This is a genomic window from Nocardia sp. NPDC056952, from assembly GCF_042674185.1.
Classification (GTDB): Bacteria; Actinomycetota; Actinomycetes; order Mycobacteriales; family Mycobacteriaceae; genus Nocardia.
In genome coordinates this window covers 111,602-226,944 of record NZ_JBHURA010000002.1, presented here as the reverse complement: position 1 = coordinate 226,944, position 115,343 = coordinate 111,602, and the positions used below count along the sequence as shown (strand labels likewise).

Annotated in this window: 108 protein-coding genes and 2 pseudogenes (1 of these 110 cut by a window edge); 57 read left to right on the top strand and 53 right to left on the bottom strand. The window is 66.4% G+C overall.

All coding sequences use genetic code 11. From position 1 onward, the window contains the following. Positions 1-191, bottom strand: partial view of a VOC family protein gene (locus ACFTS5_RS08255; protein ID WP_378628790.1) — the 5' portion only. It extends 178 nt beyond the left edge of the window; the window shows 191 of its 369 coding nt (coding positions 1-191); the start codon lies at positions 189-191; its stop codon lies off the left edge, out of view. A 68-nt stretch (positions 192-259) separates the two neighbouring features. On the opposite strand from ACFTS5_RS08255, the gene ACFTS5_RS08250 reads away from it, so the two are divergent. Continuing rightward, on the top strand, positions 260-1,483 hold the full coding sequence (locus ACFTS5_RS08250; RefSeq protein WP_378628789.1) for an AI-2E family transporter: 1,224 nt from the start codon (positions 260-262) through the stop codon (positions 1,481-1,483). Positions 1,484-1,500: 17 nt separating this feature from the next. On the opposite strand, the gene ACFTS5_RS08245 is transcribed toward ACFTS5_RS08250, so the two are convergent. Continuing rightward, positions 1,501-2,760 (bottom strand): MFS transporter, encoded by a 1,260-nt coding sequence (locus ACFTS5_RS08245; RefSeq protein WP_378628787.1) that lies wholly within the window; start codon positions 2,758-2,760, stop codon positions 1,501-1,503. Positions 2,761-2,820: 60 nt separating this feature from the next. Further along, entirely contained in the window at positions 2,821-3,813 is a 993-nt protein-coding gene (locus ACFTS5_RS08240; protein ID WP_378628785.1) for a helix-turn-helix transcriptional regulator, read from the bottom strand. 63 nt (positions 3,814-3,876) lie between these two features. Between ACFTS5_RS08240 and ACFTS5_RS08235 the strand changes: the two genes are divergently transcribed. Then, entirely contained in the window at positions 3,877-5,016 is a 1,140-nt protein-coding gene (locus tag ACFTS5_RS08235) for an epoxide hydrolase family protein (protein ID WP_378628783.1), read from the top strand. Positions 5,017-5,060: 44 nt separating this feature from the next. After that, positions 5,061-5,468, top strand: a complete 408-nt coding sequence (locus ACFTS5_RS08230) for an SRPBCC family protein (RefSeq protein WP_378628782.1) — start codon at positions 5,061-5,063, stop codon at positions 5,466-5,468. Between the two features lie 10 nt (positions 5,469-5,478). Here the strand turns inward: ACFTS5_RS08230 and ACFTS5_RS08225 are convergent, their stop codons facing one another. The 4 genes from ACFTS5_RS08225 to ACFTS5_RS08210 form a co-directional block, all read right to left on the bottom strand. After that, positions 5,479-5,868 carry a nuclear transport factor 2 family protein gene (locus ACFTS5_RS08225; protein WP_378628779.1) on the bottom strand — a complete coding sequence of 130 codons (390 nt, stop codon included), beginning with the start codon at positions 5,866-5,868 and terminating at the stop codon, positions 5,479-5,481. Positions 5,869-5,942: 74 nt separating this feature from the next. Then, positions 5,943-7,151 carry a cytochrome P450 gene (locus tag ACFTS5_RS08220; protein WP_378628777.1) on the bottom strand — a complete coding sequence of 403 codons (1,209 nt, stop codon included), beginning with the start codon at positions 7,149-7,151 and terminating at the stop codon, positions 5,943-5,945. A gap of 168 nt (positions 7,152-7,319) precedes the next feature. Next, the gene (locus ACFTS5_RS08215; protein ID WP_378628775.1) at positions 7,320-8,207 is read right to left on the bottom strand and encodes a helix-turn-helix domain-containing protein; all 888 of its coding nucleotides are present in this window, start codon (positions 8,205-8,207) and stop codon (positions 7,320-7,322) included. 54 nt (positions 8,208-8,261) lie between these two features. Next, entirely contained in the window at positions 8,262-9,692 is a 1,431-nt protein-coding gene (locus ACFTS5_RS08210) for an MFS transporter (protein ID WP_378628773.1), read from the bottom strand. An 84-nt stretch (positions 9,693-9,776) separates the two neighbouring features. On the opposite strand from ACFTS5_RS08210, the gene ACFTS5_RS08205 reads away from it, so the two are divergent. After that, a complete protein-coding gene (locus tag ACFTS5_RS08205; protein WP_378628772.1) occupies positions 9,777-10,535 on the top strand; it encodes an AraC family transcriptional regulator in 759 nt (252 codons plus the stop codon). 60 nt (positions 10,536-10,595) lie between these two features. Here ACFTS5_RS08205 and ACFTS5_RS08200 read toward each other — a convergent pair whose 3' ends face one another. From ACFTS5_RS08200 to ACFTS5_RS08190, 3 genes are all read right to left on the bottom strand, one after another. Next, a complete protein-coding gene (locus ACFTS5_RS08200; RefSeq protein ID WP_378628771.1) occupies positions 10,596-10,976 on the bottom strand; it encodes a hypothetical protein in 381 nt (126 codons plus the stop codon). Positions 10,977-11,139: 163 nt separating this feature from the next. Then, positions 11,140-11,343: a hypothetical protein gene (locus ACFTS5_RS08195; protein WP_378628769.1), complete on the bottom strand. Its 204-nt coding sequence runs from the start codon at positions 11,341-11,343 to the stop codon at positions 11,140-11,142. 192 nt (positions 11,344-11,535) lie between these two features. Further along, entirely contained in the window at positions 11,536-11,862 is a 327-nt protein-coding gene (locus ACFTS5_RS08190; protein WP_378628768.1) for a TetR/AcrR family transcriptional regulator, read from the bottom strand. Positions 11,863-12,033: 171 nt separating this feature from the next. On the opposite strand from ACFTS5_RS08190, the gene ACFTS5_RS08185 reads away from it, so the two are divergent. After that, positions 12,034-13,203 (top strand): AI-2E family transporter, encoded by a 1,170-nt coding sequence (locus ACFTS5_RS08185; protein WP_378628766.1) that lies wholly within the window; start codon positions 12,034-12,036, stop codon positions 13,201-13,203. Here the strand turns inward: ACFTS5_RS08185 and ACFTS5_RS08180 are convergent. Continuing rightward, positions 13,200-13,838 carry a TetR/AcrR family transcriptional regulator gene (locus ACFTS5_RS08180; RefSeq protein WP_378628765.1) on the bottom strand — a complete coding sequence of 213 codons (639 nt, stop codon included), beginning with the start codon at positions 13,836-13,838 and terminating at the stop codon, positions 13,200-13,202. The two genes, ACFTS5_RS08185 and ACFTS5_RS08180, sit on opposite strands and share 4 nt — an antisense overlap. A gap of 203 nt (positions 13,839-14,041) precedes the next feature. Between ACFTS5_RS08180 and ACFTS5_RS08175 the strand changes: the two genes are divergently transcribed. The 4 genes from ACFTS5_RS08175 to ACFTS5_RS08160 all read left to right on the top strand — a co-directional run bounded on the left by ACFTS5_RS08175 (position 14,042) and on the right by ACFTS5_RS08160 (position 19,472). Further along, positions 14,042-15,463, top strand: coding sequence for an NAD(P)/FAD-dependent oxidoreductase (locus ACFTS5_RS08175; protein WP_378628764.1), 1,422 nt, complete (start codon positions 14,042-14,044; stop codon positions 15,461-15,463). Next, positions 15,456-17,246 carry an FAD-dependent oxidoreductase gene (locus ACFTS5_RS08170; RefSeq protein WP_378628763.1) on the top strand — a complete coding sequence of 597 codons (1,791 nt, stop codon included), beginning with the start codon at positions 15,456-15,458 and terminating at the stop codon, positions 17,244-17,246. Before ACFTS5_RS08175 ends, ACFTS5_RS08170 begins: the two co-directional genes overlap by 8 nt. A 247-nt stretch (positions 17,247-17,493) precedes the next feature. Next, a complete protein-coding gene (locus ACFTS5_RS08165; RefSeq protein WP_378628761.1) occupies positions 17,494-18,903 on the top strand; it encodes a hypothetical protein in 1,410 nt (469 codons plus the stop codon). 5 nt (positions 18,904-18,908) lie between these two features. Then, complete coding sequence (locus tag ACFTS5_RS08160; protein ID WP_378628759.1) at positions 18,909-19,472, top strand: DUF5134 domain-containing protein; 564 nt, start codon at positions 18,909-18,911, stop codon at positions 19,470-19,472. A 70-nt stretch (positions 19,473-19,542) separates the two neighbouring features. Here the strand turns inward: ACFTS5_RS08160 and ACFTS5_RS08155 are convergent, their stop codons facing one another. Further along, on the bottom strand, positions 19,543-21,699 hold the full coding sequence (locus tag ACFTS5_RS08155; RefSeq protein WP_378628758.1) for an MMPL family transporter: 2,157 nt from the start codon (positions 21,697-21,699) through the stop codon (positions 19,543-19,545). A 199-nt stretch (positions 21,700-21,898) separates the two neighbouring features. Between ACFTS5_RS08155 and ACFTS5_RS08150 the strand changes: the two genes are divergently transcribed. Together ACFTS5_RS08150 and ACFTS5_RS08145 are read left to right on the top strand one after the other, a co-directional pair. After that, positions 21,899-22,327, top strand: coding sequence for a hypothetical protein (locus ACFTS5_RS08150; protein ID WP_378628756.1), 429 nt, complete (start codon positions 21,899-21,901; stop codon positions 22,325-22,327). A gap of 136 nt (positions 22,328-22,463) precedes the next feature. Continuing rightward, a complete protein-coding gene (locus ACFTS5_RS08145) occupies positions 22,464-23,219 on the top strand; it encodes an oxygenase MpaB family protein (protein WP_378628754.1) in 756 nt (251 codons plus the stop codon). Between the two features lie 71 nt (positions 23,220-23,290). Here the strand turns inward: ACFTS5_RS08145 and ACFTS5_RS08140 are convergent, their stop codons facing one another. Further along, positions 23,291-24,205, bottom strand: coding sequence for a hypothetical protein (locus tag ACFTS5_RS08140; RefSeq protein WP_378628753.1), 915 nt, complete (start codon positions 24,203-24,205; stop codon positions 23,291-23,293). 231 nt (positions 24,206-24,436) lie between these two features. Between ACFTS5_RS08140 and ACFTS5_RS08135 the strand changes: the two genes are divergently transcribed. Next, complete coding sequence (locus ACFTS5_RS08135; RefSeq protein ID WP_378628751.1) at positions 24,437-25,966, top strand: aldehyde dehydrogenase family protein; 1,530 nt, start codon at positions 24,437-24,439, stop codon at positions 25,964-25,966. An 85-nt stretch (positions 25,967-26,051) separates the two neighbouring features. Here the strand turns inward: ACFTS5_RS08135 and ACFTS5_RS08130 are convergent, their stop codons facing one another. The 5 genes from ACFTS5_RS08130 to ACFTS5_RS08110 form a co-directional block, all read right to left on the bottom strand. Further along, complete coding sequence (locus ACFTS5_RS08130; RefSeq protein ID WP_378628748.1) at positions 26,052-26,723, bottom strand: TetR/AcrR family transcriptional regulator; 672 nt, start codon at positions 26,721-26,723, stop codon at positions 26,052-26,054. Positions 26,724-26,794: 71 nt separating this feature from the next. Continuing rightward, positions 26,795-27,679, bottom strand: coding sequence for an oxygenase MpaB family protein (locus tag ACFTS5_RS08125; RefSeq protein WP_378628747.1), 885 nt, complete (start codon positions 27,677-27,679; stop codon positions 26,795-26,797). A gap of 163 nt (positions 27,680-27,842) precedes the next feature. Further along, positions 27,843-29,519: a GMC oxidoreductase gene (locus ACFTS5_RS08120; protein ID WP_378628745.1), complete on the bottom strand. Its 1,677-nt coding sequence runs from the start codon at positions 29,517-29,519 to the stop codon at positions 27,843-27,845. Positions 29,520-29,524: 5 nt separating this feature from the next. Beyond that, positions 29,525-31,177 carry an acyl-CoA synthetase gene (locus tag ACFTS5_RS08115; protein ID WP_378628743.1) on the bottom strand — a complete coding sequence of 551 codons (1,653 nt, stop codon included), beginning with the start codon at positions 31,175-31,177 and terminating at the stop codon, positions 29,525-29,527. Between the two features lie 34 nt (positions 31,178-31,211). Beyond that, a complete protein-coding gene (locus ACFTS5_RS08110; RefSeq protein ID WP_378628742.1) occupies positions 31,212-32,696 on the bottom strand; it encodes a flavin-containing monooxygenase in 1,485 nt (494 codons plus the stop codon). Between the two features lie 135 nt (positions 32,697-32,831). Between ACFTS5_RS08110 and ACFTS5_RS08105 the strand changes: the two genes are divergently transcribed. Both ACFTS5_RS08105 and ACFTS5_RS08100 read left to right on the top strand, forming a co-directional pair. Then, entirely contained in the window at positions 32,832-33,866 is a 1,035-nt protein-coding gene (locus ACFTS5_RS08105; RefSeq protein ID WP_378628739.1) for an AraC family transcriptional regulator, read from the top strand. Positions 33,867-33,969: 103 nt separating this feature from the next. After that, a complete protein-coding gene (locus ACFTS5_RS08100; RefSeq protein WP_378628737.1) occupies positions 33,970-35,118 on the top strand; it encodes an acyl-CoA dehydrogenase family protein in 1,149 nt (382 codons plus the stop codon). Between the two features lie 73 nt (positions 35,119-35,191). Here the strand turns inward: ACFTS5_RS08100 and ACFTS5_RS08095 are convergent, their stop codons facing one another. Together ACFTS5_RS08095 and ACFTS5_RS08090 are read right to left on the bottom strand one after the other, a co-directional pair. Then, entirely contained in the window at positions 35,192-37,357 is a 2,166-nt protein-coding gene (locus ACFTS5_RS08095) for a 3-hydroxyacyl-CoA dehydrogenase NAD-binding domain-containing protein (RefSeq protein ID WP_378628734.1), read from the bottom strand. A gap of 37 nt (positions 37,358-37,394) precedes the next feature. Further along, on the bottom strand, positions 37,395-38,609 hold the full coding sequence (locus ACFTS5_RS08090) for an acetyl-CoA C-acetyltransferase (RefSeq protein ID WP_378629992.1): 1,215 nt from the start codon (positions 38,607-38,609) through the stop codon (positions 37,395-37,397). A gap of 78 nt (positions 38,610-38,687) precedes the next feature. Here ACFTS5_RS08090 and ACFTS5_RS08085 point away from each other — a divergent pair, with 78 nt between their 5' ends. The 7 genes from ACFTS5_RS08085 to ACFTS5_RS08055 all read left to right on the top strand — a co-directional run bounded on the left by ACFTS5_RS08085 (position 38,688) and on the right by ACFTS5_RS08055 (position 45,476). Beyond that, a complete protein-coding gene (locus ACFTS5_RS08085; protein ID WP_378630038.1) occupies positions 38,688-39,344 on the top strand; it encodes a TetR/AcrR family transcriptional regulator in 657 nt (218 codons plus the stop codon). A gap of 219 nt (positions 39,345-39,563) precedes the next feature. Continuing rightward, the gene (gene hpnE / locus ACFTS5_RS08080) at positions 39,564-40,973 is read left to right on the top strand and encodes a hydroxysqualene dehydroxylase HpnE (RefSeq protein ID WP_378628732.1); all 1,410 of its coding nucleotides are present in this window, start codon (positions 39,564-39,566) and stop codon (positions 40,971-40,973) included. Positions 40,974-41,097: 124 nt separating this feature from the next. Then, complete coding sequence (locus ACFTS5_RS08075; RefSeq protein WP_378628729.1) at positions 41,098-42,327, top strand: acyl-CoA dehydrogenase family protein; 1,230 nt, start codon at positions 41,098-41,100, stop codon at positions 42,325-42,327. Beyond that, positions 42,327-43,475, top strand: a complete 1,149-nt coding sequence (locus ACFTS5_RS08070; protein ID WP_378628728.1) for an acyl-CoA dehydrogenase family protein — start codon at positions 42,327-42,329, stop codon at positions 43,473-43,475. Before ACFTS5_RS08075 ends, ACFTS5_RS08070 begins: the two co-directional genes overlap by 1 nt. A gap of 2 nt (positions 43,476-43,477) precedes the next feature. Next, positions 43,478-44,098, top strand: coding sequence for a QsdR family transcriptional regulator (locus ACFTS5_RS08065; RefSeq protein ID WP_378628726.1), 621 nt, complete (start codon positions 43,478-43,480; stop codon positions 44,096-44,098). Between the two features lie 14 nt (positions 44,099-44,112). Beyond that, entirely contained in the window at positions 44,113-44,937 is an 825-nt protein-coding gene (locus tag ACFTS5_RS08060) for an enoyl-CoA hydratase-related protein (protein ID WP_378628724.1), read from the top strand. A gap of 92 nt (positions 44,938-45,029) precedes the next feature. Further along, on the top strand, positions 45,030-45,476 hold the full coding sequence (locus ACFTS5_RS08055) for a MarR family winged helix-turn-helix transcriptional regulator (protein WP_378628722.1): 447 nt from the start codon (positions 45,030-45,032) through the stop codon (positions 45,474-45,476). Positions 45,477-45,562: 86 nt separating this feature from the next. On the opposite strand, the gene ACFTS5_RS08050 is transcribed toward ACFTS5_RS08055, so the two are convergent. Beyond that, a complete protein-coding gene (locus ACFTS5_RS08050) occupies positions 45,563-45,844 on the bottom strand; it encodes a hypothetical protein (protein ID WP_378628719.1) in 282 nt (93 codons plus the stop codon). Between the two features lie 22 nt (positions 45,845-45,866). Next, the gene (locus ACFTS5_RS08045) at positions 45,867-47,408 is read right to left on the bottom strand and encodes an MFS transporter (protein ID WP_378628718.1); all 1,542 of its coding nucleotides are present in this window, start codon (positions 47,406-47,408) and stop codon (positions 45,867-45,869) included. Between the two features lie 106 nt (positions 47,409-47,514). Between ACFTS5_RS08045 and ACFTS5_RS08040 the strand changes: the two genes are divergently transcribed. The 3 genes from ACFTS5_RS08040 to ACFTS5_RS08030 all read left to right on the top strand — a co-directional run bounded on the left by ACFTS5_RS08040 (position 47,515) and on the right by ACFTS5_RS08030 (position 50,428). Next, positions 47,515-48,123: a TetR/AcrR family transcriptional regulator gene (locus tag ACFTS5_RS08040; protein ID WP_378628715.1), complete on the top strand. Its 609-nt coding sequence runs from the start codon at positions 47,515-47,517 to the stop codon at positions 48,121-48,123. A gap of 206 nt (positions 48,124-48,329) precedes the next feature. Beyond that, complete coding sequence (locus tag ACFTS5_RS08035; protein ID WP_378628714.1) at positions 48,330-49,442, top strand: GGDEF domain-containing protein; 1,113 nt, start codon at positions 48,330-48,332, stop codon at positions 49,440-49,442. 68 nt (positions 49,443-49,510) lie between these two features. After that, positions 49,511-50,428: an LLM class F420-dependent oxidoreductase gene (locus ACFTS5_RS08030; RefSeq protein ID WP_378628711.1), complete on the top strand. Its 918-nt coding sequence runs from the start codon at positions 49,511-49,513 to the stop codon at positions 50,426-50,428. Positions 50,429-50,542: 114 nt separating this feature from the next. On the opposite strand, the gene ACFTS5_RS08025 is transcribed toward ACFTS5_RS08030, so the two are convergent. The 5 genes from ACFTS5_RS08025 to ACFTS5_RS08005 all read right to left on the bottom strand — a co-directional run bounded on the left by ACFTS5_RS08025 (position 50,543) and on the right by ACFTS5_RS08005 (position 54,687). Then, positions 50,543-51,082 (bottom strand): AAA family ATPase, encoded by a 540-nt coding sequence (locus ACFTS5_RS08025; RefSeq protein WP_378628709.1) that lies wholly within the window; start codon positions 51,080-51,082, stop codon positions 50,543-50,545. Positions 51,083-51,105: 23 nt separating this feature from the next. Continuing rightward, complete coding sequence (locus ACFTS5_RS08020; protein ID WP_378628708.1) at positions 51,106-51,309, bottom strand: hypothetical protein; 204 nt, start codon at positions 51,307-51,309, stop codon at positions 51,106-51,108. Positions 51,310-51,544: 235 nt separating this feature from the next. Beyond that, a complete protein-coding gene (locus ACFTS5_RS08015; RefSeq protein ID WP_378628706.1) occupies positions 51,545-52,342 on the bottom strand; it encodes an SDR family NAD(P)-dependent oxidoreductase in 798 nt (265 codons plus the stop codon). A 178-nt stretch (positions 52,343-52,520) separates the two neighbouring features. After that, positions 52,521-53,138, bottom strand: coding sequence for a hypothetical protein (locus tag ACFTS5_RS08010; protein ID WP_378628703.1), 618 nt, complete (start codon positions 53,136-53,138; stop codon positions 52,521-52,523). 91 nt (positions 53,139-53,229) lie between these two features. Further along, positions 53,230-54,687 carry a hypothetical protein gene (locus tag ACFTS5_RS08005; protein ID WP_378628701.1) on the bottom strand — a complete coding sequence of 486 codons (1,458 nt, stop codon included), beginning with the start codon at positions 54,685-54,687 and terminating at the stop codon, positions 53,230-53,232. 157 nt (positions 54,688-54,844) lie between these two features. On the opposite strand from ACFTS5_RS08005, the gene ACFTS5_RS08000 reads away from it, so the two are divergent. Genes ACFTS5_RS08000 through ACFTS5_RS07990 form a run of 3 tightly spaced genes read left to right on the top strand, consistent with a single transcriptional unit; the run spans position 54,845 to position 57,064 of the window. Next, on the top strand, positions 54,845-55,738 hold the full coding sequence (locus ACFTS5_RS08000) for a helix-turn-helix domain-containing protein (protein WP_378628700.1): 894 nt from the start codon (positions 54,845-54,847) through the stop codon (positions 55,736-55,738). Between the two features lie 32 nt (positions 55,739-55,770). Continuing rightward, a complete protein-coding gene (locus ACFTS5_RS07995) occupies positions 55,771-56,595 on the top strand; it encodes an SAM-dependent methyltransferase (RefSeq protein WP_378628698.1) in 825 nt (274 codons plus the stop codon). A 55-nt stretch (positions 56,596-56,650) separates the two neighbouring features. Further along, positions 56,651-57,064 (top strand): hypothetical protein, encoded by a 414-nt coding sequence (locus ACFTS5_RS07990; RefSeq protein ID WP_378628696.1) that lies wholly within the window; start codon positions 56,651-56,653, stop codon positions 57,062-57,064. A 140-nt stretch (positions 57,065-57,204) separates the two neighbouring features. On the opposite strand, the gene ACFTS5_RS07985 is transcribed toward ACFTS5_RS07990, so the two are convergent. Next, positions 57,205-57,570, bottom strand: coding sequence for a hypothetical protein (locus tag ACFTS5_RS07985; protein ID WP_378628694.1), 366 nt, complete (start codon positions 57,568-57,570; stop codon positions 57,205-57,207). Positions 57,571-57,811: 241 nt separating this feature from the next. On the opposite strand from ACFTS5_RS07985, the gene cutA reads away from it, so the two are divergent. Together cutA and ACFTS5_RS07975 are read left to right on the top strand one after the other, a co-directional pair. Further along, entirely contained in the window at positions 57,812-58,144 is a 333-nt protein-coding gene (gene cutA, locus ACFTS5_RS07980; RefSeq protein WP_378628693.1) for a divalent-cation tolerance protein CutA, read from the top strand. Positions 58,145-58,273: 129 nt separating this feature from the next. Further along, a complete protein-coding gene (locus ACFTS5_RS07975; RefSeq protein ID WP_378628692.1) occupies positions 58,274-58,969 on the top strand; it encodes a 2'-5' RNA ligase family protein in 696 nt (231 codons plus the stop codon). Here ACFTS5_RS07975 and ACFTS5_RS07970 read toward each other — a convergent pair. Next, positions 58,953-60,275: a hypothetical protein gene (locus tag ACFTS5_RS07970; RefSeq protein ID WP_378628690.1), complete on the bottom strand. Its 1,323-nt coding sequence runs from the start codon at positions 60,273-60,275 to the stop codon at positions 58,953-58,955. The genes ACFTS5_RS07975 and ACFTS5_RS07970 overlap by 17 nt on opposite strands. Positions 60,276-60,523: 248 nt before the next feature. On the opposite strand from ACFTS5_RS07970, the gene ACFTS5_RS07965 reads away from it, so the two are divergent. The 11 genes from ACFTS5_RS07965 to ACFTS5_RS07915 all read left to right on the top strand — a co-directional run bounded on the left by ACFTS5_RS07965 (position 60,524) and on the right by ACFTS5_RS07915 (position 70,233). Beyond that, positions 60,524-60,772 (top strand): hypothetical protein, encoded by a 249-nt coding sequence (locus ACFTS5_RS07965; RefSeq protein WP_378628688.1) that lies wholly within the window; start codon positions 60,524-60,526, stop codon positions 60,770-60,772. A gap of 83 nt (positions 60,773-60,855) precedes the next feature. After that, complete coding sequence (locus ACFTS5_RS07960) at positions 60,856-61,242, top strand: DNA-directed RNA polymerase subunit beta (protein WP_378628686.1); 387 nt, start codon at positions 60,856-60,858, stop codon at positions 61,240-61,242. Positions 61,243-61,629: 387 nt separating this feature from the next. Then, the gene (locus ACFTS5_RS07955) at positions 61,630-62,157 is read left to right on the top strand and encodes a hypothetical protein (protein ID WP_378628684.1); all 528 of its coding nucleotides are present in this window, start codon (positions 61,630-61,632) and stop codon (positions 62,155-62,157) included. Between the two features lie 205 nt (positions 62,158-62,362). Continuing rightward, complete coding sequence (locus ACFTS5_RS07950; RefSeq protein ID WP_378628681.1) at positions 62,363-62,965, top strand: Scr1 family TA system antitoxin-like transcriptional regulator; 603 nt, start codon at positions 62,363-62,365, stop codon at positions 62,963-62,965. 109 nt (positions 62,966-63,074) lie between these two features. After that, entirely contained in the window at positions 63,075-63,872 is a 798-nt protein-coding gene (locus ACFTS5_RS07945) for an SAM-dependent methyltransferase (protein WP_378628678.1), read from the top strand. A 59-nt stretch (positions 63,873-63,931) separates the two neighbouring features. After that, positions 63,932-64,594 carry an aspartyl/asparaginyl beta-hydroxylase domain-containing protein gene (locus ACFTS5_RS07940; RefSeq protein WP_378628676.1) on the top strand — a complete coding sequence of 221 codons (663 nt, stop codon included), beginning with the start codon at positions 63,932-63,934 and terminating at the stop codon, positions 64,592-64,594. Further along, the gene (locus tag ACFTS5_RS07935; RefSeq protein WP_378628674.1) at positions 64,591-67,041 is read left to right on the top strand and encodes a PEP/pyruvate-binding domain-containing protein; all 2,451 of its coding nucleotides are present in this window, start codon (positions 64,591-64,593) and stop codon (positions 67,039-67,041) included. Before ACFTS5_RS07940 ends, ACFTS5_RS07935 begins: the two co-directional genes overlap by 4 nt. Continuing rightward, positions 67,038-67,595, top strand: a complete 558-nt coding sequence (locus ACFTS5_RS07930; protein WP_378628672.1) for an ATP-binding protein — start codon at positions 67,038-67,040, stop codon at positions 67,593-67,595. Before ACFTS5_RS07935 ends, ACFTS5_RS07930 begins: the two co-directional genes overlap by 4 nt. Beyond that, the gene (locus tag ACFTS5_RS07925; protein ID WP_378628670.1) at positions 67,589-68,146 is read left to right on the top strand and encodes a hypothetical protein; all 558 of its coding nucleotides are present in this window, start codon (positions 67,589-67,591) and stop codon (positions 68,144-68,146) included. Before ACFTS5_RS07930 ends, ACFTS5_RS07925 begins: the two co-directional genes overlap by 7 nt. A 31-nt stretch (positions 68,147-68,177) precedes the next feature. Continuing rightward, positions 68,178-69,041 (top strand): glycosyltransferase family 2 protein, encoded by an 864-nt coding sequence (locus ACFTS5_RS07920; RefSeq protein ID WP_378628667.1) that lies wholly within the window; start codon positions 68,178-68,180, stop codon positions 69,039-69,041. A 19-nt stretch (positions 69,042-69,060) separates the two neighbouring features. After that, positions 69,061-70,233, top strand: coding sequence for a hypothetical protein (locus ACFTS5_RS07915; RefSeq protein WP_378628664.1), 1,173 nt, complete (start codon positions 69,061-69,063; stop codon positions 70,231-70,233). A gap of 326 nt (positions 70,234-70,559) precedes the next feature. On the opposite strand, the gene ACFTS5_RS07910 is transcribed toward ACFTS5_RS07915, so the two are convergent. Both ACFTS5_RS07910 and ACFTS5_RS07905 read right to left on the bottom strand, forming a co-directional pair. Continuing rightward, entirely contained in the window at positions 70,560-70,763 is a 204-nt protein-coding gene (locus ACFTS5_RS07910; RefSeq protein ID WP_101468890.1) for a hypothetical protein, read from the bottom strand. Between the two features lie 132 nt (positions 70,764-70,895). Next, complete coding sequence (locus ACFTS5_RS07905) at positions 70,896-71,201, bottom strand: hypothetical protein (RefSeq protein WP_378628662.1); 306 nt, start codon at positions 71,199-71,201, stop codon at positions 70,896-70,898. 201 nt (positions 71,202-71,402) lie between these two features. Between ACFTS5_RS07905 and ACFTS5_RS07900 the strand changes: the two genes are divergently transcribed. Continuing rightward, positions 71,403-72,125, top strand: coding sequence for a hypothetical protein (locus tag ACFTS5_RS07900; RefSeq protein WP_378628659.1), 723 nt, complete (start codon positions 71,403-71,405; stop codon positions 72,123-72,125). A 168-nt stretch (positions 72,126-72,293) separates the two neighbouring features. Here ACFTS5_RS07900 and ACFTS5_RS07895 read toward each other — a convergent pair whose 3' ends face one another. Next, the gene (locus ACFTS5_RS07895) at positions 72,294-72,926 is read right to left on the bottom strand and encodes a winged helix-turn-helix transcriptional regulator (protein ID WP_378628657.1); all 633 of its coding nucleotides are present in this window, start codon (positions 72,924-72,926) and stop codon (positions 72,294-72,296) included. An 82-nt stretch (positions 72,927-73,008) separates the two neighbouring features. Here ACFTS5_RS07895 and ACFTS5_RS07890 point away from each other — a divergent pair, with 82 nt between their 5' ends. Together ACFTS5_RS07890 and ACFTS5_RS07885 are read left to right on the top strand one after the other, a co-directional pair. Continuing rightward, positions 73,009-73,416, top strand: a complete 408-nt coding sequence (locus ACFTS5_RS07890; protein WP_378628654.1) for a DUF1761 domain-containing protein — start codon at positions 73,009-73,011, stop codon at positions 73,414-73,416. A 185-nt stretch (positions 73,417-73,601) separates the two neighbouring features. Beyond that, a pseudogene (locus ACFTS5_RS07885) lies at positions 73,602-74,003 on the top strand (integrase core domain-containing protein); the annotation flags it as partial. Between the two features lie 22 nt (positions 74,004-74,025). Here the strand turns inward: ACFTS5_RS07885 and ACFTS5_RS07880 are convergent. From ACFTS5_RS07880 to ACFTS5_RS07860, 5 genes are all read right to left on the bottom strand, one after another. Next, positions 74,026-74,163, bottom strand: a complete 138-nt coding sequence (locus ACFTS5_RS07880) for a hypothetical protein (RefSeq protein ID WP_378628652.1) — start codon at positions 74,161-74,163, stop codon at positions 74,026-74,028. A 249-nt stretch (positions 74,164-74,412) separates the two neighbouring features. Then, positions 74,413-74,949, bottom strand: a complete 537-nt coding sequence (locus ACFTS5_RS07875) for a restriction endonuclease (RefSeq protein ID WP_378628649.1) — start codon at positions 74,947-74,949, stop codon at positions 74,413-74,415. Next, the gene (locus ACFTS5_RS07870) at positions 74,946-75,875 is read right to left on the bottom strand and encodes a hypothetical protein (RefSeq protein WP_378628646.1); all 930 of its coding nucleotides are present in this window, start codon (positions 75,873-75,875) and stop codon (positions 74,946-74,948) included. Before ACFTS5_RS07870 ends, ACFTS5_RS07875 begins: the two co-directional genes overlap by 4 nt. 168 nt (positions 75,876-76,043) lie before the next feature. Then, positions 76,044-76,172, bottom strand: coding sequence for a hypothetical protein (locus ACFTS5_RS07865; RefSeq protein ID WP_378628644.1), 129 nt, complete (start codon positions 76,170-76,172; stop codon positions 76,044-76,046). Between the two features lie 217 nt (positions 76,173-76,389). Next, positions 76,390-77,433, bottom strand: coding sequence for a hypothetical protein (locus tag ACFTS5_RS07860; protein ID WP_378628641.1), 1,044 nt, complete (start codon positions 77,431-77,433; stop codon positions 76,390-76,392). Between the two features lie 419 nt (positions 77,434-77,852). Here ACFTS5_RS07860 and ACFTS5_RS07855 point away from each other — a divergent pair, with 419 nt between their 5' ends. Together ACFTS5_RS07855 and ACFTS5_RS07850 are read left to right on the top strand one after the other, a co-directional pair. Continuing rightward, entirely contained in the window at positions 77,853-79,643 is a 1,791-nt protein-coding gene (locus ACFTS5_RS07855; RefSeq protein ID WP_378628639.1) for a hypothetical protein, read from the top strand. 267 nt (positions 79,644-79,910) lie between these two features. Beyond that, entirely contained in the window at positions 79,911-80,222 is a 312-nt protein-coding gene (locus ACFTS5_RS07850; RefSeq protein ID WP_378628636.1) for a hypothetical protein, read from the top strand. A gap of 251 nt (positions 80,223-80,473) precedes the next feature. On the opposite strand, the gene ACFTS5_RS07845 is transcribed toward ACFTS5_RS07850, so the two are convergent. After that, positions 80,474-81,373, bottom strand: a complete 900-nt coding sequence (locus tag ACFTS5_RS07845; RefSeq protein WP_378628634.1) for a hypothetical protein — start codon at positions 81,371-81,373, stop codon at positions 80,474-80,476. Between the two features lie 207 nt (positions 81,374-81,580). On the opposite strand from ACFTS5_RS07845, the gene ACFTS5_RS07840 reads away from it, so the two are divergent. Continuing rightward, positions 81,581-83,572, top strand: a complete 1,992-nt coding sequence (locus ACFTS5_RS07840; RefSeq protein WP_378628631.1) for a competence protein CoiA family protein — start codon at positions 81,581-81,583, stop codon at positions 83,570-83,572. 306 nt (positions 83,573-83,878) lie between these two features. Here ACFTS5_RS07840 and ACFTS5_RS07835 read toward each other — a convergent pair whose 3' ends face one another. Further along, positions 83,879-84,808 carry a hypothetical protein gene (locus ACFTS5_RS07835; RefSeq protein ID WP_378628629.1) on the bottom strand — a complete coding sequence of 310 codons (930 nt, stop codon included), beginning with the start codon at positions 84,806-84,808 and terminating at the stop codon, positions 83,879-83,881. After that, positions 84,805-85,473 (bottom strand): hypothetical protein, encoded by a 669-nt coding sequence (locus tag ACFTS5_RS07830; RefSeq protein ID WP_378628628.1) that lies wholly within the window; start codon positions 85,471-85,473, stop codon positions 84,805-84,807. Before ACFTS5_RS07830 ends, ACFTS5_RS07835 begins: the two co-directional genes overlap by 4 nt. Before the next feature lie 852 nt (positions 85,474-86,325). Between ACFTS5_RS07830 and ACFTS5_RS07825 the strand changes: the two are divergent. The 3 genes and pseudogenes from ACFTS5_RS07825 to ACFTS5_RS07815 all read left to right on the top strand — a co-directional run. Continuing rightward, a pseudogene (locus ACFTS5_RS07825) lies at positions 86,326-86,533 on the top strand (transposase); the annotation flags it as partial. 91 nt (positions 86,534-86,624) lie between these two features. Next, positions 86,625-87,449 (top strand): DUF1684 domain-containing protein, encoded by an 825-nt coding sequence (locus ACFTS5_RS07820; protein WP_378628627.1) that lies wholly within the window; start codon positions 86,625-86,627, stop codon positions 87,447-87,449. Then, positions 87,446-88,489, top strand: coding sequence for an LLM class flavin-dependent oxidoreductase (locus ACFTS5_RS07815; protein WP_378628625.1), 1,044 nt, complete (start codon positions 87,446-87,448; stop codon positions 88,487-88,489). Before ACFTS5_RS07820 ends, ACFTS5_RS07815 begins: the two co-directional genes overlap by 4 nt. Before the next feature lie 192 nt (positions 88,490-88,681). On the opposite strand, the gene ACFTS5_RS07810 is transcribed toward ACFTS5_RS07815, so the two are convergent. From ACFTS5_RS07810 to ACFTS5_RS07765, 10 genes are all read right to left on the bottom strand, one after another. Continuing rightward, entirely contained in the window at positions 88,682-89,719 is a 1,038-nt protein-coding gene (locus tag ACFTS5_RS07810) for an aldo/keto reductase (protein WP_378628622.1), read from the bottom strand. Further along, the gene (locus ACFTS5_RS07805) at positions 89,716-90,759 is read right to left on the bottom strand and encodes an aldo/keto reductase (protein WP_378628621.1); all 1,044 of its coding nucleotides are present in this window, start codon (positions 90,757-90,759) and stop codon (positions 89,716-89,718) included. Before ACFTS5_RS07805 ends, ACFTS5_RS07810 begins: the two co-directional genes overlap by 4 nt. A 17-nt stretch (positions 90,760-90,776) precedes the next feature. Next, a complete protein-coding gene (locus ACFTS5_RS07800) occupies positions 90,777-92,114 on the bottom strand; it encodes an NtaA/DmoA family FMN-dependent monooxygenase (protein ID WP_378628620.1) in 1,338 nt (445 codons plus the stop codon). Beyond that, complete coding sequence (locus tag ACFTS5_RS07795; protein ID WP_378628618.1) at positions 92,114-93,454, bottom strand: LLM class flavin-dependent oxidoreductase; 1,341 nt, start codon at positions 93,452-93,454, stop codon at positions 92,114-92,116. The genes ACFTS5_RS07800 and ACFTS5_RS07795 overlap by 1 nt, the downstream gene beginning before the upstream one ends. After that, entirely contained in the window at positions 93,451-94,641 is a 1,191-nt protein-coding gene (locus ACFTS5_RS07790; RefSeq protein WP_378628616.1) for an acyl-CoA dehydrogenase family protein, read from the bottom strand. Before ACFTS5_RS07790 ends, ACFTS5_RS07795 begins: the two co-directional genes overlap by 4 nt. Before the next feature lie 293 nt (positions 94,642-94,934). Next, positions 94,935-95,840 (bottom strand): LysR family transcriptional regulator, encoded by a 906-nt coding sequence (locus ACFTS5_RS07785; RefSeq protein WP_301900819.1) that lies wholly within the window; start codon positions 95,838-95,840, stop codon positions 94,935-94,937. 110 nt (positions 95,841-95,950) lie between these two features. After that, entirely contained in the window at positions 95,951-97,732 is a 1,782-nt protein-coding gene (locus ACFTS5_RS07780; protein ID WP_378628613.1) for a dipeptide ABC transporter ATP-binding protein, read from the bottom strand. Then, entirely contained in the window at positions 97,729-98,592 is an 864-nt protein-coding gene (locus tag ACFTS5_RS07775; protein ID WP_378628611.1) for an ABC transporter permease, read from the bottom strand. The genes ACFTS5_RS07780 and ACFTS5_RS07775 overlap by 4 nt, the downstream gene beginning before the upstream one ends. Then, the gene (locus ACFTS5_RS07770; protein WP_378628609.1) at positions 98,589-99,542 is read right to left on the bottom strand and encodes an ABC transporter permease; all 954 of its coding nucleotides are present in this window, start codon (positions 99,540-99,542) and stop codon (positions 98,589-98,591) included. The genes ACFTS5_RS07775 and ACFTS5_RS07770 overlap by 4 nt, the downstream gene beginning before the upstream one ends. Positions 99,543-99,545: 3 nt before the next feature. Further along, the gene (locus ACFTS5_RS07765; RefSeq protein ID WP_378628608.1) at positions 99,546-101,201 is read right to left on the bottom strand and encodes an ABC transporter substrate-binding protein; all 1,656 of its coding nucleotides are present in this window, start codon (positions 101,199-101,201) and stop codon (positions 99,546-99,548) included. Between the two features lie 219 nt (positions 101,202-101,420). Between ACFTS5_RS07765 and ACFTS5_RS07760 the strand changes: the two genes are divergently transcribed. From ACFTS5_RS07760 to ACFTS5_RS07725, 8 genes are all read left to right on the top strand, one after another. Further along, entirely contained in the window at positions 101,421-103,055 is a 1,635-nt protein-coding gene (locus tag ACFTS5_RS07760; RefSeq protein WP_378628607.1) for an ABC transporter substrate-binding protein, read from the top strand. A 9-nt stretch (positions 103,056-103,064) separates the two neighbouring features. Beyond that, a complete protein-coding gene (locus tag ACFTS5_RS07755) occupies positions 103,065-104,108 on the top strand; it encodes an ABC transporter permease (protein WP_378628606.1) in 1,044 nt (347 codons plus the stop codon). Next, positions 104,105-104,989 (top strand): ABC transporter permease, encoded by an 885-nt coding sequence (locus tag ACFTS5_RS07750; RefSeq protein ID WP_378628605.1) that lies wholly within the window; start codon positions 104,105-104,107, stop codon positions 104,987-104,989. Before ACFTS5_RS07755 ends, ACFTS5_RS07750 begins: the two co-directional genes overlap by 4 nt. Continuing rightward, positions 104,986-106,638, top strand: coding sequence for a dipeptide ABC transporter ATP-binding protein (locus tag ACFTS5_RS07745; protein WP_378628604.1), 1,653 nt, complete (start codon positions 104,986-104,988; stop codon positions 106,636-106,638). The genes ACFTS5_RS07750 and ACFTS5_RS07745 overlap by 4 nt, the downstream gene beginning before the upstream one ends. Then, complete coding sequence (locus ACFTS5_RS07740) at positions 106,635-107,936, top strand: acyl-CoA dehydrogenase family protein (protein WP_378628602.1); 1,302 nt, start codon at positions 106,635-106,637, stop codon at positions 107,934-107,936. The genes ACFTS5_RS07745 and ACFTS5_RS07740 overlap by 4 nt, the downstream gene beginning before the upstream one ends. Further along, entirely contained in the window at positions 107,933-109,309 is a 1,377-nt protein-coding gene (locus ACFTS5_RS07735; RefSeq protein ID WP_378628601.1) for an acyl-CoA dehydrogenase family protein, read from the top strand. The genes ACFTS5_RS07740 and ACFTS5_RS07735 overlap by 4 nt, the downstream gene beginning before the upstream one ends. Before the next feature lie 25 nt (positions 109,310-109,334). Beyond that, positions 109,335-110,366, top strand: coding sequence for an aldo/keto reductase (locus ACFTS5_RS07730; protein ID WP_378628599.1), 1,032 nt, complete (start codon positions 109,335-109,337; stop codon positions 110,364-110,366). 92 nt (positions 110,367-110,458) lie between these two features. Beyond that, complete coding sequence (locus ACFTS5_RS07725) at positions 110,459-111,793, top strand: NtaA/DmoA family FMN-dependent monooxygenase (RefSeq protein WP_378628598.1); 1,335 nt, start codon at positions 110,459-110,461, stop codon at positions 111,791-111,793. 64 nt (positions 111,794-111,857) lie between these two features. Here ACFTS5_RS07725 and ACFTS5_RS07720 read toward each other — a convergent pair whose 3' ends face one another. Genes ACFTS5_RS07720 through ACFTS5_RS07710 form a run of 3 tightly spaced genes read right to left on the bottom strand, consistent with a single transcriptional unit; the run spans position 111,858 to position 115,269 of the window. Beyond that, positions 111,858-113,114, bottom strand: a complete 1,257-nt coding sequence (locus tag ACFTS5_RS07720; protein WP_378628597.1) for an MFS transporter — start codon at positions 113,112-113,114, stop codon at positions 111,858-111,860. Beyond that, complete coding sequence (locus ACFTS5_RS07715; RefSeq protein WP_378628595.1) at positions 113,111-114,172, bottom strand: LLM class flavin-dependent oxidoreductase; 1,062 nt, start codon at positions 114,170-114,172, stop codon at positions 113,111-113,113. The genes ACFTS5_RS07720 and ACFTS5_RS07715 overlap by 4 nt, the downstream gene beginning before the upstream one ends. Before the next feature lie 26 nt (positions 114,173-114,198). Beyond that, positions 114,199-115,269, bottom strand: coding sequence for an acyl-CoA dehydrogenase family protein (locus tag ACFTS5_RS07710; protein WP_378628594.1), 1,071 nt, complete (start codon positions 115,267-115,269; stop codon positions 114,199-114,201). Between the last annotated feature and the right edge of the window lie 74 nt (positions 115,270-115,343).

Below are 115,343 nucleotides of genomic sequence, written 5' to 3'. Positions count from 1 at the left end.
TTGGTCTCGGGAACCAGCTGGAACGCGAGGTAGCGCCCCTCCCCGAAGCCGACGCCGGGCGGAGTGATCATGACGTAGTCCCCGGAGTCGACGAGGACCGTGTAACCGAGTGCGGAGCTCCAGAACTCGGCCAGTCCGGCGGGATCGTTGCTGTCGATGGTGATGCCGCCGACTGTGATGGTTTCCGACATGGACGAAACGCTAGGCCGTGACACCGACAAGTTCCGGTCGACGCGGCGAGCGTGCCAGACTGAGCGACGTGAGCGGGCCGGTGAAGAAGACCAGTAGGGCGCAACCGAACGACAAGCCTTCGCGTGATCGCGGAGACGTGATCGGTGGCGGGATCCTGTGGCTGGCCAAATGGTCGCTGTGCGTCGTGGCGATCGCGGCGGGGGCCTGGGTGCTCGGCACGATCACCGCCCGGCTGTGGGTGGTGCTCCTGCCCGTCGCACTGGCGATCGTGGTCACCACGATCCTGTGGCCACTGACCCGCTGGCTGACCCGGCGCAAGCTGGCACCGGCGCTCGCCGCGTCGATCACGCTGCTCGGGTTCGTCGCGCTGCTGGCCGGGGTCGTGGCGCTGATCGTGCCCTCGGTGGCCGATCAAGCGCCTCAGCTCGCCGACAAGGCCACCGACGGGGTCAACCAGGTACGTGACTGGATCCAGGGACCACCGCTGCGCATCCGCGACGAGCAACTCGATTCCGCGGTCGAGGCGATCGTCGGACGACTCCAGTCCAGCGGCGCGCAGATCGCCAACGGCGTGTTCACCGGTGTGTCCACCGCGACATCGGTCCTGATCACCGTCTTCTTGGTGTTGGTGCTGGTGTTCTTCTTCCTGAAGGACGGGCCGCGTTTTCTGCCCTGGATGCATCAGGTGTTCGGCAACCGCAGCGGGCGCCATGTCGAAGCCGTCCTGGAGCGGGTCTGGGCGACTCTGGGTGGCTTCATCCGGACCCAGGCGATCGTCAGCATGGTCGACGCCCTCCTCATCGGCGCGTCACTGTTCATCCTCGATGTGCCGCTGGCGTTGGTGCTGTCAGTGATCACCTTCATCGGCGGATTCATCCCGATGGTCGGCGCGTTCGTCGCCGGTGCGCTGGCCGTCCTCGTCGCGCTGGTGGGCAACGGGCTCACCACAGCATTGATCGTGCTCGGCATCGTCATCGCGGTGCAGCAGCTGGAAGGCAATGTGCTGCAACCGGTCCTGCAAAGCCGCAGCATGGAACTGCACGCCGTCATCGTGCTGCTCGCGGTCACCGCCGGTGGCTCGCTCTACGGCATCACCGGGGCCTTCCTCGCCGTGCCCGTCGTCGCGATGATCGCGGTGATCATCCGCTACATCGGTGAGCAGATCGACATCGCCACCGGAGCGCGAACCGGCGACGCCGACGAGCCCGACGACGCCGAGGCCGACACCGGCGAGGCCATGGTGGCCTTGCCGACATCCGACTCCGGAGCAGCGCCCGAGCCGAGCACCTAGCGCCGCGCGCATCCGCCTCAGCGGCCGCGCGAAACCTCCACACGATCCCGGTCGTTCTCCCCGGCCCCTTCCTCCAACGCACCCGAACCGGTGCGCGTCCGATCGGCCAGGGCAACCACGCCCGCCACTGCCGTCGCCGTCGCGGCGGCAGCGACCAGACCAGGCCAGCCGAACCAGCCGATCGCTGCGGCCCCGAACGCGGTGCCCAGACTTCCCCCGACGAAGTAGACGGACATGTAGGCGCTGTTGAAGCGGGCAGGCGCTGAAGCGTCGATGGCCAGCACGGCACTCTGATTGGCGACTTGCGCGGCGAACAGTCCGGCGTCGAAGAGGCCGAGGCAGATCAGCGTCACCACGGTGTTCGACAACGCGACGGACAAGACCACGACCGAGCTCAGAGCGAGCGCGAGCCCGACCAGGATCACCTTCCGGTGGCCGACTCGGTCGGTCCAGCTGCCGGCGATCCTGGTGGCGAAGACACCGGCCAGCCCGGCGCAGGCATACAGCCCGATCCGGTCGGGGGTATACGAGTACGGCGGCTGCGACAGCGCCACCGCGAGCCCAGCCCACACCGCACAGAACGCGAAGAACCACAGCGCGCCTCGCGCTGCCGCCCAGCGCAACGCGGCGAAGCGGGCGAAGAGCCCGGGCATCCCCCGCACCGTATCCAGATATCCGGCAGCTGTCCGCCCACGCACCGCGGGCAGCACCACATACGACACTGCCGCCACCACGACACAGGGCACTACGAACACCAGCAGCATTGCGCGCCAACCGATCACCTCGGTAAACCAGCCACCGACGATGCGCCCGGCGAGGATTCCGGCCGAAATGCCCGCGGTGACGATCCCCAGAACCGTGGCCTGCCGTTGAGGCGCCGCGAACCGCCCTGCCACCGAACTCAACTGAGCTCCGACAGCCGATCCCGCGCCGACCACACCGATGACGATCCCCAAGGTCAACGGCGAACGGGCCGCCGCACCGGCGACCGAAGCCAGCGCCAGCGCCGCGAACTGCGCCGCCACCACAGTCCGGGGTGCGAACCGGTCCACCAGCGGCACCAGCAACACCAACCCCGCCAGATAGCCGATCGGGCCGCATGCCAACGCGGTGCCGATCGCCGCCGCGGAGGTGTCCAGCGCTCCGGCGACCTCGGCGACGGCCGGTTGCAGCAGATACACACTCGCGGTCGCCAGCGCGGCGGCCAGCGCCATGAACCACACGACGGGCGCGCGCAACGCCGTGGTCGAAATCTCCGGAATCCGTTCGCTTTCCATGGCACCGACGATAGGAATCGCGCCGCTTCGGATCCGGCGGAAAACGGACGACACCGTCGCTCAGCCCGATGCGCTGTGCCCGGAACCCCGCCGGTCGTCGCGTGGTGTGATGGCCGCGGTGACTCGGTCGGCCAGCGCGCGCAGGTGTTCGATCAGTTCGGGCGGTTCGTGTACGTGGAATCCGAAGCCGAAAAGCGCGGTGTAGACCGCCATTTCGTCGAGCGAGTTCGAGCCGGTGCGCAGCAGGCAGTGCCCTTCGTCGATCGCTTCGATCACCCCGACAGTCGGCGGGATGCGATCGGCCGCCACGGCCGCCGGCACCTCCAGCGTGATGCGGGCCTGATAGCGGTAGGCGGAGGTGCTGACACCGCGCGATACCCAACCGCCCAGGTCGACTTCGGGCGCCTCGCGTGGGGTGAAGCGTGGCCCGGTGGGGATTCGCGGGCGGAGGCGGTCGACGCGGTAGGTGCGCCAGTCCTGCTTCTCGACGTCCCAGCCGACCAGGTACCAGCGCCGCCCTGTGTGCACGAGTCGATGGGGCTCGGCTGTTCGCCGGACCTCGGTGCCGTCGTGGGTGCGGTAGTCGAACCGGAGCTGTTCGTGGTCGCGGATCGCGGCGGCGATCGCGGTCAGTACCTCGGGGTCGACCGTCGCGGTTCCGGCGGGCACGGTGACGGTCGCGGCGTCCAACGCCGAGACCCGGTGTCGCAGCCGTGACGGCAGGATCTGCTCCAGTTTCGCCAGCGCTCGCAGCGAACTCTCCTCGATGCCGGTGACCGATCCGCCCGCGGCCGTGCGCAGTCCGAGCACAACGGCGACCGCTTCGTCGTCGTTCAACAGCAGCGGTGGCAGCTTGGTGCCCGCGCCCAACCGGTATCCGGCGGTGCCGGCCACCGCGTGCACCGGGTAGCCGAGGGTGCGCAGCTTGTCGATGTCGCGACGGACCGTGCGAGCGTCGACCTCGAGGCGTTCGGCCAGATCGGCGCCGGTCCACACCCGGGGCGTTTGCAGCAACGACAGGAGTTCGAGGAGGCGAGCCGAAGTTTCCAACACAGTTCGCATTCTTCCCCACTGCTAGGGCAGAACCTGTCCTAACTGTCTCGTAGCGTGGTTGTCATGAGCGAAGCAATCACTCCCTTCCGCATCGACGTCCCGCAGTCCCAGCTCGACGATCTCCATCGACGTCTGGACGACACCCGCTGGCCCGACGGTGTGACCGGAGTCGGCTGGGCGCAGGGTATTCCGCTCGACTACACCCAGGAACTGGTGCGGTACTGGCGCACCACCTACGACTGGCGAGCGCAGGAGGCACGCCTCAACGCGTTCCCGCAGTTCCGAACCGAGATCGACGGTCACGCTGTGCACTTCCTCCATGTCCGGTCGGCCGAACCCGGTGCGATGCCGTTGATCCTCACGCACGGATGGCCCGGATCGATCGTGGAGTTCCTCGACGTGATCGGGCCGCTGACCGATCCGGTCGCGCACGGCGGCCGGGCCGAGGACGCGTTCGACGTGGTAGTGCCGACGATTCCGGGCTTCGGGTGGTCCGGTCCCGCCATCGGCTGGTCGACCAGCCGGGCCGCGCGAGCCTGGGCCGAGCTGATGCGCCGACTCGGTTACGAGCGCTACGCCGCCCACGGCGAGGACACCGGTGCTGCCATCTCGCGCGAACTGGCGGTGATCGATCCCGACCACCTCGTGGCGTTGCACGTGACCATGATCGCCTCGGCCACCGTCACTCCCGAGACGGCCGATCTCGACAACCCGGCCGAGAAGCGGGCCCTTCAGTTGGCTCAGCGCGCCCAGTACGAACTCGGCGCGTACGCGGTGCTGCAGGCCACCCGCCCGCAGACACTGTCCTACGCACTCACCGATTCCCCTGTGGGGCAACTGGCTTGGATCGTCGAGCGCTTCAAGGACTGGACCGATTCGACCGATGTCCCCGAGGATGCCGTCGACCGTGACACGATGCTGACCAACGTCATGATCTATTGGCTCAACGGCACCGCTGGTTCCTCGGCGCGCTATTACTACGAGGGCGCCGCGACGTGGGGCCGGCCGGAGCCCGCGACCGAGGTGCCGGTCGCGGTGGCCGTGTTGCCGAACGACCTCGGTGTCCCGGTCCGTCGTATCGCCGAACGCAACCACACCATCGTGCGCTGGACCGAATTCGATCGCGGCGGCCACTTCGCGGCCATGGAGGAACCCGACCTGATCACCGACGACCTGCGCGCCGGCTTCCGCGACTTCCGTTGACAACGCCTCCTCACAGACACCCACGACAGAAAGCGACACAGAGCATGGCCTCCGTGCACAAAGAGATCCTCATCGACGCCGACCCCGCACAGGTGTGGGCGGTCATCAGCGACTTCACCGACGGCCCCGTCCGGATGGCGCCGGGCTTCGTCACCGACAGCCAACTCGTCGAGCCCGGAGTCAGGACCGCGACTTTCGCCGACGGAACAGTCGTCCGCGAGCGCCTCATCGCCCTCGACGAGCAAGCACGCCGAATCGCCTACTCCGTCATCGGCGACACCATGCGACCCACCCACGACAACGCGTCGATGCAGGTCTTTTCCCACGGTGACGGCCACAGCCGATTCGTCTGGATCCACGACGTGCAACCCGACGACCTCGCCGCCCCGATGGGCGCAGCCATAGACCACGGCCTGACCATCTTCAAGCAGACGATGGAGAGCGGTCGCTAGCACCCCGCGTTCACTGATTCTGCAGGGCCGTGATCGGCGCCATGTCGAAATAGTCGCGCCACGCGTGGATTCGGCCGTCCACGACCTCGAATACACCGGCTACGGGGAGATCGATCGTCGTCCCGTTGACGGTAAAGGTGTCCACGCGCTCGTTGAGGACGATGTTGCCGGAACACACCTGGTGGCCGACGTGAAAGTCGATGCCGCCGAATGTATCGAGGAATCCGCGCAGAAATTCCCGGATCGCCTCCCTGCCGGTGATCGGCTGGAGTGGAATGTTGTGATAGGTCGCGTCGTCGGTGAAGTACTCGGCGAGCTCGTCTGCGTTACCGTGGCCCCACTTCGCACAGAATTCGGCGATCAGAGTATCGGGAGAGTGCGCTTCGGCGTTGAATGTCATGGTGATGTAGTCCTTTTCCATCGGCGAAATCGGAGATCGTCAGCCGGCGACCGGCACCGAGGTAGCGCCTGTGATCATCGACGCCACCGCACGGGCAGCGCGTTTGGTCCACGCAGCGCCACCCCGACCTGACTGGTCACCTTCGCCGCGTCCTCGGCGCCGGGCCGCAACCGCAGATCCGGCAAACGCTCGAGCAGGACACGCAACGCGGTGTCGAGTTCGGCGATCGCCAGCCAGTTCCCGGCGCAGCTGTGCACACCCTGCCCGAACGACAGCATCGACATCTTCTTGCGGGTGATGTCGAACTCGTCGGGTCGCTCGTACACCGACGGATCGCGATGGGCGGCGTTGATGGAGAAGATCATCGGTGTCAGCGCCGGAATCGAAATGCCGTGCCAGTCCACCGCTTCCGGGCACGCACGCGGCAACAGCCCGACCGGCGGCTCCCAGCGCATGCCCTCCCAGATCGCCCACTGCGTCCATTCCTCCGGGTCCGACCGCAGGAGTGCGAGCTGATCGGGGTGGGTCAGCAAGGCGGACAACGTATTACCCAGTGCGAGCATCGTCGTGTCGGCGCCGGCCGGAAACAGCAGCCGCAGAAAGGACAGGATCTGCTCGTCGTCGAGGAACTCACCCTCGGCCGACTCGGTGACCAGCCTCGAGATCAGGTCGTCGCCCGGCTCGCGTCGCCGTTGTTCGAGGATCGGCGTGACGTAGTCGGTGAATTCCCGCGAGGCGCGCATGGCCGCCTCGGGATCGAGCGGGAAGTAGAACAGGTCGTGGGCCCAGCGGTGCACCGTCGCCTCGTCCTCGACCGGGAGCCCGAGCAGTCGGCTGATCACCAGCACCGGGTATTTGGCGGTGAAATCGGCGACCAGATCGGCTGAACCGTTGCCCTGGAACCGGTCGATCAACTCGTGTGCCAGCGGTTCCAGCAGCGGCTGCACGAAGTCCGCGACTCTGTTGCGCCGAAACGACGGTGTCGCGACACCGCGCGCGATCCGGTGCTCCTGTCCCTCCATGCACTGCAGGGTCTTGCCCAGCACCGGTCCGGTCGTCATCCGGTAGATCGCGGCGGCGGGAAAGGTCGATTCGTCTTTGAAGGCAGCACTGACCAGGTCATGAGTGAGCAGCAGGACAGCACGAACGCCGGCGAAGGGGACGACGGCGTAGTCGCGCTCGGCCCGCAGCCTCGCGAGTGTGGCGTGCACGTCGGGGTCGTCCTGGAAGGCGAAGTCGACACCCTCGATGTCGGTCCGGTCCAGCAGCGTCGGCGTTGACACAGGGCCTCCTGATGCAAATATTTGTATCTAACGATGCAGATAGCGATACCACGACCATAAGTGGAACGTGTGTCACTTAGCAAGACCTGAGATCGCCGGACGTACCGATCAGCACGCTGCTCCCCGCTCATACGACGATCACGGGGGTTGCGACAACCCTCGGCGGCGTCAACGCAGGCCGGGAATCACTTTCGCCGCCGCGATCACCGCAGCCAGGTATCGGTCGCGTTCGGCCCTGGTCACCGCGGCCCGCATCGGGCCGACGATCAGCTCCGCCAGCACATCCCCGTCGGAGCCGAAGACGGGTGCCGACACGTAACTGATCGGCAATGCCATATCGGTGTCGAGTTCGGCAGGACGATAAGCCGTGCCGCTGATCTCCCCGAGCAGAGCGAGCACCCGTTCGCGCAGCGTTCGACTGACCGGATCGTGTGCGAGATGGTCGACCACGTCGGCAAGGACATCGAGGGTGGCGACGCTGCGGGAGTCGACCCCCCAGACCGCGGCGCCGACGACGTGGATGTCGCCGAGGAGCTGCTCGAATTTCCCGCGCTCTTCCGGCTCGGCCGCCGCCAGCCATGGTTGCCGGAGCAGGTCGGAGGAATGGGCCACGATCGTCGCCGCGGCGGGTGGGATGAGCGGCAATCTGGTGCCGACCGAGATTCCGGCGGGAATTCGTCCACGATTCTCGACGACAGCGCTGAACAGGATCTCGGCGCCGTCGACAACAACCAGCGCGACACCACAATCGACGTCCTCCGCCAAGCCCTGCAGGGCGGCGTGCAACGACGAGTCCTCGGTGAGCTTGCTTCGTTCCCGCTCGGCGGTCCGCATGAACGCGGGACCCAACTCGTAGGTCAGATCACCGCGGCGATTGACCCACCCGCGCGCCCGCAGCGCCGAGAGCACGTTGCCGACGGTCGACCGGCTCAGCGCGAGACAATCGGCGATCTGCGCCGAGGTCTGCGGCTCATCCGCGTCGGCGAGAAGTTCCAGCACGGAAACGACACGCTGCGTGGGCGGTGACGCATCGACAGGCTCCACATTGTCGCCCACCGCGCCTCCTCCCCTCCGCCCTGGAGTACCTATTCGCACCACACGATACAACTATTAGGTTTCTCGAGTGTGATTGCGCAGCATCGTCGCGATCAACACCGCAGCGAGCCCGACCAGCGCGGCAGCGATCGTGAGGGCATAGGAGAACGCTGGGGTCGCGGCCTGCCGAGCGTCGATCGAGTCGGCCGAGGAGTCACCGCGACGCGTGGCAAGCGTCACCAGGATCGCCAAACCCAGTGCGCCGCCCAGTTGCTGGACCGAGCTGAGGACAGCGGAGCCGATTCCGGCATTGTTCTCGGTGGTGCCGGCGAGCGCGGCGACCGCCAATGCGGGCAGGCTCATCCCGCAGCCGATGCTGGTGACGAGCAGAGCGGGCAGCACCCCCGAGGCGTAGCTGTCGTGGCCGTCGATGCCCGACATCAGCACCAGGCCCGCCGCGCTCACCAGGAGACCCGTCACCAGTCCAGCACGCTCACCGAGCCCGTTCACCGCCCGCGACGACAGCCACATCCCGATCAGGATCCCCGCCCCGAAAGGCAGATACGCCAGACCCGCCGTGAAAGGTTCATAGCCGAGAACGGTCTGGAGGTGCAGCATCAACAGGAAGGCCATCGCGTAGAAGGCGGCGGAGAACAGCAGGGTCGCCCCATTGGCCACCGCTCGTGGCCGAAAAGCCAGGAACGACAACGGAACCAGCGGTTCTTCGGTGCGCTGCTCCACGATCACGAACGCCACCGCCAGCAGGACCGCAGCGATCATCGCCATCGTGGAACCGAGTTCGCCCCAACCGGTTTCGGACGCACGCAGCAAGCCGTAGACCAGTAGCACCGGCGCGCCGGTGATGAGGGCCGCTCCCACGACATCGACCCGCGTACGCGGTCCACTCCGGCTCTCCGCGACCCATCGTGGCAGCAGCACCGAGGCCACGACAACGACGGGGACATTGATCAGGAAAACCCACCGCCACGAAGCGAACCCTGTCAGAGCCCCGGAGATCACCAGCCCGGATGTGGCGCCCACCGCGGCCGTCGCGCCCCAGATGCCGATCGCCTTGGCGCGTTCGCCCGCACCCGGATAGAGCAGAGTGAGCAGCGCGAGCGCGGCCGGGCTCGCCATCGCCGCACCTGTGCCCTGGACGAATCGCCCCGCCACCAACTGCCACGGTTCCTGCGCGAGCCCGCACAACACGCTCGCCACACCGAAAAGGGCTACGCCGCCGAGGAACACCCGGCGCCTACCCAGGAGATCGGCCACTCGGCCGAACAGCAACAGGAACCCGCCGAAGGCGAGGATGTAGCCGTTCACCACCCACGCGAGACCCGCGGTGGTGAAACCGAGGTCGTCGCGCACGGTAGGCAGCGCGACACTGACCACGTTGTCGTCCAGATTCAACATGAACTGGACCAGGCAGAGCACGATCAGCACCGCGCGGCGCCGAGCCACACCTGCGCCCGAGCCGGATTCCGCCGTGGAGATCGAAGTCATGCATCGACGGTAGGCAGCGAAGACAGTTGGCCGCTAGACGTCACCAGGCCAACTGATAGCGCATTGAGGACATAGACTGAAGGTGTGCCCGAACCCGCCTTCGAACCCGCTCCCCCGGGCGTGGGCGCGATCGTGGTCGGCAGCTTCCCGCTCGCGGCCGGACAGTGGACCCACGAGCACTACCACCCCCAGCACCAGCTGGCCTGGACACGTAGCGGCGTGCTCGGTGTCGCTGTGGGACAAGCGCATTGGATCGTGCCGCCGACCCGCGCGCTGTGGCTGCCCGCAGGCGTCGCGCACAAGACCGGTGCGAGCCGCGACGCCGTGCTGTGCAGCCTCTATTTCGAACCGGACCGATGCGAGCTGGACTGGCCCGAACCCACCGCGGTCCGCGTCGACGGCCTGCTGGCCCACTTGATCGTGCACCTCGCCCAGAGCACACTGGCCGCTGATCAGCGGCTCCGCGCCGAGGCGGTCGTCCTCGACCTGTTGCAGCCGCTGCCCGCGACGCCGATCGACGTCCCCCACCCCGTCGACGAACGAGTACGCACGGTCGCCGACGCCCTACTGGACAACCCAGCCGACCCGCGCAGCCTGGAAGCCCACGCCCGGGCCATCGGCGTGAGCCGTCGCACGCTCACCCGATTGTTCGTGCAGGACACCGGGATGAGCTTCGACCGCTGGCGCACCCACGCGAGAATCCAGGCGGCACTGCCACTGCTGGCCGACGGCCAGCCCGTCTTCCGCGTCGCGCACACCGTCGGATACGCCACGGCCAGTGCGTTTCTCGCGGCCTTTCGCCGAACGGTCGGCACATCGCCGCGGCGATACCTCGACGGCTGAACCGAACAGCCGGAAACCCCACGACCAACAGGTGATCGGCAGCCCCTGCCGCCGCCCCCGTCAGCGAGCTCCCGCAGACCTGTCCGCCTGACGCCTGACGCTGAGCTGCGACATCCAGGCGACGCTGTCGATCGTCGCGATCCGCACCTCGGTCGCGATCGCTTTCAGGTGCCCCTCGTCGAAGAGCTCGAGCGAGGCGCTACTGATCGTCCCCGCCTCGTCGACGCCGGCGCCCCAGCTGTCCGCCAGCCGCTTGTTCATCTCCGCCACCGCGTGCCGGCGCACCCGATCCCAGCTCAGGTCCGGATGCACCTCGTTCACGGTCCCGGTGCACAGCCAGTCGTCGAGCGTCATTCCGAACAGTTCTGACCACTGCTCGGTATAGGTAGTCACTGACTCGCTCCTCTGATCGGCGCTGCGACGTCGCACGGTGTCCGACATGAATGATAAGTCCGTACTAACGAAATCGTCAGCGGTCCTTGAACATTCGCCGCAGCGTCGGCCAGATCGGCGGGTGGCCCGCTCAGCTCTCCTTGACCAGGTCCGGCTCGGTCTCGGCCATCACCGATTCACCATGCGCGACCATTCCCGCTTCGTCGGACAGTTACCTGATCCCGGGTGCGGTACTCGCGTTCGCGCTCGCGTTGTTCATCCCGCATCTGACAAGCGGCAGCATCGGCTCCTCGGCCCGCGACTCGACGAACACGAACGCCGCGACCACGCTGACGAGCGCGGCGATCATCGACACCATCACCGTGGAGCCCCAGGCGTACTGCTTGCCGGCCCAGTCGGTGATCAGGATCAGCAAGGTGGTCGCGTTCGCCGACGATGGCCAGCGACATCGCCGCCCGCATGGTGATGGTTGTCATGATTCCCGCGGTGAGCGATGCGAATTCGGGGTCGACTTCGGCCCTGCACCTGACCGCGAGGAGTTCGGCGATGGCGGCTTCCATCCGGGCGCCGGAGGCGATGAAGGCGGCGAGCACTCCCGGCTCGGCCATCACCAGCTTCGTGACCAGCGAGATACCCTCGCGCACTTCGCTTTCCGGCTGGAAACCCCCGCGGCGTGCAGCCGGGTGAGGTCTTCGATGAGCACACCGGTAGGACCACCTGCGACGAATTCGCGCCTGGCTTCGGGCGTACCGATCTCACCGATCGGGCCGACCACCGCGTCCAGTTTGGTCTCGTAATAGTTGAAGAACGTGCGCGGCGAGACGCCCACGGCCTTGGCGATGTCGTCGACGTTCGTCGCGTCCAGCCCGTGCTCGACCGCCAACCGCCGCGGCGAGGCATAGATCGAGCAGGGTCCGTTGCTTCTTCTGTTCACGCAGACCGACCGCAGCCTGTTTGACCGGCTCCTGAGTCACGTCCAAATTTGCACACACTGCAATATTTCAGGAACTGCAACTATTTCCCCCGGTAGCGGGCCGACTCTTCGGGCAGGTCGACGCCGCGTTGATCCCGGGAAAAGGACCGACCCGGGGCGACACTGAGAGTCGTGGACATCGACCCCGAGGACAGCGCTCCGCAGGCGCCCGCGCGAACCAGAATGCCGACGTGGCTACCTCGGGCAATGGTGCTGGCACTGGTGTTCTTCGGGCTGTTCCTGCTCGCGGACTGGGCGTTCCACCGGCTGACCGGCATCCTGATCATCTTGTTCGTCGCGTTCTTCATCTCGCTGGCGATGGAGCCGCCCGTCGCACTGCTGGTGCGGCGGGGGGTGCCGCGTGGTCTCGCCACCGGCCTGGTATTCATCGCCACCTTCCTCTGCGTGCTGGCCTTTCTCGCCGCACTGGTGACCTTGCTCGTGGAGACGGCGACCAACCTGGTCCATGAGACGCCACGGCTGCTCGACGAGGGCGTGGACTGGGTCAATCACAGCTTCGGACAGCACTTCACGACGCACGACCTGAGTCAACGGCTGCTGCGCGAATCCGACCTGCTCGAGAGCTACGCGCACACCGCGGCCGACAATGCCTGGGGCGTGTCGACCACGGTCCTGGGCGGCTTGGCCCAGGTCCTGACCATCGCGCTGTTCAGCGTCTACCTCACCGCGGGTGGCCCGAAGGTGCGGCGCACGGTGTGCTCGCTCCTGCCGCCGACACGCCAGCAGACCTTCCTGCACGCCTGGGACCTCGCCATCGACAAGACCGGCGGCTACCTGTTCTCGCGGTTGCTGCTGGCGATCATCTCCGCGATCGCGCACGGCGTATTCCTGTCGATCCTGCACCTGCCCAACCCCATCGCCCTCGGTGTCTGGTTCGGCGTGATCTCCGCGTTCATCCCGACCATCGGCACCTACATCGCCGCGATCGTTCCGGTCTTCGTGGCACTGACGGTCGACCCGATGGACGCGGTATGGATCATCGTGTTCGCGGTTGTCTACCAGTGGTTCCAGGACTACCTACTGCAGCCTCGCATCACCGCGCGCACCGTCGACGTCAACGCCGCAATCGCATTGCTGTCGGTGCTGGCCGGCGGCGCGCTGCTCGGAGCGGTCGGCGCGCTGCTGGCCATCCCGGCCACCGCCACGGTCCAGGCGTTCCTGTCCGAATACGTGAAACACTATGCGGTGACCGAGGATCCCCGCATCGAACAAACGACACCGCGCCGCAAACGCTCCACCCCCGCAGCCGAGGATGCTGTCTCACCGAAGGAAAGCGACTAAGGCGCGTCCCCGTAGATGACGAGCCAGATCGCGCGACCGAGTGATTCGGCCAATTCCTCCTCGCCGATACCGGTTTCGGCGGCGAAGGCAACGGAGATCGTGCGTTCGACCATCGAGGTGAGTATCAGGGCGGTGGCTCGGGGATCGAGCTTCGGCCCGACGCGGCCCGCTGCCTGTTCGGCCGCCAGCCGGGCACGCACCAGTTCGGCGAAGGTCGCCACTCGGGAACGCCAGTAGGCACCGACCTCCCGGTCGTAGGAACCCACTTCGGTCAGGGCGAGCAGCAGATAGCGATGGTCGCGGAAGCCGCCGATCATCGCGCGCATGGCCAGCACGACTCCGGCCTGCTGATCAGTGTGCTCGGCACTCCACCACGTCTCCGCCGCGGCGAACAGATCGGCCGTGGCCAACTCGGCCATCCGGATCAGCAGCCTGCTCTTGTCCGGAAAGTAGCGATAGAAGGTAGATCTCGCCGATCCGGACGCCGCGGCGATCTTCTGCACGGCGATCTCGGTGAACGGCGTGCCGTCTGCCAGCAGGTCTTCGACCGCGATCAGGACACGCCGTTCGAATTCTGCCCGCCGGTCATCGGTGGGTTTGCGCGCCGATCGCGGGACACGGGTCAGTGAGGGCATCGGCTATCCGTCGCCGATGCCGCACCGGGTGCGCTGGCATTGCCCATGCGACCCATTGTGCCCGTAGACCAGCGGGCCGCCATGGTGGCGGGGTACAGGCCGCGGCAATCCCCCTGTCCCGGTTGACTGTTGACACCTGAACGCGGCCCGCCTCATCATCAATCGGACACACTGTCCGAGACTCGGTGACCGAGGTGGTTCTCATGGTCGATTCCCCTGTCGCTGCGGTCGAACGGACCGACGTCGTCGTGGTCGGCGCGCGCTGCGCGGGATCGGCTACCGCGGCGACGCTGGCGAGGGCGGGTCGCGCGGTGGTCGTGCTCGACGCCGCCACCTTGCCGTCGGACACCCTGTCCACCCACCTGCTCTGGCCGGCCGGGCTGGCCGAGCTCCAGCGCCTCGACGCATTGACCGCCGTCGAGGCACTCGGTGCGCCACGACTGACAAGGGCCTACGCACAGGCCGCGGGCCACGGTGTCGGTTCCGGCTTTCCCGCGGTCGACGGCATCGACTACGCGATGTGCGTGCGCCGCACCGGACTCGACGCCGTGCTGGCGCGCACCGCGGTGAACGCGGGCGCGCAGGTGCGGCCGCGCTGCCGGGTCACCTCGGTGATCTGGGACGGGAACCGTTGCGCCGGTGTGCGATACCTCGACGCCGCGGGCCAGACCAGGGAGATCCGCGCCGCGCTCGTCGTCGGCGCGGACGGGCGGCGCAGCACGATCGCCCGCGCGGTGGGCGCCGAACGACCGTTTCTGAGCGTGCCGAGCGGGCGCGACTGCTATTTCGCCTACTGGCGCGACGCCGCCGACGCTCCCCGGCACATCGCCGCCCAGTGGCGGGTCGGTGCCGACCTCGGCACCGCCTTCCCGTGCGACGACGGCCTGGTGCTCAGCCTGGTACAGCCGCCCTCGGTCAGCGACCTCGGACGGGGTCCCGGTGTGGCCGAACGCCGCTACGCCGAGGCCCTCGCCCGGATTCCGGATCTGACCGGCCGGCTGCGCGGTTGTGAGCGCGTGGGCCGGATCCGTTCCGCCACCGGCATCTCCTCGTACTTCCGCCGTTCCGCGGGGCCGGGCTGGGCACTACCCGGCGACTCCGGACACTTCAAAGATCCTGTCACCGCGCAAGGCATCCGCGACGCCCTGCACTATGGACGCACGCTCGCCGAGTCGGTCGACGAGGTTCTCGACGACCCGCGGGCTCTCGACGCCGCCCTGTCGGAGTGGGAGCACCGCCGCGTCGTCGAATGCCGCGAGATCTTCCACTGGACGAACCGGCTGGCACGGGGTGAAACGCTGCGGCCCTTGGAGATCGAGCTCTACCGCACCGCCGCCGACGACCCCGAACTGGCAGAGATCACCGCAGGCATCTTCTCCCGCACCCACCGGCCCGCCGAGCTGTATACCCCGTCCCGCGCACTGGGCCTCGCGCTGCGCGCCTCGGTCCATCAGTGGGCACATCTGCCCGCCGTCCTGGCCGACATGGCACGCGAGATCCGCGACTCGACCAGCGAATGGCGAACCACGCGAACAACCCTGCGCGGCACAGCATCCGATGACCGCCCACCGCCGAGCCCGCCTTTCACCCTCACCACCGCAGGTCCAGGAGAACACCATGCCTGATCAGCCGACACCGTTGTCAGCACCGATCACCCGCCGCACCGCGCTGCGCGCCGGGCTCATCGCCGGAGCCGCACTAGCCGCGACTCCCCCGGCCCTCGCGGCAGCGACGACCGACCGGCGTTCGCCGCTATTGCGCTCCGGAGGTAAGTCGGTGGCGATATTCGGTGGCGGCATGGCCGGGCTCAGCGCCGCGCACGAGCTGGCCGAGCGAGGCTACGACATCACCGTCTACGAGCCCGCCTTCCTCGGCGGAAAGGCCCGCAGCATGGGCGTGCCGGGGACCGCGTCGCCCGGTCGTCAGCCTCTGCCGGGTGAACACGGGTTCCGCTTCTTCCCCGGCTGCTATCAGCATGTTCCCGATACGATGAGCCGAATCCCGTTTCCCGGCAATCCGAACGGTGTGCTCGACAACCTGGTGCGGGTCGAGGGCACGGTCGCCGGATTCCAGGACCTTCCGCCGATCTTCGCCCCGGTCGAGCTCGGTGGACTGAGCCAGTTGACGCCGGAACTGGTGCAGAACAGCATCATCGGCGCGCTCGGCTTCGTCCCCGACCTGCCACCACACGAGCTGGCGTTCTTCGCCAAGCAGATGCTCGTGTGGTTCACCTCCAGCACCGAACGACGCTTCGGCCAGTGGGAATACGTGACCTGGGAACAGATCATGCAGGCCGAGGGAAAGTCGCCCGCCTACCGCAAGTACCTGGTGAACGCGCTCACCCGGATCACCGTCGCCGCGAAACCGCAGACCAGCTCGGCACGAACCATCGGCACGATCGGCGAGGCGCTGGTGCTCGCCGCCTCCGGCACGGTTGCGCAGTTCGCCGGTGGCGTCGACCGAATCCTCAACCGCCCGACCAACATCGCCTGGATCGATCCGTGGGTCGACTACCTGCGCACACTCGGCGTCCGCTTCGTCATGGGGCAGGGCCTGGCCGCATTGCGGATGGCCGGCGGTCGCATCGCCGCCGCGACGATCAGCGGATCAGGTGGGACCACGACGGTGACAGCCGACCACTATCTGTGCGCCATGCCGGTCGACCGCGCGGTCGATCTCCTCGACGACACGATCATCGAGGCAGATCCGCGCCTGGGCGGGATGCGAAACCTGGTCACCGACTGGATGGTCGGCATCCAGTACTACCTGCGCCGCCCCACCGACATCCCGGAGGGACACATCGCCGCGTTGGGCTCCCCCTGGGCCCTCACCGCCCTGCGCCAAGCCCCCATGTGGGTGGGCGACTTCCCTGCCACCTACGGCGACGGCTCGGTGCTGGAATGCCTGTCGGTCGACATCTCCGACTGGGACACACCCGGAATCCACTTCGGCCGCACCGCCAAGGAATGCACCGCCGCCGAGATCGCCACCGAGACCTGGGCGCAGCTCAAAGCCTGGCTCAACACCGGCACCGACTGGCTACGCGACGAAGACATCCACTCCTGGCATCTGGACCCCGGCATCACCTGGTCGGGAACCACCATCCACAACGAAACCCCGCTGCTGGTCAACACAGTCGGGTCCTACGACGATCGCCCCGACGCACACTGCGCGATTCCCAACCTCTACTTCGGCGGTGATCACGTCCGACACCACATCGATCTGGCCACCATGGAGGGCGCCAACGAATCCGGTCGCGCGGCGGCCAACGCCATCCTCGACGCCGCCGACGACCCGAGTCCCCGCGCCCAGATCTTCCCGCTGGTCTCCCTGCCCGCATTCGCTGCCGCCAAAGCCATCGACGCCGACCGCTTTCGCGCCGGTTTACCTCACCTGCTCGACGGCTGACCCTTGACCGTCCGCGATTTCTGGTGCACATTGACACCACATTATTGTGGTGTCAATGCGCACCAGAATGAATCAAGGCCGCCCGCACAGAATCGGATGAGGTAACGATGCCCTGCTGTCTGTTGGCGAGCTACCTCGTCGCGGGATTCCGGCGCCTGCGCCGTCGCCCGGCCACGGAGACCGAAACCGCGAGTTTCGCTCCTCCCGCGCGACGCCGAGGGCCGGCTCAACGAACGGAGGCGGCGCGATGAGCGACGCGATCACGATGCCCACGGTGACCGAATCCAGTCCGGAGGATCTGGCGTTCCAGCGCTTCGTCCTGGATCTGGCCCTGCAACCGCTCGACCGTTTCGACGGGTTCGACCGGATCGAGCAGATCGCGGCCAGCGCGCTGCGCTATCAGCTCAACTTCATCGGCTACGGACTCGCGATGGCCCAGTACACGCGCACCCCGGCCTTCACCGGCTATCTCGTCGAGGCCCAGCGCAATGCCATCGTGAAGATGTGCGACAAGCGCGTGTGGTCCTATTGGGCGACGGAGAGCCTGGTGGGGTACGCCCGGCTCAACACCGACCCGATCCGCCATGCCAACGTCATGTACACCGGCTATTTCGGGGTGATGCTCGGCCTCTACGAAACGCTCAACGCCGACACCACCTTCGACCAGCCCGGTTCACTTCGCCTGCGGTGGAGCAAGTCTCGCGTGCACGACTACGACTTCGAGCGGCTCACCCGCGCGATTCGTACGAACATGCTGGTTCGCAAGGACTGTCCGCAGTACCCCTGCGAGCCCCACCTCATCTATCCGATCTGCAATGCCTTCGCATTCAACACCCTGGTGATGCACGACCGGCTGCACGGCACCGAACTCACCGGCGACCTGGTCGACCGGATCCGGCACAGCTACCTCCACGACGGCTGGCGCACGCGCAGCGGACGGTTCATCCCGGGCAGGCTCGGGCCCAAGCTCACCATCAGCGCACCGGTACTCGCCTACGACGCGGGCATGGTGGCCTGGCTGAACGCGACCATGCCCGATCTGGCCCGTGATACCTGGAACACCATCCGGCAGCGCTTCATCCGGTTCGACGGCACCGAAGTACAGTTGCGCGGTTCTTCTCGATCGCGCGTGGACCTCGGCAACTACAACGTGGTCAACGGTGACGGAATGACCAGGGTGTTCGTCGCGACCGCGGCTGCCGAAATGGGCGAGACCGACCTCGCCGACGCACTGAATCGGTCTCTGGCCGAACACAATCGGCTCGTCGACCGAGCGGGTGCCCAGCGCTACGCCGGCGCGTCGACGGTGACCAACGCGCATCACGTCCTGGCTCGCTTCGCCCGCCCGGACGGGCTGCGCGACCTGATCCGGGGCGAAGTCCCGCGACAGTGGCGAACCGGTCCGATCCTCAGTGATGCCGCCTACCCGGATGTCCTGGTCGCCAAAGCGGTGACCGACGGCACCTCGCTCGATCTGGTGCTACGGCCGGGCGACGGCCCGCGGCGCGTTCGGCTCGGGCTGCAACGGCTGATTCCTGAACGCTCATACCAGGTCACCGGTGCCATCGAGGCCGCGGTGATCGCCGATGCCGACGGTACCGCTGTGATCGAAGTGGACCTCGGCGGACGCCACGTGGTGCGCGTCAGCCCCGTCTGAGCGCTGTGAACCACGCACTGCCCGCACCGGTGGGGTGGATCGCGGTCGGCCTGTGTTCGGCCGCGGCGCTCGTCGCCGCGGTCGACGCCCGTTCCGGCACACCGGCGACCAGTCGATATGGCGGTCGGGCAACCGAACTCGCCCATGTCGTCATGCTCGTCGCGATGGCAGTGATGTGGACGCCGAAAGGTGGTGACCTACCCGCGATCTGGCGTGCCGTCTTCTCGGTGCTCGCGATCGCGATGTCGACCTGGGTCGCGGTCACGATCGCTCGCCGCACCGACGACGTCGGCGCCGCGATCTACCACTGTGTGGCCGCGTTCGCGATGCTCTACGCGACCCTGGGGCAGCAGCAGCACCACCATCATGTCCATGGTGGAGCGGAGAACTCCTTGCCGGTCCCGCTGCTCGGCTGGGCATTCGTGGCGATCTTCACCCTCGACGCTGTCGTCACGCTCGGCGCACTGACGTGGCAGATCGCCCATCGGCGACCGGCGCGGGCGTTGTTCCCGCACTTGGTGATGGACGCCGCGACGGCCGTGATGATCTGGCAGGCGCTGAGCGCCTGACCCTCGTTCGATACGGGTCGCGCCCAGGTAGCGCAGGAGCAGGAGGCAGGCGCTACCTGGGCGATCGACACTATTCGCGCAGCCGAACCTTCTCGAGGATCGGCCGCACCCCACGCGGTACCCACCAGTTCCAGGTGCCCGCCAGTCGCATGAAAGCGGGGACCAGAATCATGCGGATCAACGTGGCGTCCACCAGCACAGCCAGCGTCAATCCGACGCCGAGCATGCGCATGAGGGAGACCCCGCTCGTCGCGATCGCCGCGAAGATCACGATCATCATCGCCGCCGCCGCGGTCACCACCTGCCCGGAACGGGCGAGCCCGACCGCGACTGCCCGATCGTTGTCGGCTCTGGTGTGCCCGGAGGTCTCCCATTCCTCGGTGAAGCGCGCGAGCAGGAAGACCTCGTAGTCCATGGACAGCCCGAACGCCACACAGAACAGCAGGACCGGGACCGTGGCGACGGTGAAACCGGTGATCTCGGTGCCGAATCCACCGAGGTGTCCCGACTGGAACACCCAGACCATCGCACCGAAGGTCGCCGTGAGTGAGACAACGTTGAGCGCCAGCGCCTTCAACGGCAGCAGGAGGCTGCCGGTCAGGAGCATCAGCAGGATGAAGGTGGTGACAGCGATCCAGGCCAGGGCTTTCGGGAAGGCCGCTGCGATCCCGGCTGCCGTGTCGCGCTTCTGCTGAGCCAAACCACCGAACACCGTGTCGCCGGGTGCGGCGACCGCGTCGAGCTCGTCGAGCTGCCGCGCGGCGGCAGGTGAGTACGGATCGAGTGAGGTGGCGATCGTCAGATGGGCACTCTCGGCGCGCGCAGCGCCGGGATCGCCGGGCCCCACCGGCTGCCCGCCCGCATAGGTCCCCGACGGCGCGAGCACCACATCCACATCGCGCACTCGCGACAGCGCTGCCGCGTACTCGGCCGTCGCCGTGTCGGCACCTTCGCGGTGGACGATGATGTGGACGGTGCCGGTGGCATTGGCGTCGAACTGCTCTCGGATCGTGTCACCGACGTGGCGTGCCTGCGCGGCGGCAGGCAGGACTCGATCGTCGGGCAAACCGACCTGGAGTCCCAGGACCGGCGCGCCGGCGATCAGCAGAATTCCCAGCACCGGCAGCGCGATGAGAACGGGGTGCTTCTGCACCGCCACCGCCAGTCGGTACAGGAACATCGACTCGACCGCGGCCGCCTCTCGCAACGGCTTTCGGGTGATCCGCTCACCGAGGAGTGCGAGCAGGGCGGGCACACACGTCAGCGCCAGCACGACCGACAGCGCGACCACGGCGACGCCCGCGTACCCGATGGAACGCAGAAAGTTCATCGGGAAGAACGACATTCCGATCAACGCGATCGCCACCGTCACACCGGAGAACAGCACGGCCCGCCCACCGCGCCGCATGGCCAGCGAGATGGCGGTGTGCTGGTCGTGACCACGAGCGATCTCCTCGCGGAACCGCCCGATGATCAGTAGTGAGTAGTCGATCGCCAGCGCCAGCCCGAGGGCGGTGGTGATGTTGAGCGCGAAGACCGACAGGTCGAAGACGAAGGTCAGCGCGAACAGCACCGCGGTGGTCGCGACGATGGCCAGCACTCCCACCGCGATCGGAATCGCCGCGGCGACGACACTGCGCAGGAACCAGATCAGCAGCAGAAATGTCAGCGGGATCGCGATCGATTCCGCCAACGCGAGGTCGTGCTCGGCGCGTTCGTTGATCTCCTGGAACGCCATCGCCTGTCCGCCCGCGGTGACGGTGATCTCGCCTGTGGTCCCGGTATGCCGGGTGGCCAAGTCGGCCGCAGTCTTCTGCGCCTGGTTGTCGTCGCCGGCCAGACCCGCCACGATCAGTCCGACGTGTCCGTCCCGGTCGATCAACCGGGCGCGGCTGTTCGGGTCGGTCCACGGCGAGTCGACCGACAACACCCGGTCGTCGACGCGCAGGTCGTCCACGATCTCGTTCGCACGATCGGCCCCGGCGCCGGTGAGAACATCACCGGGTGCTTCGACGGTGAAGATCAGCTGCATTCCCGCGATGTCGAAGTCGCGGGCCAGTGCCTGCTCAGCCTGTGAGGACTCCGCGTCGGGGTCGAGAAACCCGCCCGCCGACAAGCGGCCGGTCACTTGCGCACCGAGCAGACCGAACAGCACGAACGCGATGCCCGCCACGGCGAGAACCAGTTTCGGCGTCCGGATCGCGATCGTGGCGAACCGTTCGATCATCGCAGGACCCCGCGATCGCCCGGGAACAGGTACAGGGCCGATCTCGCCCGGCACGCGGAACGTGGACGGAGTTCGTTCCAGATGGTGTCGTCGGTGCACGCGTCGGATAGCACACGCGCGCACTGTCCTCGCTGTCCGCGCTCGACGTTCGACGGCAATGTCGGTTGCATGTATTCATCTCCCCTTCTCGGCGGGCACGGTGATCATCCGTGCGCGCCCTGTCGATCACCGCGTCGTCATCGGCGACCGGTGCGCTGAACACGACATAGCCCTGGGCTTCGAGCAGATGACCCTGTGGGGCAGGACCTTCCATCAGGTCGCCGGCCGGCGAGGCCGATGCGCCGCGGACGTGGACGACCGGCCATCGCAGTTCGAGCCCGCGCAGCGCGGCGTCGGCGCCGTCGAACGCTTCGGTGAGCACCGCGTCGAGATCGTAGTCCGGGGACGCGCGAACGAACTCGCGGAGCGCCGGGCAGGAATGAACCGCGCGAGATTTCCGGGAATCGGAGGCACCACGTCGAAGAACACCGATCGTCATATGGTTTGTGTCACAACAGTTTTCATCGCGCGGTGGAAGGTTGATTCCTCACGCCTACCGGAAAGCTCATCAGCCGTTGACAGTCCATAGAGGTAATGAGAGGATTTAGGAATCATTCTCTCATAGGCGCGCTGGTAGCCGCCGGTCTTCGAACGGGGTCAACGATGACCACACCACCCGCACCCGCCGCACCGTACTGCCCGCCGCGCGGTTGAGGAAGTCGTCGGTGCACCGCCAACGAGGAACCTCGCTGCTTCACCGGTACGTCGGCGATCGACGATTCTTGCTCGCCTTGCCGCGTGCGGTAGGGCTACAGATCCTGCACCCGGCCATCGCGACGGCTCTCGACGAGCACATGGCGATGCGGCTGTGGTACCACAAGGCGCGGACCGTCTCGCAGACGATCGCCATGGCCTATGACGAACGGGACCAGCGCCACCGCATGGTCAACATTCATGGGCACATCAGTGGAAGCGACGACCACGGCACGCGCTTTCACGCGCTGAATCCGGAGTTGTTCCACTTCCAGCACGCGACCTACGTGGAGACGCTGGTAGTCGCGATCAATACCTTCATCGCGCCGATGTCCGATCGCGACCACGAACGCCTGTATGCGGAGTGCTGCGAATGGTATCTGCGATTCGGGGTCTCCGCGCGGGCCATGCCACCGGACTGGGCGGGTTTCCGCGACTATTTCGACCGGACCTGCGCGCAGCAGCTGCGTCTCACCCCGGCTGGTCGCACGCTCGCACCCGAGGTCTTGCGTCCGACCAGCTGGGTCCCGCGACTGCTGCCATCCGTCGCCGTGCGCGAGTTGCTGCACCCTCGCACCAGGGAACTACTCGGCGTGCCGGCACGACCGGGAGATCGGGCCGCGTTCCGTTCCTACGCCACCGGCCTCCGGATGGCGGCGACGATAGCGCCGCCGAGGATTCGCTACGTTGCGTCGGCGCGCGCGGCGAGGTCACCGCGGCCCGCGTAGACGCATGATCCACGGACCACTCCGCAGGGTCCGGGCAGACGGAGACGGCGCCCGCCTGCCCGGCCCCTCGCTTACAACAGCGGCGTCGACTCAGAGGGGCCCTGGCGATACCTGGTCACCGTCAAAGTCTGTGGCTGCGCGTTGTATTCGGGAATGGGCAGCGGAAACCAGAAACTGCCGTCCAACCACACCTGACCGGCCAGCGGCGCGGGGTTGCCGAGCACATCGATGGCCTTGCCCGACGGCGGATTCCGGAAGGTGCCGACGTTCTCGCCGTCGACGAAGAAGTCGACGTACTCGTCGCCCATCTCGACCGCGTAGGCGTGATCGCGCGACATGATGCTCTCGTCGAGCAGCTTGATCTGGGGGACCAAGGTACCCGCCCGTTTGACCATCAGGAAGAAGCCGTGGGGCATATCGGCACCGAGCAGGTTCGCTACCGGACTCAACGCGTCGGCCGTGGCACCCAGCGCGCCATGGGAACCGTTGTACATGAACCAGGCGATCTCCAGATCGAGCAGTGCCCGTGGGTCGATCAGCCGGTTCGATACACCCCACCCGGTCGTCCCGTTGTGGCCGACCATGTCGGGAGCACCCTTGATGTTCATCGTCATGGTCTGACCGGAGGTGAAAGTGGGCCGGGCGACCAACTCCGCGTTGTTGTAGGGGAAGAGACCATCGGTGGTCCGCGGTACGCCGAACGTCACCCCTTCCGGACCGAACCCGAGACTCGAGTAGCCGACGTCGGTGGTGCACCACTCCTGCGCGGGAGCCGTCCCGAAGGTCTCGTCCATCGTGCGGGCCGGGAGCTGGTAGTCGGATCCGATCCAGCCGGCCAGTGCACGCGGTCCCAGGGCGCCACAGTTGGTCATCTGATCGTCGACCACACCGGGCAGCTGAATATTCGGGTCAGCGATACCGGCACCTGCCGAGGCCACCACAGCCGCGAACCCCGCACAGGCCGCCACAGCTTTCCTGATCACCATTTCGATTCCTCTTCCTCTTCACCAGTGAGAGAATGCTCGGTAACATAAAGCAGTCAAACACGGCTTCCACCGGTCTGGATATTTGCGAACACGGACAAATAGCGGATGAACATGGCGGACCCGTCTCGACCCGCAGATCGGAGCCGATCATCGAAATGACAGAGTGATATACAAAACATCTCACTCTGTCTAAGGTGGTTGGTAGTCCGATACGGCTATCCAGGAGAAAATGTGTCTGATTCCGCCACACCCACCGTCGATGCCACTGAACTGGCTGTTCGCAACCCAGCGTCCGGAGAACTGGTCGGCACCGTCGCCGTGTCGACCCCGGAGGAGGTCGCCGCGGCCGCGGCCGCGCTGCGCACAGCCCAGCCGCGGTGGGCTTCGATCAGCGCGTCCGGGCGCAAGCAGTGGCTGCTCAAGCTGCAGGATTGGGTGCTCGACCACAGCGACGAGCTGGCGGACTCAATTCAGGACGAGTCAGGAAAGCCTCGGGTGGAGGCCGAAGTCGAGGTCGCGTTCACTGTCGACCTCCTGGGCTACTACGCGCGAAACGCCGCGAAGTTTCTCGCCGATACCGCGGTGAGCCCCCACACCCCGTTGATGCGGGTCAAGAAGCTGACCACCACCTACACGCCGTATCCGGTGGTCGGCATCATCACGCCGTGGAACTTTCCCCTCGCCATGCCTGCCTCCGACCTCGTTCCGGCGCTCGCCGCAGGCGCTGCGGTGCTGCTCAAGCCCTCGGAGGTGACCCCGCTGACGCCGCTCGCCCTCGCCCGCGGCTGGGCCGAGATCGGTGCGCCGCCGGTGTTCACGGTGGTCTCCGGATCCGGTGCCACCGGCGCCGCGGTGGTCGACAACGCTGATTTCATCCAGTTCACTGGCTCCGGTAACACCGGCCGCCGCATCGCGGTCGCCTGCGCGGAACGCACGCTGCCCTACAGCCTCGAGATGGGCGGCAAGGACCCGGCGATCGTGCTGGCCGACGCCGACCTCGACCGCGCGGCCAACGGCATCGCCTTCGGCGCACTGACCAACGCCGGACAGCTGTGCGTGTCGGTGGAGCGGGTGTATGTCGAGGCCGCGGTGTACGACGAGTTCGTGAACAAGCTGGTGGCCCATGTCAAGACGCTGAGGCTCGGCCGCGACGACCGCAGCGGAAACATCGATGTCGGTCCCCTCGCCAACCAGGCCCAGCTCGACATCGTCACCCGCCACGTCGATGACGCGCTGGCCCAAGGCGCGCGAGCGCTCACCGGCGGCAAGGCCACAGGCGAGGGAAACTTCTTCGAACCGACGGTGCTGGTCGACGTCGATCACTCGATGTCGTGCATCACCGAGGAAACGTTCGGCCCGACGATCCCGGTCATCAAGGTCGCCGATGCGGACGAGGCGATCCGGCTCGCCAACGACTCCGAGTACGGACTGTCGGCCTCGGTGTGGACGGGCAACAAGTCCCGCGGGCAGGCAATCGCGCGGCGACTGGCCGTCGGCGCGGTGAATATCAACGACGCCACCATCAATCTGTTCAATTTCGCGCTCCCCCACGGCGGTTGGGGCCAGTCCGGCACCGGGTACCGATTCGGCGGTGCCGAGGGCGTACGCAAGTACTGCCGCAAGCAGGCGATCACAGCTCCGGCACTGCCGACACAGAAGTCCGAACTCGTCTGGTACCCGTACAGCCTCAAGAACTTCGGGTTCATGCGGAACGCGATGCGCGCGACCGGCGCTCGCGGTCGGCGCCGCTTCGGCAGGTAGGCGGGTCTCGCCGCGGACGGATGTCTCACCAGCCGGTGACTCATCCGTCCGCGGCAAGCGGTGATCGCTGCCCCACGCGAGGGAATCAGCGAGGTGCGCCGGTGTCCTGGGTCACCGTGCGCACGTCCAGCGGACGGAACCCGGGTGCGATGTGATCGCGGGCGAACCGGCGCGCCGCCGCCTCGTCGTCGAGTGGGATGACCGTCGGCCTCGTCAGCACCAGCGACAGCGCGGTACGAGCCACCAACTCGGCAACGGGGAGCGGGTCGTAGGCGGGGAGCTTGCCCGCTTCCTGCAAGCGAGTGATGAACTCGGCCAGAAAGTCACGACCGAGCTCGATCACCGGCGCCCCACCGGTGGTGAGGTAGGGCAGTACGGTGGCCGCGTCGGTGGCGAGGAGGCGGTCGAGCAACGGGTTGTTCCGCAAGCCGAGGGCGAAGGCGACGAACAGTTCGACGATCTGGTCTTCGGCGCTGGCACCCTCGTCGGCCTGCCGGCGCATCGAGGCGTCGGCCTGCTCCAGCAGGTGGCGCACCTGCCAAAGCCCCACCGCCTGGACCACGTCGGTCTTCCCCCCGAACCGGCGGTACAGGGTCGCCAGGGACAGACCGCCACGGCGGGCTACTTCCGCCATGCTGGTCCGCTTGATCCCGAAGTCCAGAAACGCGGCCAAGGCGCCGTTCAGGACATCGGCGTTATCGCGCTCGACACCGCCGTGTCCGCGAATACGTGCCAGCAACCTGATCGACTCGGCCATATCCCATTCCCCTCAGCTGACAAGAGCCCGAACATAATGTGGTCTGCCGGTAGCCCGCAACCTCGACTCTGTCAGACCAGTGGGCGGCCGAGCCGCTGACGCCGCCGCATGTCCCGGAGCACCGTCGAGTACGGCACGATCCGCGCGCGGACGGGAAGCCGTCCGTAGACGGCCCCGATGGCACGGAACATCAGCCGGTGCCGCCGCTCCTGTTCGTCGGTCCACGGAAGGTAGAGCTGTGCGCGCATGGTTTCGGGCAGCAGTCCGGTGACGGCGAAACGATGAAAATCGGCCAGCCGACGCGGCCTGGGAACATTGCGCAAACCGACCAGCTTGCGCAGATACTCGGCGACCACGTCGTCGATCTGCATCCTCGCCAGCCCCGCCTCGAAGTAGCTTTCGAAAGCCGCCAGGTCGGCAGGCCACATGTCGGGCCTCATCTGCAATCCGGTGCCAAACCTGGCCCCGTACTGCACGAAGACCTCCTTGGTGGCCCTGTCCAGTGGCCCGTAGAGACGCTCGTGGGTATCCATGACTCCCCAGCACAGGCAGACCGCGACCCACTTCTGCAGTTCGGGGTCGAACGCGTTGTACTTCACCTCGGCGCCCGGCGCCGAACGAACGCGTCGATGGACGCTACCGACGGCCTGTCGATACACGTCCCGGTCCTCCTCGGTGCCGAGCATCGCCACCGCGATGTAGGTCAGCGTGGTGCGCAACCGCTTCCACGGATGGACGTCGGCGCGGCCGGACTCGACGGTGCTCTCGACGACGCCGTAGCCCACCGGCCGGTTCGCGAGCTGCACGATCACATTCGCGCCCGCCCCGGCGAAGGCGCCGATCCCGTCGAGGAATCGCTCGATATCGAAGTCCTCGACGGTGCCGTATCGACACCGCAGGACTCCGTCGACATCGCTCGCCGTCACAGGATCGGTCACCGTTGACACTTGACGCATAGTCCTGCGCCTCCTTCTTCTGAGAGCCACTAAGGCAATGATACAGTGAGATGATATTCGACTAATCGACTCAGCGGGTGGCTTTCGGTCAGTGCCGCTACGCACCGACGCCCCGCAGCGCCGAAGCGCTGCGGGGCGTCGTGGTGGTTGGGCGATGGCGCGGTCAACCCCGAACCGAGTAGCGCAGTGCCGCGGGCGCGGTGGCGGGAACAGCGGGCCGCTTGGGCAGGATCGGTGCGAGGCGGACGTAGGCAGAACCCAGTGCGGGACGGGGGTCGGCATCACCCTTGTTGGGCCAGAACGCCATCGCGCGCTCTGCTTGAGCGGTGATGGTCAACGACGGGTTCACCCCGAGGTTGGCCGTGACCGCGCTGCCGTCGGCGATGTGCAGGCCTGGATACCCGTAGACCCGCTGCCACGGGTCGACCACGCCGGTGTCGGCGGAGTCACCGATGGTGGCGCCGCCGATGTAATGCGCGGTGGCCGGGATGCCCAGCAGGTCGGTGACCAGATTTCCCGCGTCACCATCGATTTCGGCGGCGTACTCGCGAGCGATGTCGTGCGCGATCGGGATCCACTCAGGATTCGGCTCCCCCGAGCCCTGTCTGGTGACCAGACGCCGCCCCTTCAAGTAGGAGGTCAGCGAGTTGTCGAGCGATTGCATCACGAGCAGCACGACCGAGCGCTCGGCAGCACGGTGGACATTCTTCAGCCGGATGAACTCGAGCGGATGTGCCGCCACCATGAGCAGTAGCCGCAGCACCCGGAACGCGCCGCCGTCGACCATCGGCAGGCCCTGGGTGAACAGCGCGTTCTGCCCTTTGCCGTACGAGCACACCTCGATATGGGTGTGCGGCTCGGGATGAATCGAGGAGGTGATCGCCACCCCCTGGGACAGGTCGTATCGACTACGACTGCATACCGCGACCACTGCCTCGGAATTGCTTCTGGTCAGCTCCCCGAGCCGGGGAGACAAACCGGGCAGCACACCATCGTTTCGCATGCGGTGCAGCAACTTCTGGGTACCCAACGCAGCCGCGGCGAAGACGACCTGGCCCGCGGTGAACCGGCGCCGGTTCCGGCGGACGATTCCGCCCGACCGCATGGTCTCGACGAGGTAGCCGCCGTTGCCGTCCGGCTGCACCGAGGTGACCGTGGTGAGCGGGTGTACTTCGGCCCCGTTGCGTTCGGCCAGGTACAGATAGTTCACCGTGGTGGTGTTCTTGGCATTGTGCGTGCAGCCGGTCAGGCATTCGGAGCAATGGATGCAGCCCGCGCGCGTCGGGCCGGCACCACCGAAATACGGATCGGGCACCTCCGTGCCCTGCGCTCCTTCGTTGAAGAAGACCCCGACGTTCGTGCGGTGGAACGTCTCGGCGACCCCGCGGCGCTCGGAAATCTTCAGCAGCACTTCGTCTTTGGGACCGAAGCGCGGATTGGTCCGCACGCCGAGCATCCGTTTGGCCTGGTCGTAGAACGGCGCCAGCTCCGATTTCCAGTCGGTGATGTGCGACCAGGCGCGGTCTTCGTAGAACGCGGGCAGCGGCTCGTACAGGGTGTTGCCGTAGATCACCGAGCCACCACCGACACCCGACCCGCTGAACACCGCGCACTTGCCGAGAACGCTGATCCGCTGCGGCCCGGTCAAGCCGAGTCGTGGCATCCACAGCGACTTGCGGAGGTTCCAGTTGGACTTCGGGAAATCCTCGGGATTCCATCGCCGACCGGATTCGAGAACACCGACGCGGTAGCCCTTCTCGGTCAGCCGCAGCGCGGTGACGCTGCCGCCGAAGCCGGAACCGATCACAATCACGTCGTAGTCGTAGTCGTAGTCGGTCATGACGCTCACCGCCCCACGTGTCCGTCGACGACGTACTCGGTCAGCGCCCTGCGCACGATCTTGCCGGTGGGGTTGCGTGGCATCTCGTCGACGAACACCACGTCACGGGGCACCTTGTACCTGGCGAGGTTGTCCTTGACGTAGTTCTTGATCTCCTGCGCGTCCGGTTTGTCGTCTGTGGCGGCAACGATGAAGGCGCGCAGTCGCTGTCCGAAGTCCGCGTCGTCGACACCGATCACCGCGACATCGGCGATATCGGCGCGACCCGCCAGCAGATTCTCCACCTCCAGCGGATAGACGTTCTCGCCGCCGCAGACCACCATGTCGTCGTCGCGGCCGTCGATGAACAGCAGTCCGTCGGCGTCGAAGTGGCCCATGTCCCCGGTCGACATGTATCCGTCGATGATCTGTTTGGTCTTCCCGTCGGTGTACCCCTCGAACGGGGCGACGGTGCGGGCGAAGATTCGCCCCGAGACGTTCGCTGCGGTGATTCGGCGATCGTCGCTGTCGTAGAGCGCGATGCGCGCGGTGACCGGTGCCCGCCCGACGGTGCCCGGCGCACGACGCAATTCGTGCGGCTGGGCGACGGCGGTGATCGCGACCTCGGTGGAGCCGTACCCGTTGTACAACACGTCACCGAAGGCGTCCTGCCATCGGATCGCCAGGTCGGGCGGCAGCGGGGCGCCGCCGACGAAAACCGTGCGCAGCGTCGAGGTGTCGTACTCGGCGATAACCTCGGGACCGAGCGCGAGAATGCGATTCAACTGGGTCGGCACCGCGACCAGCATCTCGACCGAATGCCGCTCGATCGCCGCCAAGGTGGCCTCCGCGTCGAAACGGCGCCGCAGCACGATTTCGGCACCGAGCGCGCTGGCTATCGTCCAGGTCCCCATACCGGTCGTGTGAAAAACCGGGGTCGCGATCATGACGACCCCACCGCGAGGGAACGGCACCCGGTCGACGACCAGGGCGGTGGCGAACGGCGAGACCTTGGTGCGCGGCGCGCCCTTGGGCAGACCGGTGGTGCCGCTGGTGAGGATGATGAAGCCCGCGGGCCGATCCGGCGGGGGCAGCGGGTCACTGCTGTTCGCCGACACCAGCATGTCGATGGTCACCGCGCTCGGTGGCAGCGTGTGTTCCGCATCGACCCAGGTGAGGATCCGCGGCATCGTCTCGGGCAGGGCATCGACGAGCCCGGCGAATTCACTGTCGAACAGAATCGCGCGAACCTTTTCCCGCACAGCGACTTCGGTGAGTTGCGGCTTGGCGAAACTGGTGTTCAGCATGGCCAGCCGCAAACCTGCCTTGCCGGCCGCCACCATCGCCAGCACCAGGCCACGATGGTCACGGGCCAGCACGCCGACCACCTCGCCGCCGCGCAGGCCTTGCCCGAGCAAACCGTGGGCCAGGGCGTTGGACTGTTCGTCGAGCTCGCGGTAGGTCAGCACACCGCGCTCGTCGGCCAGCGCGGGTTCGTCGGGCCGATCGGCCGCCCCGGCGCTGATCATCGCCGCTTGTGGGCCGTAGGAGTTGTTGAGCGCGATCATGCGTTTGATCCGGCGCGGTCGCCACAGGTCGATCAGGCCGGTCTGGTGCAGCCGGCGCACCGCCCGCACCTTCTCGCCTACCTCGGCCACGGTGCCGTTCGTCAGCTTCATCGATGAGCCTCTTTCGAATTCCGGTCCGCGAATATCACTGGCCCGCAGGTGTTGTCGTGTTGGTGGTCAGGTGATAGTGCTCGGGGCGCAGGGATCGGGTCTGTAGTCGATAACTCAGGACCGCGCCCGGCCAGTTGTTGGTGATCCGGCCGGCGGCGTTGCGATACCAGCTCGAGCACAGACCCCACGGGGTACGGGCGAGCCGGGCTTGCAGCTTCACGTCGTATTCCTCGGCCACCGCACGCCGGACATCGAGGGTGTGCGCCGGATGGCGGGACAGTTCCTCGAGCGCCTGGCGGATGTAGCGAGCCTGCGATTCGATCATGTAGACGATCGAGCCGACGCCCAGGTTCGTATTGGGTCCGTACACCATGAACATGTTCGGGAATCCGGGCACCGTGATGCCGTGGTAGGCGCGGGCACCGCCCTGCCACTCGTCCTCGAGCTTGCGTCCGTTCGCGCCGCGGATCGCCATCGGCCACAGGAATTCGGTGCCCTTGAATCCGGTTCCGTAGATGATCACGTCGACCTCGTGCAGCACGCCGTCGGCGGTTTTCACCCCGGTCGGCACGACTTCGGCGATCTCGGTCGTCTCCACCCGCACGTTCGGCTGGGTGAGTGCCGGATAGTAGGTGTTGGAGAACAGCCCACGCTTGCAGCCGGCCGGGTAGTCGGGCGTCAGTTTCGCGCGCAATTGCGGGTCGGTGACCTGCTTGCGCAGATGGTTCACGGCGATCCTGGTGACCAGACCCCTGATCGCGGTGACATCAGCGATGCCCAGCGACAGAAACTCGCACAGTGCCCAGACCGCGAATCGCTCGGCGAGGCGGACCGGCGGCACCGTCGCGAACATCCGGTGATGCCACGCCTTGTACTCGACATCGGGCTTGGGCAGCACCCACGCCGCCGAGCGCTGGAACAGTGTCAGGGCCGCCACCTGCGGCTGGATCGCGGGCATGAATTGGATCGCGCTGGCACCGGTGCCGACAACGGCGACCCGCTTGCCCGTCAGGTCGACACTGTGGTCCCACTCCGCGGAGTGGAAGGCGGGTCCGGCGAACGAGCTGATGCCGGCGATGGTGGGCAGCGCGGGCCGCGAGAGCTGACCGACCGCGGAAATCAGCACGTCGGTGGTTGCCTCGTAACCGTCGGCGGTACGCACCGTCCATTTCCCACTCGTATCGTCGAATTCGGCTTCGGTCACCTCGGACCCGAACCGGATCCGCTCGCGCAGGCCGTTGTCGCGCGCCACGTCCCGCAGATAGGCGTGGATGTCGGGCTGTCCCGAGAATCGCTTGGGCCAATCGGATTTCGGCGCATACGAGTACGAGTAGAGCGGCGAGGGTATATCGCATCCGGCGCCCGGGTAGGTGTTCTCCCGCCACACTCCACCGACCTCCGACGCCCGCTCCAGGATGACGAGGTCGTCGAAGCCGTGGCGCAGCAGTTCCATCGCCATGCCGAGGCCGCCGAACCCGGTGCCGATGATGACAGCGGACGGCATTGTCCGAGTGCGCATAGCCCAGCTCCTCATGTCAGTGATCTCTCCGGTCAACGGTAGGTCGCCGTCGACGCGAGAACGAGGATGCCCGCGGACAGAAAATTGACATTTCAGGCCATAATGGAGGGCATGCGCGCGCGACAGGAGCCAGCAGTGGACACGTGGGACTTCCCCCGGGGTGTCGCCAGCGTCGCCGTGATGCACCGGTTCGCCGTCGAACACGGTGCCGATGCCACGTCGATCCTCGCCGGCACGAGCCTGACCGTCGCCGACCTCGACTCCGCCGACCGCCAGATCGATGCCCGCACGGAACTGCTGGTGGTGCGTAATCTGCTGCGCGAACTCGGACCCCGACCCGCGCTCGGCATCGAGGTGGGACGCAGTTACCGCATCAGCGCCTTCGGTATCTACGGCTACGCCTGGATCACCAGTCCCACTCTCGGCGAGGCGATCTCCTTGGCGCTGAGCTACTTCCAGTTGAGCTTCGCGTTCTGCACACCGGTCGTGGAGTTCCACGACCAGCAGATGGTTGCCCGGATCCGACACGATCAGATCCCTGATGACGTCCAGCAGTTCCTCGTCGAACGCGACACCTTCGCGATGCATCGGGTGCTCGAAGACCTGCTCGGCCGACCGGTGGATATCCACCATGCGCGGTTCGCGTTCCCGGAACCCGGTTATGGCGACGACATCGCCGCGACCCTGGGCGTGAGCCCCCGATACGGGCAGACCGAAACCAGCATCACGATCACCGCCGACACTCTGAATCAGCCACTGCCGCAGGCGAATCAGGCCACACTGGCCCTGTGCCTGGCGCAATGCCGTGAACTGATCGACCGCCGGACCACCCGCACCGGGATAGCGGCCGAGGTTCGCGACCACCTGCTGGCAGGCACCGGTATCGCGGGGATCGCGATACCGCCGTCGCTGGACGCGGTCGCCCACGACCTCGGTACCACCGGCCGCACGCTACGGCGCCATCTCGCCACCGACGGCACCAGCTACCGCGTCCTGCTCGACGAGGCGCGGCGCGGTCTGGCCGAGGACATGCTGACCGCCACCGCACTCTCGGTCGAGGAGATCGCCGTGCGGCTCGGCTACACCGAGGCGGGCCCCTTCATCCGTGCCTTCAAGCGCTGGACGGCCACCACTCCGGCCGCCTACCGGCGCACCCGGGGTCGCCGCTGATCACGGCGACCCCGACCGCCGAGGATTCCCTATTGACGTCGCGCCAATATATCTGACAATCTGTTTCCGCAGATTGAGGCAGATTGCGTCCTGGGAGGCACTGATGACCGCACACGCGGGCTGGGTAGACGATGAGATCGAGGCCGTTCGCGAACTCGCGACGAAGTTCTTCGAGAAAGAGGTGCTTCCTGGCGCCGAGCGGTACAAACAGCAGGGGCACCCCGACCGTGACCTCTACCTCAAAGCAGGCAAGCTCGGGTTGCTGGCCCCGTCTGTTCCGGAAGAGTACGGCGGCGGAGGTGGCACCTTCGCCCATGAGGCGGCGATCATCGAGGCCCAATCGAAGGCAGGCGACACCTCCATGGGCCTCGCGATCCACTCCGGGATCATCGCGCCCTATCTCGTCGAGTTCGCCTCCGAACAGCTCAAGGCACGTCTGCTGCCCAAGGTGGTCAGCGGCGAGTGCCTGCTCTCGATCGCGATGACCGAACCGGGAACGGGATCGGACCTGCAGAACATTCAGACCAGGGCGGTGCGCGACGGCGACGAGTACGTCATCACCGGTTCGAAGATGTTCATCAGCAACGGCGCGCTCTGTGATGCGGTCATCATCGCCGCCAAGACCGACCCCGACAAGGGCGCCGCCGGGGTGTCGCTCATCGTCGCGGAGGTCGGTGACGACACCCCCGGCTTCACCCGAGGGCGGACCCTGTCCAAGATCGGCGGCACCGGCCAGGACACCGCCGAGCTGTTCTTCGACGGCCTGCGGGTGCCGGTCGGCAACCTGCTCGGCGAGGCCGAGGGCCAGGGCTTCTATCAGATGATGAAATTGCTCCAGCAGGAGCGACTCGTCTGTGCGGTGATGGCCGTGGCGTCGATGGAGGCCGCGGTCGCGATGACCATCGCCTACACCAAGGATCGGCAAGCGTTCGGAAAATCGCTGCTCGGCTTCCAGAACACCAAGTTCGAGCTCGCCGAGTGCGCCACCATCGCCAGAATCGGTCGCGTCTTCCTCGATGACTGCCTCACCGACCACCTCGCGGGCGAGCTCGACGTGGCAACGGCGTCGATGGCCAAATACTGGCTCACCGATCAGTTGAGCGTGGTCGCCGACCGATGCTTGCAGCTGTTCGGCGGATACGGGTTCATGACCGAGTACCCGATCTCGGAGATCTTCACCAGTGCGCGGGTGCTTCGTATTCTCGCGGGCACGAACGAGATCATGAAGGAACTGATCGCCCGTTCGCTGTAGCCCGTTCCAGCACAGAACCCCCCGCCGCCCGGTAGTCCCGGGCGGCGGGGGGTTCTGTTCGTCGTGGTGACCGTCAGCCGAGAGTTTCCCCGGCGGCAGCCTTGACTCGCAACGACTCCGGGACCTCGAACCGGTCGCCGTAGGCGGCCCGCAGCTCATCGGCGCGCGCGACGAAGCCGGCCAGACCACCCGCGTACTGGTTGATGTACTGGATGACGCCACCGGTCCAGGCGGGGAACCCGATGCCGAAGATGGAACCGATGTTCGCGTCGGGCACGGTGCGCAGCACGCCCTCGTCGAAACACCGCACGGTATCGAGGGATTCGGCGAACAGCATCCGTTCCTGCATGTCGATGAACGCGATGCCGTGATCGTCGCGGGTGTACTTCTCGACCAGTCCCGGCCACAGGCCCAGCTTCTTGCCGTCGGCGTCGTATTCGTAGAAGCCGCGGCCCTCGAGCCGGCCCGGGCGCTCGAAGTCGTCGACCATCGCGTCGACGAGCGGGTAGGCCTTCGAGTCGACCCAGTTCTTGCCCTCGGCGAGCAGGTTCTCCTTCAGGCTGCGCCGAATCTTCTGCGCCAGCTTCATATTGATCTCGTCGGCCAGCGCCAGCGCACCGACCGGATAACCGGCCTGGGTGGCGGCCTGTTCGACCGAGGCCGGATGCACGCCCTCGGCGACCAGCGAGATCGCCTCGTCCATGAACTGGCCGATCACCCGGCTGGTGAAGAAGCCGCGGCTGTCGTTGACCACGATCGGGGTCTTCTTGATGGCGAGGGTGTAATCGACGGCACGGGCGATCGCCTCGTCGCTGGTCTGCTCGCCGACGACGATCTCGACCAGCGGCATCTTGTCCACCGGGGAGAAGAAGTGCAGTCCGATGAAGTCCTTCGGCCGCTGCACGCCCGTGGACAGGTCGGTGATGGGCAGGGTCGAGGTATTGGAACCGAGCAACGCGTCCGCGTTCACCAGGTGTTCGATCTCGCCGAACACCTTCTTCTTCAGGCCCGGATCCTCGAACACCGCCTCCACGACGAAGTCGCAACCGGCAGCATCGGCGGGGTCCGCGGACGGGTGGATGCGACCGAGGATCTCGTCGTACTTGTCCTGGGTGATCGCGCCCTTGCGCAGGGCCTTGTCGAGCAGCTTGGCCGAGTAGGCCTTGCCGCGCTCGGCCGCCTCGATCGTGACGTCCTTGAGCACGACCTGCATGCCGGCGCGGGCCTGCACATAGGCGATGCCCGCGCCCATCATGCCCGCGCCGAGCACGAGGACCTTCTCCGGCGTGCGCACGGGGAAGCCTTCGGGGCGGCTGCCGCCCTTGTTGATCGTGCTCAGATCGAAGAACAGTGACTTGATCATGTTCGTCGAGACCTGGCCACAGATCAGGTTGGTGCAGTAGCGGGTCTCGATCGCGAACGCGGTGTCGATATCGACTTGCGCGCCCTCCACCGCGGTCGCGAGCACCGCGATCGGCGCGGGCATCGGCGAACCCTTGAGCTGCTTGCGCACATTCGCCGGGAATGCGGGCAGATTGGCCGCCACCGCCGGGCTCGACGGGGTGCCGCCGGGGACCTTGTAGCCCTTCACATCCCACGGCTGCGCGGCCTCGGGGTTGGCCGCGATCCAGGCGCGAGCCTTGTCGAACATCTCCTCGCGGGTGGCGGCGACTTCGTGAACGATGCCGACCTGCAACGCCTTCGCGGGCTTCATCCGCTGGCCCTGGCCGACGACGTTGAGCACCGCGCTGGTGATTCCGAGCAGCCGAACTGTCCGGGTGACACCACCGGCACCGGGCAGCAGACCGAAGGTGACCTCGGGCAGGCCGAGCAGGCTGCCCTTGGCGTCGAGTGCGATCCGGTGATGGGTGGCCAGCGCGACCTCGAAACCGCCGCCGAGGGCGGTGCCGTTGATCGCGGCGACCACCGGCTTGCCCAGCGTCTCGAGCCGACGGAACGCCGCCTTGTAGGTGTCGAGGCCGAGTGCGATCTGCGGGGCGGTCTCCGGTGTCGCGTTCATCAGCAGGTTCAGGTCACCCCCGGCGAAGAACGTGTCCTTGCCAGAAGTGAGGATGACCCCGTCGAAGCTGTCGCGTTCGGCCTCGAGCCGGTCGACGGTCGCGGTGAGGTCACGCGCGAACGCCTCGGTCATCGTATTGGTCGACTGGTTCGGGTCGTCCATCGTGAGCACGAGCACCCGATCGGCGCCGAGTTCCCAGGCAATCATGTTGTCAGTCATTGCTTTTCGTTCTTCCTTCGGTATCGGAGTCCGACGCTCAGACGCGCTCGATGATGGTGGCGATGCCCATGCCACCGCCGATGCACAGCGTGATCAGCGCGCGCCGCGCTCCCCGGCGCTCGAGCTCGTCGACCATGGTTCCGGTGATCATGGCCCCGGTCGCGCCGAGCGGGTGACCCATGGCGATGGCGCCGCCGTTGACGTTGAGCTTCTCGTCGGGGATGTTCAGCTTCTTCTGGAAGTTGAGCACCACCGAGGCGAAGGCCTCGTTGAGTTCGAACAGGTCGATGTCGTCGACCGTGAGCCCGGCCAGCGCCAGCACCTTCTCGGTGGCCGGGACCGGGCCGGTCAGCATGATCGTGGAATCGGCGCCGCTCACCGCGGAGGCGACCACGCGGGCGCGCGGCGTGAGACCCGCGGCGACACCGGCGGATTCACTGCCGATGAGCACCAGCGCCGAACCGTCGACGATGCCGGAGGAGTTGCCGGCGTGGTGGACGTGGGTGATCTTCTCGACGTGGTGGTAGCGCTGCATCGCGACGGCGTCGAAGCCGCCCATCTCCCCCATCGCCGCGAACGACGGGGTCAGCCCGGCCAGGCTTTCCACCGTGGTGTCGGGGCGCATGAACTCGTCGTGGTCGAGCAGCACCGCGCCGTTGATATCACGCACCGGGACAATGGATTTGGCGAAGTAGCCACCCGACCAGGCGGCGGCGGCCTTGCGCTGCGAGCGCACCGCGAAGGCGTCGACGTCCTCGCGGGTGAAACCCTCGATCGTGGCGATCAGGTCCGCGCCGACACCCTGCGGCACGAAGTAGGTGTCGTAGTTGGTGACCGGATCCATCGCCCACGCGCCGCCGTCGGAGCCCAGCGGAACCCGCGACATCGACTCCACGCCGCCGGCGATGACGAGCTGCTCCCAGCCCGACCGCACCTTCTGGGCGGCGGTGTTGACGGCTTCGAGGCCCGAGCCGCAGAACCGGTTGAGCTGCACACCGGCGACGGTGTCGGGCAGCCCGGCCGCCAAGGCGGCGGTCTTGGCGATATCGGCGCCCTGATCGCCGACCGGCGACACGACGCCGAGCACGATGTCATCGATCGCCGCCGGATCGAGTCCGGGATGGCGGGTCTTCAGTTCGTCGATGAGCCCGACCACCAGGTCGAGCGGCTTGACGCCGTGCAGGGCGCCGGTCTTCTTGCCACGCCCACGCGGCGTGCGGATCGCCTCGTAGATGAATGCCTCGGTCATGATTCTCTCTCCTCGCTCGAATCTGACAACAGGATGCAGCAGATTTGGAAATCTGACAAGGCTTTGTGGCAGACTCGGCGCATGGTCAAGGATCGTGCGTACGCGGGTGTGCCTGCCGAACAGCGGCGCGCGCAGCGCCGGATCACGTTCCTGGAGGCCGCCAGGGAGATCGTCGGCACCCAGGGCTCGGCCCGGCTCACCGTCGGCGGCCTCTGCCGCCAGGCCGGACTGACCGAGCGATACTTCTACGAGAGCTTCACCAACCTCGACGCCGTCGTCACCGAGGTCTACGACCAGGTCATCGGTGAGCTGACCGAGCTGATCGCCGTCCGTGTACGCGCCGCCCCCGATCCCCTGCGCGACAAGGTGCACGCGGCCATCGCCGCGGGCCTGCAGGCCGTCGCCGACGATCCACGGCTGATCCGCATCGCCTTCACCGAAGCCCAGCTCAATCCCGCCCTCAACGCACGCCGCACGGCAACGATCCGCGGCTTCGCCGCGCTGGTGCTGGCGACGGTGAACAAGCAACTCAGCCCCGAAAGCACCGGTGCCGCGGGCGCATACGGCGAGCTCGCCGCCATGCACCTCGTCGGTGGGCTGTACGAGACCGTGTACGGCTGGCTCAACGGAGCACTCGACCTGACCAGAGACGAGCTCGTCGACGAATCGACCGAGATCTTCCTCGCCGTCGTCGAGCAGATCCTGGGACCCGAAAGCCTCCTGAGGCGCCGGAGTTAGCCCGACGCCCCGATCAACCGCGCGGCACACCCCTACCGCCGCGCACGCGCTGACCCCGTTCGAACGAGAGCGCTTCACGCCTCAGCCGCGATCGGCCGGGCAGCGAGTTCCGTTCCGCACGAGCGGTTTCCACCCTGTACGAACACATCGACGTTGTGCGAGTATGACTGACAAATTCTCTCATTCATTCTCACATTCATCGATTGCCCGGAGGTACCGATGGGGCAGCAAGAATCCCCACACATCCTGGTCGCGGGGGCGGGCCTGGCCGGATTGGCCACGGCGGTCTGGCTCGCAGAGGCAGGCCACCGCGTCACCCTCGTCGAGAAGCGAGGACGCCTCGGCGGTCGCACGATCTCGTTCGAGGTGCCCGGCATCGAAGGCAGGGTCGACAACGGTCAGCACCTGTTCGCCGGCTGCTACGACGCGCTGCTGCGCTACGTCGACACCATCGGCACGCGCGAGCAACTCTTCTGGGACGCACCGCCTTTCGCGATCAGGACCGGGCCCGACCGGCTGCTGACCCTGCGCGCGCCCGCCTGGCTGCCGGGCACGCTGCGCCGCGCCGTCGGGCTGTCCTGGATGGTGTGGCCACCGATCCCGCTGCGCGAACGGCCCGCCGCCCTACGCACCTGGGCGCGGATCGCCCGCGCCGCGCTGCGCCCGGCACCGGAACTCGACGACCTGACCGTCGATCGCTGGTTCCGGCAGATCGGCGCGCCGCAATCGTTGCGCGCGTTGGTGCTCGATCAGTTCGTCATCGGCCTGCTCAACGAGAAGACCGAGCGGGTGTCGGCCTCCATGTTCGTCCAGACCCTGCACTGGATCGGCAAGCGCGCGCTGTCAGGGAACACCAGGGCCGGTGACGCGGTGTGGCCGCGGGTAAGCCTGCACGAGTTGTTCGTCGCACCCGCCGAGCGCTATCTGAAGGCACACGGCGCAGAGATCGTCGTCGGTGCCGGAGTCGCCGATATCGAGATCATCGACGACGGGCTCACCGCGGTACAGCTCTCCGACGGGCGGGTCATCGAGGTCGACGCGGCGGTTCTCACCTTGCCGCCGTGGTCGCTGACAACACTGCTCGATCGCGGCCGGCTCGGGCAGTACGACCATTTCACTCCTGTGCGCAAGATCGAGCCCGCCCCGATCTCGAGCGTGTACGTGTGGCTGGATCGTCCACTCAGGATGCGCAGGCTCGCGGAGAATCTGCGCGACACCACCATCGAGTGGGTTTTCGACACCACCGGCATGCACGGCGTCGAGACCGGGGCAGGGCACTGTTATTCACTGGCGGTCAGCGCCTCGTGGGATGTCGTCCATCTGCCCAACGCCGAATTCACCGCGGCGGCACTACGATCGCTGGCCGAGCACTACCCCGAGTTCGCCGAGGCGCAGGTGCTGCGCACCCACGTCATCCATCAGCCGCAGGCGACCTTCTCGGCGCAGCCCGGTTTCGACGAGCTGCGCCTGCCGCAGCGCACGCCGATCGAGGGCCTGTTCCTCGCGGGCGACTGGACCGAGACGGGCATGCCCTCGACGATGGAGGCCGCTGTCGAGAGCGCGGTCCGCGCCGTCGGCGCGGTTCACGAATATCTCGGCCCCCACACCGGCGACAGCGGGATTAAGTGACTCACCATTCTAGGTTCTGACGCCTCAACATCCCTTGATTACAGACTGAGACAGAAGTACATTGTGTCTCACGCGACCGCAGGTCTGCATGGGCGCAATGGAGCACATCCCTCCGGGAGGGTAGATGGATTACGACTGGTCAGAGGCAGATCTCGCCTTTCGAGACGAGGTTCGCACCTTTCTCGACGAGAAGCTGACACCCGATCTACGCCGCGCCGGACACTTGGCGACCAGCGTCTATCCGGATCACGAAGCCAGCATGAAGTGGCAGCACATTCTTCATGCTCGCGGCTGGGCGGCACCGGCATGGCCGGTCGAATACGGCGGCTGCGACTGGAGCCTCACCCAGCACTACATCTTCGGCCGGGAACTGATGCAGGCCGGTGCGCCCGCGCTGTCGCCGATGGGCATCAGAATGGTCGCGCCCGCGATCGTCGCCTTCGGCACGACCGAGCAGAAGGCGTACTACCTGCCGCGGATTCTCACCGGTGAGGTGTTCTTCTGCCAGGGGTATTCGGAGCCGGAATCCGGGTCCGATCTGGCATCGCTGACGATGGCCGCCGTCGACGACGGCGAGGACTTCGTGTGCACTGGAAGCAAGATCTGGACCACCCACGCGACCGAGGCGAATTGGATCTTCTGCCTCGTGCGCACGTCGCGCGAGGGGAAGAAGCAGCAGGGCATCACCTTCCTGCTCATCGAAATGACCTCGCCGGGCATCGAGATCCGCCCGCTGGTGATGACCTCCGGCGAGCAGGTGCAGAACCAGGTCTTCTTCGACGGCGTCCGAGTGCCGAAAAGCAATGTGCTCGGCCAGATCGACGACGGCTGGACCGTGGCGAAGTATCTGCTCGTTCACGAACGTGGTGGGGCACTGTCGCCGATGTTGCAGGTCATGGTTCAGGAAGTCGCGACCGCGGCAGCCGGGCAGACCGGCCCGGACGGCAATCCGCTGATCGATGACGCCACCTTCGCCGCGAAGCTGGCCGAGGCACGGATTCGCACCGAAGTACTCGAGATCCTCGAGTACCGAACGCTGTCGGTGCTGGCGCAGGGCAAGAACCCCGGCCCCGCCTCGTCGATGCTCAAGATCCTGGCCACCGAACTGAGCCAGAAGATCACCGAATTGGCACTCGAGGCAGCAGGACCGCGCGGGCGGGTGTACCAACCGCACGCGACGAAACCCGGCGGCCCGATCGCCGGATTCCAGCCACCGGCCGACGGCTACCGCAGCGGCGAAGAGTGGCAGGCCGTCGCACCGCTGCGCTACTTCAACGACCGGGCAGGCTCGATCTACGCGGGCAGCAACGAAATTCAGCGAAATATTCTCGCCAAGGCAGCATTGGGGCTCTGATGGACTTCACCTTCACCAAAGAGCAAGAACTCCTGCGTGATTCGGTGGCCGGATTCCTCGGTGCCCGGTACGACCTGGAGCAGAGTCGGAGCGCGGTCAAGTCCGGCGCGGGGTGGCAGCCCGCTGTGTGGCGCGGTTTCGCCGAGGAGTTGGGGATCCTCGGTGCGACCCTGCCCGAGGATGTCGACGGTATGGGCGGCGGGCCGGTCGAAATGATGGTCATCGCCGAGGAACTCGGGCGCGCGCTCGTCGTCGAACCGTATGTCGACACGGTCGTCATCGGGGCGGGTCTGCTGCAACGCTGCGGTGGTGCGGCTGCCGACGCACTGGTGCGGCAGATCGTGGCCGGTACGGCGCGCACCGCGTTCGCCGCACTCGAGCCGACGTCGGGTCATGCGCTGCACGATCTTTCGACGACCGCGCGCCGCGACGGCGATTCGTGGGTGATCGACGGCAGCAAGACCGTCGTGACCAGCGCCCCGGTGGCGACCCATCTGATCATCAGCGCGCGCACCTCGGGTACCCGGCGCGACCGATCCGGTATCTCGTTGTTCCTCAGCGAGTTCGATGCGGCGAATCCGCCGGCCGGGGTCGAGATCCACTCCTACCGGACGATCGACGACCGGGTCGGCTCCGACATCACCTTCACCGATTTCCGATTGCCCGCGGCCGCGCTGCTCGGCGCGGAGGGCGAGGCATGGTCGTCGATCGAGGCCACAGCCGACGAGGCGATCGCGGCGATCGCCTCGGAAGCGGTCGGATGCATGCGCAAGGTGGTGGCGGATACCGTCGAATACGCCAAGCAACGCCGGCAATTCGGTCAGCCGATCGGCAGCTTCCAGGTTCTGCAGCACCGCATGGTCGATATGTACATGGAGCTGGAGCAGGCGATCGCCGCAGCGTATCTGGCGATCCACGCACTGAACGCGGCACCGGCGGTTCGGGCGCGGGCGGCATCCGCGGCCAAGGTCACCGTCAGCCGTGCGGCGCGATTCATCGGCCAGAACTCCGTCCAGCTGCACGGTGCGATGGGCATGACCGAGGAACTCGCTGTCGGCCACTACTTCAAACGGCTGACCGCGATCGAGCACGAGTTCGGATCCACCGACCACCACCTCGCCCGCTACGCCGAGCTGACGAGGCCGTAACAGTGACCAGCGGCGAAAGGTCGTCGCCGGATCCGGACGACCCGGCATCGAGCACGCCTGCGAAACCGGTGCGTGAGAGCGTGATCGACCTCGCGCACCGGTGGTTTCTCGAGGGCCGCCGGATCGATATGCAGCAGCTGGCCCGTGCATCGGGGATCGGCCGCGCCACGCTGTATCGCTGGTGGGGAAGTCGGGAAGTCGTCATCGGTGAAGTGGTGTGGCGGATCATCGCGGAGGCGATCGGTCGCGTCGAGACACGTGACGCGAGCGTGTCCGAGGATCCCGCCGAGCGCTTCGTCCGCCACTTCGGCACCCTCGCCGACACGGTCCGCAGCTTCGAACCGCTGACCCGATTCGTCGCCGACGACCCGGAATACGGCTTGCGCGTACTGACTTCCGGATACTCCGTCGTCCAGGGCCGAATGATCGACTGGGTCGCGTCACGACTGACAGACCTGCCCGATCTCGATCCGCGTATCGAAGTCCGCGATCTCGCCTACGCGATCGTGCGCGTCGGCGAAGCTTTCGTCTGGAGCGACATCATCACCGGCGACCCGCCACAGTCCGGCAAGGCCACCGCCATGGTCGAGCTGCTCGTGTCCGCCGCATCCGGCAAACGCTGAACCGAGGAGTCGAATTGTCCTACAAAACCATCGTTTACAGCGTTGATGCGGCCGTCGCCACCATCACGCTGAACCGTCCCGAGGCGCGCAACGGCTTCACCACCGTGATGGCCGACGAACTCGGCGCTGCCTTCACCGAAGCCGACCGCGACGACGCCGTTCGCGCGGTGATCTTCGCCGGCGAGGGGCGTGACTTCTGCGTCGGCATGGATCTCACAGCGGACGGGTCCAACGAGGATGTCACCGATCCCGACTGGGTCGAATGGTCCACCCGGGTCGTGCGCCCGATGACCGACCTCGACAAACCCGTCATCGTCGCCATGCAGGGCGCTGCCATCGGCGTCGGCCTCTCCATGACCCTCGCCGCCGACTTCCGCCTTGCCGCAACAGATTCCCGCTTCGGTTTCGTCTTCGCCCGCCGGGGTCTGTTCCCCGAGGGTGGTTCGCTCTGGTTCCTGCCGCGCATCGTCAGCCTGGCCAAAGCCAAGGAGTGGATGATCACCGGCCGCGTTTTCGGCGCCGACGAGGCCCTCGCCGCAGGCCTGGTCACCAGCCTGCACGCCCCCGAAGACCTCCTGCCCGCCGCTCGGGCCCTTGCCGCGGAACTGACAACCCAGGTCGCCCCTGTCTCCGTAGCCGCCATCCGTCGCGGGCTGGTCGCCATGTCCGGCGACAAGACCCCCGACGACGTCTTCACCCTCGACGCCCGCCTCATCTCCTATGCCTTTTCCAGTGCCGACCTCCGCGAAGGCATCATGTCCTTCCTCCAGAAGCGCCCACCTCACTTCACCGGCACAGTGGCCACCGAGCTCCCCCACCTCGACGATTGGCTGTCCTGAACTGGCACAGCTGCTTCGGGAAGCTGTCCCGCCCGGTTGAGGACCGCCGCAGGCCGGGACAGCGGGCAATTTTGTTCGTAAAGTTCATGATTGTGTCACCGAACTCGAATACCGCGGCTGTGGCCGGGGCGCTGTCCTTGCTGACTGTGAGACTCGACCGCCTACTGCGCCTGCATCACACCGACCAGCCGATCTCGTTGGTCCAACGCTCAGCGCTCACCACGCTCGTCCGCGACGGCGCGATGTCGTCGGGCGCGCTCGCCATCAGAGAAGGGGTGCGGCCACCATCGATGACGCGGACGATCAACGCGTTGGCGGCGCTGGGACTGATCGAGCGCAAACCCCACCCGTCCGACGGCAGACAGGTCGTCGTCTCGGTCTCGCGATCTGGTCGGTCACTGCTGACCGACAAGGTCTCGGCCCGTGATGCCTGGCTCGCCGGGCAGTTGAGCAAGCTCTCCGACGAGCAGACCACCCTGCTGAGGCAGGCCCTGGTGATCATGGGCCACATCGGCGAGGCAGAACCTCTCCCCGAATGACCGTATCGCCACGACGTCGGCCGGAGGGCTCGCCACAAGCTCACCGGCCACGGCGACATCGCGCGAGCGTCCACTCCTGACCCGCGTCAGACCCGGCGCATGAAAGCGAGCATGTAGTAGACGTTGTCGATGTTCCGTTCGACCACAGTGACCATTTGCCACCCCTGCGATTCGAGCATCTCGACACCATTGAGCAAGTGCACGACAGGTTCGAAGATCGCGCGCTGATACGCGGCCGAACCGAACACCAACCCGCCGGTCTGCGGTGAGCTCAGCACCAGGTTGCGACGCGGATAGGACCTGAGGTCCACCGCACCGTTCAACACGGCGATGACATCGAAAACAGGTCCGGGCGCAGGAGCATTCACGCCCTCATCGTCCTACACTCACCTACGCCCGCGATGCCACGGTTTCGGCTTTCTTGTCGGTACGGCGTCTGCCCGGGGCCCACATAGCGATGAGTACGGCCGCGCCGACAGTCAGGAATCCCAGTACGGTGGCGGACTCCTGCATGCCGTGAATGAACGCGGACTTCGCGAAATCGCCGAGCGGCTGTGCAGTCGGACCTGCGCGCTCTACCACCTCGAGCGCAGCCGCGAGCGAGTCACCGACCGGTTCACGCGCTGCCTCGGGGAGGCTGGGCAGGGCGGGGGCGATGCGCTCGCCGTAACCCGCCGCGAGCACGCTGCCCGCGATCGCGATGCCGATGGCGGCGCCGATCTCGCGGGCGGCATCGTTGACCGCGGCGGCGACACCGTGCTTCTGCACGGGTGTGCCGTCGACGATCGCGGCTGTAGCCGGCGCGGTGCACAACCCGATCCCTGTGCTCATCAGCAGCAACGAGCCGAGGAGGTCCACATAGGAAGTGTGCGAGTCGACTTGCGCGATCATCAGCATCCCGCCCCCGATAGCCAGCAGACCAGCACAGGCGGGGATTCGCAGGCCCACCCGTTCCGCCACCCGCGGCGCGATCACGGAGATCACCACCATCGGCAGGCCCATGGGAGCGAGCGCGAGTGCCGAGATCAGCGGACGGTAGCCCAGAATCAGCTGAAAATACTGCACGATCAGCATGAACAGGCCGAAGGTGACCAGGAACTGCACCGTCACTATCGCGGTGCCGCTGCCGAAGCCCCGATGAGCGAAGAGCCGGATGTCGATCAACGGGTGCGCGACCCGTCTTTCGATAACGACGAAAGCTGTTGTCACGGTCAGTCCTACAGCGGTCGCGCCGATCACTACGGGATCGAGCCAGCCGCGTACGGGCACCTCGATCGCCGCGACCACGATCGCGCCTATTGCCAGAGCGCTGGTGACCGCGCCGAGCGGGTCCATCGCGGGCCTCGATGTATCCACCGATTCGGGCAGCGTGAAGGCTGCCACCGCGAGCATCGCGCCCGCGACTGCCATCCCGGCGAAGATCGAAGCCCAGGACCAGTTTTCGATCAGAACACCCGAGCCGAGGATACCGAGGATCGCGCCGACGCCCGCGACGCCGGCCCACAAGCCGACCGCGCTGCCTCGCCGTTCCTCCGGAAGACCGGCGGTCAGCAGCGACAGCGTGGACGGCATCACCAGCGCCGCGCCGACCCCTGTCACGACCCGCGCGGCGATCAGCCACGTCGGGCTGTCCAGCAACAAGGGGGCGGCTGAGGCGAGCGAGAAGATGACGAGTCCCACGATGAGAACTACGCGCCTGCCGTACCTGTCACCGATCGCACCCCCGGGCAGTACGAGACAAGCCAGTGCCAGCGTGTAGCCGTCGACGATCCAGGTGAGTTCGGCCTGACTCGCGCCGGTATCGGCCGCGATCTCCGGCAGCGCCGTATACAGCGCCGCCATCGAGGAGGTGACGAGAACTACCGCGAGACAAGACAATGTCAGCAGCCAGCGCTGGGCAGCGGACAATCGTTCGCGTCCGGTGGGAACCATCGGGCCTCCGCTACTATTAGTATCGCTTCGCTACTATATGTAGCATAAGTATGGAGCGGGAGGTAGGCCGTGGGGAAAGTCCACCGGCAGAGGAATACTGGGCGATATGAGCGGAACTGACGCCGTCGAGGTCGACCCGCGCCGGGTGCGCTCGCGCGCCCGGCTACTCGACGCCGCCGCGGCGCTGCTGCAGGACGGCGGCTTGGAGGCGGTGACAGTCGAGGGCGTCACCCGATTGTCCAAGGTCGCCAGAACCACCCTGTACCGGCATTTCGACAACGCGATGCAGCTACGCGCCGCCACGATCGAACGGCTGCTGCCTTCGGCAGTGGAGACCCCGCCCGAAGGCCCGCTGCGCGAGCGCCTCGTCGCCCTGCTGGAGCGCCAGGCCGAGGCGATCCGGGACACGCCACTGCAGGTCTCGACATTGGCGTGGCTGGCGACCGGCTCGGACCACAACGCCGACAACCCCGCCATCAGCTCGCTGCGCCAGCGCATCATCGACCACTATCGGGTGCCATTCGACCAGGTACTCGATACCCCCGAGGCGCGTCGGCAACTGGGCGAATTCGATACGTACTTCGTGCTGTCGCAATTGGTCGGCCCACTCGTTTTCGCGAAGCTCATCGGCTTGCGGGCCTCGACTCCGCAGGACTGCGCCCGGATCGTCGACGACTTCCTTGTGGCCCGCGCCAAGACTCCTTCGGTGCCCTGACTGCTGGCGCGTCACAATCATTCGCACCGCCACCCCGTATCCATCCGAAGCGCGCATCAATCCACGCAACGCGGCGGCTCGACCGGCCCGTCAAGTTCCCGGCATGGTCCGACCTAGACTACTGCCGATCAGCTGGTGGGATTTCCTGGAATTTCACACGCGTAACCAGCGAGGTAGGCGATGCGATCGGGACCGAGGGTGAGTCGATGGACGACGGCAAGACGCTGCGGGCCTGGTGGAAAGACCCTGTCGACTACCGATGGCTGGTACGCACGCTGGCCGCGAGGTCGGCGCTGGTTCCGCTGAAGATCCTGATCGGTATCGCCGGTGCCGGGATCGCGGTGATGGGGGCGGTGATCGCGGGAACCCCGGTGGGTCCGCCCGGTCATCCCGGCATCGCTTCGACGGTCGGAGTGTTGGCCGGAACCCTGTGGGCGGCGCGCTGGTGGCTGCTGCCCTGGCCGAGCAAGACCGAGTCGCTGGTACTGATCGCCTGCGCCGACGTGCTGTTCACAGTGGAATTCCTCCAGCTGCAAGATCGGCTGTTCGGGGCGATGGGCACCGTACTGCTCCTCGGTACCGGCAGCTACCTGAGCTTCTTCCACAGCGCCAGGGCACTGGCCCTGCATTCGATGTGGTCGTTGCTGTCGGTGGTGCTGTTCTCGGTGCGGATCGTCACCGGAGGGGAGAGCATCGAGCTGGCCCTCGCGGTCGCGTTGCTTCTCGCATCGGTGGTCAGCGCGGTGCCCGCCTTCCAGCTCCTGTATTCGCTACTGCGCACCGAGTCGCTGTCGGACCCGCTGACCGACCTGCTGAACCGGCGGGGCCTCGAGAATCGGCTGCCACAGCTGATGGACCGCAATCCGACGATCTGTGTCATCTGCTTCGATCTCGACCGGTTCAAAACCGTCAACGACACCTGGGGCCACCGGATCGGCGACATCGTCTTGATGCGGACCGCCCGGCGGCTGCGCGATGCCGCCGGAGAGATGGCGGTGGTGGCACGCACAGGCGGCGAGGAGTTCGTGGTCGCCGCTCCGATCGCCGCGCCCGCCGCGCGCAAGGAAGCCGAACGGCTGTGCCGGGTGATCGCCGAACCAGCGGAGACCACGGTGGCGGTCACCGCGAGCGTCGGTGTCGCGGTCTTCGACGCATCGATCTGTCCGCGATGTCCATGCCCGACTCCGGACCGGCTGCTGCAATCCGCCGATGCGGCCATGTACCAGGCCAAACAGTCCGGCGGGAACCTGGTGGTGGTCGACGAACTCACCCCGCCACCGGGCCACCGCCACCCGGCTGACCCGCAGGACAGCCGCTAGCACCGACCGTTCCCGGAGATCAAGCCACCGCCGCGCCGGACCTGTACGCATCGGGCACGATGGTGATCATGGACCTCCGCATCTTCACCGAACCTCAGCAGGGCGCCGACTACGACACGTTGCTGTCGGTCGCGCGCGCCGCCGAGGAGCTCGAATTCGACGCGTTCTTCCGTTCCGACCACTACCTCGCCATGGGCGATGCCTCGGGCCTGCCCGGCCCGACCGATGCCTGGATCACCCTGGCCGGGCTGGCCAGGGATACCGCCCGCATCCGGTTGGGCACCCTGGTCACCGCGGCGACGTTCCGGCTGCCGGGGCCGCTGGCCATCCAGATCGCCCAGGTGGATCAGATGTCGAACGGGCGAATCGAGCTCGGCCTGGGCAGCGGCTGGTTCGCCGCAGAACACGCCGCCTACGGAATCCCGTTCCCGGACAACCGGTTCGGCCTGCTCGAGGAGCAGCTGGCCGTCATCACCGGTCTGTGGGAGACCAAGCCGGGGGCGACGTTCAGCTTCGACGGCGCCCACTACCAGCTCACCGACTCCCCCGCCCTGCCCAAGCCCGTGCAGGATCCGGTGCCCGTGATCATCGGTGGCAACGGCAAAGTCCGTACCCCGCGTCTGGCGGCCCGCTATGCCACCGAGTTCAACATGCCGTTCGCCTCGATCGCCGACAGCGTCGCCCAGTTCGACCGGGTGCGCGCCGCCGTGCGCGCGGCCGGGCGCACCGACGAACTGATCTACTCCAACGCCCTGGTCGCCTGCGTCGGGCGTACTGATGCCGACGTGGCGCGCCGAGCCGCCGCGATCGGCCGCGAGGTGGACGAACTCAAGAGCAACGGCCTGGCCGGCACGCCTGCCGAGGTCGTCGACAAGATCGCCCGGTACCGCGAGATCGGCGCGAGCCGGATCTATCTCCAGATGCTCGATCTCGCCGATCTCGACCACCTGGAACTCATTGCCGCCGAGGTGCAATCGCAGCTCTGAGATCGACGGGGCTACCGGCTACCCGGCGTTGTCCCCCGCCGGTGCGAGCCTTCTCCCCGTCGGCCGGCCCTGACCGTCACGCGGGCAGGGCCGGCCGAATCAGGCTGTCTCACATCAGGTCAGCCGGTGCGTGCCGGTAGCCAGGAGCAGTCTCGTCCGGTCGGCAGTCTGGTTCGGATTCAGACCGCCGGTGTCGATCGTGTACTGCTCGAGGTCTCCGATGTCGGAGAATGCGCCGTGCAATCCGGTGATCGCGTCCAGATCCTTCAGCTCGTCTCCGACGCGTTGCTTCGCACGCGACACGGTGGTGGCCAAGTCGGGTCGCAGGACCACATAGGAAACGGTCGGCCCGCCGTGGTCGGCGAGTGCCCGAAACGGTGGCAGGAACCACGGGCCGACGATCCCGTCGACGATGACGTCGTAGCCGCCGCGCGCGTATGCCGCGACGGCCGCGACGATCGCCTCGATCACCACCTCGTTCTGCCGGTGCGCATCCGGAAGGAACGGCAGGACGAATCCTGTGCGGATCGACCGGTAGAACAGGTCGGTCTCGAGATGAACTGTCGGAGCGCTCGCCGTCTCGGCGAGAATGCGGCACACGGTCGTCTTTCCCGCAGCAGGCGGACCGGTCACGATGATCACTTCACCACTCATGGACACGGACCCTAGCCAGGCCATCAGCCAACAAACAGTCTTTTCTTTTCCTCCCCATTGATCGCCATCGCCCACCACTGGAGCGCACGCGTGCCAGACACCTGTCCTCGATCTGGTTGCATGACCGTCGCGAACCTGCCGGTCATGGCGGTGTCGACGACGTTCTTGGCTGTCCTGGTTCTGACGTGCTGGAGCCGTGCGCTCACCACCGAATCATCCAGTCCCACATCATTTCCGCGTTCACCGTGACCGGCCGCGAATACCTCACCGTCGCGGACCGCGGCGAGCGACCAGCTGAAGTCCTCGTCGCCGGAGACGGTCAGCGCGGTCGCCCGGTCCAGTACAGGTGCATATTGACAGCGAGCGCGGGCGTGGAAGCGGTGATAGTCCTCGGCGCTGAAGAAGGCTCTCGGCGCGGCGGTCGCCGAGAGCGGGGAGGTGGCGCTGGCTACATCCCGAGGGTCAGTAGTAGACCGGCCCGGGTACGCCGCCCCCGGCCGCGATGGCATCGCCGGTGATGGCGATGCTGCGTGGCGAGGCCAAAAACGTCACCACGTCGGCGATCTCACTCGCGTCGATGATCCGACGAATCGAATTCTTGACCAGCTGTGATTCCAACTCGGCCACGTCGCCACCGTCTTGCTCGACCTGGCGGGTGAGACGTTCGGTGAGCCGTTCGGTACGGGTGAGACCCGGGTGTACGACTGTCACATTCACCCCGTGCGGCCCCAGTTCGTCGGCGAGGTTCTTGGTCAACGCCGAGACGCTCACGTTGCGGATGGTCTGCCCGATCGAATTGGCCTGCCGCGCACCGAGTCCGCTGATGTTGATGATGCGACCCCACCCCTGCTCCACCAGGTGGGGTGCGACAGCACGCGCGGTGCGAAGGTACCCGAGCACCTTGATCTCGACTTCCCTGCGCACGATCTCGTCGGTGGTGGCTTGCAGATCGCCGCCGGCGCCCGCGCTCCACGGTGTGGCAGCGGAGTTCACCAGGATGTCCACGCCACCGAGCTCGGCGACGGTGCGCGCGACGAGTTCTTTCACCTGTTCGTCGTCGCCGGTGTCGGTCGGAACCGCGATCACCCGCCGCCCCGACTGCCGAGCGATCTCCTGCGCAGCTGCGCGCAGCGGTTGCGCCGACCGCGCCGCGAGCACCACATCCACACCCTCTGCCGCGAGCCCCCGCGCGATAGCGAGACCGATTCCCTTGCTCGTGCCGGTGACGATCGCCCGTTTTCCAACCAGTCCCAGATCCATGCGCCGACGCTAACAATCCCACCCAGCGCGCCACACGCTCCAGCTCGAGATGATCCGAACCTGTCCCTGTGAGCACAACCTGCCGCGGGCGCTGTTCGAGTCTCGCCGACGAGATCGCCGAGTCGGTCGACAGGGCATCGAAACGCCCCGCGCACCGCGCAAGTTATCGCCTGGCCCGCTATAAGGCAGGTTGGTTGCCCCGGCCCAGCGGTAGCGCGACGCGTAAGGCTCGAATCTCCTCGACCAGATCGGCATAACCTTCCTGGACTTGAGCAAAGCGCAGCGCGGCGTGGTGCTGATGTTCGGCGCTCTTGGTGTGGCGCAGTGTCCACTGAACGTGGGTGTAGGTGTCTGCCACGTGGCTGATCACCTCGCCGAGGGAATGGGTGTGGCGGCGGCCCGAAGTGGGGCGAGGAAGATGACAGGCCGACCACTCGTCGATCAGGCCGATGACGGTGTTGATCCGGCCGCTGGTGGTGGGCGCGTCGAAGTCGGCGGGCCGACGGGTGGTCGACACCGACGCAGTGAACAGAGTCGCGTGCAGATCCGCCAGCTCGCGCGCCCATCCGATCAGCGGGGACCCGCCCTGCAGGTTCCCGGCGACGGCGAGCAGCAGCTGACGGGCCTCCAGTAATCCCTCCGCGGTCCGAACGCGTGTGTTCTCCCCAGCGCGGCTGTCGGGCTTCGCGGCGGAGCCGCCTGCGTGCGTCACAGCTACACACACCCGGCTCACCGGCGTCTGTCCATTGCCCGATGGCCACGTCTCGGCGTCGTCGTAGTCATGAACCGAGTACATCGCCGAATAATCTCTGCGACAATGACATTCGACAGGGCATGTCGTAAATGCCGCTGTGCGGGGATGACATCGTCGGGTTGCGTCGACATTGCTACGCGGTCGCGAGGCGATGTTCGGTCAGCTGGTGCGGAGTGTGCCGGGTGGTGCGGACTGCCCGCCGGATCGTCTGACAGAGATCGCGAACATCGGATCGCGAGGACGCGAGGGTCGCGGCGTGCACCAGCTGCCCCAGCCGGTCGCCGACTCGCCCGCTGTCGACCTGACCGGTCATTGCCAGCGAAGCCGTCGCGAAGGAGACCGCGTCGTCGATCTGGCCGAGACGGAAGGTGCCCGTGGCGATCGTGATGTTGTCGAACAGAATGCTGCGGGCAGGTCGTCCCGGCGTGGACGCGGCCAACGAAGCGCGAGCGGCGTCGACGGCTTCGGCTGTGTAGTGTTGCGCGGTCTGTCCGCGGGCTGTCAGGGCGTACTCGTTGTAGATCACCGATCGCATCCCGGTGAACTCTCCGGGCGTGAAGAACACCCGGGTCCACGGATCGACTGGATGGTCTGCGACCCGGGCGATCTCGTCTTCGGCGCGGGCGAGCGCGGTCCGCATCCGGCCGACGTCGCCCATCATCGCGTGTGCCCATGCCTCGTTGGCATACAAGCGCGCCGATTCCCCACCGCCGGTGGCGTCTTGGGCAGGCAGCTGGCCGAGTTGGAACATCCGCAGAGCGGCGCGCGGGTCGCGTTCGATCAAGCTGATCCGCCCCAGCACGTACAGCGTCGACGCGACCAGGCTGTCCGCGCCCGCTCGCCGCGCGGACACCAAGGCCATCGTCGCGTACTGGCGGGCGCGATGTTGATCACCGATGTCGTGGTATGCCCACCCGATCAGCCGGGCCAGATCGGCGGTGGCCACCAGCAGCGCGTGCGCGAGCGTCGTATGTCCGCGGTAACCGGCCAGCAGCGCGGTCGTCGATTTCAGGAGATCGACGGCGGTGCGGGCGACCGAGCCGCCACCGTGTCGCTGGTCGCGTTCCCGCAATCCCGAGGTGGCGCTGCGCACCGCATCGATATCGAGCAGTTCTGCGTCGCACGGCATCTCGGAAATATCGAGGGAAGGCAACCACGGCGTCAGGATGTCAGCGGAACCGACAACCGCGGTCGCGAGGGCCTCCAGCAGAGTCGCATCCGCGCCGCGACGCGTACCGGCACCGACGGATTCGGCAGACCGTGACATCACTTCACGAGCGAACCCGACATTCAGGTCCGGCGATGACAGGACGGAGTCGATCTCGGGAACCGGTGCGCCGAGCGCGGCCAGCAGAACGCGGTAGGACTTGCTGGGCCTGCGGACTTCACCGAGTTCCCAGCGCGCGACGTGTCGTTCCGAACACGCGACATTGACACTGTCGCGGCGAGCTCGGTCGTTGATCAACTCGGCGAAATCCCCACGGCTGAGCCCTAATCGAGCGCGACGATAGGTCCGAAGCCGCTGTCCCCAGCTGTTCGCAGCTCCGGCATCGAGAGTGCCGCGGAGGGTTTCGGGGTCGGTGACGTCCATGAGTGGGCCCCACTCTTCTTGCGCCGCAGGGTATGTCGCAGTTCGGATACACCCTCTGACTTGTTCGCCAAATAATCGTGGTTGATAATCTAACCTGATAATCAGGATTGCGAAACAGGTGGCAGCCGCCGCCCAGCAGCCCGATACGGTGGGATCCATGGCACGAACCGCACGAAAAGTGCTGCTAGGTCGAGAGATCGACGCGCTCTTGCGCCGGTCTCGCACTACCCAGGCCGACGCGGGAAAGATGATCGGGGTGAGCCAGTCCCGCATCGCGGCGGTGATCAGCGGCACCGGCAATCTGAGCGCCCAGGCGCTCGACGAACTGGTCAGGCAGCTCGGCGTCACCGACCAGGACTACATCTCGATCCTGCTCGATCTGCGCGAAGACAGCCATCGCCGCGGATTCTGGAACTCCGGCTACCGCCGCGCCTACATCGAGGAACTGCGACTGCTCGTCGACCTCGAGGCCGTGGCGGATCGGCTGCGCGAGACCGCCGCCGAGATCGTTCCCGGGCTACTCCAGCACGAGAGCTACATCCACGCGCTGCACGAGCCACTGGAACCCGACCCCGACGATCCGGACGCGGTCACCGTCGACGACTACGTCCACGCCCGCATCGCCCGTCAGCGAATCCTTCTCGCGCGGGGCGCACCCGAGTTCCACGCGATCCTGTCCGAATCCTGCCTGCGCCGCACCTACGGCGGGGACGCGGTGATGCTCGACCAGATCACCCATCTCCTCGAGCTGTCCGCCCGGCCCAACATCCAGATCCAGGTCATGCCCTTCACCCACCAAGCACCCGGCGCCGGCATGGAGGACCGCTACATCCTGGTTCGTGTGCCCTCCCCAGGAGCGGCCGGCGATCTCGAGATGGCCGTCATCGAAGCTCAGGGCGAGATCCGCTACATCGACGACAAACCCGCCGTCGGTATCCGCGACAAGATCTTCAACCGCCTGGCGATGACGGCTTTGAGCCCCCACGACTCACGTCAGTTCATGGAACACCTCGTCCGCGGCCTCCGCAGCCGACCGACCATTCAGCGATAGACCGGCACCACCGCACCCGCAGAGGAATCACGATGTCCGACAGCGACTTCGAGCCACGCCCGATCGACACCAACAAACCCAGCTCCGCACGCATCTATCACCACATGGTCACCGGCGAGGTGATCTTCGAGTCGGATCTGCCCTTCATACATCGGCTCTACACCGATATCCCCTTCTATCCGTTGTGGGCCCAGCACAATCGCCGGTTTCTCGCCCGCGCCGTTCGCTACATGGCCGGCACCGGGATTCGCCAGTTCCTCGATATCGGGTCGGGCCTGCCGACCGGCGGCAACACCCACGAGGTCGCGCGCGAGCTCGTGCCCGACTCGCGCGTGGTGTACGTCGACAACGACGAAGAGGCGATCAACCGCGCCCGCGAGCTGTTGCGCGAACAGGGTGTCACCGACACCGCGACGATGGTCGACGCCGATCTGCGCGAGCCCGCGCGCATCCTCGCCCACCCCGACACCCAGCGCCTGATCGACTTTTCCGAACCCGTTGGACTGCTGCTGGTTTCGGTGCTTCCCTGGGTCACCGACGCCAGCGAGCCCGGCAAGATCGTCGCGCAACTGCGCGACGCCCTCGCCCCCGGCAGCCACATCGCGATGACACATGTGTCCCTCGAAGACGCAGGCGCGGAGATCAAATCCCAGGTCGCCGCGGGCGCTGCGATCTTCACCGACGCCAGCACACCGGTCACCCTGCGCACCCGCGCGCAGTTCCAGACCTTCTTCGACGGATGGACGATCGCCGAGCCGGGCATCACCTACGCCACGGACTGGCGACCCGAACAGCCGATCGACCACGACGACTACGCCCGCCCCTGCAATTTCGCCGCTATCGGCAGCCTGCCCTAGTGTGCGCCCGCGCGGTCGGCACCGTCGCCGACCGCGCTGTTCGAAAGGATCCACCATGTCGTTACCGACACCGCCCGCCGCCCACTTCCGCAAAGCGGCCGCCAGTTCCCCCCAGCAGGCGTGCGTGATGGTCTACCGCGACAACCACCGCACCCTCATCTGGGACGACAAGCTCGCGCGCCCGGTCGCCACCGCGGCACACCCTGTCCCCCTCGAGGAATGCCTGACCCTCGACCACCACCAGTTCGAGGCCCTCCAGGCCGCGATCCGAGCAGGCCGCCCCATCCGCGGAGCCTTGACGATCACCCGAGGATCCGACGACCTCTACGAATTCAGCGCCGCGCCGGAATGCCGAGCCTCAGCCGGAACCGCCCGGCTCTTCTTCGACCAGCTCGAATACGCCGCGTTCGTCCACGCGGTGCGACACCGCGAGTTCGAACGATCGACCTTCCTCTCCCACGCCGCGTGACCGACTCGACCGTAAACCGCCTGGTCTAGGTGCTGGGGTGCGGGTCAGGAGAGGGGTGTGGGCCGCGACTCCGGGATGCGGCGTGAGTCGGCCCAGCACCGTCAGTCGAAGGTCGAGCTGTATGCCCACGCGTGCCGTTCTCACTGAAGCGTCTGCTGTCCCAACAAGAGTGGGCGAATTCCATCCTTCAGCATCGAGAACAGGACATCGCGATCGTCCGCATATCGATAAACCGACGAATCGAACCCTGCATAGAACTGTCCATCACTCCCCGAATACAGGGTCAGATGAAAGCTGTCCACTCCGATCGGTAACAGAGCGGCACCAGCTACCTCTGCACATCGCCGGGCCACGTCCACGTTGCGGGCGGTGCATACGGCAGATGGATCGAAATACGTCCGGCTCGAGACCACCACTACGCCTACACGGTGAGCAAGGTTGCCCAGCTCGCCCGCGGTGAGGCTGCGCTTGGCCTCTCGCATCATCCGAGCGATCACCTCCTGCACGGCATCTATGTTCCGGACATGCTCTGGCGCAATGCTTTCAGCTCGCAGCAACGCATCGAGGGCGATTGTGTGAGTACGGCGCGATGCCACTGAACGCCCGACCTCGACCCAGTAACGAGTACAGAGCATGCTCCGAAGTCCTCATTGTCCACGGCCTCTACAGCACACCCGCGATCGCGTGCTGAGAACACCAAACCCCGAGTCATGACAGAAGCTGACGCAGGTCGCTAGCCTCGTTGTCATGACTTCCGAATCTCGCGTGTGGGCAATGACCACGACGTTGCCGACCGAACGGGACGCGCACTCGATCGCCGAAAGCCTGGTCGGAGAACGTCTTGCCGCTGGTGCTGAGATCGTCAAGCAGGACAGCGTGTTTTGGCATCTCGGGAAAGTCGGCACCGGCCCGGAGTGGAGGTTGACCTTCCGTGTCGCCGCGGCCGGTCGGGACCATGTCGCCGAGCGCATCGCGGAGCTGCATCCGTGGAGTCGGCCCGAGATCAGCGCGACCCCAGTTCCCTGGACGACCGAGAAATACGCCCAGTGGGTCGAAAGCCCCACAATGTCGCAGGAATAGGGCCCCGCTCTGCGGTCAGTTCGGTCCCGGCCCGTACCTTGGGACACCCGAATTGGGCATAGTCCATGCAGGGACCTAGTTTGGTCCGAGCAAACGTCACCGACAATCCGGCAACTACGATGGAGAGTCTTGAAACACGGGCCTTTTCCTCCAGAGCCACCGACGGCGCTGACCGACGTCGATGCGATCAGGAGCAATGACTGGTCAGCGTTTTCAGCGCTGACCCACATGGAGGATCACTTCACCGTCAAACCGTGGCCCGGCGGGTTCTCCGCGTACTACTGGTATTTGACGTTCGAGGACGCCGAGCTGATTTCCTCGGCTCGACAATGCCAGCAAAGCTTGAGTTCATTCGACCTATATCCGGTCTCGCTGTCGTCGCTTCACATGACTCTGTGCCGGGTTGGTGCCGCCGATTCGATCAGCGACGCCGCCATCGAGGTAGTCACCTCCAGTGCGGCCGAAGCGCTTGAATACGTCGATAGCTTCGAGATCGAGGTCGGGCCTCTAGCCGGCTCCTCGGGAGCGGTCCGCTTCTCGGTGTCACCCTGGTCGTCGATCTGGCAGCTCGCCACGATTCTGCGTTCGCACTCTGGGAACGCCGCTGCGGGCACCGCGTCAAAACCTCTCTCCCACTTCCGCCCCCACATCGGGATCGCCTACAGCAATCGGCGTCAAGAGATCGCGCCCATCATCGAGCGCGTCTCCCAGTTACGCAACATCGTTCCCGTCCCGGTCACGGTTACGCAGGTCAAGCTCGTCCGCCTTTGGCGATCCCAGGATTCCTACGAATGGGACGACGTCGCCACTATCGCCCTTCGATAGGGCGAGCGCCCTCGGAGACAACGCTCGCCGAGGATGTCCAGTCCTCGAGCTCGCTCAGGTAGGTACCAACGACGCGACGATCGATCGTATCGACGACGTCGGCGAGTTCGTGGGCACGCTGCCAGACCGAGCGGATCGGTTGGCCGTGTGAGGTTGCCAGCGCTTGCCGTGCCAGTGACATCGCGTGTTCGGTGTCGGGGCCCTTCTGCTTGACCAGGGCTGTTGCGACGTCGAGCCGAACGAGGGCTTGACTCCATACCGAGTCCGACGTGTCCACCAACTCGGCCACCGACTGGCCGTATTCGAGGGTCTTGCTGTGGTCTCCTGCAGACAAGTGCGCTGTCGCTGCGTTGGCCATCAGCCGTGGGACGCTGTAAGACTCGAACGACAGTGCCGGCGTCAACCCATGCGACGTGTCCGTGTTGTCGCTGAGGTTCATCGCCGCCTCGATCGCTTTGTGCACGCCGACAGAATCGCCGAGCTTGCCCAAGGCACGCGCGAGACCGTTGGCGTACAGGCGGATCGCTTGTCCGCTCGAACCCGCAACCCGCAATCCTTCTTGCGCAGCGTCGACGGCGCGCGCATAGTCGCCCTGATAGTAGGAGCAGAAGCTCTGCGTCCCTTTGACCCACGCGATCAGCTCCCGGTCTCGCGTGAACTCCGCGAGGCCGAGAGCTTCCTCGCCGTACATCCTCGCGTGCTGAAAACGTCCTAGGTTGACAGCCATGTATGCCAGCGCGCCCGACATCTGGCCCGCGAAGCGATACAACCGCGCCAGATGCATCGGTTGCCTGCACTGGTCGAGCAAAACGTCGACTTGCCGACGAAGAGCGAGAACCTCTGGCGCGAGAAGCGTCGGTCCTTCCGCTTCGTATCGGGCGAGGATGTCTCCGAATGCCACCTCGATCACATCGAGCACGCCGTCATCGGCACCTTTGGCCCGCAACAGCCGCATACGTTCAATGATCAGGGAAGGTCGTTCGAAGGACGCTTCCACCTCACCGCGGACCGGTGGTATAGCTGTGGTCGCGGGAGAGCTACTTCGCGGTGATCGTCGGAATTCCTCCGCGACACCATGGCGTCGCGCCTGTTTCGAGTGTCGCGCTCTCCAAGCGGTTTCGCCTTCGGCGACGATCTGGTCGAATCGTTCGCGGTCTTCTCGCGTCGTACGTTTCGCGTAGGTGGTGTCGAGGATCTCCTGCTTTTCGGAACGGGGTTTGACCGCGCTCAGGCCCGACCGCCAGTTGTTGACCGTGGTGGTCTCGACGCCGAGCATCGCGGCGAACTGGCGGATCGGCTGTCTCATCGCCTCTTGCAGCGCGGCAGCTTCGAAGCCGGTCCATTCCCGCCCTCGTATCATCCGGCCCCCTACTTCCAGCTCCTGAACTGGGAAACGCCTACGGTACGCCCACGCTACGCCACCACTGTGCGGTTCCTACCAATGCTGTTGACGGACAACGATTGACACCAGAACCCGCTTCGGAAAATCCGTGGCGAAACCTGCCGAACGGGTGCACCTCGTTGTTTTGGAAGCGTCACCAGGAAGGCCCGCGCGTGAAACATTCGGACGAGCTGAACACGCAGCCCGCGGTGAGGCGTGACCAGTCCTCGGGCGCCAGCCCGATCGCTTCCGCTAACACTGTCGCCGCGGCCGAGGCCACCCACAACCAATCGCGCGCCGAGCTTGTCAGAGCGCTCGAGGCGATGGAGCTGGCCGGGTTTCTCACGGCTGCGCCCGCTGTCACCAAAACCGAAGCCGCCGACACGACGGCCGTGACCGCGCCGTCTGGGGAGTGGCGATGACGCAGACCAACGCGCCCAGGGCATGGACCGAATCCCCCCGCTCACGCTGCCAGTTCTACCGGAGCATGTGCTCGCTGCCTACCGTGGTCGATCCGGCAACGGGGCGGATCACGATGCGGGCCGGGTTTGTCGGGGCGGTGATGATGCCGACCGAGCTGGCTCAGCGGGTCAAGACCAGTCTCGATCTTCGTGGGGTCGCGCCGTTGTCGATCGTCGGCCATCCGCGCGCAGAGATGTGGACGTTCCTTGTCCGGTCCGATATTCGGCCGATCGGTGACCCCGGCGAGGTGGCTCGCTTGTGGAAGGCACGGGTGGTGGTGGTCCGAGACGGGGACATCGCGTTGCCGTCCCCGGTGCCGGACCCGCTGATAGTTCGCACATGGGTGTCCCCGGCCACCAGTGCATTTCGCCCCTCGGGGGCGGTGGTGATCGAGTGCGCATTATCGATCTTGAGGCAGACCCCCCGATGAACAACGGCGGCCGGTCACCTCTCCCTGACGAACCAGATATTCGCCTTTCGGTCGAATTGGCCGGTGTGCGCGTGTATTTCGCCGCCTGTCTGACGGCCGCGCTGGTGTTCGTCTGTGATGTGGCCGCCCGCCGCCCCGGCACTGTCGCCGTCTATCCCGGCCACTGTGCCGGATTGCCCCGCCTCCCTAACGAGCGCCTTTTCCTACAGCCCTGACCCGCGCGCAGCGCACCTTCCGACCGCCCGAATGACCTTGGCGCGAAGGCCTGGTGAGACCAGACGCAGCTCACCCAGGTTTTGCCCCGCGCCGAGGCGGCCCCGGAGTCGATTCCCGGCGACTACCGGGGCCACCCGACCTCCGAGATCCACCGAAGGAACCGAGAACGCCATGTATGCACAGTTCGACACGACAAACGTCTCCTCCACCGCTCGCTCACACCGCCACCGATGGATAGCGGCTGGGGTGCTGGCCGGGCTTGCAGCACTGGCCGTGGTCGCGGTAGTGACGGCCCCGGACGGGGGCGCGCAGCCGACCGGTTTCGCTTGCGAGGAAACCGCCGAACTCGACGTCGTCACCGGTTCCGGTCTGGGAGACACCACCAGCGGCCCGGCCGCGATCCTGGGGTTCAATCACGCCTACTACGTGGACCGATCCGTCGAGCACGCGCGCCGGTTCCTGACTTCGGACTCAGCGATCACCCCTGGCGACCGGTTGCAGACGGGCATCGATGCCGTTCCCGCCGACACCCGCCACTGCGTGAGTATCTCGCCGTTGAACACCAGCGGTGAGTCGGCGCGGTGGGCGGTGACCGTGGCCGAGTTCCGGCCCGGCACCGAGCCTTGGGTCGCCCGGCAGACCGTGACCACCCGCACCGTCGACGGGGCGACTCTGATCAGCGAGATCACCCTGGGCTGACCCGGGGCGGGGCACACAGACCACCTGAATACCTCGGACCGAATCCGGCGACCCCCGAGCCGGTCGGCCTCCGAGGGTGGGGAACGTCCCCGGAGGCCGCCCAACCTCCCGGCCTCCGGGGACGCCTACCCGACCCACACGAACCACCCCGGTGGAACCCTCCACCGAATCTCAACCAACGAAACTACTTGGAGAGGTTAGAACCATGGTCAACACGAGCCGGTACGACACCACCGCTGGCGGACCGGAAACGTTGCAGCGCTTCCTGATCGCCAGCGAGTCCCACACCATCCATCAGCGCTCCTACAGCACCAAACTCCTCCCGGAACTGTTGCAGACCCACGACTACGCCCGTGCGTTCTTCGACAGATGCTCGGCCGTAATGGGGATGGCCGACGACAGCGAGGAGCTTGCGCTCGCGCGTCTGCAACGCCAGACCGTTCTCGACATGCCCGGGTACGAGTTCCACATGCTCATCGACGAGGCCGCGCTACGAGTCACCGTCGGCAGCTGCGAGGTGATGATCACCCAGATCCGCCACCTGATGAACATCTTGACCGCTCGCGCACATGTCCGCATCGGCATCATCGCGCTCAATGCCGAATTCCTCGCCCCAGCAGACAGTTTCGACTTCAGCACCGCCACCGACTCCGACAACAAGCGAATCACCGATCCGTTCGAGAACACCGACACCGCCGAGTTGGTCGAACGAACCTTCGATCTACTCGCCACGACGGCCGTCTACGGCGAGGAGGCCCACACCATTCTCGCCCGGGCGCTGGCCGGCCACGCCGAGTCCGGCATCTGAACCATCCGACCGCCCGCGAGCCCCGCAACAAGCCGACGCCGTAATCCCTTGTCACGGTGGCCGGGAGGTTTGTTCGATGCTTCGTGGCACCCTCCGGCGAGGACAGGACATGACAGCCCCCAACCAGACAGTGCTGGACACCAGCCGCCCCAACACCGCCCGTGTGTGCAACGCGCTACTGGGCGGCAAAGACCACTACGAGCTCGATCATGTGATCGCCAAGCCCCTGGTGGACAGCCAGCTCGCGACAGCCATGGCCGAAGCACGCCGCTTCGCCCGGCGCGCGGTCGAATACCTCACCCACACGCATCAGGTGACCCAGGTGGTCGAACTCGGCTGCGGACTCCCTCTACACCCCGACATCGGTGAGATCGCCCACCACGCAAGTGACACCGCCCGCATCCTCTACATCGACAACGACCTCCTCGCTACCAACCACGCCCAGGCCCTGCTGACCGAACCGAACAACGTCGTCGCCAAGATCGACCTCACCGACACCGCCGCCGTCCTCGCCGAGATCACCGCGGTCATGGACTCCACCGCGCCTTTGGCGGTCTGCCTGTCCGGGACCGCTGAACTCCTCGCCGACGCCCCCGCCGTCCTCGACGCCCTGACTCGCCAGCTCCGGCCCGGAACCTGGATCGTGTTCAGCCACATCACCGACGACATCGCCGGGAACGACATCAGCAGCGCCGTCGCGGCTCTGGGCAACGCGGGCATCGCCTTTCACCCGCGCGACCGCGACACGATCACCACGATGCTGGCCCCCTACAAGCTCGCCGATCCCGGGTTGATCGCACCGCACCGGTGGCGGCCCACCGATACCGAGCATGACACTCTGCGGCCCCTGCACCCCGGCACCTGGGACCTGGCCGCCTACGCCGCTATCGGCCGAATACCCGCTTGAAGAGCAACCAGAAGGCGAGAACGGTCTCGACATCGGCCTCGCAACTCATCCGTACCACCATGCGTGTCAGGAGAGGCAAGTTGATGATGACGCCGCCCTATAGCAACCGACCGGATGAAACCGGCGCGGAACAGTTCTACAAAGGCCCAACCGATGCGGTATTCGACGTGGTGCTGCTGCGAGAGGCATACGACGAGATCCTCACGTTGGTCGAGCCGATGAACACCGAACGCCACGGCGAGCCGCTGCGTTGTATATCCCTGACTCACCGTCCTGACGCCAAGGATTTGCTCGCCGACGGGCTGGTCAGCCAGTTCGCCGCTGACGGAAGCATGCGCTACCACGAGCGCGAATTCTCCCGTCTCAACCCGATGTTCAGCGACACCTACTTCGCCGTCGTGCATCGGTCTGTGTCCGCGCTCATGCCGATAGGCCGCATGCGGCTGATGATCCTGGCACCGGGCACGGTCTACCGGATGCACGCTGACGCCACCAAACGCGCCCACCTGGCCATCCACACCGACCCGGACGCCTATCTGGTCGGACCGGGCGGTCACGGCCACCACATCCCCGCAGACGGCAGGCTGCGAGTGTTCGACACCCGCTCCCGGCACACGGCATTCAACGCTGGCACGGCCGATCGCGTGCACCTGCTGATGTCGGTCGCCGACACCGAACGCCTGCACCACACAGTTCTTCTCACGCCTCGGAGCCGACGATGACGATCCTCACCGGAGCCGAGATCCAACGCCAGCGTGAGACCGGAGCGATCACCATCGACCCGTTCGATCCGGCACGTCTGAACCCGAATTCCTACAACTTCACACTTGGAGACCGGCTGCGTGCCTACACCGCGCCGGTCCTGGACGCCCGCCGCGAGAATCCGAGCACCGAGATCGTCATCCCCGCAGATGGATTCGTGCTGCGGCCGGGCCAGCTCTACCTCGCCAGCACCGCCGAGGTCCTGGGCGGCACCGGGTTCGCGCCGACCTTCGCCGCACGATCGAGCATCGCCCGCCTCGGACTGTCGATCCATTTGTCTTCCGGGCTGGGCGATATCGGCTACATCGGCCAATGGACACTCCAACTCGTCGCGACCGAGGCGGTCCGGGTCTATCCGGGCATGGAGATCGGGCAGATGATGTGGTGGACACCGGTCGGTGAAATCAGCTGCTACACCGGCAAATACCAGGACTCACGCGGGCCACAGGCCAGCCGGTCCTGGGTGGGCCTCACCGGGGATCTGGCCAGGCGGCGGTTCCCGGGACTCGGACAGGAGAGACTCCGCTTCGAGCTGGTCGGTGCGAAGTGTGCTCGCCTGGGCGAGTTGTCTGCGCGAGTGCCGGTTCCGCCGCTGATCGCGGTCCCGGCCGGCGAGCTCGCCGCGGCCATCGAGGCTGATGTGCTCGCGGGTGTGGAGGCGGTGTTCGATGACTTGCGAGCAACTGTCGGTGGCGATGTCCCCGCCCAGGTGGCGCGGCTGACCGACATGATCGCCGACCTGCGGCCCAGCAGCCAGACTGCGGAGTTACTGAACGTCCGCCTCGATGAGGTGTTCCCAGCGGGGACACGGTTCGCGGTTCGGTCCTCTGCCTTGTGTGAGGACTCAGCCGAAACCGCCTACGCAGGCGCCTACGAGTCCCTGCTCGATGTAGGGGCCGATGACGTGCCCGAAGCAGTCGCTGCGGTGTGGCGCTCCTTCTACTCGCTCACGGCCGTGAGCGCGCGGCTGCGCGCCGGTGACCTGGACCCGGCCCCTCGTATGGCGGTATTCGTGCAGGCCATGGTCGAACCCGAGCAGGCCGGGATCGCCATGACCGGCTTGGACCCGGCCGACCCCGCGCAGGCCCAGATCGAAGCCGTGTCCGGCCGGGCCGACGCGTTGGCCGCCGGTGCCGCCACACCCGACGGCAGCGACACCGTTGCCCCGGCGACTGTCGCTGCGGTCACCGAGTTGGTCGAGGCCGCGCGCGAAGTACTCGGCGTCAGCGACGTGGATATCGAGTGGGTCCAGGCAGGCGGTGTCGTCTCGCTGGTGCAGGCTCGCCCGAACACTGCACGCCGCCGTAGTGCCAGCGTCCGACGTGAGATCGCCGTCGTCCCCCTCTACCTCGAACCTCTGCCCGGCGACATTCCGCTGGGGCCACTGACCGGCCCTGTCGGCCACTTCACCAGCAAACGCGGACCTGCGATGCGGCGCGCGCACGAACTCGGTATCGCGATCGGCTCCGCCGTTCTCGTCTATCTCCCAGCCGACCCCGGCCCCGCCTGGGCCAAGGACCTCGCCCCGTTGCTCGGCGCGGCACTGTCGGCGCCGGAGGTGATCGTCGATGTCAGCGAACACCAGCGCCAGATCGTCTGCAACACAGATGATCTCGTCGGTGAGCTGCAATGGCTGCACACAGCCGCACCGACCGGAGAGCCGTTCACGGTACTGGTCCGCGACTACGTGAAAGGTCAGCGTGGTCTGATCACCCACCCTGCCGACCCCACGACCGGCGAGATCGCCGCCGAAGCGTCCGAGGCGGGCTTGCTCGCGATGAACCGTGGCTTCGCCGCCACGACCGACCTGAGCCTCGCACCGGGCTCACCCAGCGAAGACGCTCTCGCAGCCACCGGCGGCGAGACGAACCTGGCCCTGATCGTCCGCATGGCCAGGGACCTGACCACGATGCAGGGGCCCACGATCATCGAGTGGATCATCGGTAACCGCGGCGAGCTGTTCTACATCGACCACACCAAGCTCGCCGGACCGACGAACCCTGAGGCGGGACCGAGAGTGATCGCGGCCGGTCGCTGCACCGGGCAGGTTGTCCGTGTGGTCAATGACGCGGTGCTCGAGCAACTCTCGATCGGTGCGGCGGTCAGCGTGTCCGGTGCGCATATCGATGTCCACCAGCACGGTGCTGTCGCGGAGATCATCACCCGCATCGAGGTTGTCCGGACCAACGGAGGCCGGGTGATTCTCTCGGCGCGACGGCCCTATGCGGTGCTGGCCGCGCTGGTCGGCATGGTGGACGGCTTCGTCTTCGACTTGGGCTCGCGGCTGTGCCATCTCGGAATCGTTGTGCGCGAACACGGTATTCCCGCACTTGTCCACGAAGCCGCCGACGGCGAAGTGCTCACCCTCGACAACGGCACCGTCCTCACCCACGGAGGTCCCCGATGACCCAACCCAAGATCCGGCTCGCTCTCATCGGCCACTCAGGCGCCGGGAAATCCACCACCGCCCAACTCATCACCCACGCCGCCGAATCACGCGGACTTCGTGCCGAGGTCATCAAAGTCGCCGCACCGCTCTACGACCTGCAGCACGCCTTCTACACCCGCATAGGCCGCACTCTCCCACCCGGCCAGCAGGACCAACAGCTCATGGAGACTCTGGCCCGCTGCCTGCGCGACCGAGAACCCGGCTTCCTGCTGAAGGACTTCCTCGCCCGCGCCGACGCGAGTAGTGCCGATGTCGTGATCAACGACGATGTCCGCTCCTACGACCACGATCTACTCCGCCTGCGGGCCTCGGGCTGGACCGTTATGCGAGTCAGCGCACCGGACGAGACCCGCAAGCAAAGGCTCACCGCCCAGGGCTATCTCAGCTTGTCCGACGCTTCCACCGCTGGTGTCGAAGATGTCGATGCCGAGGTCGAAGTCACCAATGATGGCACCCGGCAAGACCTCGCCGCACACGTGCGCGCGGTGCTGGATCGAGTGTTCTCATGCTGACCGGAGCCGAGATCCGGGCCGCGCGCCACCGCGGCGAGCTCGTGATCGACCCCTTCGACGACCACTTGGTGTGCGCGAATTCGATCGCGTTCCGCCTCGGGACCGAGCTGCTGTCCTACCCTCCGGGGGTCGAACTCGATCCGCACCACGATCCAAAGGCGGTGCAGGCCCACATCCCGCCGGACGGTGTCGTACTTGCCCCGGGCAGGCTGTATCTGGGGTCGACAGCCGAGGTGATGGGTGGGCTGCGCTATGCGGCCACCCTGCATGCCTGCCGGTCCGTGTCCTGCCTCGGGCTGCGGATCCAGCTGTCCGCGCCACTGGGTCATTGCGGCGCGGTCATTCCCTGGACTCTCGAGTTGCGTGCGACGGCGCCGGTACGGGTGTATGCGGGGATGACGATCGGCAAGCTCGCGTTCTGGCCGATGCAGGGCATTGCGGTCCGCTATCTCGGCCGGTACCGCGATTCGCGCGGGCCCGTGCGCTCGCTCATCGCCGCCTGCCCACCTACCTCCCCAGTGATACCGTCCGCCGGATCGATTCCGGCATGACCCCCAACGACCAACGAGAGGCCGCCCAACTGTGAGCATCGACGTCATCATCCTCACCTACAACAGTGCCGAACATCTGCCTGCCGCCGTCGCCTCCGTACGCGCCCAAACCGCCGCCGACGTGACGATCACCGTCATCGATAACGCCTCTACCGACAACACCCTCGACGTCGCCCGCGAGCTCGGGCTCAGCCCGATCGCCAACCCGCACAACATCGGCTTCGGTGGCGCGATCAACCAGGCCGCCGCCGCTACCCAGGCCGATTACGTCACCCTGCTCAACCCCGACGCAGAACTCGGCGACCCGAAAGCACTCGATGCCATGGTGGACACCCTCGCCGACCCGCAGATCGGGATCGTTGGCACCCGCATCCAGACTCCGGCCGGTGCGCCCTACCCCAACGGCCGCCGCTTCCCCTCCACCACCCTCGCCGCACGCCACGCCATCATGAGCGTGCTCCGACCGGGCACTAACTCCGCCAGCGCCGAATATTTCGGCCCCGCCATCGGCCGCCCCGACGCCGACCAGGTTGTCGACTGGGTCTCGGGCTGCTGCCTGATGATGAAACGACCGCTCTGGGAACAGATGCATGGCTTCGACCCGCGCTACTGGATGTATCTCGAAGACGCCGACCTCGCCTGGCGACTGCGCGAGAACGGTTACACCACAGTCCTTTCCGGCCCCGCCTGGGTAACCCACCAAGGCGGGCAGTCCAGCAAGTTCCGGCGCAACCGGTCGCTGTGGCACCACCACCGCAGCGCCGCCCTGTTCTACGCCCGCACCCGCACCGGCTGGCGGCGCATCCTCGTTCCTGCCGCTGTCGCGTTCCTCGGTATCCGGCTCGCTGCGCTCGTCGCGCTCAACACCGCTCGCCGCCTCGCCGCCAGCGACTGACACCACGAGGGGGTCGACCATGTCCTACGCATCCTGCTGGCTGCTCACCGGCGCCTGGCACGCCCGTTACCGTGCCCCGGGAGAGAACCTTCCCAGCGACACCATGTTCCACGTCCAGCCAATGACAACGAGACCCGGCTATGCCACCGCGATGGTCGACTGGGCTGAGCGGACCGGACCCAGCTCTTCTTACCGACACAACGGTTCTCAGCTGCTCAAGCGCTCCGACACAACTGGCGTCGAGGGGGTGGCGCGGCGAGAGTCAATGCCGCTGGTCGTTCTCGCCGCGGACTTCCGGCAGCGGTGTTGGGTGGTGTATGTGCCCTCCCGCCTCAACGAGGAGGCGGGGCTCTTCCACCGCGTCGCCGAGATCGCCCACGCCTTCAGCTTCGCTGAGAACAGCCGCGCCACAACGACGGAGCCCTCGGCGGGGGTCCTAGCCGAAGTTGTGGACCGGCTGCCGGAGTTCTCGGCCACGGTGGGCAGCCACGAGTGCTGGTATTTCACCATCGACGCCGGGGTGGAGTACGAGCACAAGTTCACCCTCGACCCCGAGACCGACATCTACGCACTCACCCGGGACATCGCCGCCGAGATCGCGCGCGGCGAGCCTGACTACCTGCGGCTCGAGTTCGCCAACGCCTTCGAGATGTGGCAGTTCCACAACTATATGTTCGAGGTCACCGGACCGACCTCGGCCGACTGCGGGTACGCCTCGTTCATCCCCCGCCGGGCGGGCGGTCACGTCATCAAACGCAAACGATTCACCCAGGACGGATTCGCCCGCTACGAAACCAAAACCCCTGTCCCCGAGGGCCTCACCGACATCGCGCAGATGCAGTCCTACCTGCACGACCGCCTCGGCCTGGAGGTCAGTTACCTCGGGGATTTCACCCGCACCAGGTTCGATAGCAACGTCGAGAGCGTCCACACCGGGCACATCTACTCGATCATGGCCGACCGGTGCGTGTTCGCCAAATACCCCGACACCGCACTCCAGCAGCTCGAGATCGAATATCTCCGATCCCGTGGCACCGAACGCGAGTGCCGTAGCGAGATGATCGATGAACTCAACTCGCTTCGAGGTTGGACGACCCAGCGCCTCGCAGACCAAGCTGTCCCGGCAAAAATGAGCTACCTATCCAAGTACACATTCCTGCGCAGACTTGCCCAGCAGCGGACAGTCGGGTGAGGGATGTGGCGGTCCCCGTTCTCGTGCCCCTGCTCCAAACGGCCGAAGACTGCGGTGATGCCTCCCGACGTTCCGGCGAAGCACCCGGCCCTAGATATCCTCGGAATTGACGAACCAGCAGACCCACCGAACCCAGCCACCGAACCTTGTGCGTCATAGCAAGGTCTCATCGCGCCAGCGGATCAACCTCGCCGCGGGTCCAGTGCCGGTGGCCGCGAAAGGCACTTCGCGGTACTCCTCGGTATCCCTGCCGCGAGCCTTCGCCGGGTGCTGGTTAGTTGGCAGGGCGGACCGCCCGCAAACATGTCCACGGGCGGCCCGGTCACCTACCGGCGCAGCATCTTCGCCAGGTTGAGCACGAATGCGCCCGCCGACACACCGGCGACGACGTTGTCCGCGCCGATGGCGACGGCAACAGCGATAGTGCTCGCACAAGTGACAGCGCTGACGTTGAACCAGTCGATGCGGTGCGGGGGCGGATCGCCGTCAGCAGGCTCTTGCTGCGGGATCGGCGGATTGGTGGCTACCATAGGCAGCGACCTCCTAGTTCTGCGTGGATGCGGATTCAGTTGGTCTACGACCCCGGCCTGTTGACGCAGGCACGGGGTCGCCTTTTTGCGTTGCACCGAAAACGCTAGCAGTAGGTCCCACTTACAGTGCACCTATGACACCCCTGTCACGGCCGAAAGCTCGGGATTCTCTGAAGGATTCGGGGGATTCACGGGAAAGCTGGGGAGGGCATTGGCGGGATTCATCATGACTGTCCGCGTGTCGCCGAGATCTCGCCCTCGGAGGCCGACCTCGACGTAGAGGTCCTGGGTGTTGTCGACCTCGTTGTCGTAGCGCACGAAGAACAGCTCATAGGTGCAGCTCCTGAGCTCGTCGCGATCGGCTTGGAAGGCCCGTTCACGGCCCATTTTGCACTTGTAGTCAATGCAGTAGCCGTTCACGGCCTCGTCGCCGATCATGCCAGGCGGTGTCGGCGCGCGAGGACCAGTGCTGGTTGCGGGTTCTGCTCCAAAGCGGCGAGACGCCTCGTCGACGTCCTTGGTGAAGTATGGGTGGCGCAGGTGGGCTGCGACCCTAAGCGTGGACCAAACTCCATGACCGCGATGTTGGTTCATACCGCCTGCTCGTACAGAATCGCGACGTCCTGAACCAGCGCCAACTTGCAGGTCGACGCGATCAAGGCATGTACAGGATCGCAAGGCATGCTCGGCACCCTGATGCGAAAGCTGGTACGAGGGGACATAATTCAGGGTGTGACTGATCGGGACGAGCGTAAGAGCGTCGAGCTGACGCTCGCAGCAGTCGAAGCGATGGCCGATCCTCACAACCCCCCACCCCCGTTCACAACATTCCAGGTCACCCAGATCCTCGGCGCACTCGATCCTGACCAGCTCCTCGCGATCGCGTCCGCAGCACTGGTGCGAGATCCCGGCAGCCACGGATGGCATTACTGGCGGTCGAAGGCACACCTGCGACTGCAGAAGTTCGACGCCGCCTGCGACGACGCGCGGATGGCACTCGGCAGGCCGCCGACCGACCGGCAGCTGCTCCTGTACCTCGAGGCGACAGCCGCAGGTGAGGCGTACCGCGCGGCGATCCGGCCCAAGGACGACGAGGTCCAGACAGCGCCCCCAGCAGCGACGGCTTCGGCGTCTGAGGTGCTGATCGCGCAGCCATGGCTGTTCGTTCCAGTCGCGATGATCGTGGCGGCGATGATCGTGGCGGTCACCGGGATACAGATCGCCGTCACCGCGCAAACGTTGTCAGATCAGCTGGCGAACGCGACTGTCGTCGTCGGTGGCTTGATCGTCGGGGCCGGTTGTGTCCTGGCCAGCGTTTGGTGGGTCATCCACCGGGCAGGGCAATTCCTTATCAAGCGGTAGGGAAATTTCGTCTTGACCACATGCCGCTCGGCGCGGGGTCGAGGCAGCCGGCAGCCTCGCGGCATCCAAACGACCGCGCATCGCCCCGACAGGCCAGTGCTCGCAGTCGGAGTGCAGCCGACGGCACGGAGGAACCGCACTGGCGGCAGGATTTGTAGCTGACTGTCCTTACGGAATCGCTCGGCGGAGAACATCAGCGTTACCGAGAAGGGTCCCCGACGCGAGGGCCTGGTCCACTGAGAGGGCACCGCCAACGAGGCCGACCACGATCTCGGGCTCGGCGGTCAGGACGGTCTCTGGTTGAAGGTCAGCGTCAATTTTCGCGCTCGGGCCGTCCTCGTCGATCCGGAGAACGATGAGGAGCCCCTCCACATCGAATCCGACCTCCACAGGCGGCACTGCCGTCCTGCCACGGAGCATCGCTGGCAGGGCCAGCGCCAGCCATCGCGGCCGGAAGTCGTCATCGCCGCGTCCCGTCGCCAGCAGCGGAATGGCCCATCTGCCGAGGGCTTCCATCGGCTCCCTGAGCTCCGCGCCCCACGGTGTCAGTCCATACAGGACGCCCGTGTCTCCCAGCTGTCGCTCCACGACCCCGGCCGACTCCAGCGTCCGGAGACGCTCGGCCAAGAGGTTACTCGCGACGCCGAGGAGGGAGGACTTCAGCTCGCCGTACCGCAGCGGCCCGGGCAGCAGCTCGCGCACGATCAGGAGATTCCAGCGGTCCCCGACGACGTCGAGCGCCCGCGCCAGCCCACAGAACTGACCGTAGGAGCGTCCGACTGGCTGCTTTATGTTTTCCATTGTGGTAGATAATATCAACCACGCACTCGGGATGCCACACCACGACTGGCCCTGGGTTCGACGAGGACAGAAGGGCTGTGCAATGGAGATCAACTGGCTCGGGGCCGCGCTCGCGTTCGTTGCGGGCATGGTCGTGGCGTTCATCTGGTATCAGAAGGGCTTCATCGCGAACGCCTGGGAGCGGCTGACGGGCGTGACGCCGGAGCGCTCGCGACCGGCTCGCGTAAGGAACATGACCCAGTTGGCCATCGCGAATCTCGTGACTGCCGTCGGCCTCGCCGCGGGGATCTCCCTCGCGTCAGAGGCGACCGGCGACGAGTCTGTGGGGATGGCTTTGCTGGTCGGGTTCGCGGCATGGCTGGCGTTCTCTGCCAGTACGCTCCTGCAGCACAATGCCTTCGAGCTGAAGCCCGCGAGGCTGACCGTCATCAACTCCAGTTACCAGCTCGCCCTGTTCCTGGCGATGTCGGTCGTAATCGGGCTGCTGTAGCGCCGAGGAGTCGTGGTGATCACGTCACCGAGCGCACCCGCGCCGAGGATGACCACCTCATGTCCGTGCGCGGCAGGTCGTCTGGTGGCGCCTGGGTGGCTTTGTCCGGGTTATGAGCCATAGATTGCTCCCTTCAATCGAACATCATGCTGCGGGCTCGGCAAGACATCGAGCGGCTGCTGCACGTGGTCGAGCGGTCCATTACCGCCGAGCGGTTGGTCGCCGAGCTCGGCAAGGTCTTCGATGCCGTCGGCGGCCCACCGAAAGTGCTGCGGATGGACAACGGGCCGGAGTTCATTTCTGTTGCGCTGCAACAGTTCTGCGTTGACCGGGTCGGGATTTCCTACATTCCGCCGGGAACACCCTGGAACAACGGGTTCATCGAGTCGTTCAACCGTCGGTTACGGGCGGAATGCCTCAACCGCAATCATTGGACGAGTTTGCTTGAGGCGCGGGTGGTGATCGGCGACTTCAAGACCGAGCACAACCTGCGGCATCGACACTCGGCGCTGGGTTATCTGGCCCCGGCCGAGTACGCTGCCCGCTGCAGCCACAGCCACCATCCGGTGGTCTGCGGCTTCAACTGATACGGATCGAACACAACCCGGCTCAATTGCCGGGTGGACTCGTTATCGGGGACTCGCCAGTCCCGAACTGCACGTTGGTCAGATTCCAGGCGCGGTACAGTTCGCCGAGTTCCGCACTCCACAGCTCGAACGAGCTGTCGAGGTCAGCGTCGAAGGACATCAGCGAAGAATAGGGTACTGGTCAGAGCTTGGACCACAGGTATCCCGCCTCAGACGTTCTGCGGGACAACTACATCGTCTACGACCTCTGCCGGGCCCGCGCTGCCGTGGGCTGTCAGGGCCAGCTGGAACTCGCCGCGGATCGAAATGGGTTGGTGCTGTCGAGAGCTACGAACCCCTCGCTCAACTCGACGAAGACCACGCACATGCCCGGCGGTGGCCTGTGGACAACCGCTTGGCCGAAGGCCGGTTACGGCACCCCGAGTCCGCCACGCATATGGGCCAAAAGAAACCTTCGCAGTAGGAGGTCGACCCACTCCTCGATGCATGTAAGCCGACTGATCTCCTCGGTGGTTATCACGAGCACCTTCATCCCGCGAGCGATCGCTCCGATGCCGAGGGCGTGGGCGTGGGATTGCTCCCGCACCTCACCCGTTACCCCGTTGGCCGCGATCAAGATGCCAGCCTCGACGCTGCGATTGGCGAGTATGTTGATGAAATAGCCAAGAGTGGCGCTGTCGACCGGTCGACTCCAGTCTTTACACTCAATCAGAATGACATGCGGTAGAGCGTGCAGGCCGTTCTGGTGTTTCCCGTTGCATACACCGAGATCTACTTGCTCTGTCCCGAAGTAGCTGATGCCATTGCGCTCCACGAGGCATCCCGGTACCAGCTCGAAGAGGTACTGAGCCAGCTCTTCGTATGCCTTACCTTGTGCGTCAGTATTGGTCGCTTCAGCAGCCAGCCGGAGGATGCGTTGGATCTCCGTTGAGTCGAGGCCGGTCATCTGCCATGCACCGTTTCGTTGCGGATCCTTCGCAGGAACGAGCCCAGCTCACCGGTGTCGACCTTGTCGACGAAGTCTGTCAAGCTCACCGACCACACCCGCGCACCAACCGCTGACATTTCGGGAGCGGATGACGGCAGGTTGTAATACAGCACGAGGCCGAGCGTTCCTGACTCATCCCTTACGTATTGGGCTAGCTGCGCCTCGGCATGAGCCTTCGGCTTCCCATTGAGACCGCTGAGCAACTCCACGAAGACAGGAGTATCAATCTGCGGATGGCTGAAGACTAGGTCAATTCGACCGGAGTTGCCGTGGCCTGTGGTCCGCACCTCCCGCTGAACTGCAATCCCACGGTCACGAAGCACCTGCTCAAGTCGTTCCGCCACGATGTCCTCTACCGGTAGTCTGGACCGGATTGAAGTTGTGATGACGGTATTTCCTGCTTCCAGGGAATCCTTGACAAGGCGTGCGATTAATTCCGACTTACCTTTGCCCGGTGGTCCGTCGACGATGATTGGCGGAAAGTTTGAATCAGGGCTCCGGGTTATCGATTGTATGAGTAGTCGTAAGTGGAGTCGGATCGCCTCTCTGTTGTCGATGCGTGCCCTTACAGTCCATGCTTTTGTTCCGGACAGGGCTTGCAGCGACGACCGGTCCGACGGGTCAACAATGAAGAGGAGAGGTAGTCCGCGAGCATAGGCGATTCCGGCTTCGATCAGAATCGCAGCTCGTGACTCTGATGTGCCGTCGGATTCATCACTAGGTACAACGACAACTCCGAGGTCGAACTCATCGAGCGGCGTTTCTGCGAGGGTAAGGCCCGCCCCGAGCTCGTAGCTCGTCCTGATACCGACGTTCTGCTCATCCAAGGCTTTCCGTAGGACTGCGAGGTCCAAAAATGTCGGTGCCATCACCAGGGATTCCACAGGCGCCGAGCATAGTCGCCCGGGTCGAGCGATGCCTCGGAGAGGACTGCTGCACACCGCACGGACCTGGGTGGTATCCCGTCAAGGTGACCTTCGTAGTTCGACCGACACCGCAGCGGCGCTGTTGTGCCGAGCCGCACGGTCGCGCCGGTGCGGTGCATCGGCTTGTTAGCTCTCTTCGTCTTCGTCTTCGTCTTTGTCTTCGTCTTCGTCTTTGTCTTCGTCTTCGTTGCGGGCGGCGGCTGCGTCGGCGCGGTCGGCGAAGCCTGCGGTGGTGGTACTGAGGGCGCGGCTCACCGCGCGGACGCTTCCGTTCGGCGACAAGACGCGCACCGCCCTACGTCGATACCTGCGAGACCGGGCCAAGCACACGCTGGCGCAGAGCCCACTCCTGTGGGTGGCATCGGCGATCAGAATTGCCGTCTGACTCGAGGTCAGCCCGCCCGCATCCACCGACGCCAGCCGTGCCGCCAACAACTGCCTCAACCTGTCGACTTCATTCCAGCAGAACACCCTAGACAGTCGCTGCCGATGTATCCGGGCAGAGTGCCGCGTGGGGCCAGGCGTGGTCGACTACTGCCGTGGCCACCGCAAGGGCTTGCTCTGCCGTCTCGACGTCAGGTTCCCATCCGGCGTGTACCGCCTTGTTCCTGACGTCAGCCAGCTTGGTCGTGATCGAATTCCGACTGGCGGTCACACCTCCGATCCTGGTGAGGACCTTCACAACATCGGCGATACCCTTGCACTGCTCGAGCAGTTGATCAACGACAACGGGATCTGCTTTGGCATGCTGTCGAACCTGATATGACAGGGAAATCTCTGCGCCGGTGCAAGCGTCGATGACAGCACGTCGTGTCTGTCCGGCCTTCAGCCACGACCTCGCTTCCCGCAAGTACAGCCACCCTTGCGGTGGCAACGAGCCGCTGCCAGCGAGATGCAGACACCGCGCAAGGACGGCGGAATCCGGAATGTTCACCGCTCGTGGGCGAGGCATCGCTGCCTGTGACCGCTGCTTCCACGTGAGCCGCTGTGCAGTATCACCGGGCTGGTCACCAACATGGGCAGTCAGAGCGTGTCCCCGTGTAGGCGGTCCGCCGGTTCCGCGTTGATGGCCAAGCAGATCGAGGTCGGTATAGATATCCAACCACGCTTCTAAACTCAGCCACCAATCCTTCAAGCTGAATTCGATTTCCCGACAGACACTTTCCACATCCGACTCCGACCCCGCCACCTCGAATCGGTAGGCGAGACGGGAAATCTGAGCGGTACGGCAATACTGTCCATCCCTGGTGCTGACTATCCCCCAGAATCGGCCGTCCGCTTGAACCGCGTACTCATATTGCGTGTCCGGAGCCGTGAGTATCGGCGTTATGCCGAGGAGTAGATCCTCGCCAATCCTCGGCAACAGAATCGTCACCTTATGGCCAGCGATCGCCGTCCGGAACTGTCCGCCAACGCAATCCGCCTGCACGTACAAGTTTGGGCAGTACGCGAAGGTCCCTTCGACCACCGGGACGAGTGCGTGGGACGGCAGCGCATCTGCCTCCTGTGCGGTCATGAGCTCCAGGATGTCAGAAGCGTCCGACATCCTCAGCTCAATTCCGCTCACCCACCTACCCATCGCAACCACGACATGTGGAACACCCGCCTAGCATTTCTCGTTCCAGCACTCCCGTCCCCCACGCCGCAGCGTGTTCGGTTTCTTCGGCGACAGGGACAAAGGTTGGAGCTGAGGTCAACTGGCTCAATCTTCCCCAGGTCGACGATCACCCGAGGTTCGTACTGCCAACCCTCGACGAGGCGTTCCGGAAAACCTAGTGACACAACGATTCTGGCTACCAGACCGCCACGCCACGCGGCTATGGGCAGCCCACGGCCCACCTGCGATGGCGAGTCGGCCGGCATCGGTAGACGAGCCGTGCCTGACAAGTTGACTCAGCCGACCTCCAGGGGCGCGCGAGACATATGATCTCCCGCGTGACCGAGACCTCCGAACCGCGACTTGGCGTCGAAGCTCTGTCGGCCCTGGTCCCCACCATCATTCCCAACCCTGCGGCCGATCCGGAACTCGTGACGATCGCGGAACGCTACTGGTCGATCGACGGGTTCGCCGAAGAACTTGGGACACCGATATGGAGCGAGAAGGTCCGGGATATCGACACACAAGGGTGGGGGCAGCCCCACGCCGTCGCGGCGGCCGGGGGGCGAGCACTCGTTCCAGACCGAACGTGTTCCGGATGTGCTGGGCCGCTCAGCCTCACGTCTCGATCCGCATTCGCGCTAGTGTGCAGCGGCAATCCACCCGAGTGCGTTGAGTGCACTCCCTCGCTGCTGCGTTCGATCCGGGCGGTCATCGACCCGGCACGCAAAGCAGAACGAGACGCGGCCAGGATCAAGAGTCAAGCCACACAGGCTCGCGACAACGCGCGTGACCAGTGGCGGCAGGTCCAGCAAGTGGTCGTTGACGAGAAACACGGCGCCGTGTTCCCCTCGCCCGAACGGTCACTACCCGATGCTGGGGTGCGAGAACAGATCGCCGCGCTGGCACTACTTCGGTACGCCCCCTGCTCCGCGCCGATTGAGCCTGTCACCAGCTGGCCCGAGCCCTGGCACCCCGACTGGGACAAGGTTGGTCAGCTCCTGGGCGACTTGGTGAACGCGGACCTGGTCCGCATCGCGCCTTCTAGCCCTGCATCCGCGTTTGTCTGGGTGCACGAAAGCTTCGATGCCGCCTGGCGGATTGCCGACGGTGGCCCTGAAACGGTGCCGACACCGCAGCTCACCGGCTCCTACTATCCGACCCGCGTCTCCTACTACGTGCCCGGCGGAAGTAGTCCAGAAACCGCCGCGCAACGCCTTGACGCGCAGCTAATGAACGCTCTCGCCCCCGCTGGTATGACTACAGATCGCCGCATCGAACTGCGGGATGTGGCCGCCGAGCTCATCGCCGCTGAAGCAGTGCGCTACCTCAGCGATCAGCTCAACGAGCACAATCTGCCTGCGGTCCCTGAGAACCAGCGAGCCAGGCTATGGGCCGCGATCGAAAGACTCGTCGAGCACAGGCCCCTCGGCGAGATCTACAACCTCGTGTGGCAATCTGCCCGAGTAGCTGCCGTGTCTGCGCAGAAAAATCCACGGGCGCGGCCTGCAAACATGAGTACACACGCGGTCAGCCGGTTGGAGTCCCATGCCCAGCGCGCAGTATCCGAACCTGGGTGGGAGATCAAACCGTTCAGCGAGATCTCCGGTATCGGTCACGGACTCGCGGCGATGACTCGCACGCTGTTCTACACCATTCTCGACAGCGACCCATTGCAAACAACCCCCCTGCAGATCGCCGTGGCGCTACGCGCGCCCATGGACGAAACGTCGGTCGATGAGCCCCCCGCCCCGACCGTGCATGACGACGAACGCGCACAGACTCTTGCGTGGCTGCATGCACACCCTGCCACATGGAATCCTGCCGAGGTTCTTTCCGTCCTCGATGCCGCCGCGGCTTCCCAGCAGGACGGCCCGGTATGGGTGTTCGAAGCGACCGTGACCGCGCGTGGAGCGGGCCACCTGCGTGATCTCTTCACTCAGATCGCGCCAACTGTTGGCTTGAGGAATGCGACGCTATCGGTCCTGGCCGCCACCGCTATGCTCACCGACCCGATCGTTGTCGGTGACGGTGAATCGCTCACAGCCGGGGAGGTGCTTTTCCGTCGATTGAGCTTCTGGCTTCTCAGCCAGCCCGACGATGGTGTAGAGGACGGCCCGCGAATGTAAGGAAGTGGTGCGGTCAGGTATCTGGCCGCGCTGACACGGGCCAATCGTTGGAGCCCCGGCGGTTGCCAGTACGCAACTGGCGCACGCAGCTGAATGTGGGCCCGGCTGCGCAAAGTGAGCTCGCGCCAAGCGAACTCGTGATCGACACCGTTCTGCCCGCCTCGCCCGCCGCAAGCCGACGATCTTGGGCGGTGTGAGCAGTGGCGTGTCCCATCCAACACTCCGACAAGAACTCGAAGACGCAGACCCGGTCGCTACTATCGCTGCATGGGCCTCAAAGTGAGTATCGATCTGTACGAGCTATCGTTCGGCGACCTCTATGACTTCGTAGATCTAGCTCGCGGTGCTGGAATCACCAATGACGTCAAAGTCACTCAGGTTCCGATCGAGAATCACGACGAGTTCTCGATCGATCGCTTCGAGGTAGAGCTACCGAGTGACAACGTCCGCAAGGCTGTCAACCTGGCGGGCCTCGACCGTGATCATCTCGCCGACGTGCTCGAGGAGGTTATCAGTAGCGATGGCGATGCCCGAGCTGCGCTGATCGATCTGAAAGAGCTCCGCGAACGCCTGCTTTGAGCCACTCGGGCGCGACGGGTCTCGGTGCCGCCGATCATCCGCCACCACCTCTATGTTGGCCGCCGAGACTGCCACGGTCGCGTGACCACGGCGTGAGGGTTTCGCGCCAGGCCGTTCGCTTGTCGGCGTGACACGGCGTATCCGGATCGGCGGGCATCACCGAATACACACGTGCCTCGCGTGCGGGACGATCATCTATTGCCCGCCGATCCACACCGACTGCGAGCACCAACCCGCCGTGCCGACCGGTCTCAGAGCAGGCCGAGTTGCCCGCTGGGCGCCTTGTGCGCAGCGGCAGCCAGCTCTGTGATGAAATCCCGCGGCAAGGCCAGCTCGTTCGTGTGATGCGCCATGACCCACTTCAGGGTGGCCTTGCGACGCCCGTCAGCACTGCTGGCCGACCGGAACTGGTCCGTCGCCGCCAACGAGGTCGCCAGTTCCGCCAGCCGCTCATCAAGCTGATCAACCAAGTCGATGCGCTGCTGGTTGAGCAGACCTTGAGCCCCCTGAATGATTTCGGCGAGTCTCCATTGGTCCCCGTCCTCAAGGATCGGTGCGATAACAGGCAACGCACTAGCCGCCGCATTGTGTTCGAAGCGGGTTCGGGCGCGCCGGAACGCAGGATCACTTGCCAACGCTTCGGCCAACCGAGCAACCTCCTCGTGTCTGCTGGGACCGTCCGAGACTTCGGCGAGAAAGGAGGTGACGGCGTCGTCGATTTCTTCTAGACCGTCGGCGAACTCGGCGTCTTGGCTCCAGGAGTGCGGAAGCCCGAGGTGAACAAAACTCACATTGACCCGGCGAGTGAACCCGTCGATCCTGCGCAGCGCCAGCAGACTCAAATCACGGGCAGCACGGTCTTCTGGCTCGAACTCGAGTTGTTGAATGCACTCCACGATGGAGTCGGTCTCGATGACTTCGCGATCGAGGTACAGCGCGACGGCCCCGAGGGCCAACGCGGCTTCGACCACATCGGAGGGACTCATCGTCGAGCCAAGAGTGACTCCGCTGGCCTCGACAGTGGCGGGGGTGATGACGGCTAGCCCGTGGTTCAGGGCTGCACGTTCTAGCTCGGCGACCGATTCGCCGAGTACGTCTGCGATAGCTACATCCAACTCTGCTGCGATATCAGCAAGGTGGTCCAGTGTCATGGCGGGCACCGTAGACCTGCCCACCGACAAGTAGATCGTTCACCGCTCCACTAGACGTTGGCGGGTATGGGCAGAGACTCGATCGATCGTCAGTCGCTGGTGGACGCGGGACTGACCCCGGACTCTGTCGGTGGGCGCTCGTAGTATCTGCGGATCAGTGCCGCGCGTTGCGGCATCTGCGCATGGATAGCGTTCGGGGGCACGTGTATGGCTCGATCTGAGGCAGGTGGGTTGCCGGGTGGGGCGGGACCTGCTGGTTTCGGCAGATCTCAACAGGCGATCAGAGAGACCTTCGCCGGGCGTTTGCGGCTGGTCGGAGACGAGCGGTGCGCATTCGGCCCCAACGAGGAACTTGTCGATATTCTCAATCCTCGCGACTTCACCCAATGGCATCGATCAGGGGACGTTCAGCGATCCCGATCGGGACTGGTGTGCCGCTGGTGTCGACAACCAGTCCACATCACCTACCGCAAAAGCGATGGTGGAGTGTGGATCTCGCACAACGCCAGCGATGATGGCGATCGGTGTGCCCGCCGAACGTCATCGGCAGGTGAAACTGCCGAACACACAACATTGAAGTACTGGTGCCGAGATCGGCTCAAAGCTCTCGGTGCGACCGTATCTGTCGACGAATACCAGGTCGGGGCACGCAAAACCGACGTCTACGCAGAGCTGGGATCACGAGCGCTCGCCATCGAGGTCCAGTGGTCATCACTATCGAAAGACGACGTACACAGACACACCGCTGAACTGGCGGCGCGCGGATGCTCAGTGGTGTGGTTGACCTGGCACTGCACATGGCTGACCCAGGTCCCGGCCCTAGCGATCGACAAGTTTTGGCCAGACGCCACCACGGCCACTGCATTGGAGTACTCGATATCTCAGGGTCTGCTGTTCGCCAACGACAGCGGGCTCCTTGCACCCAGACGACAAAAACAGCCACTCGGGCGGTTCTTCGAACGTTGGGCACACGACGAGATGGCTTGGGGCTACCGAAAAATCGATAGAGGAGGTTGGGCGACGGTGCGGGACTGGGAACAGGAAACCAAACGGCAGACCGCCGTGATCGCAACCCACGAATCCACGATCGCGGCGCGCGATCAGCAGATCGCCGGGCTCAACACGACCATCGACCGACAAACTATCGAGTTCGCAGAGATGGCGGTCCAACACGCCGACGAGCTCATGGTGGCCCAGTCGGCGCTCGAAGAGCAACGGATCGCTAACGACAAACTCGCCCAGCAGGCGGCGACCAATAGTGAGCTGACTGCCGCGGCGAGTACCGTCGGCCGGCTCGGGTCCGAGATGTCACGGCATCTAAGGGCACTCGAAGGGTGGCGCGATGCCGTCACCGTCCAGTTCGAACGACCCTGGCCCTTCTGGCGACGCCCCGCACTCCCGCCTCGTTCGAGGGATGAGATCGCCGAGCTACGAAGACAATTCGAACGAATCAACAACTCCGATGACAGCTCGCCACATCCCATAGGCGTCGAAACCCCTAACTCTGCTGCTTCCTGGTGGGAAACAAGGCGTTGGGCAAATACCTACACCGACCAACACCAGGGTCGGGAGCGTAAACCCCGCCTGTTTCGAAGCCTGCGCGCTACACGCGCAGTCCGAGCGGAGCGTAAACGGAGTAACAAGCCCGTCCCTGTTCCACCAGTCCGGGCCATCTTGCTGCTATTGGTGGCATCCGTGGCACTGATCGGTGGTGCGGTCTTGGCCAGCGACACAGTACTGGCCTGGGGCTTACCAGCGGCCGGGGCGGGATTCATTGCCGCTGTGATGCTGCTGATCAACCGTCGGACAGTGAAGTTGGCGGATCAGCACGGAGGTGAGGTAACCCTGTTTCCTGGTCATGGTTGTGTCGAGCTGACCAACTGGACCTACCTGCCCCGGGTCGGCGAAGGTGCGGCCAGGGCACGTAACTCCGCATACTTGGTAGTGCGGGACGTTCTTCACTGGGCTGACGAAAACGGCGTTCACCTGGCCGCTACGGCGGCGACTGAATGGCACGCCGGGCTCTATCGGTGCGTGGGATTTTCCGAGCCTCAAACCGATACCCACAAAATCCACTCCGTCGCCAGGTCTGCGGTGTGGCTACGAGGACAGAGCGCAGCGCTCATACGCCCACCAGGCTGCGGGAAGCCTGACATCCAGGCGGTTCGCGACTATCTTGACCGCGCAAGCCAACGGTAGGAGCTGGTCACGGTTCGGCCCTGATTGCTGCGGCAGCCTCGGTGTTGTGCGCACCCGGTACTCCGTTGAACGTTGACGATCGTGGGGTCAGTATCGACGGCGAGGAAGTGCACGCCGCGCTACCGCAGCGGTCTTTCGGCGGCATACGTTGAGCCTGAGAGCGTGCACGCATCCGGCGCCCCGTCGCGATGAGCTGGTGAGATCGTCATGAATCCACGGTAAGCCTGTACCTAGGTACAAAGATGCAGGTCTGAAACCAACCGATCGCGGTCCTCAACATCACGCTGATTCAGGTGCATCTCATAGCTAATCGTTGCCATACTCCGGCCCGTAGTATTCCGCGACGTCGTCGTCGGTCGTGGTGAACTCTGTGTCGACTCCAGCAGCCTCGATGAACTCGTAATCCGGAAGCACCAATCGGCAGGTTGAGCAACTGAAGTGCGAGGAGCTGACAGTCAGCTCTACCCAGGTCACGTAGTCATCCAGATCGCTACCGCCCCAGGCACCTTCAACTTTAGAGGCCACGATGTTGTCGCCCTCGACAGCAGCATCAGAATCTCCACACGCGGGGCAGGTTGCGGTTCCATACTTGCCCCAAAACCCGGACGAGAGGTCGCGGTCCTTCGCGAACTCGTCTGCCAAGCGGGCAGGCAGGTTTCCCGAGCGAAACTGTGCCAGCCGTTGCTTCGCCCGCTCGATCAGTGCCTGAGTACGGCTTTCGACATTCTTCTTGTTCTGAGCAAGGTGGGACTCCACTTCGTCGACCCGTGACTCACCCACCATGTCCTCGAGTGTCTTGTCTTGGGCCTGGATCAAGATCAGTGCCTGAGCCCAGAACTTCGGCCACCACGCCTCGGGTGGCAGCGGTGCGAACTGAGCTGCGCCTCCATGCAAGTAGGCGTTGCGCGCGATGGTGATCTTGCCAGCTTCCGCCTCGCTGAACGGCACGAAAGCCTTGGCGCACCGACTCATTAGGGTCTTCGCTGGTACTGATGTGAATTTCGGCTGCGGAGGAGTCAAGCCGCTCGCGGCGAGGAGATTGCCTCCATCCTCGGTCGGCGAAGCGATCAGAAGTGGTGAGTGACGCGACAAAGCTGATTTTGCTAAAAGTTCAAGTGCCAGTGCGGCCCATAGGGCCCGCTCGTCGAAGGATCGCTCATCGCCGTCGTCCATCGCGTGGTTCAGGAATAGCTTGGCCTTCAGCCAGAGCGCTTGGGCGTCGTAATTGTCGCTCACGGTTTCCTCTTGAGTCGGAACGCTGCTCGAACCATCACCCGGTCGTGGTCACCGTCTGCGACTTCCGACCGCGCGTGTAGGACGGCTCGGTTATCAATCAACAGCACTTGGTTCGGCAAGCTCCACTCGAAGGTCACGGAGCCATCAAATGCTCGATTCATGGTCTGGATGGCGGTGTGAGCACGCTCATCGGCTGGTCGCATGCATCCGGGATCGTAGCGCCACCGCCCTACTTCCATGTCATATGCAGTTGCCAGAAAGGTGTCTGTGCCAGCGTCAACGGTGAACAGGCCGTGTTCGAACTCCTCGCACGGATACTGCGGCTTCCAGAGCTTGGTGGGTGTGGAGTTCGGTTGTGGCGCAGCGAGTATGACAACGTCAGGTGGCTGGCGAAGGTGGGCGCCGTCGGTGTGCAGAGGCTGGGCACCGAGGCCGTAGACCGCGCTCAACGACCGCGAGGGAGCCTGCTGAGCAGTAACAGGTCGCAACTCGCTGAGATTTTCTTCCCCGCGTCTGTTCGGCACTTCCTCCCAGGCAAGGATCGTTGAGGCGGCGACAAGGTCCTCGATAGCGCCTACCCACGTTGCCCAGCCTTGTTTCTCGGCTATTTGCCAAAGATCGGCGAGCACCGGTGCGAAGTGAAGCTGCGCTCTGGTCGGTTGCACTGTCTGTCATCCTTCTGGCGACGTCCTCGGCCCCACACTTTGGAACTCGTAGAACGCTACAACCCATGCCGCGCGGCTAACTCGGCAACAGCAGAACTACGCCGATGGAGCCGCCTCGCGCCAGGGGAGCACAAGAAATCGAAACGGGAACGGTCTCCATCGCCTGGCGAGCCACTGCCCACCGACGGCAGGCGTGGGCCCATCCGACCGCGCGGGGCGTCGCGGACTGCGGGAGACTTCGCCGCGCTCGATCACGAAGCTCAACAGCAAGTCGCGAACGACCCCGAAGGCCCGTACGTTCACGCCACCCAGATCCACCAGTGCGGAGATGCGCAGGAGACATCTACGTCAGCCCAGGGTAAAATCTGCTTCGATCACTAGCTGTCCGACGCAATTCCCCAGGTCGCGCCCGTTCCCATCTTTGGTGTGCCCCGCCGAGGGCGCGAACCTGCGACATCCCGTCGGGACAGAATTTCTATACCGTCTTCCTGGCTCGCGACAGTGCCTGAAATCCGTCTGGCGGCATACCTCGACCCAGACATCCCGATCATGGACCACCCGCCCAGCAGCGCGTGTTTCTACGATTCTTCTACGAATTTCAGACGGGTTTGCACAGGAGCTTCCGGGAAGCGATGGGCAGCTTCGGGGCTACCAGATAGTCATCTACCTGCGGAAACAGGGAAATCCTGGGAGGTGTCGGGCACCTTTGGGAACCTGCGGAAACGCAGTGCCGACTTCATGACCGACAAAACCTATACCACCGCTGACTTGGTCATCGTCGGGGTCCACCCCTACTTTCGACTCCTTGATGCCGCGGAAGCGTCTGCGTCCCTTCCGCTCTCATTGAGACAAACTCTGGGTCGGCCATTTTCCAAACGCGCCGACGACGTGCTCGCCTACTTCGATCGGCCCGGCACGAGCAACGGTCCAGCTGAGGCGATCAACGGCGGGCTCGAGCGCCTGCGCGGCTCTGCGCTCGAGCTGGTTCCGCAACCTCACCAACTACATCGCCAGGTCCCTGCCCGGGGCCGGCGAGTTCAGGCTGCGGCTACACCCCTGATTGTGAAGACCCATTTTGGGTTTCGGGTGAATTGTGTTCGGGTTGAGCGCAATTCTGTCCGTGGGCGGTGGTGTCGGGTTGTATCGATGCCATGGCAACACAGGAGACCCCGGTCGCCGAGGTAGACAGTTTCACCGCCGAATGGCAGCAATGGCACCGCGAGCAGGAGGCGCGCCTGTCCGACCGGCACGGATTCCTGGCCATCACGAACCTGCACTGGCTCACCGAAACCCCGGAGCGGTTCACCGACGCGCCCGGCACCTGGTCCACCGGTGCCGGCGGTGTGGTCGTGGTTCTCGACGAGGGCGAGGAACTGGTCGTGGAGGGGACACCGGTGCGCGGGCGCTACGAGTTCGGTGCGATCGCCGAGCGCGACGGGGTGAACGCTGTGTGGGGTGATGCGGTGATCGAGGTCGCCCGCCGTGGTGGCAACGACATCGTCCGACCCCGGCACCCGAACAACCAGTTGCGCACCGCCTTTCGAGGCACGCCCGTATTCGCGCCGGATCCGAAGTGGGTGGTGACGGGTCGCTATGTTCGCTTCGAACAGCCGCGACCGACCACCGTCGGCGCCTCGGTCGAAGGCCTCGAACACGTCTACGACGCACCGGGACAGGTCGAGTTCGACATCGACGGTCAACCGCTGCGGCTGACCGCGTTCCCCGGCAGGAACCCCGGCGACCTGTCGGTGCTGTTCACCGATGCCACTTCCGGAGTCACCACCTACGCCGCGAATCGCGTTGTGCAGGTGTCGACTCCGGCTGCCGACGGCACCGTCGTGCTCGATTTCAATCGGGCGGTCAACCTGCCGTGTGCCTACACCGATCTGGCGACCTGCCCGCTGCCACCCGCCGAGAACAGGCTCCCGATCGCGGTCGAGGCTGGAGAGAAGATCCCCTACGAGCGCCAGGGATGAGCTCGCCGCAGATCAGCACCTTGGCGTTCCTGACGCCGGGCAACTATCTCGACGACGATCCGTACACCGGGTTAGAGGACACGCTGCAACTGTTCGAATACGGCGAGCGCCTCGGCTTCGACGGTGCGTGGATCCGGCAGCGCCATCTCGAGCACGGCGTGGGTTCGGCCGCGGTCTTCCTGGCCGCCGCCGCCCAGCGCACCAGTCGAGTGGAGCTGGGCGCCGCGGTCATTCCGATCGGCTACGAGAGCCCGTTCCGGCTGGCCGAGGACCTGTCGCTGGCGGATGTGCTGTCGCGAGGGCGACTCCAGCCCGGATTCAGTGCGGGCACCCCACCGCACGCCGATCTCATCGGCGACCTGGTCTTCGATGGTGACTGGCGCAGCTTCGACCTGTCCTACGGTCGCGTGGCCCGCCTGCTCGCGAACCTGCGCGGGGACTATCTCGGCGACGCCGACACCGTCATCCACTCCCCGGGCAACACCCAGCGTCCCCGCCTTCAACCGCACAGCCCCGGCCTGGCCGATCGCGTCTGGTACGGCGGCGGGAGCGTCCGATCCGTGCACTGGACCGCGGCGAACGGACTGAATCTGCTCAGCGGCAACGTCGTCTTCGGCGACGCCAGCGACGATTTCACCACCTCCCAGCTGACCCTGATCGCGGACTATCGCCGCCTGATCGACCCGGCTCGACCCGCCCGTGTGGCGGTCGGACGCGTGATCGTGCCGTTCGACAGCGCCGACCACGCGACCCGCGAGCGTTACCGCGCCTATGCCGCGAGCCGCCACGACCGCACGCTCGGCCCACAGGGCGAACGTCGAATCCTGTTCGCGCCGGACATCGTCGGCACCGCCGAGCAGATCCTGGAACAGCTGCGAAGCGACCCGGTGCTCGCACAGACCTCTGAGCTGCGCCTGGAACTGCCCTACGAATTCCACCGTGAGGACTACGAGCAGATCCTGCACGACACCGTGCACCTGATCGCTCCCGAACTGGGTTGGAAACCAACGTTCACGAACGAGGCGCCGACGTCGGTGTGACCGGCTGCTCGGTGCGGCGCCGAGCGCCGGAGCGAGCACGGCATCACGCTGGCCCACACCTCGAATCCGCGCCGATGGTTCGCGACGGTGAACCGGATGGCTGGGCTGCGAGCCATCGACCGAAATCGCCGCTGTGACACCGAACTCGCTGAGGGAGAAAGGATTTCTCCTCCCTCAGCGATCACCGATGGGTCAGGCGGCGCGTCTGCGCAGGGCGGGGTCGGCCAGCGCGTCCGGGATCTTGCCGGTGTCACGGTCGGCGAAGATCGTACCGGGTGGGACTATCTCGTCGATGCGGTCGAGGATCTCCTCGCCCAGGACGACGTCGACCGCACCCAGATAGGCGTCGAGGTGCTCGTCGGTGCGCGGGCCGATGATGGCGGCGGTGACATCTCGGTGAGCGAGTACGAAACCGATCGCGAGCTGGATCAGAGTGAGGCCCGCTTCCTCGGCGAGCACAGCGAGCGCGTCGGCGGCGGCGAGTTTATCCGCGTTGGCCGGTGCGTCGATGTCGAATCGGCCCGGGATCAGTTCGGCCCGATGGGAACTCGGCTGGGGTGCGCCGAGGCGGTACTTGCCGGAGAGCCACCCTGCGGCAAGCGGGCCATAGGTGATGATGCCGAGGCCGTACTTGCGGGCGATCGGCAGGGTCTCGCGTTCGATGCCGCGGATCAGCGGCGAGTACGGAACTTGTTCGGTCGCAGACCGATTGGCCTTGGTTCGGTCGGCGATCCACTGGGCTTCGACCAGTTCGCCGGGTGAGAAGACCGAGGTGCCGTAGTAGCGGATCTTGCCTGCGCGCACGAGGTCGTCGAGGGTGGCGACGGTGTCTTCCAGCGCGGTCACCGATTCGGGGCGGTGCACCTGGTAGAGGTCGAGGTGATCGGTGTCGAGGCGACGCAGGGAGTCCTCGATGGCGCGGGCGATCCAACGCCGGGAGTTGCCCCGGTGGGTGGGGTCGTCGTCGACGGCGTTGTGGAACTTGCTCGCCAGGATCACCTCGTCGCGCCGATCGCGCAGCGCCTTGCCGACGATGATCTCCGATTCGCCGCGCGAATAGGTGTCGGCGGTGTCGATGGTGTTGATTCCGGCGTCCAGCGCCCGATGGATCAGCGCGATCGATTCTTCGTGGGTGGTGCCGCCCCGGGAACCGAAGTTCATGGTGCCGAGTACATACGGGCTCACCCGGACTCCGGTACGGCCGAGCAGGCGCAGGTCGGACAGGCTCATCGGGTGGCTCCGATCGTGGTGCGGCGGCGGACGGCCGCGTCGGTGAGCGAGGGCGGCAGGTAGCCCTCGTCGGCGGGGCTGAGTGTGGTTCCGGGCGCGACGATCTCGTCGATGCGGTCGAGCACCTCGGTGCTCAGCCGCACATCGACGGCGCCGAGCTGGGTCTCGAGGTGGGCCAGGGTGCGCGGCCCGATGATGGCGGTGCTCACCGCCGGATGCTGGAGCACGAACGCCAGCGACAGATGCACCAGCGAAATGCCCGCTTCGTCGGCGAGTTTCGCCAATTCCTCGGCGGCGGCGCGCTTGCGCTGGTTGGCGACCAGTTCGGGGTCGTGCCGGTGCGGCTGCCGGGCGAGCCTGCTCGACTCGGGCGCGGTCTCCCCCGCCCGGTAGCGGCCGGAGAGCCAGCCGCCCGCGAGCGGACTCCAGGTGAGTACGCCCAGGCCGTGCCGCTCGGCGATCGGCAGGGTGGCGCGTTCGGCGCCGCGAGCCAGGATCGAGTACGGCGGCTGCTCGGTGACCGGGCGCGCCAGGTTGCGGTCCTGAGCCACCCATTGCGCCTCGACCAGCTGATGCGGTTCGAACGTCGTGGTGCCGTAGTAGCGGATCTTGCCCGCGCGCACCAGATCGTCCAGCGCGCGCAGTGTCTCCTCCAGCGGGACGTCCGGGTCGGGGCGGTGCACCTGGTAGAGGTCGAGGTGGTCGGCGCCGAGGCGGCGCAGCGAGTCCTCGACGGCGCGGATGATCCAGCGCCGGGAGTTGCCGCGACTGTTCGGGTCGGCCCCGATCTGGCCGTGGAACTTGCTGGCGAGGACCACGTCGTCGCGGCGGCCACGCAGGGCCTTACCCACGATCTGTTCGTTCTCGCCCTGGGAGTACACGTCGGCGGTGTCGACGACGTTGATGCCCGCGTCCAGGGCGCGGTGGATGATCGTCGCCGCGTCGTCGTGGTCGGGGTTGGCCCAGGCGCCGAAGTTCATGGCGCCCAGCGTGAGTGGGCTCACCAGTACGCCGGTGCGGCCGAGGTGTCGCAGTGTCATGGAGTGGGTTGTCACTTTCAGGTTGTGGAAACGGTTTCGCGGGCAAAGGAGTTCGCGGGTTCGGACAGGCCGAGGTGCCCGCGCAGGGTGGTGTGTTCGTACTCGCGACGGAAAAGCCTGCGCTTGCGCAGTTCGGGCACGACCTGGTCGACGAAGTCGGTGAGGTAGCCGGGCAGGACGGCCGGGATGATGGTGAAACCGTCGATGCCCGCGTTGCGGTGCCACAGCTCGATGTGGTCGGCGACCGTCTGTGGTGTCCCGATCACCACGCGATGCCCGCCCAGGAACTCGGTGAGCAATTGCCGCACGGTGTGGCCGGTTTCGAGCGCGTAGCCGGTGAGTGAGGCGAAGAAGCCCTGCGGGCCGATCCGGTCGGCGGGCAGCGTGGTGAGCTGGTGCGGCAGCGGGGAGTCGAGGTCGAGTTCGACGTCGGGATAGCCCAGCCAGCGGGCGAACTGGCGCACCGGAGCGCTGTCGGGGTGCAGCCGCCCCTGCAACTCGTCGAACCGTGCGCCGGCCTCGGCTTCGGTGGACCCGATCACCGGGACCAGGCCGGGAAGGATCCGGATCGCGTCGCCGTCGCGGCCGGAAGCCACCGCTGCCGAACGGATCTCGGCCGAGAAGCTGCGCGCGGCCGACAGGCTGAGCTGGGTCGTATAGATCGCTTCGGCGTGGGCGGCCGCGAAGGCCCGGCCCTGCGTGGACGCTCCGGCCTGCACGAGAACCGGGCGGCCCTGCGGAGAGCGCAGCACGTTCAGTGGCCCGGCGACGGAGTAGAACTCGCCCCGGTGGTCCACCGCGTGTACCCGATCCGGATCGGCGAAGACACCGGCTTCCTGGTCGCCGATCAGCGCGTCGGATTCCCAACTGTCCCAGAGCTTCTCGGTCAGCGAGACGTACTCGGCGGCACGCCGGTACCGTTCGTCGCGCTCGGGCAGCTCGGCGATGCCGAAGTTGCGAGCGGCGTTCGGCTCGAACGTGGTGACCACATTCCAGCCCGCTCGACCCCCGCTCACATGGTCGATCGAGAGGATCCGCCGGGCCAGGTTGTAGGGCAGGTTCAGCGAGGTGGTCGCGGTGGGGATCAGCCCGACGCGCTCGGTCGTCACGGCCAGCGCCGAGCTGAGCAGGATCGGATCGAGCGTGGCGGCGGGCGCCCGGGCGATGCCGGGCTGCTGCACCGGGATGTCCGGGAACAGCAGGCCGTCGAGTCCGCCACGTTCGGCCTCGGCCGCGACCCGCTGGTAGTGCGAGAGCTGGATGAAGGCGTCGGCGGGCAGGGTCGGTTCGAGCCAGGCGGCCGGGTGATAGCCGGCGCTGCCGACGTTGACGAGGAAGTGCAGTCTGCGTGCCATCAGGCAGCCCCTTCTGCGATGGTGCCCGGGAAGGTGGGGACGGGCAGGCCGAGGTGACCGCGCAGGGTGGTCGCCTCGTAGTCGGTGCGGAACACGCCGCGCTCGCGCAGGATCGGCACGACACCGTCGACGAAGTCGTCGAAGCCGCCGGGCAGCACATCGGGCATCAGGTTGAAGCCGTCGGCGATGCCCGCCTCGACCCAGTCGATGATCGCGTCGGCGACCTGTTCCGGCGTGCCGGTGACGATGCGGTGGCCCGCGCCGCCGCCGAGGCGCCGCAGCAGCTGGCGCACCGTCAGGTTCTCGCGCCGGGCGAGGCCGAGGGCGATCCTGTAGAAGGTCTGTGACCCGCCCGCCTCGTCGGGGTCGGCCAGCAGGTGCCACGGGAGCGGGCCGTCGAGGGTGAGATCGTCGCGGTCGACGCCGAGCTGGGTGGCGAGCCGATCGAGCGCGTAGTCCGGTGGCACGAGCTCGGCCAGCAGTTCACGGCGCTGGGCGGCCTCGGCTTCGGTGGAACCGAGCACGGTGGACAGGCCGGGCAGGATCAGCACGTCCTCGGCCCTGCGCCCGTAGCCGACCGCCCGCGCCTTCACGTCGCGGTAGTACTCCCCCGCCTCGTCCGCGGTCTGGGCGGCGGTGAAGATCACCTCGCCGACCCGGGCGGCCAGTGCCCGGCCGTCTTTCGACGCGCCGGCCTGCACGACCACCGGTTCGCCCTGCGGCGAGCGCGGAACATTCAGCGGACCGGCCACGTCGAAGTGCGGGCCGTGGTGATCGACGGCGTGGATGCGCGTGTAGTCGGCGAAGCGGTGGGTGGCCTTGTCGCCGATCAGCGCGTCGGGCTCCCAGCTGTTCCAGAGCGCGCGCACCACCTCGACGAATTCGGCGGCGCGTTCGTAGCGCGCGCCATGGGCCGGTTCGGCGTCGAAGCCGAAGTTGCGCGCCGCGTCGACACCGGCGGTGGTGACCACGTTCCAGCCGGTGCGCCCGCCGCTGAGCAGGTCGAGCGAGGCGAAGCGGCGGGCGACGTCGTAGGGGTCGTTGTAGCTCGACGACAGGGTGGCGATGAGGCCGACGCGCTCGGTGGCCGCGGCGAGGGCGGCCAGAATCACGGTCGGCTCCAGGCTGTTGAACGGCCGGTACCGGATGTCCTCGCGGATGGCGGGCCCGTCGGCGAGGAAGATCGCGTCGAACTTGGCTTCCTCGGCGCGCTGGGCGATGCGCACGTAGTGGTCGAGGGTGAAACTCGCGGCGGGGTCGGTGCCGGGGAAGCGCCACGAGCCGCCGAACACGCCGGCGTTGAGAATGTTGACATTGAGGTGCACCTGTCGGCGGGTCACGGCTGTTCCTCCTCGGCACGGCCCGCCGCCAGCGCGGCGCGACCGAGATCGGCGAGCACGAAATCGCTCTGCGGGAAATGGATTCGCCCGACCATGGCATCGCGATGGTGGCGTTCGAGCGGATGACGGCGGTCGAGGCCGGGGTTGCCGGTCAGGTCGAGCGCGGACTCGGTGACCCGGATGGCGGTGGAGGTGGCGACGTGTTTGGCCAGTGCGGGCAGGCGCCCGTGCTCGTCGTCGGCCAGGCTCGCCACGCCCTGGCGCACCAGTGCGCGGCTGGTCTGGATCCAGGCTTCGATCTCACCCACACGGTCGTGGAAACGCGGCACGGTGGCCAGCGAATCACCCAGTGCGGTGGGCACTCTGGTGTGCAGGTAGCGCACCAGCCAGTCCCGCGCCGCGATCGCGACGCCGTTGTAGTTCGCGGCCAACAGCAGCGGCAGCGATTGGCGCCCGGCTCGGCGAATCTTGGCGGTACCGCCGTGGGGGTCGCGCAGGTCGACGAGCCTGGCCTCGGAGACGACCGTGCCGTCGAAGACCACCGACTGGGTGTCGGAAGCGCGCAGGCCCAGGTGATTCCAGGTCGGTTCGACGTGCCAGTCGGTGGCGGTGCGGTCGAGCAGGAAGGTCGCCACACGCGGGCTCGGCTCGGCGGTGCTGGTAGTGACGGTGAACCAGCTCAGCCCGGAAATGCCGGTGGCGTAGGCCTTCTCACCGTCGATGCGCCAGTCCCCCGACTGCAGCCGGGTGGCGGTGGTGGCCGGGATGCCGCCGCGGGAGAGGCTGCCCAGTTCGCGTTCGACGGCGAGGCCGTTGATCAGCGCGCCGTCCGTCGCGGCCGAGCGCAGCACCAGTTCCTTCAGCTCGGCGGGCCATGGACTGTCGTCGCGGAGCAGGCTCAGATGGTTGGTGTAGTTCCACTGCAGGATCAGCCCGACCGACGGGTCGGCGGCGCCGACGCGTTCGATCACCTCGACCGCCTCGGCGAGACCCGCACCGAGACCGCCGTATTCCACCGGAACCGTGAGCGCGGGCGCGCCGATCGCGCGCAACGCCTCGAAGGCGGCGAACGGAAAGGCCCCCGCCCGGTCGTGTTCGGCGGCGCGATCGGCGATCAGCGCGAGCGCGTCGGCGAACGCGTCCTCGTCGAGACCGTGCACGGTGTGTGCTGGTGCCACAGCGGTCATGCGGGTGTCACTCTCCTGGTCGCGTCACGACCGCTCGGCGGCGGTCGAACGCAGATCTGTGCGACGCACCGGAATTCACCGGAAAGGGAACCGGGGCGCGATGAAGTGGATCGTCGAAATCAGCGACGACAGAGCGGAACCGTGGCGGCGGCCTCGATCCGGATATTCGGTAATTCCACGAGACCCCCTTTCCACGTTCGGCATCCGTAATCCAGTATCGGAACCTCCGACACCACCGAACAAGACAGCCGGTCTACCGGATTCGTTCAGTTTTTCTCGATCGTCGACCGCGATCAGGACGCCAACTGCTCGGGCGCGGCGATGGTGCGCAGCATCCGAATGGCCGCGGCGACAGCGGGCCTTTCCAGGGAAGCTTGCCGGTAGGTCACGCCGACCTGGCGCGACCCGTTGGCGATGGTGCAGGCGACCAGGTGCCGGTACTCCGGTGGCACCGACATCTCCGGTACCACCGCCACGCCCAGCCCGTGGTCGACGATCTCGGCCATCCCGGCGAAGGTGCCGCTGCGGTGCTCGATCCGCGGGGCGAACCCGGCCTCACGGCAGGCGTACATCACCGACACGATCGACGGCGCGCCGTCGCGGGCGGCGATCCAGTCGGCGTCGCGCACCGCGGACAAGCCCTGCTGGCGGGCCCGTTCCCGCAGGCCGGGTGGGGCGAGCAGCACGAGCGGATCGTCGAACAGGTACTCCGAGGACAGCCCGAGCGGCAGATCCCGAGCCCGGAACGAATACGAATAGGTGATCGCGATGTCGACCTCCTGCTGGCGGACCGCGGGCACCGCGTCCACCGGAATCAGGTCGACCACCTGCACCCGAAGGCCGGGATTCTCGTTCATCAGTCTCGCCGCGGCGGGCAGCGCGAGCCGGGTCTGCGCGGTGCGGAAGGTGGCCAGGGTGAGCACACCGGTGATGGCCTCCGCGGTGGCGGCCACCGCGCTCTCGGCTTCCTCGAGCGCGGTGATGATGCGCGAGGTGTAGTCCACCAGCACCCGCCCCGCGTGGGTCAGGCGCAACACCCGGCCTTCCCGGCGGGTGAGCACCGCACCCACTTCCTCTTCGAGAATGCGCAACTGTTGCGAGACCGCCGAGGTGGTGATCCCGTGCAATTCCGATACGGCGGTCATGGTGGTTCGCTCGGCGAGATCGCGCAACAGGACAAGGCGTCGAATGTCGTACATGAATTCCTCGCTTCGACCGGTTGGCGTCCGGATTCGCCCATCATCCGCACTAGCGACATTCCAGGAAATCCTTACGATCAGAGCGATTCTGTGCAGCTGCGCTTCGCCGATCACGCCACCACGGCATCGACGGCGACGGACGTGCCCGCACCCGCCGGTACCGCGTCGAGCAGCCGTCGGGTGTAGTCCTGAGTGGGGTTCTCGAAAACACTGGTGACAGAACCGGATTCGACCACCGCGCCCGCGCGCATCACTGTCACCTCGTCGGCGACCAGCCGCACCACACCAAGGTCGTGGGTGATGAACAGGTACGTCAGACCCTGCTGGTGCTGGAGATCGACCAGCAGACGCAGAATCTGTGCCTGCACCGAGACATCGAGGGCCGAGACCGCCTCGTCGAGGACGAGGACTCGCGGTCCGGCGGCGAGCGCGCGGGCCACGGCGACGCGTTGACGCTGTCCACCCGAGAGTTCGGCGGGCTTACGCGCCAGATGTTCTCGCGACAGGGCTACCTCGTCGAGCAGTTCACGCACCCGATCGCGGCGTCGCGGCCCACGCGGGAGCAGGCCGAGCGCGACGAGCGGTTCGGCGATGATCTGCTCCACGGTGAACTTCGGGTCGAGCGACGAATACGGGTTCTGATAGACGAATTGGACCTCGCGACGGATCGGACGAAGCTTCGCGCGCGAGAGCCCGTCTATGCGGGCACCGTCGAACCACACCTGACCCGAGTCCAGTGCGGTGAACCCCGCCGCGATCCGGGCGACGGTCGATTTGCCCGCCCCCGATTCCCCCACCAGCGCGTGTGTTGTTCCCGCGCGGACGGCCAGGGAGACGTTGTCGACCGCGCGCACGCCACCGTGCGCGAAGGTCTTGGTCAGTCCCCGGACCTCGAGCAGTGGCCCGGTCGCTTTCGGCACAGGCGTCGCCCGCCCCGGCGACGAGCCGATGGCCGTCGGCGCCGACCGCGCACGCACGGCCGACGATCCGGTCCCCGTCGACGAAGCCGATATTGCGGGAACCGGGGCCGCACTGGCGACGGAGGACTGGCCGCCTGCTTCGAGCCGGGGTTCACTGCTCGTCAGACGGGTGCTGTGCCGGGTGGGTGCCGCCGCGACCAGTCGGCGCGTGTAGTCGTGCCGGGGGTCGGCGAGAATGCGGGCGGCTCGGCCTTCTTCGACGATGCGGCCGTGTTGCATCACGATGAGGCGGTCGGACCGTTCAGCGGCCACGCCCAGGTCGTGGGTGACCAGCAGGACGCCGAGGCCGAGGGTGTCGCGCAGGTGGACGAGGTGGTCGAGGATCACCTTCTGCACGGTGACGTCCAGGGCCGAGGTCGGCTCGTCGGCCACCAGCAGCGCGGGGTCGTTGGCCAGCGCGATGGCGATGAGCACCCGCTGTTTCATACCGCCGGACAGTTCGTGCGGGTACTGCCGGAATACCCGTTCCGGTTCGCGCAATCCCGCCGTGGCCAGTTTCGCCACCGCGAGTTCGCGCCCCGGCCCGGATTCGACGCGCCGGTGCAGACGTAGTGCCTCGAGCACCTGGGTGCCGACCCGTTTGACCGGGTTCAGCGAGGTGCCGGGGTCCTGGGGCACGAAACCGACGAACGGGCCGCGCAAGCGGGCGAGTTTGCGGTCGTTCCACGACACGGTGTCGTGCCCGTTCAATGCCAACGCCGTGGCCTCGACCGTTGCCGAGCGTGGAAGCAGGTGCAGCGCGGCGTGGATGGTAGTGCTCTTGCCCGACCCGGATTCGCCCACGATCGAGACGAATTCGCCCCGGCCCACCGTCAGCGACACACCGTCGACCGCGGCCTGCTCGTTCGTGCCACGGGTGCGGTACCTGACGGACAGGTCCGCGATCCGCAGCAACGTTTCCTTCTCGCTCATCGCTTCTCTCCCAGCGCTCGCCCGATTCGATTGGTGGACAGCACGACCACGGCGATCACGATGCCGGGCAGCAGCGAGATCCACGGGTAGGTGGCCAGAAAGTCCCTGCCCTCGGAGACCGCGAGGCCCCATTCCGGGTCCGGCGGCGGTGCGCCGTAGCCGAGGAAGCCCAGCGCCGCCACGGCCAGCACTGCCGTGCCGCATTCGAGCGCGGCCAGTGACAGCACCGCCGAGACCGAGTTCGGCAGCACATGCCGCACTACGACCCGTCCGAAACCGGCCCCGGAGCCGTAAGCGGCCTCGACGTAGTCGGTGCCCGCGACCTTGAGCACCTCCGAGCGCATCACCCGCGCGAACGCCGCCACCGCCGAGATGCCCACGGCGACAGCGATGTTCACCGTGCCGTAGCCCAGCGCGGTGACCACGGTCATGGCCAGCAACAGGCTCGGGATGGCCAGCAGGACGTCGACGAAGCGCATGATCACCGCGTCGACCCGGCCACCGAGGAACCCGCTGAGCAGACCGATCGCCGATCCGATCACGAACCCCAGGGCCACCGCGAGCAGGGTCGCGGTGAGCGTGGTCGAGGTGCCGTAGATGGTGCGGGCCAGCAGATCGCGGCCGAGGCGATCGGTGCCGAACAGGTGCTCGAGACTCGGCGCGCTGAAACTTGCGTCCGAATCACCCTCCAAGGGTGAGTATTTCGTGAACAGGGACGGGACGAGCGCCCAGGCGAGCACGGTGGCGATCACCAGCCACGAAAGGGTCAGCCCCGGCGCGGCAGTGATCGCCGCGGTCGCGGTGCGCACGCGATCGGCAACCGTCGGTGCGGTACGGATGTCGTTGTCAAGGAGGGTCATGCGGAGGTCCTTGCTCGCACACGGGACCGCAGCCGCGGATCCGCCAGCGGATAGACGAGATCGACGAGGAAGTTCACCGTGACGAACACCAGCGCGGCGAACACCACCACCGCCTGCACCAGCGGCACGTCCTGGGTACGCACCGCCGTCTCGGTCAACCGGCCCAATCCCGCACGGGAGAAGACGGTTTCGACGATTACCGCGCCGGCGAGCAGGTTGCCGAAGGTGACACCGGCGATCGTGAGCGCGGGCAGGGCGGCGTTCTTCAACACCTCCCGCACCAACACCCACAGCCGCGTCGCACCCTTGGCCACCGACACCGTGACGTACCCGGCGTGCAGTTCGGCGTCGAAGTTCTTGATCAGCAGCTGCGCGATCGGCGCCGACACCGGAATCGCCAGCGTCACCGCGGGCAACACCAGCGCGCCGAAGCCTTCGTTGCCGATCGGCGGGAACCAGCCCAGCTGGAACGAGAACACCTGCAGCAGTGCGAGTCCCACCAGGAACACCGGCACCGACACCCCCGCCGCGGGCAGGGTCGCGACCAGATCGGCGACCCATTTGGTGCGGGTGTAGCCCGCGGTGGCGGCGACGGCGAAGGCCAGCGCGACGGCGAGGACCAGCGCGGCGCCCGCCAGCAGGGCAGTGTGCGGCAGCACCGACACGATCAGCGGCCACACCTGCTCGCCGGTGCGGGTCGAGACCCCGAAATCACCGGTCAGCGCGGCGAACAGCCGGTGCGTGTACTGCCCGACCAGTTGCTGATCCAGGCCGAAGTACTCCCGTGAGTTCTGTTTGTCCTCCTCGGAGATCAAGTCGCCCTGCGACGGGTCGAACAGGAAGTCGACCGCGTCGTAGGGCAGCACGAACAGCAGTACGAAGGTGAGGGTGTAGGCGCCCCACACCACGAACACCGCTTGCCCCAGCTTGGCGAGCACATAGCGCGACATCGGTTACCTCGGCTCGATCCAGGTGTCGTAGAAGACGTTGCGCGACTGCGCTTCATAGCCCACGTTGTGCACCCGCGGGGACGCCGCGGTCACCTGCGCCGGGTTGTACACCGGCACGGTGAGCACCTGATCCACGAGCAGGAACCGCTGCGCCGCCTCGGCCGCCTCGGCGCGCTTGCCCGGGTCGAGGGTCTTGCTCACCGCGCTGAGCTTGTCGATCGCCTGCTGGTAGAGCGGGTTCTCCGGCGCCAGCTTCGAGGAGTTGGTGTACTGCGGCGAGTACACCTGCTCGAGCACCGCCACATCGGCGCGACTCTGGTTGGCCACCTGGATGTTCCAGCGTTTCTGCTGGGTGGCGGCGGCGGTGTAGTCCGGGATCGGCAGCACGTCGAGTTTCAGGTCGATGCCGATCTTGCGCAGATCCTGCTGGATCAGCTCGTAGGCGGGCTTGTTGTTGACCAGGTTGTTGATGCCGAGCAGGGCGAGTTCGAGTCGACGGCCCTGCGCGTCCACCCGGATACCGTCGGAGCCCTTCTTCCAGCCCGCCGACTCGAGGATCTGCTCGGCCTTCGCCCTGTCCTGCTTCAGTTCCGCGGAGAAGTCGACGTGGCCGGGCACGCGCGAGGAGATCACCGAGCTCGACACCTTGTAGCTCGAGGTGAGCACTGTCTTCGCGAGCGCGTCGCGGTTCCAGCCCAGCTTCACGGCCTCCCGCACGGCACGGTCGTCGGTCGGGAACCGGTCGGTCTTGAGGTCGAAGGAGATATCGCGCCCGGGAATCAGCTGCGCGACGATCCGGTAGCCCTCAGCTTTCAGCGGCGCCTCGTCGGTGTTGTTGACGTCGAGGATCGCGTCGACCTGACCCGCGCGCAACGCACCCGTGCGGACCGCGGCCTCGGGAATCACCGAGATCTCCACGGCGTCGAGGTAGGCCTCGCCGTTGTGTTTGCGGCTGGCGGGCGCCCAGTTGTACCCGGGACGCTTCCTCAGCACCGTTTTCTGCTGGTAGACGTGCTCGGCGACGACGAAGGGACCGGTGGTTACCAGATTCTGCGCCAGCGCGCGCTGCTCTTTGGTCAGCTGCAGGGTCGAGTGACCGACGATGCCGGAGAAGTACAGCGAAAGCGCTTGCAGGAAACCGGCATTCGGTCGATTGAAGACGACCTTGACCGTCGTCGGGTCGAGTACCGTGGTGCTGGTGTAGCCGACCCAGTACGCGGTCACCGGCACGATGCCCAGCGCCTTGTCACCGAATCCGAGCAGGTCGAAATTCTCTTTCACCGAATCGGCGGTGAATTTCGAGCCGTCGGTGAAGGTCACGTCGTCGCGGAGCCGGAACGTGAATTCGGTCAGCTCCGGGTTGATATCCCAGGATTTGGCCAGCCACGGTTCGATGGCCCCGGTTTCGGGATTCTGGTAGGTCAATTTGTCGGTGATGTTGCTCGTGATGAGCGACTCCGGATACGAGCTGCCCGAATGCGGATCGAGGTTGGCGGGTGCGTCGAGCACGGCGAAACGCAGAGTCCCACCGGCGACCGGCGGGCCCGCGTCGTCGCTACCCGCGACCCGGTTGCCCGAGGCCGCGCAGCCCGTCAGCACGGAGCCGACGAGGGCGAGGGCTACGAGCACCGTCGCCGCGGAGAATGTTTTCGATGACATTTCGCGAAGTCTGCACAACGACAACTCCGCGAACAACCAAGTTGCACTTCGTGATTTGTTCAGTTTTAGTGAATCGGGAGCACTACACGATCGTGAAGCGAAACTTCAAAAACGGTGTAGGAATTCTTGGCGATCCGAAATCGCGGAATGTGGCGGTCGCGGACTTAACCTCCGGAGTGTAAGCAACACAGTCCGCTTCGACGAAAGACCCACGACCACATGAGGAATATTCGATTCCGTCACCTTCTGGCCACCGGCACCGCGGCCATCGCCCTCGCCACCGTGCTGGCCGCGTGTGGTGGGCCGTCGTCGCAGAACGAGGTGGGGGGCGACCCGGTTTTCGGTGGCACGCTGAACTTCTACGATCCCATCGAGTACGCGGCGTGGACGCCGGTCAACTCGATCTGGTCCAACAGCCAGGTCGCCAACAACCTCGCCGAGCGCCTGACCTGGCAGGATCCTGAGACCGGGGAGATCAAGCCCTGGCTGGCCACATCGTGGGAGGTCAGTCCCGACAAGCTGAAGTACACCTTCCGTCTGCGCGAAGGCGTCACGTTCAGCAACGGTGATCCGCTCGACGCGGCGGTCGTGAAGGCCAACTACGACCAGCACGCGCTCGGCGACAAAGCGCTCGGCATTCCGCCGGATCGGTTCTTCTCCGACTACCGGGCCTCGACCGTGATCGACCCGCTGACCGTAGAGGTGGCCTTCACCAAGCCCAATGCCGGTTTCCTGCAGGTGGCTTCGTTCTACCGGGCCGGCTCCATCCTGGCCAAGCCGTTCCTGGAGCGAGATCTCAACGGGCAGAGTCAGGCCAAGAATTGGATCGGCTCCGGCCCGTTCGTGGTGGAGTCGGTCACCGGCAACACCGGGATCATACTGAAGCGGCGCGAGGACTACAACTGGGCCCCGGCGGGTTCGGGCCATCAGGGCAAGGCCTATCTGGAGCGAGTGGTGTTCAAGACCGTGCCCGAGGCCGGGACCAGGGTCGGTGCGTTGCAGTCGGGTGAGGCGCACATCGCGCGCAATATCAGCCCTTACGACGAGGAGACGGTGACCGCCAACGGTGGCCGGATCGAGGCGTTCGCCGTGCAGGGCCAGACCAACAAGCTCTCGGTGCAACTGGATTCGACCACGCCGGTCGTGGACAAGCAGGTGCGCCTGGCATTGCAGGCCGCCACCGATCGCAAGGAGATCAACGAGACGGTCCTCTCGCCGAGTTACCCGATCCCGAACAGCATCCTGGTCAAGGACACGCCCAACCGCGGCGACGCGAGCAAGTACCTGGGTTATGACCTGAACAAGGCCAATTCGCTGCTCGAGGGAGCTGACTGGAAGAAGGGTGGCGACGGCATCCGGGTCAAGGACGGCAAGCGCCTGCAGTTCGAGGTGTGGGTGGCGCCGTTCTACCAGGTGTCGCAGCCAGTGCTGGAACTGCTGCAGTCCCAGTGGAAAAAGGCAGGCGTCGATCTGGTGATCCACACCGTGTCGCAAACCGAATACGAGTCGATCCGCAATTCCCGTCCCGACAACTGGTCGCTGGTGCAGGGCCAGACCTCGCGCGCCGAGGCCGACGTACTGCGCACCGCATTCGACAGCACCGCGCAGAACGAGTTCTTCGCTCCCGTGCCGGACGCGACGCTCGACGAGTTGGTGCGCGCGCAGGCCTTCGAGTTCGATCCGGCCGCCCGCACCAAGGCCATTCAGGCCGTCGAGGACCGGGTCTTCGGCGAGGGCTACGCCATTCCGCTCTACGACGAGACACAGGTGTTCGGCCTGGCGCCGACCGTGCACGGTTTCACCACCGAGTCCACGGCCCGCACCTGGCTCTACGACACCTGGATCACCGGGTAGGGGCCGGCGATGCGCAGCTATGTCCTGCGGCGGCTGGTACAGGCGGTACTGGTCCTCTGGGCCGCCTACACCCTGTCGTTCCTCTTGCTCAGCGCGCTGCCCGGGGATTCGGTGAACAACCGCATCCAGAACCCGGAAGCGCAGATCACCCCGGAGGCGGGCCGGTTGATGCTCGAGTTCTACGGGCTCGACCGGCCGGTCTGGGAGCAGTACCTGCACGCGCTGTGGGCCCTGTTACGCGGTGACCTCGGATTCTCGCTCACCTCGGGGAGGCCGGTGACGCAGGCGGTCACCGAGGCGCTGCCCTCGACGCTGACCCTGACCGGGCTCGGCCTGGTGTTCGGGCTGGTCTTCGCGGGCGTCGTCGCGGTGGCGGCCAACTACGCGCCGTGGGCGTGGCTGCGCGGCGTCTTCGATTCCGCGCCTGCGCTGTTCGCCTCGGTTCCCACCTTCGTCGTCGGTGTGCTGGTGCTGCAATATCTTTCGTTCCGCTGGCACCTGATCCCCTCGGTCGACGACGGCACGGTGCTCGCGCTCATCGCACCCGCTGCCACGTTGGGGCTGATCGTGGCCGCGCCGCTGGCCCAGGTGTTCGCCACCTCGGTGCGCACGACCCGGCAGCAACCCTTCGTGCACGTGGTGGCGGCCAGGGGCGCGGGTGAGGGCTATATCTTCCGCAAGGACGTGCTGCGCAATTCGTCGCTGCCGGTGCTCACGCTGCTCGGGCTGGCCTTCGGTGAGCTGATCGCCGGCGCGGTGGTAACCGAGTCGGTGTACGCGCGTCAGGGCATCGGCCAGCTCACCGTCGGTGCGGTCGACACGCAGGACCTGCCGGTGGTGCAGGGCGTGGTGTTGCTCTCGACGCTGGCCTATGTGCTGGTGAATCTCGCGGTGGACCTGGCCTATCCGTTCATCGATCCGCGGGTGCTGGTGGACGGGCGCACGCACCGGGTCACCCGGTCACAGGCGGTCGAACGCAAGCAGACCACTGTATCCGTTCCGGTCGTCGCGGCGGTCTCGCGTCGGCTGCCAGCCGAGGTAGCGATGCCATGACGGCACTCGAAAAGTTCGAAGCTGTGCCGGTCCGACCTGATTCGGCGGCAACTGCCGGTCGGGCATGGTCCACACTGCGATGGACCCGTCGGCACTGGACCGTCGCGCTGGCGTTGCTGGTGGTAGCCACCATCCTGGCGTGGGCGATCGTGCCGCAGCTGTTCACCGGTTACGACCCGCTGGCGGTGAATCCGGCCCAGAAGCTCAAACCGCCCTCGGGCGAGCACTGGTTCGGAACCGATCAGCTCGGCCGCGACCTCTACGCGCGCATCGTCTACGGTGCGCGGGCCTCCCTGCTGGGTTCGGCGATCGCCGTCGGAGTCGGTGTGGTCGTGGGATCCCTGCTCGGCGCGGTCGCGGGCTGGTTCACCGGGTTCCCCGACAGCGCGGTGATGCGGCTCATCGACGTGGTGCTCTCGATTCCGGGCTTCCTGCTGGCCATCACCATCGTGGTGCTGCTCGGTTTCGGGGTGTGGCAGGCGGGGATCGCGGTCGGGCTCACCTCGTCGGCGACCTTCGCCCGGCTCATCCGCTCGGAGGTGGTCAAGGCCCGCACCAGCACCTACGTCGAGGCGGCAACCACGAGCGGGGCCTCGACCGGCGCGATTCTGCGGCGACACGTGATCCCCAATTCGATCGCGCCGACCGTCTCGCTGGTCACTGTGCAGTTCGGCATCGCGATCATCTGGATCGCCTCGCTGAGCTTCCTCGGGCTCGGTGCGCAGCCGCCGGACCCGGAATGGGGTCGGCTGGTCTCCGACGGGCGCAACTACATCGCCACGCGCGGCTGGCTGACGCTGTGGCCGGGGCTCACCATCGTGGTGATGGTGCTGGCGACCAATCACCTGTCCCGCCATCTCTCCAGGAGGGGCTCCGCATGAGCGTCGTCCACGAAATATCAACGCCTACCAGAGAAATCGATGTGCGGCCGGTGCTGCGCGTAGCGAACCTGCGCGTGGGCTACCGGGTGGACGACCGGGTCTCGCCGGTGGTGCGCGACGTCTCCTTCGACGTCCCGCCCGGCACCGTGCTGGCGCTGGTCGGCGAGTCCGGTTCGGGCAAGACCACCACCGCCCACGCCGTGCTCGGGCTGCTCCCCGGCAACGGCGAGGTCACCGGCGGCACCATCACCTTCCGCGACCAGGTCCTCACCGAGCTGAGCGCGAAAGGCTGGCGCTCGATCCGGGGGCGCGCGATCAGCCTGATCCCCCAGGATCCGACGGTCTCGCTCGACCCGGTGCGCCGGGTCGGCCACCAGGTCGAGGATGTGCTGCGGCTGCACACCGAGCTCGATGCCGACGCTCGCCGCGAACGGGTGCACGAACTGTTCGAGCTGGTCGGCTTCACCGATGTCGAGCGCCGCTATCGCCAGTACCCGCACGAACTCTCGGGCGGGATGCGCCAGCGGGTGCTCATCGCCGCCGCGGTCGCGGCCGAACCGGATCTGATCATCGCCGACGAGCCGACCTCAGCGCTGGACGCCACGGTGCAGAAACAGGTGCTCGACCTCCTCGACGAAGTCCGGCTGCGCACGGGGACCAGCGTGGTGCTGGTGACCCACGATCTCGGCGTGGCCGCCGATCGCTCCGATCTGATCGGGGTGCTACATCAGGGCGAGTTGGTCGAGTTCGGGCCGACCGCGCAGCTGGTCGCCGACCCGCGACACCCCTACACCCGGCGACTGCTCGACAGTGTGCCGTCGCGGCGGCCGTGGGTACGGGAGCGCGCACCGGTCGCGGTCGGCACCGAGACGGTCATCGAGGTCGACGAGCTGCGCAAGGACTACGGCGGCGTACCCGCCGTCGACGGCATCTCGTTCCGGGTGCGACGCGGCGAAACCTATTCCATCGTGGGCGAATCCGGCAGCGGGAAGTCGACGACGGCGCGGGTGCTGACCGGGCTCACCGAAGCGGACTCGGGTCGGGTCGCGCTGCTCGGTACCGACATCACCCGGCTGAGCCGCCGGGAGTTCCGTCCGCTGCGCCGGGACGTGCAGATCGTGTACCAGAACCCGTATTCCTCGTTCGATCCGCGCTTCGACGTCTACCACGTGGTGGACGAGCCGCTGCGCTCGTTCGAGCCGCGCCGTGGGCTTCGCCGCGGCAGGCCGAATCGGGATCGGGTGGTGGCCGCGCTCGAGGCCGCCGCCCTGCCCGCCGATTTCGTCGACCGGCATCCGCGCGAATTGTCGGGCGGCCAACGTCAGCGGGTGGCCATCGCTCGCGCGCTGGTGCTCGAGCCGAAGGTGATCGTGCTCGACGAGCCCATCTCGGCGCTGGACGTCTCGGTCGCGGCGCAGATCCTCGACCTGCTCCGCGGCCTGCAGGAAGAACGCGGGCTCACCTACGTCTTCATCTCTCACGACCTGGCCGTGGTGCGCGCGATCTCCGATCGCGTCGCGGTGATGCGCGAAGGCCGCATCGTCGAACAAGGCACCGTGGACCAGGTCTTCTCCTCTCCCGCCGACGATTACACCGTGCGTCTGCTCGACGCGATCGCCGGCCGCGACCTCATCGGAGGACTGACATGACCACCACCATCGCGCCCGCCACCCTGGCCGAGGCACTGCCCCGCATCCGGTCCATCCTGACCGAGTTCGTCCCGGGCACGGGCGAGCGCGACCTCGCCTTCGAGCATCCCGACGCGCTGATCCAGGCGCTGGCCGACGCGGGCTTCGGCCGATTGCGGGTGCCGGTGGAGTACGGCGGTTTCGATGTCGACCTGCCGACGCTGTTCGGGCTGCTGGCCGAGGCGGGGCAGGCCGATTCCAATATTCCGCAGATCTGGCGCGGGCATTTCACCACCACCGAGATCCTGCGCGCCGAAACCGATCCGGTGGTGCGCGAGCACTGGTTCCGGGCGATCGGTGCGGGCGCGGTGTTCGGCAACGCGCAGTCCGAGCCCTCGGCGCTGGTCGCCGAAGCGGTGGGTGAATCCGCGGGCTGGGGCGTGACCACCACGCGCGCCCGGGTGGGCGAGGACGGCGTGCGGGTGGTCTCGGGCACCAAGTTCTACTCGACGGGCGCGCGATTCGCCGACTACATCCGCGCGGCCGTGGTCGACGACGAGGGCACCCGCGGTTTCGTGGTGATCCCCGCCCGGCACCCCGGCGTCACCCACGCCGGCGACTGGGACGGCATCGGTCAGCGTCAAACCGGCAGCGGCACCACCTATTTCGAGAATGTGCCGGTCGAGGAGCACGGCGATATCGGCCGGTACAAGGAATCCTTGCGCGGACTGGATTCCTTCGTCCAGATCGTGCACCTGGCGAATCTGACCGGGATCGCGCGCAGCATCGTCGCCGAGACGGCGCAGATCGTGCGCGGTCGCACCCGCACCAGTCTGCACGCGCTCACCCAGCACGCCACCGAAGATCCCGACATCCTGTCGGTGATCGGCCTCCTCGAAACCCGCAGGCTCACCGCCGAAACCCTGCTGCGGCATGCCGCCGAGCAGCTCGAGGCCGCACACGCCGCCGGGGACGAGGCCGCCTACACCCGGGCCTACCTCGATACCTCCGCCGCGCAGATCGCGGTGATCGAGGCCGTACTCGATGCCGCGACAAGGGCTTTCGACGCGGGCGGGTCCTCCGCGATCCGCAACAGCGTCCATCTGGACCGGCATTGGCGCAATGCCCGCACCCTCGCCTCGCACAACCCGGTCATCTACAAGCCGCGCGTGCTCGGCGACTTCCTTGTCAACGGCAACGCGCCGGTGCCGGGCTACTACCGGCAGCGTCCCTCGGTGGTCACACCGGACGCTACCGTCGCCGCGGCCAACGGCGAGGCGACGGCGGCAGCCGACGCCGCGCAGAACGGCGCGCGATGACCGCCGTCGACCAATCGGCGCCCCTGTTCGAACCCGGCGCGACCGGTTCAGCACCGGCCGCGTCCTCTCTCCCGGTACTCGACGCCGTGCCGGGTATCAGCAGCGGTAGCCTGCCGATCGGCCCGACTCAGGGCACCGCGCCGGATACCGAAATCGCAGGGACACCACAGCGTTCCCCGTCGGCAAGGCCCGACCATCCGCTCACGGTGGCGGGCATCCGAGCCGCCGCGGCGCCGATCCTGCAGCAGCTCGCCGAGACGGCGCGGCAACGCGAGATCGACCGCGACTACGCCTTCGCACAGGTGCGCGCGCTCGCCGAGACAGGGATCGCCTTGACCGGCATCGCCACCGCAGAGGGCGGGGCGGGCGGGTCGCTGCGCGAGGTCACCGACCTGGTGATCGAGATCGCGCGGGCCGATTCCAGTGTGGCGCAGGCATTGCGGGCCAGCTTTCTGCTCGCGAACCAGGTGGCGGGCAGGCCCGATCTGCCACACCGGGAGCAGGCGCTGCGACGGCTGCGCAACCGGGACCTGTTCGCGGGCACCAGCAATGAACGCACGGGCGGCGCCAGCGGGCAGGTCAACGCGACCGCCCGCCCTGACGGCGCGGACTGGGTGATCGACGGCGAGAAGTACTACTCGACCGGTGGGCTGTACGCGAGCTGGTTCTCCACGCAGGCGCAGACCGAGGACGGGACCGTGCTGCGGTTCACCGTGCCGGTGGATCGCGCGGGGGTGCAACGGCTCGACGACTTCGACGCGGTCGGCCAGCGCCTCACCGCCAGCGGCACCACCCGATTCACCGGAGTGCGCGTGAGCGCCGACGAGCTCACCCCGGCACCGGAGACCGAACCCGACAATCCATGGCAGGGCTCCTACGCCCAGCTGTATCTGGCCGCCGTGCAGGCGGGCATCGCCGCGCGCGCCCGTGACGACGCCGTCGCCTACGTGCGGGAGAAGGCTCGCCCGATCAAACACAGCACCGCGACCAGCAGCCTCGACGATCCCTATGTCCGCCAGACCGTCGGCGAGATCGCCGCCCGCGCCCAGGCGGCGCGAGCGGTGGTCCTGCTGGCCGCCGAGACACTCGAGGGCGTGCGCGGGCGCACCGGCGACGATGCCAGAGCCGCGGGTGCGTCGGCGGCGGTCGAGGTCGCACAGGCGGGCGTGATCGCCATCGAATCCGCGCTCGCCGCAGCCGAACTCGTCTTCGACGTGGGTGGCGGGTCGATCACCGACCGCGCCCTCGGCTTCGACCGGCACTGGCGCAATGCCAGGACCGCCGCCAACCACAACCCCCGCCAATGGAAGCAAGCCGTCGCAGGCGCGTTTCACTTGACGGGCGAACAACCCCCAACCACCGGTCTGTTCTGAACCACCGAGAGAAAGATCCAACCTGATGAGCTACGGCCCCTTCGACCGCACCTACACCGCCGCGGAAGACCGCTACGAGAAGGTCCCGTACCGGCGCACCGGCGCCTCCGGCCTCGACCTGCCCGCCTTCTCCTTCGGGCTGTGGCAGAAGTTCGGCACCGATTACGCCTTCGCCACCCAGCGCGAGATCATCCTGCACGCCTTCGATCTGGGCATCACCCACTTCGACAACGCCGACCGCTACGGTCCCCCGCACCGCGCCGCGCAGAAGAACTTCGGCCGGGTGCTCGCCAAGGACCTCGCGCCGTACCGCGACGAGATCGTGCTGTCCACCAAGGCGGGCAACGCGATCGGGCCGAGCCCGTACCTGCGCGGCGGCTCGCGCAAGTCGATCCTGAACTCCCTCGAGCACAGCCTGCGCGATCTCGGCACCGACTACGTCGACATCTTCTACCACCACAGCCCCGACCTCGACACCCCGCTCGAGGAGACCGTGGGCGCGCTGGTCAGCGCGGTTCAGCAGGGCAAGGCGCTCTACGTCGGCATCTCCAACTACCTGCCCGACCGCACCCACGAGATCGCCGACCAGCTGCGCGCCGCCGGTGTCCCGTTGCTGATCCACCAGGCCCGCTACTCGATCTACGATCGCCGCCCCGAGCAGAACGGTCTGCTCGACACCGCGACCCAGGACGCGTTCGGCGTGATCGTCTACTCGCCGCTGGCCCAGGGTCTGCTCACCGACAAGTACCTCGAGACCATCCCCGAGGGTGCTCGCGCACAGAACAGCACGTTCCTGTCCCCCGATGTCATCGACGAGACCTACCGGCAGCGCACCGCCGAGCTGAACAAGATCGCCGCCGCGCGCGGGCAGTCGCTGGCCCAGCTGGCGTTGCAGTGGGTGCTGCGCCGTCCCGAGGTCACCTCGGCATTGATCGGCGCGAGTTCGGTGACCCAGCTCGACCACAACACCGCCGCGCTGAACTTCCCCGACTTCACCGCCGAGGAGCTCGCCCTCATCGAGGAGCACGGTGTCCACGGCACCGGCCTGAAGCTCTGATTCCTGCCCGAACACGACGCCGATGACGTGGCCGAGTCCGCTCACGTCATCGGCGTCTCCTGTCTCACCGACCGCAGCAGAAGGCACCGACCATGTCCGGATTCCATGTGAACCTGTCCCTGATGACACCGGGACATTTCCGCCAAGCCTGGCGACTCGACCACGCCGACCCGCTCGCCTACCTCGACATCGACTACTTTCAGCGCCTGGCGAAGATCGCCGAAGCCGCCAAGATCGACGCGGTCTTCCTCGGTGACGCCCCGGCCCTGCGCGGGGAGATCGAGGAGGCGCCCGGTACCGGGATCGATCCACTCGTCCTGCTCGGCAGCGTCGCGGCGGTGACCGAGCACCTCGGTGTCGTGATCACCTCCTCGACCACCTACAACTCCCCTTACAACCTCGCGCGGCGATTCCAGGCGCTCGATCACGTGACGAAGGGGCGGGCGGCGGTCAATATCGTCACCACCGGAACACCGGCCGCCGCAGCGAATTTCGGCCTGACCGATCATCCGGAGAAGGAGACCAGGTACCGGCGGGCCTGGGAATTCCTCGACGTGGTCACCCGGCTGTGGGACAGCTGGGAACCGGACTGGCTGATCGCGGACAAAGCGACCGGCCGCTACGCCGACACCGACAAGATCCATCGCATCGATCACGAGGGCGAGTTCTTCTCGGTCGCCGGGCCGCTGCCGGTGGCTCCGGGCCCGCAGGGTCGACCGGTGGTCGTGCAGGCCGGCGGGTCCGAGGGTGGGCTCGAGTTGGCGGGTGCCTTCGCCGATGTCGTGTTCACCGTCGCCCAGACCAAGGCCAAGGCGGTCGCGTTCCGCAACGACATCCGGCAGCGTGCGGCCGCGGCCGGTCGTCATCGCGATGATGTGAAGATCTCGCTCGGCGTGGTGGTGCTGGTCGCGGCGACTGAGGACGAGGCGCGTCGGCGCGAGCAGGAGCTCTACGATCTGCTGCCGATCGAGCGGCTCACCACCGCACTGCTGGGTAACCTCGGCCTGCCCGCGGACTCTTTCGGCCCCGATGGTCCGATCGGCGTCGACGATCTTCCCGACGCCGTTCCGGCCGGTGCGTTCTCGACCGGGTTCAGCATCTCCACCCGCGCGCTCATCGCGGAGGGACCGCGTACTCCGCGCGAGTTGATCCAGCAGGGCGCCGGCGGCTCCGGCCACCGCCTCCTGGTCGGCTCGGCCGAGCAGGTCGCCGACGATCTCGCGTCCTGGTTCGACGCGGGCACCGCCGACGGCTTCACCATCATGCCCGCCGAGACCGCCGTCGACCTGGAGAATTTCGCGACCCTGGTGGTGCCGATCCTCCAGGAGCGTGGGCTGTTCCACAACGAATACTCCGCACCGACATTGCGCGCCCGCTTCGGTCTCCCGTTCCCGGGGGACCGCGCGGCGGAAAGCCTGCCCGCGTAATCACCGCAGTCCAACGGCCGCCCCGCTCACCTTCGAGCGGGGCGGCCGTTTCACTGCCGGTCCGTTACGGGGTCGCGCCGCAGTTGGGCCCGGTGACCGCGTCCTGAGGCGGAACCGGCGGGTGGTCTACCGGCGGTGTGCGCGACAGCGGAATCAGCGCGATCGCGGCGAGGAGGGCGGCGAGCCCGATGGCTACCAGGAACCGCCAGTCACCGAGCCAGGTGGCGGCCAGGGGAGCGCCCGCACGCGACAGCGCGATCGGGACCGTCATCACGGCGAGGATCCCGGCGAACTGGGGGACGCCGAAACTGTCGGCGACGATCGACGGGCGCGCGATCACGCTGGTGCCGTAGCCGGTGCTGAAGGCGACGATGCAGGCCAGCGTGAGCGGCAGTGAGGTGCCTGCCAGCGGTAGAGCCAGCAATCCCGCCCCCTGGAGGGCGAAGGAAACCCCTGTCACGCTGGTCATCCCGAAGCGGCGAGCCAACGGGGCCAGGGCCAGGCGGGCGGCGATCTGGGTGACGCCGACGGCGATCGGGAGGGCGGCAGCGGACACGGGCGAATAGCCGATGTCGCGGAAGTAGGTGACCATCATCAGCAGGAAGGCCGAGGTGGACCCGCTCTGGGCGACGAAAGAGACCACCAGCAGCCAGAATTTGCGGTCACGGAGCGCGTCACCGAGGCGGACGCCGGTGCGTTGCGCGACCCGGCTGGTGTGCGCTGCCCGGCCCGGTACCGCCCACAGGTGGGCGGGCACCACGATCACCGCGAAACCGATCGCCAGCACCACCAGTGTTGTGCGCCAACCGAGTTGCGTTTCGAGCCAGCCCGCGAAGAAGTAGTACAGGCTGGTGGCCAGTCCCACGACCGTGGTCACCGCGACGATCGCCGAATCCCGGTGTTCCGGCTCGGTGGCCACAACGAGAACGGCGAACGCGGCCTCATAGGTTGAGGTGGCCAGCGCCAACCCGATCAGGGTGAACGCCGCGTACAGCTGGGCCAGGCTCTGCGCCTGCGACCACAGCAGAACCGCGCCGACGCCGAGCGCCGAGCCCGCCGTCATCAAGGCCCGCCCACCGTAGCGGTCGAGCAGATTGCCCACCGGCACCGCCGCCAACGCCCCGATCAGCGTGGAAATGGTGGCAGCGGCCGCGATTTCGGTGCGTGAGACCGCCAGGGCCTGCGACATCGGGACCAGCAGCACGGTGAAGGCCTGGATCATCGCGCCGTAGCCGACGGTCTGGGTCACCGCGAAGACCGCGATGAGCCGGAACCGTCGACTGCGCACCGGGTCGACGGTCAGGACGGCGGCGGCACTCACTCCCCGAGCAATGGCAGCAGCTGGGAACCCTGACGCTCGATCTCGCGCAGATACGGGGTATCGGACAGCACGAAGTGGGTAATGCCGAGATCGCGGTATTTGCGCAGCGACTTGGCGACATCCTCGGCGGAACCGACCAACCAGGTGGTACCCGCGCCGCCGCCACCGTATTTGCCCGGCGCGGTGTAGAGATTGTCGTCGAGCACCTCGCCGCGCGCGGCCAGGTCGAGCAGACGCTGTTGACCGACGGCGGTGCCACGGTGCGGATTCGACCCACCCTGGCCGTTCTTCGCCATCTCCGCGACCTTCGCCTCGGCATCGGCCCACGCCTGCTCGGTGGTGTCGCGGACGAACGTCGTGATGCGCAAGCCGAATTCGAGCGGTGCGTGCTCACGGCCAAGTTCGGCGCTCAGCGCGCGCAACCGTTCGATCCGCTCACGCACCCCTTCCAGCGGCTCACCCCAGAACAACTGGACATCGGCCTCGGTCGCGGCGACCCGTTCCGCCGCCTCGGAGGCGCCACCGAAGTACAGCGTCGGATGACGTCGATCGCCGCGCTGCTCGATGCGGGGCACCACCGTGGAATCGGTGACCTGGAAGTGCTCGCCACGGTAGGTGACGTTCTCCTCGGTCCACAGTTTGCGGACGAGCTGGAGGAACTCCTTGGTCCGGGCGTAGCGGTCGGCCTGGTCGCCCTCGCTGTCGCCGTAGGCGGCCAGATCGTCCTTGCCGGAGACGATGTTCACCCGAACCCGGCCACCGGAGAGGTGATCGAGGGTCGCCGCGGCGGAGGCGAAGTTCGCCGGGCGCCAATAGCCGGGCCGGATCGCGATGAGCGGCTCGAAGGACTCGGTCCGCGCCGCCAGCGCCGCGGCGACGGTGAGAGTGTCGGGGCGGCCCCAGCCGGTGCCGAGCAGCGCGCCCTTCCAGCCGTGCGCCTCCAGCGCCTTGGCCTGCGTGGTCAGCGTGTCCAGGCTGTTGTGGTCGGCGGCCACGGGCTCGCCGCGATGTCCTGGCGTGATCTGATTGGGGATGTACCAGAGGAATTCGAGACTCATTGTTCGGTGGTTCCGTTCGGTGGTGATCAGCGGGCCAGCGCAGCGAGCTGGGCGCGACGGACATCGGTGGTCTGGCCCTGGACCAGGACGAAGAGGACGGAGCGGGCGTGTAGTTGCGCGGTGTCGTCGCCACTGAGGCCACGGCCGGATCTGGCGATGAGCAGGGCACGGCTGATCGCCGAGAGTGCCTCGCCGCTGGCGACTTTGGTGGCCAGGCGCTGGTCGAGGCGATGCGGTCCACCGCCCGCCGCCGTGGCTTCGTCAGCGAGCGCGTACGCGGTGGAACGGATCTCGGCGACGCGTGGGCGCCAGGTCGCCGCGACGTCGGCGGCCAGCGGCACAGTGCTGCGCTCCAGCTCGGTCAGGATGGTCTCGGCGAGGCCGAAGTGGTGGGCTCGTGCGTCGCTTGCGGTACCGGTGTCGGCGATGCGCGCTTGGTCGAGACTCTGTGTGGTGAGAACGTTTTCGTCGGAGACGAGAACTTCGTCCAGGTGCACGCGGACCGTTCGGCTGCCCGCGACCGCACCGAGCTCCAGCGCTCCGGTGCTGCGGGTTCGTTCCCCGACCGGAACGAGCGCGGTGACCACGGTTTCGGTATCGGGTTCCACGGCGGCCACCGTCAGCGCCGAGTTGAGACCCCACCCGCTGACCCAGGACAGGGTGCCGTCGAAGATCCAGCCGTTAGCAGCTTTGCGTGCCACGACATAGTGATCGGGGAACCGCCGCACATCGCTGACCCCGGCACCGAGCAGCAGCTCACCGCGCAGAATCCGTGCGGTCAGCGCCGATACCGGCGCACCCGCCGCGGCGATGCGCCCGGCCAGCGGCGCGTGCTGCGCCCAGACCAGCCAGGTGTTGAAGCAGGCGCCCGCGATGATCTCGTGCACGCGACGGTCGGTGTCGCGGTCGATCGCGAGTCCACCGAATTCCCTGGGCGCGAGGTGATTGAGCAGACCGAGTCCGCCCAGTTCGTCGATCCGATCCGCGGGCACCCCGGTGCGGTCCGTCGACAGTGCGGCGGGTCGCAACACCTGCTCGGCGTAGTCGCGCACTCGGACGAGGAATTCGTCGTTCGCGGTGTCGTGCGCTGCGTTCACGTCGAAAGTATCGACCCGCACAACGAGCGAAAGCCCTTATCTACCTCCGCTTCATACCGAGCAGTACCGCTTCT

Bases quoted from the DNA above. Each gene is read 5' to 3' on its own strand.
- ACFTS5_RS08245 (WP_378628787.1), bottom strand. From the start codon at position 2,760: ATGGAAAGCGAACGGATTCCGGAGATTTCGACCACGGCGTTGCGCGCG.
- ACFTS5_RS08235 (WP_378628783.1), top strand. From the start codon at position 3,877: ATGAGCGAAGCAATCACTCCCTTCCGCATCGACGTCCCGCAGTCCCAG.
- ACFTS5_RS08230 (WP_378628782.1), top strand. From the start codon at position 5,061: ATGGCCTCCGTGCACAAAGAGATCCTCATCGACGCCGACCCCGCACAG.
- ACFTS5_RS08225 (WP_378628779.1), bottom strand. From the start codon at position 5,868: ATGACATTCAACGCCGAAGCGCACTCTCCCGATACTCTGATCGCCGAA.
- ACFTS5_RS08210 (WP_378628773.1), bottom strand. From the start codon at position 9,692: ATGACTTCGATCTCCACGGCGGAATCCGGCTCGGGCGCAGGTGTGGCT.
- ACFTS5_RS08200 (WP_378628771.1), bottom strand. From the start codon at position 10,976: ATGTCGGACACCGTGCGACGTCGCAGCGCCGATCAGAGGAGCGAGTCA.
- ACFTS5_RS08180 (WP_378628765.1), bottom strand. From the start codon at position 13,838: ATGCCCTCACTGACCCGTGTCCCGCGATCGGCGCGCAAACCCACCGAT.
- ACFTS5_RS08175 (WP_378628764.1), top strand. From the start codon at position 14,042: ATGGTCGATTCCCCTGTCGCTGCGGTCGAACGGACCGACGTCGTCGTG.
- ACFTS5_RS08170 (WP_378628763.1), top strand. From the start codon at position 15,456: ATGCCTGATCAGCCGACACCGTTGTCAGCACCGATCACCCGCCGCACC.
- ACFTS5_RS08165 (WP_378628761.1), top strand. From the start codon at position 17,494: ATGAGCGACGCGATCACGATGCCCACGGTGACCGAATCCAGTCCGGAG.
- ACFTS5_RS08155 (WP_378628758.1), bottom strand. From the start codon at position 21,699: ATGATCGAACGGTTCGCCACGATCGCGATCCGGACGCCGAAACTGGTT.
- ACFTS5_RS08140 (WP_378628753.1), bottom strand. From the start codon at position 24,205: ATGGTGATCAGGAAAGCTGTGGCGGCCTGTGCGGGGTTCGCGGCTGTG.
- ACFTS5_RS08130 (WP_378628748.1), bottom strand. From the start codon at position 26,723: ATGGCCGAGTCGATCAGGTTGCTGGCACGTATTCGCGGACACGGCGGT.
- ACFTS5_RS08125 (WP_378628747.1), bottom strand. From the start codon at position 27,679: ATGCGTCAAGTGTCAACGGTGACCGATCCTGTGACGGCGAGCGATGTC.
- ACFTS5_RS08120 (WP_378628745.1), bottom strand. From the start codon at position 29,519: ATGACCGACTACGACTACGACTACGACGTGATTGTGATCGGTTCCGGC.
- ACFTS5_RS08115 (WP_378628743.1), bottom strand. From the start codon at position 31,177: ATGAAGCTGACGAACGGCACCGTGGCCGAGGTAGGCGAGAAGGTGCGG.
- ACFTS5_RS08110 (WP_378628742.1), bottom strand. From the start codon at position 32,696: ATGCGCACTCGGACAATGCCGTCCGCTGTCATCATCGGCACCGGGTTC.
- ACFTS5_RS08100 (WP_378628737.1), top strand. From the start codon at position 33,970: ATGACCGCACACGCGGGCTGGGTAGACGATGAGATCGAGGCCGTTCGC.
- ACFTS5_RS08095 (WP_378628734.1), bottom strand. From the start codon at position 37,357: ATGACTGACAACATGATTGCCTGGGAACTCGGCGCCGATCGGGTGCTC.
- ACFTS5_RS08085 (WP_378630038.1), top strand. From the start codon at position 38,688: ATGGTCAAGGATCGTGCGTACGCGGGTGTGCCTGCCGAACAGCGGCGC.
- hpnE (WP_378628732.1), top strand. From the start codon at position 39,564: ATGGGGCAGCAAGAATCCCCACACATCCTGGTCGCGGGGGCGGGCCTG.
- ACFTS5_RS08075 (WP_378628729.1), top strand. From the start codon at position 41,098: ATGGATTACGACTGGTCAGAGGCAGATCTCGCCTTTCGAGACGAGGTT.
- ACFTS5_RS08070 (WP_378628728.1), top strand. From the start codon at position 42,327: ATGGACTTCACCTTCACCAAAGAGCAAGAACTCCTGCGTGATTCGGTG.
- ACFTS5_RS08045 (WP_378628718.1), bottom strand. From the start codon at position 47,408: ATGGTTCCCACCGGACGCGAACGATTGTCCGCTGCCCAGCGCTGGCTG.
- ACFTS5_RS08040 (WP_378628715.1), top strand. From the start codon at position 47,515: ATGAGCGGAACTGACGCCGTCGAGGTCGACCCGCGCCGGGTGCGCTCG.
- ACFTS5_RS08035 (WP_378628714.1), top strand. From the start codon at position 48,330: ATGGACGACGGCAAGACGCTGCGGGCCTGGTGGAAAGACCCTGTCGAC.
- ACFTS5_RS08030 (WP_378628711.1), top strand. From the start codon at position 49,511: ATGGACCTCCGCATCTTCACCGAACCTCAGCAGGGCGCCGACTACGAC.
- ACFTS5_RS08025 (WP_378628709.1), bottom strand. From the start codon at position 51,082: ATGAGTGGTGAAGTGATCATCGTGACCGGTCCGCCTGCTGCGGGAAAG.
- ACFTS5_RS08015 (WP_378628706.1), bottom strand. From the start codon at position 52,342: ATGGATCTGGGACTGGTTGGAAAACGGGCGATCGTCACCGGCACGAGC.
- ACFTS5_RS08010 (WP_378628703.1), bottom strand. From the start codon at position 53,138: ATGTACTCGGTTCATGACTACGACGACGCCGAGACGTGGCCATCGGGC.
- ACFTS5_RS08005 (WP_378628701.1), bottom strand. From the start codon at position 54,687: ATGGACGTCACCGACCCCGAAACCCTCCGCGGCACTCTCGATGCCGGA.
- ACFTS5_RS08000 (WP_378628700.1), top strand. From the start codon at position 54,845: ATGGCACGAACCGCACGAAAAGTGCTGCTAGGTCGAGAGATCGACGCG.
- ACFTS5_RS07995 (WP_378628698.1), top strand. From the start codon at position 55,771: ATGTCCGACAGCGACTTCGAGCCACGCCCGATCGACACCAACAAACCC.
- ACFTS5_RS07990 (WP_378628696.1), top strand. From the start codon at position 56,651: ATGTCGTTACCGACACCGCCCGCCGCCCACTTCCGCAAAGCGGCCGCC.
- cutA (WP_378628693.1), top strand. From the start codon at position 57,812: ATGACTTCCGAATCTCGCGTGTGGGCAATGACCACGACGTTGCCGACC.
- ACFTS5_RS07970 (WP_378628690.1), bottom strand. From the start codon at position 60,275: ATGAGACAGCCGATCCGCCAGTTCGCCGCGATGCTCGGCGTCGAGACC.
- ACFTS5_RS07955 (WP_378628684.1), top strand. From the start codon at position 61,630: ATGTATGCACAGTTCGACACGACAAACGTCTCCTCCACCGCTCGCTCA.
- ACFTS5_RS07950 (WP_378628681.1), top strand. From the start codon at position 62,363: ATGGTCAACACGAGCCGGTACGACACCACCGCTGGCGGACCGGAAACG.
- ACFTS5_RS07945 (WP_378628678.1), top strand. From the start codon at position 63,075: ATGACAGCCCCCAACCAGACAGTGCTGGACACCAGCCGCCCCAACACC.
- ACFTS5_RS07940 (WP_378628676.1), top strand. From the start codon at position 63,932: ATGCGTGTCAGGAGAGGCAAGTTGATGATGACGCCGCCCTATAGCAAC.
- ACFTS5_RS07935 (WP_378628674.1), top strand. From the start codon at position 64,591: ATGACGATCCTCACCGGAGCCGAGATCCAACGCCAGCGTGAGACCGGA.
- ACFTS5_RS07930 (WP_378628672.1), top strand. From the start codon at position 67,038: ATGACCCAACCCAAGATCCGGCTCGCTCTCATCGGCCACTCAGGCGCC.
- ACFTS5_RS07925 (WP_378628670.1), top strand. From the start codon at position 67,589: ATGCTGACCGGAGCCGAGATCCGGGCCGCGCGCCACCGCGGCGAGCTC.
- ACFTS5_RS07915 (WP_378628664.1), top strand. From the start codon at position 69,061: ATGTCCTACGCATCCTGCTGGCTGCTCACCGGCGCCTGGCACGCCCGT.
- ACFTS5_RS07910 (WP_101468890.1), bottom strand. From the start codon at position 70,763: ATGGTAGCCACCAATCCGCCGATCCCGCAGCAAGAGCCTGCTGACGGC.
- ACFTS5_RS07905 (WP_378628662.1), bottom strand. From the start codon at position 71,201: ATGATCGGCGACGAGGCCGTGAACGGCTACTGCATTGACTACAAGTGC.
- ACFTS5_RS07895 (WP_378628657.1), bottom strand. From the start codon at position 72,926: ATGGAAAACATAAAGCAGCCAGTCGGACGCTCCTACGGTCAGTTCTGT.
- ACFTS5_RS07890 (WP_378628654.1), top strand. From the start codon at position 73,009: ATGGAGATCAACTGGCTCGGGGCCGCGCTCGCGTTCGTTGCGGGCATG.
- ACFTS5_RS07880 (WP_378628652.1), bottom strand. From the start codon at position 74,163: ATGTCCTTCGACGCTGACCTCGACAGCTCGTTCGAGCTGTGGAGTGCG.
- ACFTS5_RS07875 (WP_378628649.1), bottom strand. From the start codon at position 74,949: ATGACCGGCCTCGACTCAACGGAGATCCAACGCATCCTCCGGCTGGCT.
- ACFTS5_RS07860 (WP_378628641.1), bottom strand. From the start codon at position 77,433: ATGACCGCACAGGAGGCAGATGCGCTGCCGTCCCACGCACTCGTCCCG.
- ACFTS5_RS07850 (WP_378628636.1), top strand. From the start codon at position 79,911: ATGGGCCTCAAAGTGAGTATCGATCTGTACGAGCTATCGTTCGGCGAC.
- ACFTS5_RS07845 (WP_378628634.1), bottom strand. From the start codon at position 81,373: ATGACACTGGACCACCTTGCTGATATCGCAGCAGAGTTGGATGTAGCT.
- ACFTS5_RS07840 (WP_378628631.1), top strand. From the start codon at position 81,581: ATGGCTCGATCTGAGGCAGGTGGGTTGCCGGGTGGGGCGGGACCTGCT.
- ACFTS5_RS07820 (WP_378628627.1), top strand. From the start codon at position 86,625: ATGGCAACACAGGAGACCCCGGTCGCCGAGGTAGACAGTTTCACCGCC.
- ACFTS5_RS07815 (WP_378628625.1), top strand. From the start codon at position 87,446: ATGAGCTCGCCGCAGATCAGCACCTTGGCGTTCCTGACGCCGGGCAAC.
- ACFTS5_RS07810 (WP_378628622.1), bottom strand. From the start codon at position 89,719: ATGAGCCTGTCCGACCTGCGCCTGCTCGGCCGTACCGGAGTCCGGGTG.
- ACFTS5_RS07805 (WP_378628621.1), bottom strand. From the start codon at position 90,759: ATGACACTGCGACACCTCGGCCGCACCGGCGTACTGGTGAGCCCACTC.
- ACFTS5_RS07800 (WP_378628620.1), bottom strand. From the start codon at position 92,114: ATGGCACGCAGACTGCACTTCCTCGTCAACGTCGGCAGCGCCGGCTAT.
- ACFTS5_RS07790 (WP_378628616.1), bottom strand. From the start codon at position 94,641: ATGACCGCTGTGGCACCAGCACACACCGTGCACGGTCTCGACGAGGAC.
- ACFTS5_RS07785 (WP_301900819.1), bottom strand. From the start codon at position 95,840: ATGTACGACATTCGACGCCTTGTCCTGTTGCGCGATCTCGCCGAGCGA.
- ACFTS5_RS07780 (WP_378628613.1), bottom strand. From the start codon at position 97,732: ATGAGCGAGAAGGAAACGTTGCTGCGGATCGCGGACCTGTCCGTCAGG.
- ACFTS5_RS07775 (WP_378628611.1), bottom strand. From the start codon at position 98,592: ATGACCCTCCTTGACAACGACATCCGTACCGCACCGACGGTTGCCGAT.
- ACFTS5_RS07770 (WP_378628609.1), bottom strand. From the start codon at position 99,542: ATGTCGCGCTATGTGCTCGCCAAGCTGGGGCAAGCGGTGTTCGTGGTG.
- ACFTS5_RS07765 (WP_378628608.1), bottom strand. From the start codon at position 101,201: ATGTCATCGAAAACATTCTCCGCGGCGACGGTGCTCGTAGCCCTCGCC.
- ACFTS5_RS07760 (WP_378628607.1), top strand. From the start codon at position 101,421: ATGAGGAATATTCGATTCCGTCACCTTCTGGCCACCGGCACCGCGGCC.
- ACFTS5_RS07755 (WP_378628606.1), top strand. From the start codon at position 103,065: ATGCGCAGCTATGTCCTGCGGCGGCTGGTACAGGCGGTACTGGTCCTC.
- ACFTS5_RS07750 (WP_378628605.1), top strand. From the start codon at position 104,105: ATGACGGCACTCGAAAAGTTCGAAGCTGTGCCGGTCCGACCTGATTCG.
- ACFTS5_RS07745 (WP_378628604.1), top strand. From the start codon at position 104,986: ATGAGCGTCGTCCACGAAATATCAACGCCTACCAGAGAAATCGATGTG.
- ACFTS5_RS07740 (WP_378628602.1), top strand. From the start codon at position 106,635: ATGACCACCACCATCGCGCCCGCCACCCTGGCCGAGGCACTGCCCCGC.
- ACFTS5_RS07735 (WP_378628601.1), top strand. From the start codon at position 107,933: ATGACCGCCGTCGACCAATCGGCGCCCCTGTTCGAACCCGGCGCGACC.
- ACFTS5_RS07730 (WP_378628599.1), top strand. From the start codon at position 109,335: ATGAGCTACGGCCCCTTCGACCGCACCTACACCGCCGCGGAAGACCGC.
- ACFTS5_RS07725 (WP_378628598.1), top strand. From the start codon at position 110,459: ATGTCCGGATTCCATGTGAACCTGTCCCTGATGACACCGGGACATTTC.
- ACFTS5_RS07715 (WP_378628595.1), bottom strand. From the start codon at position 114,172: ATGAGTCTCGAATTCCTCTGGTACATCCCCAATCAGATCACGCCAGGA.